114 protein-coding genes and 5 tRNA genes (1 of these 119 only partly in view) are annotated in these 110,457 nt (G+C 60.8%); 39 read left to right on the forward strand and 80 right to left on the reverse strand.

Going from position 1 to position 110,457, the window contains the following annotated elements; genetic code table 11:
• Nucleotides 1–196 precede the first annotated feature (196 nt).
• Complete coding sequence (clsB, locus tag IWX85_RS08230; RefSeq protein WP_231379635.1) at nt 197–1,378, reverse strand: cardiolipin synthase ClsB; 1,182 nt, start codon at nt 1,376–1,378, stop codon at nt 197–199.
• Here clsB and IWX85_RS20385 point away from each other — a divergent pair.
• Complete coding sequence (locus tag IWX85_RS20385) at nt 1,301–1,528, forward strand: hypothetical protein (RefSeq protein ID WP_231379654.1); 228 nt, start codon at nt 1,301–1,303, stop codon at nt 1,526–1,528. The two genes, clsB and IWX85_RS20385, sit on opposite strands and share 78 nt — an antisense overlap.
• Here the strand turns inward: IWX85_RS20385 and nudB are convergent.
• The 3 genes from nudB to hrcA form a co-directional block, all read right to left on the reverse strand.
• Nucleotides 1,509–1,976: a dihydroneopterin triphosphate diphosphatase gene (gene nudB, locus IWX85_RS08235; RefSeq protein ID WP_196869423.1), complete on the reverse strand. Its 468-nt coding sequence runs from the start codon at nt 1,974–1,976 to the stop codon at nt 1,509–1,511. The two genes, IWX85_RS20385 and nudB, sit on opposite strands and share 20 nt — an antisense overlap.
• Before the next feature lie 273 nt (nt 1,977–2,249).
• Nucleotides 2,250–2,326, reverse strand: a tRNA-Ile gene (locus tag IWX85_RS08240).
• Between the two features lie 24 nt (nt 2,327–2,350).
• A complete protein-coding gene (gene hrcA / locus IWX85_RS08245; RefSeq protein WP_036805843.1) occupies nt 2,351–3,364 on the reverse strand; it encodes a heat-inducible transcriptional repressor HrcA in 1,014 nt (337 codons plus the stop codon).
• A gap of 48 nt (nt 3,365–3,412) precedes the next feature.
• Here hrcA and IWX85_RS08250 point away from each other — a divergent pair, with 48 nt between their 5' ends.
• From IWX85_RS08250 to rapZ, 3 genes are all read left to right on the forward strand, one after another.
• Nucleotides 3,413–4,291 (forward strand): NAD kinase, encoded by an 879-nt coding sequence (locus IWX85_RS08250; protein ID WP_036805846.1) that lies wholly within the window; start codon nt 3,413–3,415, stop codon nt 4,289–4,291.
• Nucleotides 4,292–4,324: 33 nt separating this feature from the next.
• Nucleotides 4,325–5,986, forward strand: a complete 1,662-nt coding sequence (gene recN, locus IWX85_RS08255; RefSeq protein ID WP_196869424.1) for a DNA repair protein RecN — start codon at nt 4,325–4,327, stop codon at nt 5,984–5,986.
• Nucleotides 5,987–6,107: 121 nt separating this feature from the next.
• On the forward strand, nt 6,108–6,965 hold the full coding sequence (gene rapZ, locus IWX85_RS08260) for an RNase adapter RapZ (protein ID WP_196869425.1): 858 nt from the start codon (nt 6,108–6,110) through the stop codon (nt 6,963–6,965).
• A 161-nt stretch (nt 6,966–7,126) separates the two neighbouring features.
• On the opposite strand, the gene mutY is transcribed toward rapZ, so the two are convergent.
• The 3 genes from mutY to mutM all read right to left on the reverse strand — a co-directional run bounded on the left by mutY (nt 7,127) and on the right by mutM (nt 11,150).
• Nucleotides 7,127–8,281 carry an A/G-specific adenine glycosylase gene (gene mutY / locus IWX85_RS08265; protein WP_196869426.1) on the reverse strand — a complete coding sequence of 385 codons (1,155 nt, stop codon included), beginning with the start codon at nt 8,279–8,281 and terminating at the stop codon, nt 7,127–7,129.
• Nucleotides 8,281–10,269 (reverse strand): dynamin family protein, encoded by a 1,989-nt coding sequence (locus IWX85_RS08270; RefSeq protein WP_196869427.1) that lies wholly within the window; start codon nt 10,267–10,269, stop codon nt 8,281–8,283. The genes mutY and IWX85_RS08270 overlap by 1 nt, the downstream gene beginning before the upstream one ends.
• A gap of 65 nt (nt 10,270–10,334) precedes the next feature.
• Complete coding sequence (gene mutM / locus IWX85_RS08275; protein WP_036812463.1) at nt 10,335–11,150, reverse strand: bifunctional DNA-formamidopyrimidine glycosylase/DNA-(apurinic or apyrimidinic site) lyase; 816 nt, start codon at nt 11,148–11,150, stop codon at nt 10,335–10,337.
• Between the two features lie 122 nt (nt 11,151–11,272).
• Between mutM and IWX85_RS08280 the strand changes: the two genes are divergently transcribed.
• The 7 genes from IWX85_RS08280 to pth all read left to right on the forward strand — a co-directional run bounded on the left by IWX85_RS08280 (nt 11,273) and on the right by pth (nt 17,441).
• Nucleotides 11,273–13,069, forward strand: coding sequence for a tetratricopeptide repeat protein (locus tag IWX85_RS08280; protein WP_196869428.1), 1,797 nt, complete (start codon nt 11,273–11,275; stop codon nt 13,067–13,069).
• 154 nt (nt 13,070–13,223) lie between these two features.
• A complete protein-coding gene (locus IWX85_RS08285; protein ID WP_231379636.1) occupies nt 13,224–13,595 on the forward strand; it encodes an outer membrane lipoprotein LolB in 372 nt (123 codons plus the stop codon).
• A 45-nt stretch (nt 13,596–13,640) separates the two neighbouring features.
• A complete protein-coding gene (gene ispE / locus IWX85_RS08290; protein WP_196869429.1) occupies nt 13,641–14,534 on the forward strand; it encodes a 4-(cytidine 5'-diphospho)-2-C-methyl-D-erythritol kinase in 894 nt (297 codons plus the stop codon).
• Between the two features lie 75 nt (nt 14,535–14,609).
• A tRNA-Gln gene (locus IWX85_RS08295) sits at nt 14,610–14,686 on the forward strand.
• A gap of 216 nt (nt 14,687–14,902) precedes the next feature.
• Nucleotides 14,903–15,877 (forward strand): ribose-phosphate pyrophosphokinase, encoded by a 975-nt coding sequence (locus tag IWX85_RS08300; protein ID WP_036805871.1) that lies wholly within the window; start codon nt 14,903–14,905, stop codon nt 15,875–15,877.
• A gap of 109 nt (nt 15,878–15,986) precedes the next feature.
• A complete protein-coding gene (locus tag IWX85_RS08305; protein ID WP_036805874.1) occupies nt 15,987–16,640 on the forward strand; it encodes a 50S ribosomal protein L25/general stress protein Ctc in 654 nt (217 codons plus the stop codon).
• 144 nt (nt 16,641–16,784) lie between these two features.
• The gene (gene pth / locus IWX85_RS08310; RefSeq protein ID WP_036805877.1) at nt 16,785–17,441 is read left to right on the forward strand and encodes an aminoacyl-tRNA hydrolase; all 657 of its coding nucleotides are present in this window, start codon (nt 16,785–16,787) and stop codon (nt 17,439–17,441) included.
• 86 nt (nt 17,442–17,527) lie between these two features.
• Here pth and IWX85_RS08315 read toward each other — a convergent pair whose 3' ends face one another.
• From IWX85_RS08315 to IWX85_RS08335, 5 genes are all read right to left on the reverse strand, one after another.
• Nucleotides 17,528–17,797, reverse strand: a complete 270-nt coding sequence (locus IWX85_RS08315; RefSeq protein WP_036805880.1) for a YfhL family 4Fe-4S dicluster ferredoxin — start codon at nt 17,795–17,797, stop codon at nt 17,528–17,530.
• A 4-nt stretch (nt 17,798–17,801) separates the two neighbouring features.
• Nucleotides 17,802–18,299: a pantetheine-phosphate adenylyltransferase gene (gene coaD, locus IWX85_RS08320; RefSeq protein WP_196869430.1), complete on the reverse strand. Its 498-nt coding sequence runs from the start codon at nt 18,297–18,299 to the stop codon at nt 17,802–17,804.
• Between the two features lie 98 nt (nt 18,300–18,397).
• Entirely contained in the window at nt 18,398–19,072 is a 675-nt protein-coding gene (gene rsmD / locus IWX85_RS08325) for a 16S rRNA (guanine(966)-N(2))-methyltransferase RsmD (RefSeq protein WP_196869431.1), read from the reverse strand.
• Complete coding sequence (locus IWX85_RS08330; protein WP_036805888.1) at nt 19,069–20,544, reverse strand: pitrilysin family protein; 1,476 nt, start codon at nt 20,542–20,544, stop codon at nt 19,069–19,071. The genes rsmD and IWX85_RS08330 overlap by 4 nt, the downstream gene beginning before the upstream one ends.
• 31 nt (nt 20,545–20,575) lie before the next feature.
• Nucleotides 20,576–22,066 carry a pitrilysin family protein gene (locus tag IWX85_RS08335; RefSeq protein ID WP_231379644.1) on the reverse strand — a complete coding sequence of 497 codons (1,491 nt, stop codon included), beginning with the start codon at nt 22,064–22,066 and terminating at the stop codon, nt 20,576–20,578.
• Between the two features lie 46 nt (nt 22,067–22,112).
• Here IWX85_RS08335 and ftsY point away from each other — a divergent pair, with 46 nt between their 5' ends.
• The 3 genes from ftsY to rpoH all read left to right on the forward strand — a co-directional run bounded on the left by ftsY (nt 22,113) and on the right by rpoH (nt 24,987).
• Complete coding sequence (gene ftsY / locus IWX85_RS08340) at nt 22,113–23,300, forward strand: signal recognition particle-docking protein FtsY (RefSeq protein ID WP_196869433.1); 1,188 nt, start codon at nt 22,113–22,115, stop codon at nt 23,298–23,300.
• An 85-nt stretch (nt 23,301–23,385) separates the two neighbouring features.
• Nucleotides 23,386–23,688 carry a hypothetical protein gene (locus IWX85_RS08345; protein WP_370584247.1) on the forward strand — a complete coding sequence of 101 codons (303 nt, stop codon included), beginning with the start codon at nt 23,386–23,388 and terminating at the stop codon, nt 23,686–23,688.
• Nucleotides 23,689–24,018: 330 nt separating this feature from the next.
• The gene (gene rpoH / locus IWX85_RS08350) at nt 24,019–24,987 is read left to right on the forward strand and encodes an RNA polymerase sigma factor RpoH (RefSeq protein ID WP_196869434.1); all 969 of its coding nucleotides are present in this window, start codon (nt 24,019–24,021) and stop codon (nt 24,985–24,987) included.
• Between the two features lie 76 nt (nt 24,988–25,063).
• Here the strand turns inward: rpoH and IWX85_RS08355 are convergent, their stop codons facing one another.
• From IWX85_RS08355 to IWX85_RS08375, 5 genes are all read right to left on the reverse strand, one after another.
• Nucleotides 25,064–25,696 carry an SCO family protein gene (locus IWX85_RS08355; RefSeq protein WP_196869435.1) on the reverse strand — a complete coding sequence of 211 codons (633 nt, stop codon included), beginning with the start codon at nt 25,694–25,696 and terminating at the stop codon, nt 25,064–25,066.
• The gene (cyoE, locus tag IWX85_RS08360; protein ID WP_036805896.1) at nt 25,693–26,610 is read right to left on the reverse strand and encodes a heme o synthase; all 918 of its coding nucleotides are present in this window, start codon (nt 26,608–26,610) and stop codon (nt 25,693–25,695) included. Before cyoE ends, IWX85_RS08355 begins: the two co-directional genes overlap by 4 nt.
• Nucleotides 26,607–27,791, reverse strand: coding sequence for a heme A synthase (locus IWX85_RS08365; protein ID WP_196869436.1), 1,185 nt, complete (start codon nt 27,789–27,791; stop codon nt 26,607–26,609). The genes cyoE and IWX85_RS08365 overlap by 4 nt, the downstream gene beginning before the upstream one ends.
• Nucleotides 27,792–28,023: 232 nt before the next feature.
• Nucleotides 28,024–28,656, reverse strand: a complete 633-nt coding sequence (locus tag IWX85_RS08370; protein WP_196869510.1) for a hypothetical protein — start codon at nt 28,654–28,656, stop codon at nt 28,024–28,026.
• Between the two features lie 99 nt (nt 28,657–28,755).
• Entirely contained in the window at nt 28,756–29,502 is a 747-nt protein-coding gene (locus IWX85_RS08375) for an SURF1 family protein (protein ID WP_196869437.1), read from the reverse strand.
• 18 nt (nt 29,503–29,520) lie between these two features.
• Between IWX85_RS08375 and IWX85_RS08380 the strand changes: the two genes are divergently transcribed.
• The gene (locus tag IWX85_RS08380) at nt 29,521–29,742 is read left to right on the forward strand and encodes a twin transmembrane helix small protein (RefSeq protein ID WP_196869438.1); all 222 of its coding nucleotides are present in this window, start codon (nt 29,521–29,523) and stop codon (nt 29,740–29,742) included.
• A gap of 89 nt (nt 29,743–29,831) precedes the next feature.
• Here IWX85_RS08380 and IWX85_RS08385 read toward each other — a convergent pair whose 3' ends face one another.
• The 8 genes from IWX85_RS08385 to IWX85_RS08415 form a co-directional block, all read right to left on the reverse strand.
• A complete protein-coding gene (locus IWX85_RS08385) occupies nt 29,832–30,716 on the reverse strand; it encodes a cytochrome c oxidase subunit 3 (RefSeq protein ID WP_196869439.1) in 885 nt (294 codons plus the stop codon).
• A gap of 56 nt (nt 30,717–30,772) precedes the next feature.
• Nucleotides 30,773–30,979, reverse strand: coding sequence for a DUF2970 domain-containing protein (locus tag IWX85_RS08390; RefSeq protein ID WP_370584248.1), 207 nt, complete (start codon nt 30,977–30,979; stop codon nt 30,773–30,775).
• A 2-nt stretch (nt 30,980–30,981) separates the two neighbouring features.
• On the reverse strand, nt 30,982–31,560 hold the full coding sequence (locus IWX85_RS08395) for a cytochrome c oxidase assembly protein (RefSeq protein WP_196869511.1): 579 nt from the start codon (nt 31,558–31,560) through the stop codon (nt 30,982–30,984).
• Nucleotides 31,561–31,592: 32 nt separating this feature from the next.
• Nucleotides 31,593–31,715 (reverse strand): cytochrome oxidase small assembly protein, encoded by a 123-nt coding sequence (locus IWX85_RS20390; protein WP_370584249.1) that lies wholly within the window; start codon nt 31,713–31,715, stop codon nt 31,593–31,595.
• Nucleotides 31,716–31,720: 5 nt separating this feature from the next.
• On the reverse strand, nt 31,721–33,355 hold the full coding sequence (gene ctaD, locus IWX85_RS08400; protein WP_036805919.1) for a cytochrome c oxidase subunit I: 1,635 nt from the start codon (nt 33,353–33,355) through the stop codon (nt 31,721–31,723).
• A 93-nt stretch (nt 33,356–33,448) separates the two neighbouring features.
• The gene (gene coxB / locus IWX85_RS08405; protein WP_370584250.1) at nt 33,449–34,654 is read right to left on the reverse strand and encodes a cytochrome c oxidase subunit II; all 1,206 of its coding nucleotides are present in this window, start codon (nt 34,652–34,654) and stop codon (nt 33,449–33,451) included.
• Between the two features lie 114 nt (nt 34,655–34,768).
• Complete coding sequence (locus tag IWX85_RS08410; RefSeq protein ID WP_036805923.1) at nt 34,769–35,263, reverse strand: DUF2244 domain-containing protein; 495 nt, start codon at nt 35,261–35,263, stop codon at nt 34,769–34,771.
• 195 nt (nt 35,264–35,458) lie between these two features.
• A complete protein-coding gene (locus IWX85_RS08415) occupies nt 35,459–36,361 on the reverse strand; it encodes a methyltransferase domain-containing protein (RefSeq protein ID WP_036805926.1) in 903 nt (300 codons plus the stop codon).
• 181 nt (nt 36,362–36,542) lie between these two features.
• Here IWX85_RS08415 and IWX85_RS08420 point away from each other — a divergent pair, with 181 nt between their 5' ends.
• Both IWX85_RS08420 and IWX85_RS08425 read left to right on the forward strand, forming a co-directional pair.
• Nucleotides 36,543–37,268 carry a ComF family protein gene (locus IWX85_RS08420; RefSeq protein WP_196869441.1) on the forward strand — a complete coding sequence of 242 codons (726 nt, stop codon included), beginning with the start codon at nt 36,543–36,545 and terminating at the stop codon, nt 37,266–37,268.
• A gap of 88 nt (nt 37,269–37,356) precedes the next feature.
• Entirely contained in the window at nt 37,357–37,836 is a 480-nt protein-coding gene (locus IWX85_RS08425; protein WP_196869442.1) for a tRNA (cytidine(34)-2'-O)-methyltransferase, read from the forward strand.
• Nucleotides 37,837–37,861: 25 nt separating this feature from the next.
• Here IWX85_RS08425 and IWX85_RS08430 read toward each other — a convergent pair whose 3' ends face one another.
• On the reverse strand, nt 37,862–38,317 hold the full coding sequence (locus IWX85_RS08430; protein WP_036805936.1) for a MaoC family dehydratase: 456 nt from the start codon (nt 38,315–38,317) through the stop codon (nt 37,862–37,864).
• 207 nt (nt 38,318–38,524) lie between these two features.
• Between IWX85_RS08430 and kefC the strand changes: the two genes are divergently transcribed.
• Together kefC and IWX85_RS08440 are read left to right on the forward strand one after the other, a co-directional pair.
• On the forward strand, nt 38,525–40,363 hold the full coding sequence (gene kefC, locus IWX85_RS08435) for a glutathione-regulated potassium-efflux system protein KefC (RefSeq protein ID WP_196869443.1): 1,839 nt from the start codon (nt 38,525–38,527) through the stop codon (nt 40,361–40,363).
• 101 nt (nt 40,364–40,464) lie between these two features.
• Nucleotides 40,465–41,409, forward strand: coding sequence for a delta(1)-pyrroline-2-carboxylate reductase family protein (locus IWX85_RS08440; protein ID WP_196869444.1), 945 nt, complete (start codon nt 40,465–40,467; stop codon nt 41,407–41,409).
• 54 nt (nt 41,410–41,463) lie between these two features.
• Here the strand turns inward: IWX85_RS08440 and IWX85_RS08445 are convergent, their stop codons facing one another.
• Complete coding sequence (locus IWX85_RS08445) at nt 41,464–42,219, reverse strand: sulfite exporter TauE/SafE family protein (protein ID WP_196869445.1); 756 nt, start codon at nt 42,217–42,219, stop codon at nt 41,464–41,466.
• A gap of 109 nt (nt 42,220–42,328) precedes the next feature.
• Here IWX85_RS08445 and IWX85_RS08450 point away from each other — a divergent pair, with 109 nt between their 5' ends.
• Entirely contained in the window at nt 42,329–42,970 is a 642-nt protein-coding gene (locus tag IWX85_RS08450) for a trimeric intracellular cation channel family protein (RefSeq protein WP_196869446.1), read from the forward strand.
• A 91-nt stretch (nt 42,971–43,061) separates the two neighbouring features.
• Here the strand turns inward: IWX85_RS08450 and IWX85_RS08455 are convergent, their stop codons facing one another.
• The 5 genes from IWX85_RS08455 to IWX85_RS08475 form a co-directional block, all read right to left on the reverse strand.
• Complete coding sequence (locus tag IWX85_RS08455; protein ID WP_036805960.1) at nt 43,062–44,081, reverse strand: tripartite tricarboxylate transporter substrate binding protein; 1,020 nt, start codon at nt 44,079–44,081, stop codon at nt 43,062–43,064.
• A 145-nt stretch (nt 44,082–44,226) separates the two neighbouring features.
• Complete coding sequence (locus tag IWX85_RS08460; protein WP_036812478.1) at nt 44,227–44,961, reverse strand: SDR family NAD(P)-dependent oxidoreductase; 735 nt, start codon at nt 44,959–44,961, stop codon at nt 44,227–44,229.
• Nucleotides 44,962–44,966: 5 nt separating this feature from the next.
• Nucleotides 44,967–46,169: a 3-oxoadipyl-CoA thiolase gene (gene pcaF / locus IWX85_RS08465; RefSeq protein WP_196869512.1), complete on the reverse strand. Its 1,203-nt coding sequence runs from the start codon at nt 46,167–46,169 to the stop codon at nt 44,967–44,969.
• Nucleotides 46,170–46,231: 62 nt separating this feature from the next.
• A complete protein-coding gene (locus IWX85_RS08470; protein ID WP_196869447.1) occupies nt 46,232–46,885 on the reverse strand; it encodes a 3-oxoacid CoA-transferase subunit B in 654 nt (217 codons plus the stop codon).
• Between the two features lie 9 nt (nt 46,886–46,894).
• On the reverse strand, nt 46,895–47,614 hold the full coding sequence (locus IWX85_RS08475; protein ID WP_196869448.1) for a 3-oxoacid CoA-transferase subunit A: 720 nt from the start codon (nt 47,612–47,614) through the stop codon (nt 46,895–46,897).
• 136 nt (nt 47,615–47,750) lie between these two features.
• Here IWX85_RS08475 and IWX85_RS08480 point away from each other — a divergent pair, with 136 nt between their 5' ends.
• The gene (locus IWX85_RS08480; protein WP_036805967.1) at nt 47,751–48,587 is read left to right on the forward strand and encodes an IclR family transcriptional regulator C-terminal domain-containing protein; all 837 of its coding nucleotides are present in this window, start codon (nt 47,751–47,753) and stop codon (nt 48,585–48,587) included.
• Between the two features lie 58 nt (nt 48,588–48,645).
• Here IWX85_RS08480 and IWX85_RS08485 read toward each other — a convergent pair whose 3' ends face one another.
• A complete protein-coding gene (locus IWX85_RS08485) occupies nt 48,646–48,867 on the reverse strand; it encodes a hypothetical protein (protein WP_036805970.1) in 222 nt (73 codons plus the stop codon).
• Nucleotides 48,868–49,066: 199 nt separating this feature from the next.
• Between IWX85_RS08485 and IWX85_RS08490 the strand changes: the two genes are divergently transcribed.
• Complete coding sequence (locus tag IWX85_RS08490; protein ID WP_036805973.1) at nt 49,067–49,501, forward strand: DUF1841 family protein; 435 nt, start codon at nt 49,067–49,069, stop codon at nt 49,499–49,501.
• Between the two features lie 88 nt (nt 49,502–49,589).
• On the opposite strand, the gene IWX85_RS08495 is transcribed toward IWX85_RS08490, so the two are convergent.
• Complete coding sequence (locus IWX85_RS08495) at nt 49,590–50,267, reverse strand: cytochrome c (protein ID WP_196869449.1); 678 nt, start codon at nt 50,265–50,267, stop codon at nt 49,590–49,592.
• A gap of 133 nt (nt 50,268–50,400) precedes the next feature.
• On the opposite strand from IWX85_RS08495, the gene IWX85_RS08500 reads away from it, so the two are divergent.
• The 7 genes from IWX85_RS08500 (at nt 50,401) to IWX85_RS08530 (ending at nt 59,649) form a co-directional block, all read left to right on the forward strand.
• A complete protein-coding gene (locus IWX85_RS08500; RefSeq protein WP_036805979.1) occupies nt 50,401–51,243 on the forward strand; it encodes a MoxR family ATPase in 843 nt (280 codons plus the stop codon).
• A gap of 16 nt (nt 51,244–51,259) precedes the next feature.
• Nucleotides 51,260–51,493 carry a hypothetical protein gene (locus tag IWX85_RS08505; RefSeq protein ID WP_036805983.1) on the forward strand — a complete coding sequence of 78 codons (234 nt, stop codon included), beginning with the start codon at nt 51,260–51,262 and terminating at the stop codon, nt 51,491–51,493.
• Between the two features lie 105 nt (nt 51,494–51,598).
• Complete coding sequence (locus IWX85_RS08510) at nt 51,599–52,219, forward strand: GNAT family N-acetyltransferase (protein WP_196869450.1); 621 nt, start codon at nt 51,599–51,601, stop codon at nt 52,217–52,219.
• Nucleotides 52,213–53,436, forward strand: coding sequence for a VWA domain-containing protein (locus IWX85_RS08515; RefSeq protein ID WP_196869451.1), 1,224 nt, complete (start codon nt 52,213–52,215; stop codon nt 53,434–53,436). The genes IWX85_RS08510 and IWX85_RS08515 overlap by 7 nt, the downstream gene beginning before the upstream one ends.
• 168 nt (nt 53,437–53,604) lie before the next feature.
• Nucleotides 53,605–55,449 carry an autotransporter assembly complex family protein gene (locus IWX85_RS08520; protein ID WP_231379639.1) on the forward strand — a complete coding sequence of 615 codons (1,845 nt, stop codon included), beginning with the start codon at nt 53,605–53,607 and terminating at the stop codon, nt 55,447–55,449.
• Complete coding sequence (locus IWX85_RS08525) at nt 55,449–59,498, forward strand: translocation/assembly module TamB domain-containing protein (RefSeq protein WP_196869452.1); 4,050 nt, start codon at nt 55,449–55,451, stop codon at nt 59,496–59,498. The genes IWX85_RS08520 and IWX85_RS08525 overlap by 1 nt, the downstream gene beginning before the upstream one ends.
• Before the next feature lie 76 nt (nt 59,499–59,574).
• A tRNA-Arg gene (locus IWX85_RS08530) sits at nt 59,575–59,649 on the forward strand.
• A gap of 291 nt (nt 59,650–59,940) precedes the next feature.
• Here IWX85_RS08530 and IWX85_RS08535 read toward each other — a convergent pair.
• Nucleotides 59,941–60,017: transfer RNA gene (locus IWX85_RS08535), tRNA-Pro, on the reverse strand.
• A 14-nt stretch (nt 60,018–60,031) separates the two neighbouring features.
• Nucleotides 60,032–61,015: a polyprenyl synthetase family protein gene (locus IWX85_RS08540; protein WP_036805992.1), complete on the reverse strand. Its 984-nt coding sequence runs from the start codon at nt 61,013–61,015 to the stop codon at nt 60,032–60,034.
• Between the two features lie 166 nt (nt 61,016–61,181).
• Here IWX85_RS08540 and rplU point away from each other — a divergent pair, with 166 nt between their 5' ends.
• The 4 genes from rplU (at nt 61,182) to proB (ending at nt 64,219) form a co-directional block, all read left to right on the forward strand.
• On the forward strand, nt 61,182–61,493 hold the full coding sequence (gene rplU, locus IWX85_RS08545; RefSeq protein ID WP_011800165.1) for a 50S ribosomal protein L21: 312 nt from the start codon (nt 61,182–61,184) through the stop codon (nt 61,491–61,493).
• A gap of 38 nt (nt 61,494–61,531) precedes the next feature.
• Nucleotides 61,532–61,789: a 50S ribosomal protein L27 gene (rpmA, locus tag IWX85_RS08550; RefSeq protein ID WP_036805995.1), complete on the forward strand. Its 258-nt coding sequence runs from the start codon at nt 61,532–61,534 to the stop codon at nt 61,787–61,789.
• A 98-nt stretch (nt 61,790–61,887) separates the two neighbouring features.
• Complete coding sequence (cgtA, locus tag IWX85_RS08555) at nt 61,888–62,982, forward strand: Obg family GTPase CgtA (RefSeq protein ID WP_036805998.1); 1,095 nt, start codon at nt 61,888–61,890, stop codon at nt 62,980–62,982.
• Between the two features lie 100 nt (nt 62,983–63,082).
• On the forward strand, nt 63,083–64,219 hold the full coding sequence (gene proB / locus IWX85_RS08560) for a glutamate 5-kinase (RefSeq protein WP_196869453.1): 1,137 nt from the start codon (nt 63,083–63,085) through the stop codon (nt 64,217–64,219).
• A gap of 41 nt (nt 64,220–64,260) precedes the next feature.
• Here the strand turns inward: proB and IWX85_RS08565 are convergent, their stop codons facing one another.
• Nucleotides 64,261–64,773: a CNP1-like family protein gene (locus tag IWX85_RS08565; protein ID WP_036806004.1), complete on the reverse strand. Its 513-nt coding sequence runs from the start codon at nt 64,771–64,773 to the stop codon at nt 64,261–64,263.
• On the reverse strand, nt 64,770–65,477 hold the full coding sequence (locus IWX85_RS08570; RefSeq protein WP_036806006.1) for an RNA pyrophosphohydrolase: 708 nt from the start codon (nt 65,475–65,477) through the stop codon (nt 64,770–64,772). The genes IWX85_RS08565 and IWX85_RS08570 overlap by 4 nt, the downstream gene beginning before the upstream one ends.
• Nucleotides 65,478–65,580: 103 nt before the next feature.
• Between IWX85_RS08570 and IWX85_RS08575 the strand changes: the two genes are divergently transcribed.
• Complete coding sequence (locus IWX85_RS08575) at nt 65,581–67,323, forward strand: proline--tRNA ligase (protein WP_036806009.1); 1,743 nt, start codon at nt 65,581–65,583, stop codon at nt 67,321–67,323.
• Nucleotides 67,324–67,351: 28 nt separating this feature from the next.
• Entirely contained in the window at nt 67,352–68,017 is a 666-nt protein-coding gene (locus IWX85_RS08580; protein WP_051984091.1) for a lytic transglycosylase domain-containing protein, read from the forward strand.
• Between the two features lie 21 nt (nt 68,018–68,038).
• Here the strand turns inward: IWX85_RS08580 and IWX85_RS08585 are convergent, their stop codons facing one another.
• The 5 genes from IWX85_RS08585 to secA all read right to left on the reverse strand — a co-directional run bounded on the left by IWX85_RS08585 (nt 68,039) and on the right by secA (nt 74,973).
• Entirely contained in the window at nt 68,039–69,379 is a 1,341-nt protein-coding gene (locus IWX85_RS08585; protein ID WP_036806012.1) for a hemolysin family protein, read from the reverse strand.
• A 155-nt stretch (nt 69,380–69,534) separates the two neighbouring features.
• Nucleotides 69,535–70,002: an NUDIX domain-containing protein gene (locus tag IWX85_RS08590; RefSeq protein ID WP_036806015.1), complete on the reverse strand. Its 468-nt coding sequence runs from the start codon at nt 70,000–70,002 to the stop codon at nt 69,535–69,537.
• Entirely contained in the window at nt 69,999–70,880 is an 882-nt protein-coding gene (locus IWX85_RS08595; RefSeq protein ID WP_196869454.1) for an ATP-binding protein, read from the reverse strand. Before IWX85_RS08595 ends, IWX85_RS08590 begins: the two co-directional genes overlap by 4 nt.
• Before the next feature lie 18 nt (nt 70,881–70,898).
• Nucleotides 70,899–72,140 carry a bifunctional glutamate N-acetyltransferase/amino-acid acetyltransferase ArgJ gene (gene argJ, locus IWX85_RS08600; RefSeq protein ID WP_036806019.1) on the reverse strand — a complete coding sequence of 414 codons (1,242 nt, stop codon included), beginning with the start codon at nt 72,138–72,140 and terminating at the stop codon, nt 70,899–70,901.
• Between the two features lie 70 nt (nt 72,141–72,210).
• On the reverse strand, nt 72,211–74,973 hold the full coding sequence (gene secA, locus IWX85_RS08605) for a preprotein translocase subunit SecA (protein WP_196869455.1): 2,763 nt from the start codon (nt 74,971–74,973) through the stop codon (nt 72,211–72,213).
• 181 nt (nt 74,974–75,154) lie between these two features.
• Here secA and IWX85_RS08610 point away from each other — a divergent pair, with 181 nt between their 5' ends.
• Both IWX85_RS08610 and IWX85_RS08615 read left to right on the forward strand, forming a co-directional pair.
• A complete protein-coding gene (locus IWX85_RS08610) occupies nt 75,155–75,391 on the forward strand; it encodes a hypothetical protein (protein WP_196869456.1) in 237 nt (78 codons plus the stop codon).
• Nucleotides 75,392–75,393: 2 nt separating this feature from the next.
• Nucleotides 75,394–75,708 carry a hypothetical protein gene (locus IWX85_RS08615; protein WP_036806023.1) on the forward strand — a complete coding sequence of 105 codons (315 nt, stop codon included), beginning with the start codon at nt 75,394–75,396 and terminating at the stop codon, nt 75,706–75,708.
• Between the two features lie 130 nt (nt 75,709–75,838).
• Here IWX85_RS08615 and IWX85_RS08620 read toward each other — a convergent pair.
• From IWX85_RS08620 to petA, 6 genes are all read right to left on the reverse strand, one after another.
• Nucleotides 75,839–75,914: transfer RNA gene (locus IWX85_RS08620), tRNA-Thr, on the reverse strand.
• 12 nt (nt 75,915–75,926) lie between these two features.
• Nucleotides 75,927–76,478 (reverse strand): ClpXP protease specificity-enhancing factor, encoded by a 552-nt coding sequence (locus tag IWX85_RS08625; RefSeq protein WP_196869515.1) that lies wholly within the window; start codon nt 76,476–76,478, stop codon nt 75,927–75,929.
• A 42-nt stretch (nt 76,479–76,520) separates the two neighbouring features.
• On the reverse strand, nt 76,521–77,132 hold the full coding sequence (locus tag IWX85_RS08630; RefSeq protein WP_036806026.1) for a glutathione S-transferase N-terminal domain-containing protein: 612 nt from the start codon (nt 77,130–77,132) through the stop codon (nt 76,521–76,523).
• A gap of 119 nt (nt 77,133–77,251) precedes the next feature.
• Nucleotides 77,252–78,007 carry a cytochrome c1 gene (locus IWX85_RS08635; RefSeq protein WP_196869457.1) on the reverse strand — a complete coding sequence of 252 codons (756 nt, stop codon included), beginning with the start codon at nt 78,005–78,007 and terminating at the stop codon, nt 77,252–77,254.
• Between the two features lie 18 nt (nt 78,008–78,025).
• Nucleotides 78,026–79,435, reverse strand: a complete 1,410-nt coding sequence (locus IWX85_RS08640; protein WP_036806032.1) for a cytochrome bc complex cytochrome b subunit — start codon at nt 79,433–79,435, stop codon at nt 78,026–78,028.
• A gap of 107 nt (nt 79,436–79,542) precedes the next feature.
• Nucleotides 79,543–80,169: a ubiquinol-cytochrome c reductase iron-sulfur subunit gene (gene petA / locus IWX85_RS08645; protein WP_196869458.1), complete on the reverse strand. Its 627-nt coding sequence runs from the start codon at nt 80,167–80,169 to the stop codon at nt 79,543–79,545.
• 261 nt (nt 80,170–80,430) lie between these two features.
• Here petA and mscL point away from each other — a divergent pair, with 261 nt between their 5' ends.
• Complete coding sequence (mscL, locus tag IWX85_RS08650; RefSeq protein WP_036806038.1) at nt 80,431–80,850, forward strand: large conductance mechanosensitive channel protein MscL; 420 nt, start codon at nt 80,431–80,433, stop codon at nt 80,848–80,850.
• Nucleotides 80,851–80,921: 71 nt separating this feature from the next.
• Here mscL and pdxA read toward each other — a convergent pair whose 3' ends face one another.
• Entirely contained in the window at nt 80,922–81,974 is a 1,053-nt protein-coding gene (pdxA, locus tag IWX85_RS08655) for a 4-hydroxythreonine-4-phosphate dehydrogenase PdxA (RefSeq protein ID WP_196869459.1), read from the reverse strand.
• The gene (locus IWX85_RS08660; RefSeq protein WP_196869460.1) at nt 81,971–82,735 is read right to left on the reverse strand and encodes a Nif3-like dinuclear metal center hexameric protein; all 765 of its coding nucleotides are present in this window, start codon (nt 82,733–82,735) and stop codon (nt 81,971–81,973) included. Before IWX85_RS08660 ends, pdxA begins: the two co-directional genes overlap by 4 nt.
• Before the next feature lie 171 nt (nt 82,736–82,906).
• Between IWX85_RS08660 and IWX85_RS08665 the strand changes: the two genes are divergently transcribed.
• Nucleotides 82,907–84,073, forward strand: a complete 1,167-nt coding sequence (locus IWX85_RS08665; RefSeq protein ID WP_196869461.1) for a S1C family serine protease — start codon at nt 82,907–82,909, stop codon at nt 84,071–84,073.
• 139 nt (nt 84,074–84,212) lie between these two features.
• Here the strand turns inward: IWX85_RS08665 and tatC are convergent, their stop codons facing one another.
• From tatC to IWX85_RS08810, 29 genes are all read right to left on the reverse strand, one after another.
• The gene (gene tatC / locus IWX85_RS08670) at nt 84,213–85,016 is read right to left on the reverse strand and encodes a twin-arginine translocase subunit TatC (RefSeq protein ID WP_196869462.1); all 804 of its coding nucleotides are present in this window, start codon (nt 85,014–85,016) and stop codon (nt 84,213–84,215) included.
• A 64-nt stretch (nt 85,017–85,080) separates the two neighbouring features.
• Complete coding sequence (tatB, locus tag IWX85_RS08675) at nt 85,081–85,548, reverse strand: Sec-independent protein translocase protein TatB (protein WP_036806049.1); 468 nt, start codon at nt 85,546–85,548, stop codon at nt 85,081–85,083.
• 55 nt (nt 85,549–85,603) lie between these two features.
• Entirely contained in the window at nt 85,604–85,858 is a 255-nt protein-coding gene (gene tatA / locus IWX85_RS08680) for a Sec-independent protein translocase subunit TatA (protein WP_036806052.1), read from the reverse strand.
• A gap of 155 nt (nt 85,859–86,013) precedes the next feature.
• Complete coding sequence (locus IWX85_RS08685; RefSeq protein ID WP_196869463.1) at nt 86,014–86,373, reverse strand: histidine triad nucleotide-binding protein; 360 nt, start codon at nt 86,371–86,373, stop codon at nt 86,014–86,016.
• Entirely contained in the window at nt 86,370–86,750 is a 381-nt protein-coding gene (locus IWX85_RS08690; RefSeq protein ID WP_196869464.1) for a hypothetical protein, read from the reverse strand. The genes IWX85_RS08685 and IWX85_RS08690 overlap by 4 nt, the downstream gene beginning before the upstream one ends.
• A 15-nt stretch (nt 86,751–86,765) precedes the next feature.
• Nucleotides 86,766–87,155, reverse strand: a complete 390-nt coding sequence (locus IWX85_RS08695; RefSeq protein ID WP_196869465.1) for a phosphoribosyl-ATP diphosphatase — start codon at nt 87,153–87,155, stop codon at nt 86,766–86,768.
• A 6-nt stretch (nt 87,156–87,161) separates the two neighbouring features.
• On the reverse strand, nt 87,162–87,560 hold the full coding sequence (gene hisI, locus IWX85_RS08700) for a phosphoribosyl-AMP cyclohydrolase (RefSeq protein ID WP_036812495.1): 399 nt from the start codon (nt 87,558–87,560) through the stop codon (nt 87,162–87,164).
• Between the two features lie 134 nt (nt 87,561–87,694).
• Nucleotides 87,695–88,474, reverse strand: coding sequence for an imidazole glycerol phosphate synthase subunit HisF (hisF, locus tag IWX85_RS08705; protein WP_196869466.1), 780 nt, complete (start codon nt 88,472–88,474; stop codon nt 87,695–87,697).
• 146 nt (nt 88,475–88,620) lie between these two features.
• A complete protein-coding gene (gene hisA, locus IWX85_RS08710) occupies nt 88,621–89,361 on the reverse strand; it encodes a 1-(5-phosphoribosyl)-5-[(5-phosphoribosylamino)methylideneamino]imidazole-4-carboxamide isomerase (protein WP_196869467.1) in 741 nt (246 codons plus the stop codon).
• A gap of 85 nt (nt 89,362–89,446) precedes the next feature.
• Nucleotides 89,447–90,127 (reverse strand): imidazole glycerol phosphate synthase subunit HisH, encoded by a 681-nt coding sequence (gene hisH, locus IWX85_RS08715; RefSeq protein ID WP_036806064.1) that lies wholly within the window; start codon nt 90,125–90,127, stop codon nt 89,447–89,449.
• A 102-nt stretch (nt 90,128–90,229) separates the two neighbouring features.
• Nucleotides 90,230–90,859: an imidazoleglycerol-phosphate dehydratase HisB gene (hisB, locus tag IWX85_RS08720; protein ID WP_036806067.1), complete on the reverse strand. Its 630-nt coding sequence runs from the start codon at nt 90,857–90,859 to the stop codon at nt 90,230–90,232.
• Nucleotides 90,856–91,953: a histidinol-phosphate transaminase gene (gene hisC, locus IWX85_RS08725; protein WP_036806070.1), complete on the reverse strand. Its 1,098-nt coding sequence runs from the start codon at nt 91,951–91,953 to the stop codon at nt 90,856–90,858. Before hisC ends, hisB begins: the two co-directional genes overlap by 4 nt.
• Nucleotides 91,950–93,296 (reverse strand): histidinol dehydrogenase, encoded by a 1,347-nt coding sequence (gene hisD / locus IWX85_RS08730; protein WP_036806072.1) that lies wholly within the window; start codon nt 93,294–93,296, stop codon nt 91,950–91,952. The genes hisC and hisD overlap by 4 nt, the downstream gene beginning before the upstream one ends.
• 5 nt (nt 93,297–93,301) lie before the next feature.
• On the reverse strand, nt 93,302–93,952 hold the full coding sequence (hisG, locus tag IWX85_RS08735; RefSeq protein ID WP_036806075.1) for an ATP phosphoribosyltransferase: 651 nt from the start codon (nt 93,950–93,952) through the stop codon (nt 93,302–93,304).
• On the reverse strand, nt 93,949–95,223 hold the full coding sequence (gene murA / locus IWX85_RS08740) for a UDP-N-acetylglucosamine 1-carboxyvinyltransferase (protein ID WP_036806077.1): 1,275 nt from the start codon (nt 95,221–95,223) through the stop codon (nt 93,949–93,951). The genes hisG and murA overlap by 4 nt, the downstream gene beginning before the upstream one ends.
• A gap of 4 nt (nt 95,224–95,227) precedes the next feature.
• A complete protein-coding gene (locus tag IWX85_RS08745) occupies nt 95,228–95,473 on the reverse strand; it encodes a BolA family protein (protein WP_196869468.1) in 246 nt (81 codons plus the stop codon).
• Between the two features lie 185 nt (nt 95,474–95,658).
• Nucleotides 95,659–96,414 (reverse strand): ABC transporter permease, encoded by a 756-nt coding sequence (locus IWX85_RS08750; RefSeq protein WP_196869469.1) that lies wholly within the window; start codon nt 96,412–96,414, stop codon nt 95,659–95,661.
• A complete protein-coding gene (locus tag IWX85_RS08755) occupies nt 96,411–97,370 on the reverse strand; it encodes an ABC transporter ATP-binding protein (protein ID WP_196869470.1) in 960 nt (319 codons plus the stop codon). The genes IWX85_RS08750 and IWX85_RS08755 overlap by 4 nt, the downstream gene beginning before the upstream one ends.
• Before the next feature lie 70 nt (nt 97,371–97,440).
• Entirely contained in the window at nt 97,441–97,737 is a 297-nt protein-coding gene (locus IWX85_RS08760) for an STAS domain-containing protein (protein ID WP_370584253.1), read from the reverse strand.
• A gap of 8 nt (nt 97,738–97,745) precedes the next feature.
• Nucleotides 97,746–98,384: a phospholipid-binding protein MlaC gene (locus IWX85_RS08765; RefSeq protein ID WP_196869471.1), complete on the reverse strand. Its 639-nt coding sequence runs from the start codon at nt 98,382–98,384 to the stop codon at nt 97,746–97,748.
• A gap of 169 nt (nt 98,385–98,553) precedes the next feature.
• Nucleotides 98,554–99,336, reverse strand: a complete 783-nt coding sequence (locus IWX85_RS08770) for a VacJ family lipoprotein (protein WP_036806092.1) — start codon at nt 99,334–99,336, stop codon at nt 98,554–98,556.
• Nucleotides 99,333–99,842, reverse strand: coding sequence for an outer membrane lipid asymmetry maintenance protein MlaD (mlaD, locus tag IWX85_RS08775; RefSeq protein ID WP_036806095.1), 510 nt, complete (start codon nt 99,840–99,842; stop codon nt 99,333–99,335). The genes IWX85_RS08770 and mlaD overlap by 4 nt, the downstream gene beginning before the upstream one ends.
• A gap of 84 nt (nt 99,843–99,926) precedes the next feature.
• Nucleotides 99,927–100,709: a lipid asymmetry maintenance ABC transporter permease subunit MlaE gene (mlaE, locus tag IWX85_RS08780; protein WP_036806098.1), complete on the reverse strand. Its 783-nt coding sequence runs from the start codon at nt 100,707–100,709 to the stop codon at nt 99,927–99,929.
• Nucleotides 100,706–101,551: an ABC transporter ATP-binding protein gene (locus tag IWX85_RS08785; RefSeq protein ID WP_036806101.1), complete on the reverse strand. Its 846-nt coding sequence runs from the start codon at nt 101,549–101,551 to the stop codon at nt 100,706–100,708. Before IWX85_RS08785 ends, mlaE begins: the two co-directional genes overlap by 4 nt.
• A gap of 54 nt (nt 101,552–101,605) precedes the next feature.
• Nucleotides 101,606–103,072: a glutamate synthase subunit beta gene (locus IWX85_RS08790; protein WP_036806104.1), complete on the reverse strand. Its 1,467-nt coding sequence runs from the start codon at nt 103,070–103,072 to the stop codon at nt 101,606–101,608.
• Between the two features lie 152 nt (nt 103,073–103,224).
• A complete protein-coding gene (locus IWX85_RS08795; protein WP_196869472.1) occupies nt 103,225–107,991 on the reverse strand; it encodes a glutamate synthase-related protein in 4,767 nt (1,588 codons plus the stop codon).
• Nucleotides 107,992–108,222: 231 nt separating this feature from the next.
• Complete coding sequence (locus IWX85_RS08800; protein ID WP_196869473.1) at nt 108,223–108,921, reverse strand: transposase; 699 nt, start codon at nt 108,919–108,921, stop codon at nt 108,223–108,225.
• A 154-nt stretch (nt 108,922–109,075) separates the two neighbouring features.
• Entirely contained in the window at nt 109,076–110,227 is a 1,152-nt protein-coding gene (locus IWX85_RS08805) for an ABC transporter substrate-binding protein (RefSeq protein ID WP_196869516.1), read from the reverse strand.
• A gap of 135 nt (nt 110,228–110,362) precedes the next feature.
• Nucleotides 110,363–110,457: the end of a CynX/NimT family MFS transporter gene (locus tag IWX85_RS08810; RefSeq protein ID WP_370584251.1), read on the reverse strand. 973 nt of this gene lie beyond the right edge of the window; only the last 95 of its 1,068 coding nucleotides appear in the window; the start codon falls outside the window, past its right edge — the gene reads right to left on this strand; it ends in the stop codon at nt 110,363–110,365.

Below are 110,457 nucleotides of genomic sequence, written 5' to 3' on the forward strand. Positions count from 1 at the left end.
ATGCCTGGGATTTCGCACTCCTCACGAGGTGTTTCATGCCATCGAGATGAAACCCCTTACATTAGCTTTTGGTGCATTTTGTAATTGAATCTGCGGCTTTTTAGTGATCACGCGCACTACTGTAAAGCCTTTATAGCTATGTATTACATAGCAAACAGAATTTGCACTGATGACTTGACGGTCACTGTGTTTTATTTCAATAACGCTGGCCTGTCAGTATCAGGGCCAGCCGCATCAAGGCATAGGCCATCCAGCCCTGGATACGGCGGCCCAATGGACGCTGGCTGTACAACGCGGGGTCTATGCGGGCTCCGTGATGCGCGACCGCTGCGTGCAGGCAGGACCTGAGTTCGCCCGCAAAATCATGGTCCTGTATCACTACATTGGCTTCGCGGGCCAGCAAAAGACTTAAGGGATCAAGGTTAGATGAACCGACAGTAGCCCAGTGTCCATCGACAACAGCCACTTTGGCATGCAGAAAGCTGGTGGAATATTCGTGAATCTCGACACCTGCGGCCAACAGGGCGCCGTACACCGGCCGGACGGCATGATACTGCATGAAGTATTCATATTTGCCCTGCAATAGCAAGGTCACATGCACACCGCGCCTGGCGGCCTTCATCAGCGCGCGGCGCAACTTGCGGCCTGGCAAAAAATAAGCGTTGGCAATGATGACCTCCTGGCGCGCCTTGCCAATGGCCTTGCGGTAGGCCCTTTCGATGCTGTGGCGGTTACGCAGGTTGTCGCGCAGCACCAGCACCGCCTTGGTGTGGGAACTGCCTGTTAGGCTGGAAAGGTTGGAATCCAAAGGTTGTGCAAGCAACTTTGCATCGATGCGTCCACCGTAACCTGCGGCCTTGAATTTTTCCCAGGCTTCATTCAAATGCCTTTGCCGCGCGCTGTAGCCAGCCTGCACACGCCACCACAACAGGGCCATGGCGTCGGTCGCTTCGGCTGCCAAGGGTCCGGTTAGGATCACTGCAAAATCAAAGCGCGGCGCCTCCAGTTTTCCGTAGGTGGGATCGTAGAAATCGTCCAGCACGTTGATGCCGCCGCAAAAAACTATCCGCTCGTCCACCACGCACAGCTTGCGGTGCAGTCTGCGCCAGCGTTCAGGCACCAAAAATCCCAAGCTTGAGCCCACCGGCGAATACGCACACCACTGAACACCTGAACTGGAAAAATTTTTCTGCCAGTCAACTGGCAATGGCCCGGTACCGACTGCATCCACCAGCACCTGAACTGTCACACCGCGTTTGGCCGCCCGGACCAGAGCATCGGCCACCAAAGCCCCGGCCCCATGAATATCAAAAATATAGGTTTCAAGCTGTATCCATCGGGCAGCATCGTCGAAGGCTTGTACAAGCGCGGGAAACAATGCCTGCCCCCCTTGAAGCAGTTGGAATGTTTCGGATTGGGTGGAATCTGCCATCAGTGGACAAGAGAAGTTATGAGAAAAGCTTTAAATTCTTATGAGAACAGCAAACTTGCTGACGCTGCCACGCCCATTAATCGACTGACTCCTTGAACCTTGGCAGAAGCAAGATCGCCTCTGCATTGGATGGGGAAAAGCATTTTTCCGCAGCCTTCTGATGCGCCAGCCATTGCGAAGCCGTATGTTCACGGGGACTCAGCCTGACGGCACAGCTTTCAGGCAGGTACAGACTGAAGACATGCTCGGTATTGCGCGTAACGCCGGGGGCATAACGATGGCGCCAGGCCGGATAAATGTCGTACACGTTCGAAAGACCCCAGTTTCGCATTTGGTCCGGCGCGGCAACAATGCCGGTTTCTTCTTCAAGCTCACGGCGCGCTGTTTCCAGCAACGGCTCGTCTGAAGTGTCTTTTGAACCAGTAACGCTCTGCCAGAAACCCGGATGGTCAGCGCGTTCGATCAGCAGTACATCGAGTCGAGATGTGTAAATGATGACCAGCACCGACTCTGGAATTTTGTATAAGGCAATGTTTGAATCCATGATCAATTATTGCGGCCTGGCAGAGGCTTGCCCGGCAAGCCATTGGTCGATGATTAACCGCGTTGAATCGGCTTACCTCAGCAAGGCACGGTAGCGCAGATTGCCAGGATTTTGCGCCGCCAGCGACTGTCGCTGCTGGGGCATGTTTATTGAACTGCAGTTGCCAGTATGGAGTCCCACACAAAAAGCATATTGACCGTAAATCAGCGGTTGCGGCATCAAAAACAAAAAAACAACGCTATACTTTTAATAGCAGGATTTCCATATGTAGCGTGGTAGGGCGTCACGGACTTGAACCGTGGACCAAAGGATTATGAGTCCTCTGCTCTAACCAACTGAGCTAACGCCCCCTCCACTGGCAGATTGTAATGGCTCTATTTGCTGTGGCTGAGCGCCGTGCTGACCAGTTTGGATGTGATGTCGACAATCTGGATCATCTTTTCGTAGGGCATGCGCATTGGACCGATCACCCCAAGCGTTCCGACAACCTGACCATCGACCTCGTAAGGTGCCGTGACCACCGACAGTTCCTGGTACGGAATCACCTGACTTTCGCCGCCTATGTAGATTCGCACACCCTCGGCGCGGCTGGAGACATCGAGCAGGCGCATCAGTTGTGCCTTCTGCTCGAACAGATCAAACAGCTTGCGAAGGTTGTCCATGTCGCCAGAAAAATCGCTGACCGCCAGCAGGTTGCGCTCGCCTGAAACAACCACTTCGTCACGCGACTCGATGGCTTCGGAACTGACCACGACCGCTTCCTGCATCAGGGACGCGATTTCTCCCCTGAGTGCGTCCACTTCATTCTTCAGGCGCTCACGCACTTCTTCGATCGCCATGCCGGCATAGTGAGAATTGAGAAAATTTGAAGCTTCGATCAATTGCGAGGCGCTGTAGTCAGTTTCGGTGAAGATGACGCGGTTCTGCACATCGCCATCGGGTGACACGATGATCACCAGGAAGCGCTTTTCGGACAGGCGTAAGAACTCGATATGCCTGAACACCGACGTCCGGCGCGGCGCCATCACCACGCCGACGAATTGCGACAGGCTCGACAGCATGTGCGCGGCATTGCTGATGACCTTGAGCGGCTGGTCCGGCGCAATGCGTGCCATCTGGCTGGCCACCGTCAGCGGGTCGCGCTGTGTGGTCAGCATGGTGTCGACAAACAGGCGATAGCCCCGCGCTGTCGGAATGCGTCCGGCAGACGTGTGCGGGCTGACGATCAGGCCGAGATCCTCTAGGTCGCTCATCACGTTGCGGATCGTGGCGGGGGAAAGCTCCAGTCCGGAAGCCTTGGAAAGCGTGCGCGAGCCGACCGGTTGGCCGTCGGCAATATAGCGCTCAACCAGCGCTTTCAACAACAAACGGGCGCGACTATCAAGCATGAGGACATTCTACGAAGCTTGCTCGGCAGGTTGTGATGTAATTTGAAAATGAAGTCGCAATTCCGCCATGTCGCACTGATCGGCAAGTACCAGGCCCAAGGCTCCCGCTCTGCCCTGGAAGACATTGCGCATTTCCTGGACTCGCAGGGTTGCGACGTGGCGCTCGAGGAGGACACGGCGCGCAATACCGGTCTGAACCAGTTCGCCACGCTCGATGCGGCCGGAATTGGCGCGCAGTGCGACCTGGCCCTGGTGGTAGGTGGTGACGGCACCATGCTGGGTATCGGGCGCCTGCTGGCCCAGTTTGGCGTGCCTGTGGTCGGCATCAACCAGGGACGGCTGGGCTTCATCACCGACATTGCCTTTGAGGATTACCAAAATACCCTGACACCCATGCTGCGCGGAGAATTCGAGGAAGACCGGCGCTGGATGATGGAGGCCAAGGTCATGCGCGATGGCCATTGCGTTTTCAGCGCCACGGCGATGAATGACGTCGTGGTCAATCGAGGGGCGACCTCTGGCATGGTCGAGTTGCGTGTCGAAGTCGATGGCCGATTTGTGGCCAACCAGCGGGCCGACGGCCTGATCATTGCATCGCCCACGGGTTCAACGGCCTACGCACTTTCAGCGGGCGGTCCATTGCTGCATCCTTCGATTGGTGGCTGGGTACTGGTGCCCATTGCCCCGCATACCTTGTCAAATCGGCCAATCGTGCTTTCAGACTCGGGAGAAGTTGCCATTGAACTGGTAGCAGGCCGGGATGCAAGCGCCAGCTTTGACATGCAGTCGCTGGCCAGCTTGCTGCATGGCGACCGGATCATTGTCAGGCGTTCGGAGTTCCAGATGCGTTTTTTGCACCCCAAGGGCTGGAGTTATTTCGACACGCTGCGCAAGAAGCTTCACTGGAACGAAGGCGTTGTAGCCTGAGCGCTGCCGCCCTCCATTGGCCTGCACCGAGATATGAGCATTAAAAGCATTGCCCTGCGGGATTTCGTGATCGTGCGCGAACTTGATCTTGACCTGATGGACGGATTCACTGCGCTGACTGGCGAAACCGGCGCCGGCAAGTCGATACTGGTTGGCGCACTGCAACTGGTGCTGGGCGCGCGTTCCGATGCCGGCGTGGTGCGCGAGGGCGCGGCGCGCTGCGAGATCAGTGCCGAATTCGACAGCCCTGCCCGGCTGGCACCGTGGCTGGAGCAGGCCGGCATGGAGTCCGGCGACACCCTGCTGCTGCGCCGCACGGTGGACGCGCAGGGCAAGAGCCGGGCATGGATCAACGGCAGCGCAGTCACTGTTACCCAGCTCAAGGATATCGGCAGTCAGCTGGTGGACATTCATGGCCAGCACGCCTGGCAAAGCCTCACGCGCCCCGACGCCGTTCGCGGCCTGCTGGACTCGTATGCAGGCGTTTCAACCGAACTGCTCTCGTTGCGCTGGCAGGAATGGCGCATGGCACTAAAAATCCTCGCCCAGGCAAACGATGCCCGGGAGAGCCTGGAGCGTGACCGCGAACGGCTGGCATGGCAGATTGGGGAACTGGGCAAACTGGCGCCTGTCGAGGATGAATGGGAAGAACTCAACGCCCAGCATGGGCGGTTGTCAAACATGCAGGATTTGCGCGATGCCGTGCAAACAGCGGTCGACGCCTTGCGAGAGGCTGATGACAATGCCCTGACGCTGCTGAGCCGCGCCATTCAGGCCCTGGAAAACCAGGCCCAAATAGAGCCGGAATTCAAGGAACTGGCCGCAGTCTTGCACACGGCCCTGGCGCAAATGGACGACACCGTGCATTCATTGCGAGCCTATGCCCGGGACGCCGAACTCGACCCCCTGCGGCTGGCCGAGCTGGACGAACGCCTGGCGCAATGGATCAGCCTGGCACGCCGTTACAAGCGGGCGCCTGCCGAACTGCCTGAACTGCTGGCATCGTGGAAGGCTGAGCTGCGCGCACTGGACGAGGCCGCCGACCTGGTTCAGCTTGAATGCAACGAGAACCAGGCCAAAGCCGGGTACATGAAAGAGGCCGGCCAGGTGTCGCGCCTGCGAAGCCAGGCGGCGCCCTTGCTGGCCAGCGCCATCACCCAGGCCATGCAAGGTCTGGGCATGCAGGGCGGCAGGTTTGAAGTGGTGCTTGCGCCAGCCGAACAACCGGCGCAGCACGGGCTGGAGCAGGCCGAGTTTCTGGTCGCCGGCCATGGCGGCAGCACGCCCAGGCCGGTGGCCAAGGTGGCTTCGGGCGGCGAGTTGTCCCGCATCGCGCTGGCCATTGCCGTCACCACCAGCCAGTTGGGACAGGCCCAGACCCTTGTTTTTGACGAGGTGGATTCTGGGGTGGGCGGCACAGTCGCGCAAACTGTTGGCCGGCTGATGCGGCAACTTGGCCAGGACCGGCAGGTGATGGCGGTAACGCATTTGGCGCAGGTGGCCGCCTTTGCCAACCAGCATCTCGTGGTGTCCAAACGCTCGGAGCAAGGCAGCACGCTGAGCACCGTTGAGCATGTGACCGGCAAGTTGCGCGTGACCGAAATTGCGCGAATGCTGGGCGGGGAACGCCTTTCGGGTGCCACCCTTGCGCATGCCACTGAAATGCTGGATCAATCCCCTGAAGAGGGGATTTAGCCAGCCTGCTTGATACCATCAGGAGCATGAACACCTGTCTTCTGATTTACCCGAATTCACCCCGCAGCCATGACCGTTCCAAGACCGGACAGCGCTTGTCACGAGCCGGAAGGTTGACGTGATGGAAATGATTCTTATCACTGGCATGTCGGGCTCGGGCAAGTCGGTCGCGCTCCATGCCCTTGAGGATGCCGGTTACTACTGTGTGGACAATCTTCCACCAGAACTGCTGTCACCTTTTGTTGCCCTGAAACGGCCGCACAACGCCCCAAAGCTGGCCATCGCCATGGATGTCAGGAGCGCCACGTCGCTGCCGCTGGTGCCACAGCAGCTCAAGGAATTGAAGGCTCAGGGGGTGCAAGTGCAGTCGCTCTTCCTTGATGCCAATACCGACACCTTGGTCCGGCGATTTTCAGAAACCAGGCGCCTGCATCCGCTGTCAAGAATCGACGCCACCGACCAGCACCGGGCGCTGGTCGACGCGATCGAACTTGAACGCAAGCTGCTGGGTGAAATGCGCGAGCAGGCGCATGTGATTGACACCAGCATGATCCGGTCGGCACAGTTGCAGGGCTACGTGAAATCGCTGCTTCGGCAGCCAGGCCGTCAGCTGACACTGGTTTTTGAGTCGTTTGCGTTCAAGCGCGGCGTGCCGCTTGATGCCGATTACGTGTTTGACGTGCGCATGCTCCCCAATCCCCACTACGAGGCAGGGCTGCGGAACCAGACCGGGCTTGACGAGGCGGTTGCAGACTTCCTGAAGGCGCACACGGAGGTGGACGACATGTTCCGGCATATCGAGCAATTCCTCAGTCACTGGCTGCAGGCCCTGGCGCGCGACCACCGGAGTTACGTCACGGTGGCGGTGGGTTGCACGGGCGGCCAGCACCGTTCGGTTTATCTGGTGGAGGCACTGGCAGCGGCCTTTGGCAAGGATTGGCCGACGCTGAAACGGCACCGCGAGCTTGAAGCGGGCTGATCAGCCCGGCTCAACACGGGCGCAATATCCCTCGGCCCTTGTCTCAAGGCGCTTGCGGTGCTCAAAGTGGCTTGAGCGCTTTTTGCTATTTTATTCATAGCTACTTGTGCATACCAGTATTGCGCCAGAGGCCTTTTTTATCTTAAAAATTCACTTTCGGGCTAAATCGTGGCCGCTCCATCCGCTGGGTCGGCGGCATCCTGCGCCAGCAGCTTGCGGATGGGTGCGGGCAGACCCAGAGCTGGCCACGCTTCGGGACTGAACCAGGCGGCCGGACGGGTTTCAGACACCATCGATCCAGGCATGGGCTGATCGGCCTGGAAGCCTGCAATCCACGGCGACAAATACAGATCCTTGTGCGTCAAGACATGGACAAAGGCCGGCAGGGCCTCGATACGGCCCTCAAGGCTTTGCGGCAGAAGCGACTTGAAGGCGTCATCGCTTTCAAACACCGGCAGGCAGTAAAGCCCGCCCCAGATGCCGGTGGCGGGACGCTTTTCAAGCCACACCGACCCGTCGGGCCGTTGCGCCCACAACAGGCTGATCGACTGGGCGCTACGCTTGAGCTTGCGGGTCTTGACCGGGTATTTTTCGGGGTTTCCTTGCGCCCGCCCACGGCACAGCGCCTGCACCGGACACAGCAGGCACTTTGGCTGGCGGCCGGTGCAAATGGTGGCGCCCAGGTCCATCAGCCCCTGGGTGTAGCGCGGCATGGCTTGTGCCAGGTCGTCATGCGGCAGCAGCTCGGTGGCCAGGCTCCAGAGCGCGCGCTCCTGGGCGCCCTGCGCCAGATCGCCGGAAAAACCCAGCACCCGCGTGAGCACCCGCTTCACGTTCCCGTCCAGAATGGCAACCCGTTCCCCGAAGCAGAATGAAGCGATGGCAGCGGCGGTCGAGCGGCCGATGCCTGGCAAGGTCTGCAATTGCTCGGCAGTCGCTGGAAATTGCCCGTGGTGCAGCGCCATCACCTGCTGCGCACAGCGATGCAGGTTGCGCGCGCGGCTGTAATACCCCAGCCCGCTCCACAAGGACATCACCTCGTCATCGGAAGCGGCAGCCAGATCGCCCACACGGGGAAAGCGCTGCAAAAACCGGTCGTAATAGGCCAGCACCGTGACCACCTGGGTTTGCTGCAGCATGATTTCCGACAGCCAGACCCGGTAGGGATCGCACGTGTTCTGCCAGGGCAGGCTGTTGCGTCCATGGCCTTGCTGCCAATGCACGATTTCGTTCGCGAACGAAGACGGAATAAAAGAGCCCGCCTCGGGGGAGTGGCCTGTTTGAATCAGGCTGCTGGCATCTGATTTACGCCTCATCATGCCAATTCAGCCAGCACTGCGCCCGCCGTATCAATCGCCGGGTTCTGGAATGGAGGGAACGCAAAAGGCAAAGGCTGAACGTCCAAAAGCTGCAAGGTCAGCTCGCCGAGCGTGGTTTCCAGGGCTCGAAGCCGCATGTCCTGCACATTCAGTTCAGCAATTCGTTCATCCAGCGTTGACGCAGCCTGCGCAATGCGCTCGATGGATTCCAGGCGCTTGGCAAAACCCTGGCGCCGTTCGCGTATTTGCGCATCGAGTTGCACAGATGCAGACTGGCTCCACTGTTCCACTTCACCCAAAGCCGGCTCAAAAACCATACGCAGGCGGCTGCTCAGTGCACGCACCAGCCGGTCGGAAAACCCGGCCTGCGCAAGCCGCATCACATTGCCCAGGCCCAGGTACTGCAAGTGGCTGCGCTCGATCAGTTCGAGGTCCTGCTCATATTGGGTCATATCCGGCGCCCGCCCTGCCTGCAGCGAAAAACCGAATTCTGCGTTGAGTTGCCGGAAGGCCGAATCCAGCATCGCCTGCATGTCAGTCGTGATGGTTTGAGCCTGACACAACGCTTTTCGCAAGCTTGAAAACGTCTCTCCATAGGTTTTTTTCAGGCGCAGCTTGATGCCGGGCTGCTTGAGCGCAGCGGTCAACCTGGCAAGTTCGGCCCTGAGCGTCGGCATGCCCAACAAATGCACGACATCGCCCAGCAAGGTGTTGTGCACCGAACGAACCGCATGCAACCTGGCACTGCTGCCTGAAAACTCGGCTTGCTCGTGCGCGATCCGCTTGCGCATGTGCCGGATGACCGTGCTGTTTTTCCCCCGCAAGCCGCGCAGCTCCAGCATCTGCTCGGTCTGGTCGCGACGGCGCATGGTCAATGCGCGTGCGGCCTCGCTTTTAAGTTCCTGAATGCTGGCGGCGACGGCCGCGCGCAGGATTTTCTGCCGCTGGCCCATCAAGACTTTTGCCAAGGCCACTTCAAGCGCCGGCAACTGGCTGGCCTTCAACAGCGCGTCGTCGTGCATGACTTTGGCATCCAGACCCTTTTGCGCCGATACGGCAAGCACCCGCGAGCGCTGCAATCCCAGGATGTCAGCCAAGCTTGCCCTTTGCCGGTCAATCTGCGCCTGGACCTGTTCGGGTGTGCTCAACGCATCCCACAAGGTGTCAATCTTGTTGAGCACGACCAGGCGGTTATCGCTACCTTTCGTGCCACTGGCCAAATGCTCCCGCCAGATGGACAAGTCGGACCGGGTCACACCCGTGTCGGCCGCCAGGATGAAAACCACGGCATGCGCCTGCGGAATCAGGCTGACCGTCAGTTCAGGCTCTGCGCCGATGGCATTGAGCCCCGGCGTATCAAGAATCACCAGCCCCTGCCTGAGCAGCGGATGCGCAATGTTGACCAGTGCATGGCGCCATTTCGGCACCTCGACCCGGCCATCGGCCGTCACCGGCGGATGGTTTTCGGGACTGCTGTCATTCCAGAAGCCAAGTGCGCGGGCCTGCTCCAGCGGCACATGCAGCACTTCGGCGACCTTCTGGAACGCCGCTGCCAGCTGGGCGGGGTTGTCCACGTCCAGGTCAACCTGAAGCCATTTTTCCGGCACAAGGCGCCACTCCGCCAAGGCCTGACGCTGCAGCCGCGTTTCGATGGGCAACAGGCGCAAGCAAGGCGCAGTATCGGGGTCATAGCCCAGTTCGGTCGGACACATGGTGGTCCGCCCGGCGCTTGCCGGCAAGATGCGGCGGCCATGCCCGGCAAAGAAAATGGCATTGATCAACTCGGATTTTCCGCGCGAGAACTCCGCCACGAACGCCACCATGACCTTGTCAGAGCGCACCTGAGACTCCAGCTTGAGCATCCGGGCTTCGACCGCCGCGTTGAGCAGGCCCTGCTCTTTCATCCACTCGGCGAGCCGTTTGAGACACAAGGCGAATTCGCGCCGCCAGGCGCCATACTGGTCAAATTGTTCGTTGAAAGACATGCGCTGTGGTCATACAAGTGGTCAGGCCAATATAGCATTGGACTTCGGCCGACTGTGCGGAACGCTTATGGTTTCTGGCAGCGGGCGCAATAAAAGGTGGAGCGCTGGCCCTGCCGAATACCCTTGATCGGCGCGCCACAGACCCTGCACGGCAAGCCCACTCGGTCGTAAACCATGGCGTCCAGCTGAAAATGACCCGCCTCGCCATCTGCATTGGAAAAATCCCTGAGCGTGCTGCCGCCCTTGGCGACGGCATTCGTCAACACCGTCTGGATCGCATGGTGCAGGCGGGCAGCGCGCGGCTTGCTGATCCGCGATGCCCGGGTGGTGGGGCGGATGCCCGCCAGGAACAAGGCCTCGGAGGCATAGATGTTTCCGACGCCGACCACCGCCTGGCCCGCCAGCAGCAGCGGCTTGATGGCGGTCTTGCGCGCGTTGAGCCACTGATGAAACACCAGCGCGTCAAACGCCTCGCTCAGCGGCTCGACACCCAGATGCCCCAGCAGCTTTTGCGCCGAAGGATGGGCTTCGCTTGCGGCATGAACCACGGCCCCAAAGCGCCGCGGGTCGTGCAATCGCAAGGTGCCCAGGCTGGTCACCAGGTCAAAGTGATCATGCTTGCCTGCCACCGGCAGCTTGGCACCAAAACTGACGCTGCCCGACATGCCCAGGTGCATCAGCAACAGGCCTTGGCTCAAGTCCAGCAACAAATACTTGCCACGACGGCGCACAGCCAGCACCTGCTGGCCATGCAACTGGGTCGCCTCGCAGCCCAGTGGCCAGCGCAAGGGCTTGCCCACCACCACGTCTTCGATTCGGGCGCCTGCAATGCGGTTGGCAAAGCTCAGGCGGGTGACTTCAACTTCGGGCAGTTCAGGCATGTATTTAAAACTCTTCAGGACAACACGGGGCTTGCAAACCCTGGCACAAGAGGTCGCCACGTCAGCACCTGCGTGCATGACCAGCGCAAAGCGCCGGCAGAAGCCTTCAATTATCATGCGTGATGAAGAAAAAACCTGGCCTTGCTTTTGCCTGCCTGTGCCTTGCTGCTCCGCTGGTGCTGGCCCAGGCCACGATCCCCGAGACCCTTGCCCCCGCCAGACCCGCAGCAGTCTCGGGCCTTGCCGAAGCCAGGGAGGCCCAAGCATCGGCGACTGTGTCTCCGCTGGACAGCGCGTTGTTTTACCAGGTACTGGTCGGCGAGCTTACGGCGCAGGAAGACCAAGCTTCCGCAGGCTTTGCCCTGCTGCTCGACGCTGCCCGAAAAACCGGCGATGCCCAGCTTTACCAGCGGGCCACCGACATTGCCCTGCAGGCCCGCTCCGGCGACGCGGCGTTGCAGGCCGCGCTTGCATGGAAGCAGCAGATGCCCGCATCCCGCGAGGCCAACCGCTATGTCCTGCAGATCCTGATTGCACTGAACCGTATTGCCGACACCGTCGAGCCGCTGAAAACCGAACTCAGGATGGTGCCCGATGCCGAGCGCTTGGCCGTGCTGGCGGCCATACCGCGCATTTATGCCCGCGTCAGCGACCGCAAGCTGGCGGCCAGCGTGGTTGAAACCGCGCTGGCCGATTACCTGACCCCTCTCGCCACGGCAAGTGCAGCCTGGACCACGGCCGGACGGATGCGGCTGGCGGCTGACAACAGGCCAGGCGCATTGGTGGCGGCCCAGCGTGGCCAGGCAGCCGATTCGCGCGCCGAAGGCCCGGTAGTGGTGGCGCTCGAACTGATTGATCCGAAGCGGCCCGAAGCCGAAACACTCGTCAAAAATTACCTGAACGATGGCCAAAGCCCGTCCAAAGCGCTGCCTGAAATCCGCATGGCATATGCCCGCGTACTGCTCGATGTTCAGCGCTATGCCGAAGCCAATGCGCAGCTGCAGATCGTGACGCGTGAAAAGCCCGACTACCCGGAAGGCTGGCTGGTGCTCGGTTCGCTGCAGCTGCAAGACAACCAGCAGGCGGCGGCCCAGGCTTCGCTGGAACGCTATGTTGCGCTGGCCGGGCAGACACCGCTGGCCGAACGCAACCCCGGCCTGGCGCAGGCCTATCTCTCGCTGTCGCAACTGGCCGAAAAACGCAAGGACTATTCGGCGGCTGAAAGCTGGCTCGGCAAGATTGAAAACGCCGCAGACCTGATGCAGGCGCAAACCCGCCGCGCCTCGATTCTGGCCAGCCAGGGCAAGATCGAGGAAGGGCGCAGCCTGATTCGCGCGCTGCCCGAACGCACGCCCGAAGAAGCACGGCTGAAGCTCAATGCCGAAGTCGGCCTGCTGCGCGAATTCAAGCAGTACCGCCAGGCTCACGAACTTTTGGCGCAGGCAGTAGCCAAAACGCCAGACGATACCGACTTGCTGTACGAGCAGTCGATGGTGGCTGAAAAGCTTGGGCTGCTCGACGACATGGAGCGGCTGCTGCGCCAAGTGATTCAGCTCAAGCCAGACTTCCACCATGCCTACAACGCACTGGGTTATTCACTGGCCGATCGCAATGTGCGGCTCTCCGAAGCACGTGATCTGATCCGCAAGGCCATCGAGTTCGCGCCGGGCGACCCCTTCATCCAGGACAGCTTGGGATGGGTTGAATTTCGCCTGGGCAACGCGCTTGAAGCGGTGCAGATTTTCGAAGCCGCTTTCAAAGCCAGGCCCGACGCTGAAATTGCCGCGCACTTCGGCGAAGTGCTCTGGAGCCTGGGGCAGCGAGACCGCGCCCTGGCCCTCTGGAAAGAAGGCCAGCGCATCAACGCTGACAATGAAACGCTGCTTGAGACGCTCAAGCGCCTCAAGGTGACGCCATAAACCGGGAACCGCCGTGCAATTCACCCACCGGCTGCGCGCCCTGCTTCTTCACGGATTCATTTTTGCTACTATTTTAATAGCTGGTTGCGCCCGTCCAGTCAGCGGAACATCATTAAATAACCCAAAAAATGAGTTTTGGGCAGGCCGTATCAGCTTGAACGTCAAGAGCGAGCCCGAGCAGTCTTTCTCGGCCGGCTTTGAGCTCAAGGGCCGGTCTGAGCGCGGTGAACTGACATTGATCAGCCCGCTGGGCAATGTGCTGGGCGTGCTGCGCTGGGCACCCGGCGAAGCAGAACTGGAGTCGGGCAACCGCAACATCCAGCGCTTTGCCTCCGTCGATGCCCTGATGGCGCAGGCCACGGGCGCAGCCGTTCCGCTGGGTGCGCTGTTCGCCTGGCTGCAGGGCGACAACGCGACAGCCAGTGGCTGGTCAGCCGATCTTTCACGGCACGGTGAAGGCCGCATCGCCGCCACCCGGATGCAGCCCATGCCCCGGGCCGATCTTCGTGTGGTGCTCGACCAGTAACACCCTGCCCGCCTGACAGACTCACTGTTTTTGAAGGTTTCCAGCGTGAACCGCTTTCCTGTTTCCTCGCGGCCCCTCAAGGCCCTGTATGACGTGCCGGCTCCGGCCAAGCTCAACCTGTTCCTGCACATCACCGGCCGCCGGCCCGACGGCTACCATTTGCTGCAATCGGCTTTTATGCTGATCGACTGGTGCGACACGCTGCATTTTGAACTGCGCACCGACGGGCAGATCAGCCGCACCGACCTGAAAAGCGCCGACGGCACCGCCTCCGAGGTGCTACCGGCCGAAGACCTGGCCGTGCGCGCCGCCCGCGCCTTGCAGGCGGCCTGTGGCATCTCGCTGGGCGCTCACATCGGTCTGGAAAAAAATATTCCATCGCAGGCCGGCATGGGCGGCGGCTCATCCGATGCGGCCAGTTGCCTGCTCGCGCTCCAGCGCCTATGGGGGGTCCGCCTGCCGGAAAAAGACCTGCGCACCCTGGCGCTTTCACTGGGCGCAGACGTTCCTTTCTTCCTTTCGGGAGGTCATGCCTGGGTCGAGGGAATTGGTGAGGAAATCACGCCGCTTGCCTTGCCATCGGCGCAGTTTTTGGTGGTCAAAACACCTGTGGGCGTATCAACGCCAGAAATTTTTAAGGCTTCAAGTCTGAAACGTGACACAGCGACTGCTACAATGCTAGGCTTTGCTGCATATGCTGATGGACAGGTTTTTAAATTTGGCCATAACGACTTGCAGCCGGTCGCGCAAAAGCTTTGCCTGCAGATTGTCCAGTCACTTGAGTGGTTAGAATCGCAGCAGCTTTCAGGACGCATGACCGGCTCGGGAAGTGCTGTATTTGCACAGATTCTTGAAAATACCGACTTGGCAGACGCTCCTGGCGACTGGCTGGTCCGCAAATGCAAAAATCTGGAAATGCATCCTTTGGCAGGTTGGTAAATTACCGGCTCACTGGAATGCAATTCGCAAGCAACGGTTATAGGTCGGTTGTTGGCAACAACAACTGTCCTGTGTAGGGGTGTCGCCAAGTTGGTTAAGGCACTGGATTTTGATTCCAGCATTCGCAGGTTCGAATCCTTCCACCCCTGCCAAATTTATCAGACCTGCCCGTCGCAGGTTTGAGTTGATCTAGGAGCTGCCTGATGGCGGCTCTTCCGGACCCGCAAGTGGCGGGTCTGTGTATTTTGAAAGATTGCAACGCAATTCACTGCCAAGTCCGCGTTGCACACTACTTTCAGTGCGTATTTTGTTTCAATAAATATTTCACTCCACTTTCAAGTCTGTCCGCAGCTGGACTTCATACGCAAATGCACCACCCCGACTTCATGGTTTTCACCGGCAATGCCAACCCTGGCCTGGCCGCAGAAATTGCCCAGAACCTTGGCATCTCACTGGGTAGTGCCCATGTGGGACGATTTTCAGACGGTGAAGTCACCGTCGAGATCCAGCAGAACGTCCGCGCCCGCGACGTGTTCGTGGTGCAGTCCACTTGCTCGCCGACCAATGACAACCTAATGGAACTGCTGATCATGGTGGACGCGCTAAAGCGCTCGTCGGCTGACCAGATCGCCGCTGTGATTCCTTACTTCGGCTATGCCCGGCAGGACCGGCGCCCGCGTTCGGCGCGCGTTCCGATCACTGCCAAGGTGGTCGCCAATATGCTGCAGGCTGTTGGCGTGACCCGCGTCCTGACCATGGACCTGCATGCGGACCAGATCCAGGGTTTTTTCGACATTCCGGTTGACAATATTTATGCCTCGCCGGTGTTGTTGGGCGACCTGCGGCAGAAAAACTACACCGACCTGATGGTGGTGTCGCCCGATGTCGGCGGCGTGGTGCGCGCCCGCGCGCTGGCCAAGCAACTGGGCTGCGACATGGCAATCATTGACAAACGTCGTCCCAAGGCCAATGTGTCCGAGGTCATGCATGTGATCGGCGACATCGAAGGCCGCAACTGCGTAATCATGGACGACATGATCGATACCGCGGGCACACTGGTCAAGGCAGCCGAAGTGCTGAAAGAGCGCGGCGCCAAGAAGGTCTATGCCTATTGCACCCATCCGATTTTCTCGGGGCCGGCCATCCAGCGCATCACGCAGGGCGACGCACTCGATGAAGTCGTGGTCACCAACACCATTCCGCTGAGCGCCGACGCGCTGGCCTGCAAAAAAATTCGCCAGCTCTCCGTGGCACCGCTGATCGCTGAAACCATGCAGCGCATCGCCAAGGGAGAGTCCGTCATGAGTTTGTTCTCGGATCAAGACCAGCCTGATCTGATCTGAAACAAAAAAGCCGGCTGCACAGCAACGGGACCTAGCGAGGTTTCAAGCCTGGGCAGTCTTTTAGAGTCAGGGTGAGACTGGTCGCGGTCCGCCCATTTAGGAGAAGATTATGAAATTCGTCGCTTTTGAGCGCGCAAAGCAGGGCACGGGTGCGAGCCGCCGTCTCCGCATCACCGGCCGCACGCCCGGTATCGTTTACGGCGGTACCGCCGAGCCGATCCTGATCGAAATCGATCACAATGCCTTGTGGCACGCCATCAAGAAGGAAGCTTTCCACGGCTCCATTCTGGAGATGGAACTGGCCGGCAAGGAACACAAGGTTTTGCTGCGTGACCTGCAAATGCACCCTTACAAGCAGCAGGTCCAGCACATCGACTTCCAGCGCGTCGAAGCCCGCACCCGCATGACCGTGAAAGTGCCCGTGCACTACAGCGGCGAAGAAGAATCCCCCGCCGTCAAGACGGAAAACTGCATCGTCAACCATGTCTTGACCGAGATGACCGTTTCCTGCTTCCCGGCCGATATTCCTGAATTCATCGCCGTCGACCTGAGCGGATTGACCAAGAGCAGCTCGCTGCGCGTCAAGGACGTTTCGCTGCCCAAGGGCGTGAAAGCTGTTGCCAAAGGCCAGGTCAATCCGGTCATGGTCTCAGTGACCCCGATTGTCGAAGAAGTCGAAGCCGCTCCCGTGGTCGTCGACCCCAAGGCTGCCAAGGGCAAGCCCGGCGCCAAGCCTGCTGCCAAACCCGCCGCCAAGAAGTAATTCCCGGCTTGCGGCAATGACCTGAAAAGGTCTTGCCCGGACAGTGACCCAAGGCCCTTTTCCTCTCGCGAGGCAAAGGGCTTTTTTCATGTCCTGTGCTTCTGCTACGCTTTGCCGCCCTCCCCTTTCTTTTTTGCATACCCCATGATCAAGCTGTTTGTCGGCCTGGGCAACCCAGGCCCCGAGTACGAGGCCACGCGGCACAATGCCGGTTTCTGGTGGATTGACGCGCTCTCGCAAGTGTTGAAGGCGCCGCTCAGCCTGGACAAGAATTACCATGGCCAGGTTGCCCGTACCACGGTCAATGGCCAGACTGTCTGGCTGCTCAAGCCGCTGACCTTCATGAACCTGTCGGGCAAGTCGGTGGCGGCACTGGCGCGCTTTTTCAAGGTTTCACCCGGCGAGGTGCTGGTCGCGCATGACGAACTCGACATCGTTCCTGGCCAGGTCAAGCTCAAGTTCGGCGGCAGCCATGCCGGGCACAACGGCTTGCGCGACATTCATGCGCAACTCGCCTCGGCTGACTACTGGCGCCTGCGCATCGGCGTGGGCCACCCGGGCGTGAAGGCCGAAGTCATCAACTGGGTGCTGAAAAAGCCTTCCCAGGAACACCGCGTCGCCATCGAGGACTGCATCGCGCGCAGCCTGAAAGCTGTACCGGACCTGCTCAAGGGCGAAATGGAAAAGGCCACGATGCTGATTCACACCAGTCAGCCGCCACGCCCCAAACCGCCCCGGCCGACGACGGTGCCGGATGCTGCGGCCAGCGACACGGCCGCAAGCATGTCAAAGCCGGCGTAATACTTACTATTATTTTGATAGCTGCTTGCGCATATTTCTTATGCGAAAAGTGCCTATTTGATGCATAAAATTCAATGTCGGCGGCCTCAGCGCACCCGAACCACCGGGATAACCGCTTGCAGCCGGTTGTATTTTTCCCACAGCGTTTCCCGAGTCTCGCGGTGCTGCGGGTCGACCGGGATGCAGGCCACCGGACAGACCTGCACGCACTGCGGCTCGTCGAAATGGCCAACGCATTCGGTGCATTTGTTCGGGTCGATTTCATAGATCTCTGCACCCAGGAAAATCGCCTCGTTCGGGCATTCGGGCTCGCAGACGTCGCAGTTGATGCACTCGTCGGTGATCAGCAAGGCCATGGAATCAAGCTCCTTGTTTCGTGTGGACGAGGGCCAGCGCGGACGCGATGGCCGGGCTCACCATGGTGCCCACATCGCCACCCAGTTTGCTGATCTCGCGCACCAGCGTGCTGCTGATGCAGGCCAGCGGCGCTTCGGGCAGCAAGAACACGGTTTCCACCTCCGGGCGCAGTTTGCGGTTCATGGCGGCCATCTGGGCCTCGTAGTCAAAGTCGGTGAGGTTGCGAATGCCGCGCACCACCGCGCAGGCGTTTTGCGTGGCACAGAAATCCATGATCAGGCCGTCAAACGGCAGTACCCGGATGCCCGCGATGGAGGCCGTCGCCTGCTGCACCTGCCCGACGCGCTCGGACAGCGAAAAAAGCGCCTTTTTGTGATGGGCAACGGCCACCGCGATGACCAGCCGGTCAAACATCGCGGCGGCGCGGCGCACCACGTCGCCATGGCCAAGGGTGAACGGATCAAACGTCCCGGAATAAACAGCAATGCGGGGAATGGACATGCGCAGAATTATGCCCTTGCCTACGCTTGGACAGCCTGAGCACCAAGCGTGACCCTGAAGGCCATGCGGACGCTTGAGACACCTGCCACCGACCCGCCTCAAGCCGGCAAAGGCTCCGCTGGCAGGTCGCTTCTGGTCAGCAAATGAAAATGCACCGCGCCGGCCTTGGCGCTGCGGTGGACCTTGAGCCCCAGCGCCTGCAATTCGTCGTCCTGCCAGGCGCGGGGCGCTTCCAGGTACACCAGGCCGGTCAGGCTGATCGCCTGGGCGGCGGCCTTGAGCGCCGGCTCGAACATGCTGGAGTCAAAAGGCGGGTCGATCAGCACCAGCTGCATGCTGCCAGCATCCAGCCGCTTGAGCGCGCTCAGCCCGTCGCCGCGTTCGATGCGAACCGTGCCGGCCTTGAGCCTGGCCTGCACCGCCTTGAGCTGCACCACCAGCGCGGGGTCCTGCTCGCACAGCAACACGTCGGCAGCGCCGCGCGAGGCGGCCTCGAAGCCCAACACGCCGGTGCCGGCAAAGACGTCGGCGCAGCGCCAGCCGGTCAGGTCCTGGCCGAGCCAGTTGAACAGCGTTTCGCGCACGCGGTCGGGCGTGGGACGCAGGCCGGGATGGTTCGGCACGGTGAGTTTCGTGCGCCGGTACTGCCCGCCGATGATGCGGATTTCACCCGGCGGCTTGAGGTGGGCGGTGCCCTTGGGCTTGACGGTATTGGCCTTGGCCGAAGGCTTGGCTGCCGGCTCGGAGGCGATGGGTTTGGGTGTGTATTTCATTTTGCGGCTCCGAGAATAACAGTCACCATTTTGTCGGGCTGGACTTTGCGCGCAAAAGCCGCCTTGATGTCGGCCACGCTGACTTTTTCAACCTGCTGCGTCCAGGTGTCGAGGTAGTCGAGCGGCAGGTCATTCCAGGCGATGCCGGCCAGGTTGCCCAGCAGCTTGCGGTTGCTGTCGATGCGCAGCGCAAAGCCGCCGACCAGATTGTCCTTGGCGGCCTTCAATTCGGCTTCGGTCGGGCCGCTGGCGACAAAATCGCCCACCACCTGGCGCGCGATCCGTACCGCCTGCGCTGCCTGGTCGGGCCGGGTCTGCAGGCCGATGCTGAAACTGCCGGCATGCAGGCCCGGAGAGAATGAGCTGGAAATGCCATAGGTCAGGCCGCGTTTTTCACGCACTTCATTCGTCAGCCGCGAGACGAAGCCGCCGCCGCCCAGAATGTAGTTGCCGACCGTCAGTGGGAAGTAGTCGGGGTCGGTGCGCTTGAAACCGGGCTGACCGATCAGCACATGCGCCTGCGCCGAATCAAAGGGAATGGCGATGTCCTGTGCCTGCGCGAGCGGCGCCACGTCGGGCACGACCGGCAGCGGCGGCAGGCTGGCGCAGGGCACCAGGGGCAGGCGAGACAGCAGGCGCGCAGCCATGGCATCGGCCTGCGCCCGGCTCACGGCGCCCACCATGCTGATGCGGGCGCGGCAAGCGACCACACCGGCGGCATGCGCAGCCTGGAAATCCGCAACGCTGATGTTGGCCAGCGTGGCTTCGGTCATTTCAAGGCCATACGGATGGGTGCCATACACCGCCTTTGCGTAGGCCCGGCCCACCACGCTGGCCGGGCGGGTGTAGGACTCCTTGAGCGCGGCCTGCAGGCGCTGGCGTTCGCGCTGCCAGACCGCATCGGGATAGGCAGGTTCGGCGATCTGGCGCGCCGCCAGCGCCACGGCCTGGTCGAGCAGGGCCGGATCGGTCAGCGAGCGCAGCGAAAAGCTCATGCGGTCGGCCGAAGCGCCGGCGCCAAAGTCCGCACCCAGATCGGCCCAGGCCTCACCCAGGGCGTTTTCATCGAGTGCTGGTGCCCCCACGCTTGTCGCTTCGCGTACTGCGCTGCCCCCCGAGGGGGCGGCTGCGCCGATGGTCCGACGAAGCTGGTCCTGCGGTCCCTGGTGGGTTTGAGCTGGCAGGCCCGCGCTTGTTGCTTCCGCGCTTGCGCGCACGCCTTTTTCCAGCATGTTCGCCGTCATGCTTGCCAGCCCCGCTTGAGCGGGAGGGTCGCGCCGGCTGCCGGCATCAAAATCAATTTGGACATCGACCATGGCAATGGCCGGGCTTTCGACCAGATAGACCTGCGCGCCGCTGGCCTGCGTCCAGTGCTGGACGGGAATGGTCGCCAGTGAAAATGTATGAACAAACAGGCCAGTTGCGCATACTGCTATTGCGCGAACAGCTATTTTTTTAGTAGCAATCATCATGAGTTTCAGTTGGTTGAATTCAGGGCGCGGCTCAATGCAGGTCGCCGCTGGACGGCGCGCTGGCGGGGCGCGGCTTGCGGTTCGGGTCCAGCGGCTGCGGCAGCAGGGTGGAAAGGGTCATCTGGTCGTCGCCGAAGTATTTGCCGGCCACCGCCTGCACTTCGCCAGTCGTCACCGTGCGCAGCTGGGCAATCAGGCGCGCGCTGGCATCGAGCGGCAGGCCCTGGACCCAGTTTGAACCGAGTTCGCGTGCCTGGCTGAACACCGAGTCGAGCTTGTAGGTCTCGCTGGCCACCCACTGGGTCTTGACGCGCTGGAGTTCGGCCTGGCTCACGCCGTCACGCGCCACCACGGCGACTTGCTGGCGCAGGGCGTCGGCTACCTGCTGTGTGGTTTTTCCGGCGGCCGGAACGCCGTAGAGCGTGAACAGTTGCGGTCCGCGTCCGAAAAGTCCACTGGAGGCGCCAGCGCCGTCTGCCACGCGCCCGCCCGACTGGCCCTGCACCAGCGCGCGCTCCAGCCGTGCGCCGCTGTAGCCGTCGAGCACGGCCGACAGCACCGTCAGCGCCAGCGCATCGCGGCTGGTGGCAAGGGTCGGTGAAGATGCCGGTGAAGCGGCGCCGGACACTGGCGCCAGATCGGCCGCCGAAAGCTTGGGCACCTTAAAGGCCATGCTCACATACGCCTGGCTGGCCGGCGCCTTGAGGTCGATGCGGCGCAGGCCCGCCTGCTCGGGCTCGGTGCGCGGCTTGCGCTCGGGCACCGGGCGCGCGGCAATGGCGCCATAGTATTTTTCGGCCAGCTTCCTGACCTGCGCCACCTCGACATCGCCGGCTACCACCAGGGCCGCGTTGGCCGGAACGTACCATCGCTGGTAGAAGCTGCGCACGTCGCCCGGTGTCATGGCGTCCAGGTCGCTCATCCAGCCGACGATGGGGCGGCGGTACGGTGACGCCAGAAAAGTCACGGCGCTGGCCTGCTCCTGCAGCATGGCGTGGGGCGATTCCTCGGTGCGCATGCGGCGCTCTTCCTTGACCACCTCGATCTCGCGCTTGAATTCATCGTCAGCCCATTGGCTGTGGGCAAAGCGGTCGGCCTCCAGCCGCATCACATCTTCCAGACGGCTGGCCGGAATCTGCTGGTAATAGCCGGTGTTGTCGCGCCCGGTGAAGGCGTTTTCCTGGCCGCCGAGTGCCGCCACGCGCCTGGAGAACTCGCCCGCCTTGACGGTCGGTGTTCCCTTGAACATCATGTGTTCGAGCACATGGGCCACGCCCGACGTGCCATCGACTTCGTCCATCGAGCCGACCCGCACCCACAGCATGTGCGCCACCGTGGGTGCGCGGTGGTCGGGCTTGACGATCACCGTCAAGCCGTTGGCCAGCGTGAACTGCTCGACCGGCGCGGGCGCCTGGGCAAGGGCCGCCTGGCCGGGGCCGGCTGCCAGCGCAGCCGACAGCAGCAGCCCTGAAAAAGCGCATGCCGGGCGCCGGAAAAACAATAGTGGGGGCTTCACGCCCATTTGCTTGAGGTGTTTCATAGAATGGTGGACTCTACAAGACCAAGCAATGTTCAGTTTCTTCAAAAAAAAATTACGCCCCGCCCCGCCGCCCTTGCCTGTCGAGCTGCCCGCGCCACTGGTTCGACTCGAATCCGGTGACGATTCTGCCGTGCCAAGCACGCCGCCCGCGCCTTCAATTTCAGTCCCTGCGACAGCGCCCGTTGCGGTAAAAAGGCCTGCCGGCAACGGTGGCTCGATGATTGGCAGCGCGCTGGTCACGCCGATCGACATTCCGCAGGCGCTGGCGCTGGCTGTGGCGCCCGAGCGGCAGCGCTGGTTCGGCAAGTTGCAGCAAGGCCTGCGCAAGACCGGCTCCAGCATTTCAACTGTCTTCACCGGCAGCCAGATCGACGAGCAACTCTACGAAGACCTGGAAACCGCGCTGTTGATGGCCGACACCGGCGTCAGCGCAACAGAGCACCTGCTGGCCGACGTCCGGCGCCGCGTCAAGGAAGGCGGCATGACGCATCCGGTGGCCGTCAGGAATGCGCTGATCGAATCCATCACGGTGCTGCTCAAACCGCTCGAAAGGCCGCTGGTGATTGGCGAATTCGTGCCCACCGTCATCATGGTGACGGGTGTCAATGGCGCAGGCAAGACCACCTCGATCGGCAAGCTCACGCGCCATTTGGCCAACGAAGGCGCTTCGGTCCTGCTGGCCGCGGCCGACACCTTTCGCGCCGCCGCGCGCGAACAGCTCAGCGTCTGGGCCGACCGCAACACGGTCGAGATCGTCAGCCAGGAAAACGGCGATCCGGCGGCGGTCAGCTTTGACGCGGTCACCGCTGGCAAGGCACGCGGCAAGGATGTGGTGCTGGTTGATACCGCCGGCCGGCTGCCCACTCAGCTGCACCTGATGGAAGAGCTGCGCAAGATCAAGCGCGTGGTGCAAAAGGCCGACGCCACGGCACCGCACGAAGTGCTGCTGGTGATCGACGGCAACACCGGCCAGAATGCGCTGGCGCAGGTCAAGGCTTTTGACGACACGCTGCAACTGACCGGCCTGATCGTCACCAAACTCGACGGCACGGCCAAGGGCGGCGTGCTGGCGGCCATCGCGCTGTGGGCGCGCGAACGGGCCAGGGCATCGCCGGGCTTGCGGCCAGTGGCGGTGTATTTCATTGGCGTCGGCGAAAAACTTGAAGACCTGGAAACCTTCAATGCCCGCGAATTTGCCCAGGCCCTGCTCGGCTGATGCGTCTGGTCATGCCGACCGCCCCTTGGCGGGCATTGAAAACTGCATGATCGTCACCACTTGCGGTTTTTAAAGGATTGACCGCGTGAACAACCCTCTGCGTCAGATTTTCCGTTTTATGTTGAAACTTGTTTTTGCCCTGTCTGCTGCCGTGCTGGCTGTCGGCCTGTTGTTGGTGGCCCTGACGGTGTTTGCCTTGAGCCTGCTCAAATCATTGATCACCGGCCGGAAATCAGCGCCCCTCATGGCCTTTGCCCATTTCCAGAAATTTTCGCAACCAGGGATGTGGACCAGCGGCCCTGCGCGTCAGCCTTCGCACAAGGCTGCCTCAGGACAGGTGATCGATGTCGAAGCGCGCGAACTCCGCGATGAGCGCCGCGAATCCTGAAAGCCGGCTGATTTGCTGGGACCCGCCAATTCAGCTGCTATATTTTAAATAGCAATAAATTCATGCAGGCATTGCGTAATAAGCATTTCTCACTGTTATTTTTAGACCTCACTCCAGAAATCAAAGGTTGGATTTCTTGCCTCAGGGTCGCGCCAGTCCTGCAGCTTTACAAGACCGAAACCAAGTCTGATGAACCAAGCGGTCAAAATTCTGTCTGACAGCCAGGGTTAACGCTGATTAGTCTTGCGCTATTGACGCCATTGAACACGTTGCCTGGCACTCTCCACAGTGGAGTGCTAATATTTAGCATTAGCGAAAAGGAGTGTTGCAATGTCTTATGCCCTTTCCCCCAAGTCAATGATGTCTGCTGCGGTTGCGCCTTCCATGTCGGCCAACACCGTGGCCACACTCAATCCTTGGTCGATGGTGCCCCCGCTGGGCAATCTTGATGCCTATATTTCGGCGGTCAACCGCCTGCCCATGCTGACGCTGGAGCAGGAGCAGGAGTTTTCGAAAAAACTCAAGGAAAACAACGATCTCGATTCGGCCGGAAAAATGGTGCTGTCGCACCTGCGTCTGGTGGTGTCGATTTCCCGCAAGTACCTGGGCTACGGCCTGCCCCACGGCGACCTGATCCAGGAAGGCAACATCGGCCTGATGAAGGCGGTCAAGCGCTTTGATCCTGACCAGAACGTGCGTCTGGTGAGTTACGCCATGCACTGGATCAAGGCCGAGATCCACGAGTACATCCTGAAGAACTGGCGCATGGTCAAGGTGGCTACCACCAAGGCCCAGCGCAAGCTGTTCTTCAACCTGCGCTCGATGAAGCAGAGCTACAAGGATGATGCCAATGTTGCCACACACCGCGACACGCTCACCGAGGGACAGATCGACTCGATGGCGCAGACGCTCAATGTCAAGCGCGAGGAAGTCATCGAGATGGAGCAGCGCATGTCCGGCGGCGATGTCCTGCTTGATCCAAGTCCAAGCGACGATGGCGAAGACGCCTTTGGTCCGATCGCCTATCTGGCAGACAGCGCGCAGGAACCTACGTCGCTGATCGAATCGCGCGAGCGTGATGACCTGATGACCGGCGGCCTGAGCACCGCGCTGGAGGAACTTGATCCGCGCGCTCGCCGTATTGTCGAAGAGCGCTGGCTCAACGTGAACGACGACGGTTCGGGCGGCATGACGCTGCACGACCTGGCGGCCGAATACAAGGTCAGCGCCGAGCGCATTCGCCAGATCGAGGTGGCGGCGATGAAGAAAATGAAGAAAGTCCTGGCGACCTACGTCTGAACGCGCGGGCCGGCGAATACCGGCCTTGCAAAGTGAGCGTGATTGAAAGCCTGCGCTGAAAAGTGGCAGGCTTTTTTTAACTGGTCTTGATCAGCAGGCGAATATCGGATGCGAGGACTTCCGCCCCCGAGCCGTAGCGGTTGTACAAACGTATGCGACCTTTCGGGTCATAAATATAGCTGCCTGCCGAATGGTCCATGGTGTAGCTGCCCTTGGTCTTGCCGTCGACCTTCTTGTAATATATCTTGAACTCCTTGGCGACTTGCGGGAGTTGCTCGGGCGTCGGCCGGAGTGCCAGAAAACCGGGATCAAAATTGCCCATGTACGCCTTGAGGAGTTCAGGAGTGTCGCGTTCCGGGTCCAGCGTGATGAAAATCGCCTGGAGCTTGGCGCCATCGGCTCCCAGCAGCCGCTTGACCTCGGCCAACTCGGCCATCGAGGTCGGGCACACGTCAGGACACTGGGTAAAGCCGAAAAACACCACCACGACCTTGCCGGCGAAATCCTTGACGGTGCGCAACTGACCGTTGTGGTCCAGCAGGGAAAAACCCTGCGCATAGTCGGCGCCGGTCAGGTCGATGCTCTTGAACTGGGGCTTGTCGGGCGCGCAAGCCGTCAGCCAGGCGGAAGTCAGCGACATCGCCGCAAGGCTTGCCAGGATTTTGACAGCACGCCTTCTGGAAGGGTGCATGGTCAATGTGTTTTTCATAGGAGGTAGTGGTCCAGAAGCAATGCTGCAAACAAGGCAGACAGGTGGATCAGCGAAAAACGAAAGGTCTTGCGTGCCAGCGCATCGGAATAATTTTTCCAGAGCATCCAGGCATAAGCGCTAAAACCAATACTCAGCCCCACCGCTGCCACCAGATAGAGCCAGCCGCTCATCTTGAAGATGAAAGGCATCAGGCAGGCAGCGAACAACACCAACGTGTAGAGAAAAATCTGCAGCCGGGTGAATTCGTTGCCATGCGTGACAGGCAGCATCGGCAGGCCGGCCTTGCGGTAGTCTTCAACGCGGTAAAGCGCCAGCGCCCAGAAATGTGGCGGCGTCCACAAGAAAATGATCAGGAAAAGGATGAGCGCTTCAGGGCCGACCGAACCGGTCATGGCAGCCCATCCGAGCACCGGAGGCATGGCGCCCGAAGCGCCGCCGATAACGATGTTCTGCGGCGTCAGCGGCTTCAGGATCACGGTGTACACCACGGCATAGCCGACAAAGGTCGCAAAGGTAAGCCACATGGTGAGCGGATTGACCCACACATACAAAATCCACGATCCCAGGGCGCACAGGCCGACAGAAAAAGTCAATGTCAGCGGGTTGCTGAGCTGGCCTTGGGCAGTCGGTCGCCAGGCGGTGCGTCGCATCTTGGCATCAATCTGCTGCTCAACCATGCAGTTGAAAGCCGCGGCCGCGCCAGCGACCAGCCAGATACCAGCGCAGGCAACCACCGCAAGCTGGACATCGGACCAGCTTGGGAGTCCCGGGACCGCCAGCACCATGCCGATCAACGCACAAAACACGATGAGCTGCACCACACGCGGCTTGGTCAGCACGTAAAACTGGCTGAAACGTGACGAGGCACGCACGCCGGTTGGCGTGGCAGCGGACGGATGAGGGGAATTCATGCAGACATTCTCGACGCATTCAAGGAAGAAACACGCGCCCGCGCGGGCGATGTCTGGCTGGAAAAAACAATGCCCGTCAGGACCACCACCAGCGCCGCAGCACCACCAGTGTGACCGACAGCCGCCAGCAATGGCCAGCCCAGCACCACATTACTCAATCCGGTGGCCACCTGCAACAGCATCAGACCGGCGAGCCAGCGCGCCTGAAGGCGAAACGCCCGCATCCTGTGCAGGCGCAGCGCCAGCAGCATCAACACGGCAAACACCACGTAGGCCGCCAGGCGATGGACATAGTGAATGGCCGTCAGCGCCTGAAAGCTGATGTAACCGCCCTCATGGCTTGCGCCCAGTTCGCGCCACAGCGTGAACCCTTGGCTGAAATCCATCGATGGCCAGAATGAACCCTGGCAAGACGGGAAATCGGTGCAGACCAGCACGGCGTAATTGGTGCTCACCCATCCGCCCAGCGCAATCTGCAGCCACAGCATGGCAAAGGCGGCCAGCACGAAGCGCCGGTTGGCGGTACTCATAACGCTCGGTTTTTCTTGTTCATGCCCCTGGGCGTAGCGAACTGACTGCGCGCGCAGCAAGGCCAACAGGATCAGGCCTCCCAGCAGATGCATCGTCACGATGGCCGGAAACAGCTTCATCGTCACCGTGAGCGCGCCAAATGCGCCTTGCAGGCAAACCCAGACCAAAGTGGCGGTGGGCCACCACGGCGAAAGCACAGACGTTGGTGTTGGAATTCCTGCGCCGGGTTGCTGCTCGCGGCGGGCCATCCAGGTGACAAGCGTCAGGGTCAGGATCAGTACGCCAACGCCGGTGGCCAGATAGCGGTGGATCATTTCAATCCAGGCCTTGGCATGCGTCACCGGGCCGGTGGGCATTGCGCTCTGGGCGGCATCGATGTGCAATTGCGCACCGACGGGGCTGGCGCTGCCATAGCAGCCTGGCCAATCCGGGCAGCCCAGGCCTGAATCGGTCAATCGGGTAAAAGCGCCGAAGACCACCAAGTCAAAGGTGAGAAACAAGGTGACCAGCGTCAGCACGCGCAGCCTCTGGGCCACCGGCGCATTCTTGTTTCGCGCCCAGACCCAAGCCAGCGGCCCGAGCGCCACCACGAGTCCCATGAGCATCAGCCGCACGGCCGGACTAAGGTTGTAAAGGTCTTGTGTATCCATGTCTAAAAAGAGCCGGCTTTTGCCAAGCGTAATGATGTGTTGACGCAGCAGCGCCCGTAAAACCGTCTTAACCAAGCCACAGACCCGGCAACCTCGGTGCTGCACACTGCCACCAAGAGCAACAGCATTCCACGCCAGCAGGGGCCGCGGAACCGGCTTTGCCGGGCCGCAGGCGCAGCAGCCCCCCCGGGGGGCGGCGAACCACACGAAGTGGGGAGCGTGGGGGCCATACTCACCGGCCTTCCTTGTCCCAGCTGCTGGAGGCGCGCAGCAAGCGGTCCAGGTCGCGCTTGGCCTTGGCACCGGCTTCAGCATCCATGTCGGCAGGAAAACGCATCATCAGATTCCCCAACGGGTCCACCAGGTATAGATGATCCTCAAGGCGTTTGCCCGGCGCCGGCTCAAGCCACTGGGCCAAAGCACCGGGTGGCACCCGCAGGACCGTGGCAGCCGTCAGGGCTGGCAGCAGGGCTTGGCGTACCGGGATGTCGTCATCCACCAGCCAGACGCGGTCCAGCCTGTCCTTTTCCCGGCCCAGCGATTCGCGCAGCTGACGCTGGAAATACAGGTTTTGCTCGCAGCGCGTGTCGCAGGCCCCGCCGGCAACGCTTAGCAGCAGCCATTGGTTTTTTAAAGTGCTGAGTTCGCCGGCCTTGCCGTCCAGCGTCTGCGTGGCCAGGGGTGGCAAGGGACGCTGGGGGCTGATCAACTCACCGAAGTTGCGGCGCCCCTCGGGCCTGACCACGTAATACATGAAATAGGAAGCCACGACCGGGCTGGCGCACACCAGCAAGAGAAGAGTCATTTTCCAGCGGCCCGAACGGGTATTTTCTGAACCTATTGCGGACGGGTTGATCGCTGGCATGGCATGGACAGTCAAGCCCAGCGGATGGTCCTTAGCAGCGGAAGCGGAATGCAAAAAGGATGAGTCAGGGGAATCTTTTGTCACGGTATTCAAGGCCGGTTAATCGCCGCGCTGGGCGCGCAAGGAAGCACGAAAAGGAAGAATGATCTGGTACCAGACATATAAAATAACCACCATCAGGCACAATCCAAACCATTGGAAGGCATAGCCATAATGCTTGTCGACCCCCAGATTGGGAGCTGCCCATTCACGCAGCAAACCTTCGCTGGGCGCGTCGGTCTGCAACAGGGAAACTTGTTCAAACAGCAGAGAACCAATTTCTTCTCTATAAGCTGGCAGATCAAGATTTTGCCGTATCGGCCCTGTATCTACACCTTTGAACTCATAAAGCTTTGAGGGTGGCGGGGCAATACGGCCTCGGACCACGACCACGCCCGCCGGTGTGATCACAGGTGGCAAGCGGGAACGTTCGGCAAAATCCCGAGGAGCCCATCCACGCTGAATCACAATTACCCGGCCAGTGCTTTCTAGCCTCAATGGCGTCAGCACCCAGAAGCCGCTGCGTCCGTTCATCGGACGGTTGTCAAGGTAGACCGTGCGCTCCGCTTGCCACACGCCCTGGAGCACAGCCTGCCGGTAAATTTCAGCAGGCATGTTTTCGCTGGCCGACAATGCGCGGCTATCAAGCGGGAACAAGTTAGTCTTGGCATTGATTTCAGCCTGGACAGCTTCTTTTTGGGAAGCACGGCTCAACTGCCACTGTCCCAGCGAAAAGGTGCCCCCTGCGACTATTAGTGCCGCTAGCGTGAGAATCCAGAAATTTCGGGAATGCAAGGCAGGAGTCATAGGCTGATAATAGGATTCATGACTTATCTTGTTGCACTGGCATTCATCGCTATTCTTACCAGCTTAGGCGCTGCTCTTTTTTTCATGATGAAAGACGGGACTGACGGCAAACGAAAAACCAGCAACATGGCGCGTGCATTGGCGTTTCGCGTCGGGTTCTCGGTATTGCTGTTTGTATGCATTCTGATCTCATGGAAACTGGGTTATCTCCAGCCGACCGGCATCCCGGTCGGAAAATAATAAGGCGTGTCAATAAAAAAGACCGCATCAAGCGGCCTTTTTCAAAGAAACTCAGCATTCCATGGCGGCTAGATCAACCGCCAGGAAAACTACAACCAGTACACCAGTATATAAAGCCCCAGCCACACCACGTCCACGAAGTGCCAATACCAGGCTGCGCCTTCAAAGCCAAAGTGTTTGTCAGCGGTGAAATGACCCTTTTGCAAACGCAACGTGATGAACAGCAGCATCAGCATGCCGACCAGTACATGGAAGCCGTGAAAGCCGGTCAGCATATAAAAGGTCGAACCATAAATACCAGAACTTAGTTTCAGGTTGAGATCTGAATAGGCATGAAAGTATTCGTAACCCTGAACGCACAGGAACACAATGCCAAGCAGCACCGTCAGCCACATAAAGGCAATCGTGCGGCCCCGGTGGTTTTCACGCAATGCATGGTGGGCAATCGTCAGTGTCACGCCTGAACTCAATAGCAATGCGGTGTTGATGGTGGGCAACCAGAATGGTCCCACGGTTGAAAATGGTTCTACGATGCCGGCAGGCGACGCAGTCGCCCCGACCGCAACAAGGCTGGGCCAGACGGCCTTGAAGTCAGGCCAGAGCAAGGCGTTGTCGAGGCTTCCCAAGGCGGGTATCGAATGCGCACGTGCCCACCAGAGCGCAGTGAAAAAAGCACCAAAAAACATCACTTCTGAAAAAATGAACCAGCTCATGCTCCAGCGATAGGACAAATCAATCCTGTGACCGTACATGCCGCCTTCACTTTCGGCAATCGAGTCGCGAAACCACTGAAACAACGTGCCGAGCCAGAACAACATGCCAAAAGCCAGGCACCATGCCCCCCAGCCGGCCCCATTGATCCATTGGCTTGCGCCCAAGATCACAAAAAACAGGCCGATGGCGGACATGACTGGACGACTTGAAGGTCCGGGCACGAAATAGTAAGGGGTTGCCCCATGGGTTGCTGCTGACATCACTCGACTCCTGTTTTTCTCTCAAATTTCAATAATCTTTTAATTAGCCGTGGCGGCTAACGCGCAACCGCCCAGTTCACCAGCAGCACCAGAACCGCCACAAATACAAAAATGCCAACCAGTCCGACGGCAATGATGTGAAGTGGGCTCAGGTTTTTGACATCTTCTTCATAGTCGCCTCTGGCCCGCAAGCCAATGAAAGACCAGGCGACTGCCTTGACGGTTCGCCAAAGTGATAATTTGCGCAAGGGGATTTTTGCCACCTTCAGGCACCTGCCGCTTTTAATACATCCGGAACGGCTGGTGTCTTGCCGCCCACCTCAAAAAAGGTATAGGACAGCGTGATGGTTTTAACATCCCTAGACAGTTTCGGGTCAATCACAAACGCAACCGGCCACTGCTTTTTCTCACCAGGTGCAAGGGTGTACTGGCTGAAGCAGAAGCATTCCAGCTTGTTGAAATGTGAGCCTGCCTGCGCTGGTGCATAACTGGGAATGGCCTGCGCCGACATGGTGCGGTTCTGCACATTCTGAAATTCATACATGACGGTCGTCAATTCCCCGGGATGCACCTGCAAAGAATTCTGGGCCGGCTTGAAATGCCAAGGGCCGCGTGAGTTGGCGTCGAACTCCACGGTGATGGTGCGGGTGCGGTCAACCTGTGTATTGGCCGGCAGCGAGGCGGTTGCACCGGGTATCTGCCGGTCGCCCAAAGCCAGCACGTTGATGCCGGTCATCTCGCAAATGGCCTTGTAAATTGGAACCAGCGCATAGCCGAAGCAGAACATGCCGAGCACGATTACACCCAGCTTTCCCAACATGTTGAAATTTTCGCGTTTGAGCATTGTGAATTGCCAGGACTTGAAGCTTTTTAGACTCAACGGCCGAGAAAGATCATCTTGGCCATGAAACCAAAGAAGAAAACGACAACCACCGACGCCAGGATCAGGGCAAGTCGAATATTGCTTTTTTTCTGGCCAGGTTTCATGGGATGGGACATCAGTTTCAGGCAATCACGCGGGTTGCCGTCGCATCGAGCTTGGGCGGTGTTTCAAAGGTATGGAAAGGCGCAGGCGACGGAACTTCCCATTCCAGGCCCTCTGCGCCCTTGCCACCTTCGTCCAGCCAGGGATTGGCCTTGGCTGGTACGCCCTTGCCGCGCATCGCCGGCAGTACCACGAAAAAGAAGAAATACACCTGTGCAAAGCCGAAGAAGAAGGCGCCGACGCTGGCAATTGCATTGAAGTCGGCGAACTGCATCGGGTAGTCAGCATAACGGCGCGGCATGCCGGCAAGCCCAAGGAAGTGCATCGGGAAAAATGTGACGTTGAACGAAATCAGCGACCACCAGAAATGGATCTGGCCACGGCGCTCGCTGTACATTACACCGGTCCACTTGGGGCTCCAGTAGTAATAACCGGCAAACATCGCATAGAGCGACCCAGCTACCAGGACATAGTGAAAGTGGGCCACCACGTAGTAAGTGTCCTGCAGCTGGGTATCAATCGGTGCCACCGCCAGGATCACGCCGGTCAGACCGCCGATGGTGAACACGAAGATGAAACCGACCGCAAAAAGCATCGGCGTCTCGAACGTCATCGAACCCTTCCACATCGTGGCGATCCAGTTGAACACCTTCACACCGGTCGGCACAGCGATCAACATGGTCGAGTACATGAAGAACAGTTGACCGGTTACCGGCATGCCGGTGGTGAACATGTGGTGAGCCCATACGACGAAGCTCAGGATGGCAATCGAGCCGGTCGCATACACCATCGAGGCATAGCCAAACAGGCGCTTGCGTGAAAACGCCGGAATGATCTGGCTGATGATGCCGAAGGCAGGCAAGATCATGATGTAGACCTCGGGATGGCCGAAGAACCAGAAGATGTGCTGGAACATCACCGGATCGCCGCCGCCGCCCGGATTGAAAAAACTGGTTCCGAAGTGGCGGTCGGTCAGCGTCATTGTGATGGCACCAGCAAGCACCGGCATCACAGCGATCAACAGGTAAGCCGTGATCAGCCAGGTCCAGCAAAACATCGGCATTTTCATCAAGGTCATGCCGGGTGCGCGCATGTTCAAAATGGTCACGATGATGTTGATCGAACCCATGATGGACGAAGCACCCAGCAGGTGAATCGCGAAAATACCGGCATCCATCGCCGGCCCCATCTGCAGCGACAGCGGCGCATACATGGTCCAGCCGCCAGCCATCGCGCCGCCTGGTAGCAGGAAGGATGTGGTGAGCATCAAGGCCGCGGGAATCATCAGCCAGAAGCTGAAGTTGTTCATGCGGGCAAACGCCATGTCCGAAGCGCCAATCTGCAACGGAATCATCCAGTTCGCAAAACCAACGAACGCCGGCATGATGGCGCCGAACACCATGATCAGGCCGTGCATGGTCGTAAGCTGGTTGAACAGTTCCGGATTCACAAGCTGCAAACCGGGCTGGAACAACTCGGCCCGGATCAGGAGCGCCAGGACACCACCGAACATCAGCATCGCGAAGCTGAACAGCAGGTAAAGCGTGCCAATGTCCTTGTGGTTGGTGGCAAACACCCAGCGGCGCCAGCCCGTCGGGGCATGGTGATCGTGGGCATCATGCGCGTGATCGGGATGGTCTAGAACTGCACTCATCTTGGCTTCCTTTGGTGGCTTGTGCCTGTAGCTTTTTGTCTTCTAGGGCCGAGAACGAATCGCTCGGCAGCCCGTCATTTATCAATGGTGGATTTACTTGCGCGCAGCCTGAAACTCGGCGGGCTGGACAATTTGCCCCGTCTGGTTGGACCAGTTGTTCTTGGTGTAGCTTGACACGGCGGCCAGGTCGGTATCGCTCAGCGCTTTCCAGGATGGCATGGCACCGCCTGCGGCGCCATTCAAAAGAATCTGGATTTGCTTGTTGTGATCGGCATCCAGCACGATGGCTGATCCATCTAGAGGCTTGATGGGGCCGGCGCCCTTGCCGTTGGCCTGGTGACATGCAGCGCAGTTGGCGGTGTACACCTTTTCCCCGCGGGCCTTGAGGTCCACGAGCATCCAAACTTTCGACGGATCATCGGCCAGGGCAGCAGCCTCTTTGGCTTTCACGGCAACCCAAGCCGAATAGTCCTGAGCGGAAACCACCTTGACATGGATGGGCATGTAGGCATGCTCCTTGCCGCAGAGTTCTTGGCACTGGCCATAGAAGTCACCAATCTTTTCAGCACGAAACCAGGTGTCGCGCACAAACCCGGGAATCGCATCCTGCTTGATGCCAAAGGCTGGCACGGCAAAGGCATGTATCACGTCGTTGGCAGTCGTGATGATGCGGATTTTCTTGTTGACTGGAACCACCAGAGGATTGTCCACCTTGAGAAGGTAGTTGTCAGGTGCTGTTTCACCGGCTTTGGGTCCGCCGTTGTTGGACATCTGGCGCTGCGCAGTGTCCAGCGTCGAGACAAAGCCGATGCCTTCGCCCTCGCCCTTGATATAGTCGTAGCCCCATTTCCACTGAATGCCGGTCGCCTTGATGGTCAGGTCGGCGCTGGTGGTGTCTTTCTGGGCAACCAGAACCTTGGTGGCAGGCAGGGCCATGGCAATGACGATGACAAAAGGAACGATGGTCCAGGCAATCTCGACAACGGTTGACTCATGAAAATTGGCTGCCTTGTGCCCGACCGATTTGCGGTGTTTCAGGATGGAATAGAACATCACACCAAAAACAGCCACAAAGATCAGCACGCAGATGATCATCATGAACCAGTGAAGCCAGTGCTGCTCTTCAGCAATGCGGGTGACGGCAGGATGAAGATTGAGCTGGTTGACCGCCGGGCCGCCAGGCAGATCGTTGACGGCATAGGCAGCAGTGCTCAGCCAGGATGCTGCAAAGACACCTGCCGAGCCTGCATGCTGAAAGCCAAGCCGTGTCAATTTGCTCATGGAGTTGCTCAGGTTCATCGTGATCACTTTTTTTCTGCTTCAATTACTGATTGAATTAACCGATGATTATAAAGTTTGCGACAGGTCAAATTTCCAAAATCGGAAATGAGGCAGCAACATGCCGGCCATGGGTCAGCAGGTGCGCAAGGCAAAGCGTATTTCGCGGGCCAGCAGGGGCCGCAAATCTGGCCGGACATGGCGGCCCACCCGCACCGAGCGGCCCTGGCCCGACACTTCGATCAGGGAACCGTCTTCATTCTTGGGCTCGATGCGAACCCACTCCCGATTGAATGCGGCCCGCTTGGTCCGGCCAGCGGTTTCAAGTTCGATTACCAGTTGCCCGTCCTGCAAAAATATCTTTTCAAAATCGCCCGCATGACGCGAATAAACAACAAATCCGGTGCCAATCGCCAGCAAGGCAAATGTCATCACGACCGAAGCGTTCTGCGAAGACAAAACCGCCGCCACTCCAAGGCATGCAAGGCAGAGCGACAGATAGAACCATCCGAGTTGTGGCGGCGAGATCGCGCTGTGCCGCTTCAGACGCCATAGCACGACCGAGCCCTGGGTAGCGACATGGTTTGACGACAGGGTGGCAAATTGAAAAGCCGGAGACGATTGCAACATGGGACAACCCTCACGAAAACAGCAGGCAACGTGAAAAAACAGGAGAGGAAAACAGGCATGACAAGACTTGAATCTCTCTCAGACGACCTGGATTTATTGATTTGAACAGAATCTTTCTCAATCCTTTTTAGGAAAACCGCAAAAGCCTTAAACACAATGCATCAGAATGTTTTGCCACGCAGCAGGACCGACAGATCAACCCGAGGTGCTCGAACCGCTTTGCAGCATCCTGCGCATGTCTTCGACCGACACCGCACTGAGCGCACTCACCTTGAATTTCGGCCTGGCCTTCAGTGCATGGCCATAAATAACTTCGAACGTCAGCGACAGCCGGCCGTCGCTGCCTGTAAGTTGCGTTGCCAGTTCACGCTCTAGTCTTGACTTCCAAGCCCTGCCCCTTAAGCCTGCAAACCGGGCGGGATGAAAATTGCGGCCGAGTTCACCGAGTTCCTGCAGCAGGCGTTGCGGTGTTTCATACGTCAGCGTGATGCGCTCCATGTCCATCACTGGCTCGGCAAAGCCAGTTTGCACCAGCATGTCGCCCCAATCGTGCATGTCGGTCAGTTCATGGCCTGCGGGTGGCCAGCCCAGACGGGCGTACAGCGAACGCAGCTCTCGGGCGGTATCGGGTCCGAGGCATGAAAACATCAGGAATCCATCGACCTTCAGGGCGCGGTGCCACTGGGCGAGCAGCGCCTGCGGATCGGCGGATTCGTGCAGCGCCATGTTCGCCCACAGCATGTCCACGCTGTCCGGCGGCGGCATCTCGAAACGCACCGGCGCGGCGCGCCACTGGCTTGGGTTCCACCACGGTTTAACTATGTTTTTAATAGCTACCTGTGCCCGCCCTTCCTGCACCTCAGTAATAAAACATGCTGAATCTGGATAAGTTTTCGCGAGTTCGGCATGGGCCTTCAGTCCGCCGCGCAAGGCGCCCCAATGGGCCCAGGCCTGCGGCTTGAGCTTGATCCACTCCAGCCGGTCGCGCATGCGGCTGGCCACTTCCTCATGCAGCCAGGGTGATGTCAGGGGTGCCGTTCGCTGCCAGCGATTGACGGCGTTCGGATCGAGCGTGGGTGGACGCGAGGTGGTGGTCATGAGGGGTAATTCCGTTTTCAAATCAATCCGAGATTAGGCGCGAAGACGCAGTCAGTGTTGAAGCACGGCAAGGCGAAGCAACGACATATCGGATTGATTTGGGAACGGAACAATGGTGGCACAAGGTCGGGCCGAGTATATTGACACGGTGTTCCAACGCCTGCCTGCCCTTCGCCGATTCATGCCCAGCCTGGCCAGCCAGTGCGCCGTGTGCCACAGCTGGCCGGCAGCGCAGGTCTGCCAGCCCTGCCTGGCGCGCTTCATGCCGTGCCCGCCCTGCTGCGCGGTGTGCGCGCTGCCCCTGCCCACGCTGCTGCCGAGTGAACTGCCACGAACAGACCCGCGTCTTTGCGCCGCTTGCATGCGCCAGCGCCCGCCCATGGACGTCACGCTGGCCGCCGTGCCTTATGCCTATCCCTGGTCGGCGCTGATTTCACGCTACAAGTTTGGCGAGCAGCCCGGCTGGGCCGGTTTCTTTGCCGGCCTGCTGCTCCAGACGCCCGGGGTGGCGCAGGCACTGGGCGAGATGGACGCGCAGGACTGGCTGCTTCCCCTGCCGCTGTCGGCCGAGCGGCTGCAAACGCGCGGCTTCAACCAGGCGTGGGAACTGGCCAGCGCCCTGGCGCGCCAGTCCGGGACCCGGGCCCGGGCCGATACGCGGCTTCTGCTGCGGCTGAAGCACGCGCGTCCGCAAAGCCAGCTCGGGCGGGAAGCCCGGCTGTCCAATGTCAGGGGGGCTTTCCAGGTCGATCCGCTGCGCGCCAGCGAACTGGCCGGCCGGCGCGTGGTGCTGGTGGATGACGTGATGACCAGCGGCGCGTCGCTCTTTTCGGCAGCTCAGGCGCTGCGGGATGCCGGCGCGGCGCAGATTACGGCGGTGGTGCTGGCGCGCACGGCGCCCGCCTAGAATCGCCGCTCCATTCACCGCGCTGCTGCCTTCGTCGTCATTGATCCGCTGTTCAAGGCGCGGCCCTTTCCCCTCCCCTTGTCAACCCATGTTCAACATCGTCCTGGTCGAGCCCGAGATTCCACCCAACACCGGCAACGTGATTCGCCTGGCAGCCAACACCGGCTGTCGGCTGCACCTGGTCGAGCCGCTGGGTTTTTCAATGGATGACAAGCACATGCGACGCGCCGGGCTGGACTACCACGAGTACGCCCAAGTGCTGCGCCATGCCAGCTGGCCAGCATTCCTGGCCAGCGAGCAGCCAGTAGCTGAACGGCTGTTTGCCCTGACCACGCAGGGCTCGAGCACGATGTACGGTGCGCATTTTTTTCCGGGTGACTGGCTGGTGTTCGGCTCTGAAACCAAGGGACTGGCGCCAGAAGTACGCGCATCATTTGGCCCGGGCCAGCGTTTGAAAGTACCGATGCTCGCCGGCCAGCGCAGCCTGAACCTGTCCAACAGCGTGGCTGTCACCGTGTTCGAGGGTTGGCGGCAAAACGGTTTTGCCGGTGCCGCCCTGCCCGGCTGAGCCCGACGGCGTCAAACCACACGTTTCACGGGTAGCGCCGCACCAGCGATTCGGCCACGCACACCGGCTTGTCCGCGCCTTCACGCTCCACCGTCACGTTCCACGCCATCTGCAGGCCGTTGCCCTCGATCGGCTCGGCGCTCAGCAGCGTCATCCGGGCGCGCAAACGGCTGCCAACCGGCACGGGCGCGGTGAAACGCACCTTGTTCAGGCCATAGTTCACGCCCATGCGGCAGTCGATGATTTCCATCGACGACTCAAAAAACTTCGGCAGCAGCGACAGCGTCAGAAAGCCGTGCGCAATCGTCGTGCCAAACGGACCGGCGGCGGCTTTTTCAGGGTCAATATGAATCCACTGGTGGTCGCCGGTGGCCTCGGCAAACAGGTTGACCTGTTGCTGCGTGATGGTAAGCCAGTCGCTGACGGCGACTTCCTGGCCGGTGCAGGCCGCCAGGTCAGACAGGGTTTGAAAAGTTTTCATCAAGCCACTGTAGCCGGATGGCTGGTACGGGAAGCTGGCCGGGTGTCGGTTGGGTGACAGTCCGGGTGCAAAAACACCGCCGACAAAAATCTTGTTTGTTGCAGGTGGCGCTTGGCTTTTCCGCTATCGTTGCCCGATGCACGTACTCCAAAAAACCTGTTTCCAGCCCCGGCGGCTGGCCTGCACGACTGCAGCCGTGAGCCCTGAATGAACCACGCGCCGGTCTGGCTGATCAACAGCTTCATTTACCTGTCCGCCGCCGTGGTGGCTGTGCCATTGGCCAAAAAGCTCGGCCTGGGCTCGATCATTGGCTACCTGGCCGCCGGCATCGCCATCGGGCCGTGGGGACTCGGGCTGGTCACCAATGTGCAGGACATCCTTCATTTTGCCGAATTCGGCGTGGTGCTGATGCTCTTCCTGATCGGCATGGAGCTGGAGCCCAAGCGGCTGTGGAGCCTGCGCCGCCCCATCTTTGGCTGGGGCAGCGCCCAGATGCTGAGCTGCGCGGCGCTGCTGACCGGCACGGCGATGGCGTTTGGCATTGCCTGGCAGACCGCGCTGGTGGCCGGTTTGGGGCTGGCGCTGTCGTCCACGGCCATTGCCTTGCAGTCGATCCATGAACGCAACCTGATGCGCACCTCCAGCGGACAAGCCGGTTTTTCGATCCTGCTGTTCCAGGACGTGGCGGCCATTCCGATTCTGGCGCTGATGCCGCTGCTGGCGACGATTGATGGATCAAATGAGGCGCTGGCGCAGCCGCACCGGGCGCTTGAAGCTATAAAAATCATAGCTGTCATTGCCGGCATCATTCTCGGCGGCCGGCTGCTGCTGCGGCCGGTGCTGCGCTGGATTGCCAACAGCGGCACACCCGAAATCTTCACCGCCGCGTCGTTGCTGCTGGTGGTCGGCATTGCCGCGCTGATGCAACTCGTCGGCCTGTCGATGGCATTGGGCGCTTTTCTGGCCGGCGTGCTGCTGGCCGAAAGCGAATACCGGCGCGAGTTGCAAACCGACATCGAGCCGTTCAAGGCCTTGCTGCTGGGCCTGTTTTTCATCGCCGTCGGCATGAGCATCGACTTTGGCGTGCTGTGGAAATTCCCGGGCCAGATGCTCGCCATCCTGGCCGGCTTTCTGGGCTTGAAGCTGCTCGCCATCTACGGTCTGGCAACGGCGATGACGCTGCCCTGGCAGGAAAGGCCGGTGTTTGCCCTGCTGCTGGCGCAAGGCGGCGAATTTGCCTTCGTGGTGTTCCAGGCGGCGGCCGGCGCCCGGGTATTTTCGTCGCAAACCGCTTCGCTGCTGATCGGCGCCGTGGCGCTGTCCATGCTCATCAGCCCGCTGCTGCTGGTGGCCATCGACAAGCTGCTGCTGCCGCGCTATGTCAAGGGCAAGAAATCAACGATGGAAGAAATCTCCGAGCCGCAGGAAGCGCCGGTCATTATTGCCGGCTTTGGCCGCTACGGCCAGATCATCGGCCGCATGCTGTTGGCGCAGGGTATTTCGGCCACGGTGCTGGACCATGACGCCGACATGATCGAAACTATTCGCACGTTCGGCTACCGCGTGTTCTATGGCGATGCCACCCGGCTGGACCTGCTGCGCACGGCGGGCGCGGCCCAGGCCAAAATTCTGGTGCTGTCGGTCGATGACGTGGAGCAGTCGCTGAAAATCGTCGACATGGTCAAGGAGAACTTTCCACAGCTGCAGATCGTCGCCCGTGCCCGGGATGTGTCGCACTGGAACGCCCTGCGCGACCGGGGCGTGGTGCGCGTCGAGCGCGAACTGTTCGACTCCAGCCTGCGCAGCGCCCGCACGGTGCTCGAACTGCTGGGCCAGCCACAGGACGCCGCGCAGCAGGCCGCCGAACGCTTTCGCCAGCACAACCTGGCACTGTTCGAGCAGATGTACCCGCACCGCAACAACCGCGAAAAATTCATCGCCGTGGCCAAGCAGGGACGCAGGCAGCTCGAAGCGCAGATGAAGCTGGAGCGCGAGCAGTTGGTGCGGCAGGCGCAGGAAGCACGGGCTGAAATAGTGATCAAATAGGCTTCTTGCGCAACACTGACGGGCGTAATCAGCTACTATTTAAATAGCATCAAGTCACAACCCAGTTGCTCCCTGCATTGCAAAACTTCCAGGATTCGCCCATGACCCAAGCTGCCCCCACCGTTTTAAGCGCTGCCGAAACCGCCCTTGCCTTGCCCTACCCGGCATTGGCGCGACAGATTGAAGCCGTGCTGCGCGACCCGGCGGTGGTTGTCCCGGCGCGCATCGTGCAGCCGCTGCCGGGTGGTGGCAGCCTGTTCGTCATGCCGGCGACCGACGCCCGCGTCGCCATCACCAAGCTCATCACCTTCACGCCGGGCAACGCCAGCCGCGGCCTGCCCAGCATCCAGGGCGATATCGTGATGTTCGACGTGGTCACCGGCAGCCGGATGGCGATTCTGGACGGCCCGACCGTCACCGCGCGCCGCACGGCCGCCGTGTCGCTGCTGGCCGCGCAAAAGCTGGCCAGGCGCACCGACGGCCCTTTGCTGATCGTCGGGGCAGGTGTGCAGGGGCGCTCTCATCTGGAAGCCTTTCACGCCGGCCTGAGTCTGCAGGAAGTGTGGGTGGCTTCGCGCAACCCCGCCAGCGCCGATGCCTTGGTGCAACACGCCCGGACGCTGGGTCTGCGTGCCCGGCGGGTCGATGACGCCGACGCCGCAATGGCCGACTGCCCGATGGTCGTCAGCACCACACCGGCCCAGCAGGTCGCCTTGCGCGCCATGCCGGGGCCGGATGCGTTTGTCGCAGCCGTGGGCGCCTTCACGCCCGCGATGGTCGAGTGGGATGCCGAAATTTGCCGCCGCCTGGCCGCAGAAGGCACGCTGGTGGTCGATACCCGCGACGCCGACCATGAAGCCGGCGACCTGCTGCAGGCAGGCATCGACGTGACCGCCCTGCCGACGCTGGCCGATGTGGTGGGCAATACCGCGGCTTGGACCCGTCAGGCCGACCGGCTGGCCAGCGGCCCGGTGTTTTTCAAAAGTTGCGGATGGGGCGGCTGGGATCTGGCCGCAGCCCGCTGCATGGCCGACCCGTCCGCCTGAAAACCTGCGGGCTTTCCATCTTTCCCGGTTGCCGCCCTGATAAATTAGCGGCGCCTAGTGAAATCCGTCCCACAGCAGCTTGACCCCCGTCAAAAACATGCCGCCATACAGAATCCGGTAAAACCACAGCGGGCTGATGGTGCGGGCCATGCGCACGCCCACCCACACGCCAATGGGCGCCAGCGGCAGCAGCACCAGCGAGGTCGCCATGTTGCGCCAATCGAGCAGGCCCAGCCAGGCATAGGGAATCCACTTGGACAGGTTGATGACAAAAAAGAAAAACGCCATGGTGGCGGTGAACTTGACCGGGCTCAGGCGCAGCGGAATGACATAGGCGCTGATTGGCGGGCCGCCGGCATGGGCGACGAAGCTGGTGAACCCCGAGGTGATGGTCAGCAGCGCGCCCAGCCATTTTGGCGGCGGTGCACTGTCAGGCCGAGGGGGAAACAGCAGGCGCTGCGCCAAAAACAGCAGCGTGAAAGCGCCTACAAGGGCCGCGACCGTCTGGGCATCAAGCACCCGGAACAGCAGTGCGCCCACCACCGTTCCCACCAGGCCAAAGGGCACCAGAAATTTCAGGAGCTGGAAGTCAAAATCCTTGCGGAACGCGGCGATGCCGAGCAGGTCCATGAGCAGCAGCAGCGGCATCAGGATCGCAGCGGCCTGCGGCACGGTGATGGCCAGCGCCATCATGGGCACCGCCAGCGAACCAAAGCCGGCGCCAAAGCCGCTCTTGCTGATGCCCAGCAGCAGCACGGCCGGCACGGCGACGGTGTAAAAGAAGGGGTCGGTGATCAGCGGGAAGTCCACGGCGGCAGGTCTTTCTGGCCCGCGCCGGGCGGCAAGGCGGGCGTGGCGACAACAAAGTGCGCCATGTTACCCGCCGTGCAGCAAGCGCTGGCCGCACGACAATAGCCGCATGCTGGCAGACATTCAATCCTGGGGAGAAACGCTGCGCCTGCTGGTCGAACTGGCGGGCACGGCTGCTTTTGCCGTGTCGGGCCTGCTGGAAGCGGCGCGCAAAAAGCTCGATGCCGTCGGCGTCTGCGTGGTCGCCTTTCTGGCGGCCTTTGGCGGCGGTACGCTGCGCGACCTGCTGCTCGACCAGCGGCCTTTTTTCTGGGTCTGGCATGTCGAACTGCTCTGGGGCGTGATGGCGCTGTGCGTGCTGGCGATGCTGTTCTTGCGCCAGCACCATTTTGAAGTGACCGAAAAGTCCATCCAGTGGCCGGATGCGCTGGGGCTGGGCCTGTTCACGGCGACCGGCGTTCACCTGGCGCTGGATGCGCAAATGCCGATGCTGGTGGCGGTGCTGATGGGGCTGACCACCGGCGTGTTCGGCGGCGTGCTGCGCGACATGGTCTGCAATGAAGTGCCCACCGCATTTAGGGACCACCGGCCGTATGCCGTCTGCGCCTTTGCCGGCGGCTGGGTGTATGTGGGGCTGTGGCTGCTGGACGCGCCGGGCTGGATGGCGCTGGTGGCCTGCGCCACCGTGACGGCCGGCTTGCGCCTCGTGGCGCTGTGGCGCAACTGGGAACTGCCGGCCTGGCGGGTCTGAGGCGGCAAAGTTCCGGCGGCATCCAGCGTGCCGTCGCGCCCTGGATCGACACGGCGCAAGCGCCGCATTCCACCGGTCAAGATCCAGTCGCTCAATCCATGCTGGCGCCGGAATCCTTGACCACCTTGCTCCACTTGGCCGATTCCTTCTGGATGAAGTCGGCAAACTGCGCCGGCGTTTCGGTGTAGACCTCGGCGCCCTGGTCATTGATCTGCTTTTTGACGTCCGGCTTGGCCAGCACCTTGACGATGGCCGCGTTGAGCGTGGTGATGACGGCGGGCGGCGTGGCAGCCGGCGCAAACATGCCGAACCACGAGGTGGCCTCGTAACCGGGTACGCCGGCTTCGGCGATGGTCGGCACGTCCGGCAGTTCCGGCGAACGTTTGGCCGTGGTCACGGCGATGGCGCGCAGCTTGCCCGAACGCACATGCTGGATCGCCGAGGGCATGTTGTCGAACATGATGCCGACCTGGTTGCCCAGCAAATCGGTTACGGCCGGCGCGCTGCCCTTGTAGGGAACGTGCTGCATGTCGACGTGGGTCATCGACTTGAACAGCTCGCCCGACAGGTGGATGGAACTGCCGTTGCCCGCCGATGCAAAGTTCAGCTGGCCCGGATGCGCCTTGGCAAAGGCAATCAGTTCCTTGACGGTCTTGAAGGGCTGCTTCGGGTTGGCGACCAGCAGGTTGGGCACATTGGCCACGCGGGTCAAGGGCGCAAAGTCCTTGACCGGATCGAAGGGCATCTTTTTGTACAGCGCCGCATTGATGGCATGCGTGCCGACGGTTCCCATGAACAGCGTGTAGCCGTCAGCCGCCGCCCGGGCCGCGGCCTGGCCACCGATGTTGCCGCCTGCACCAGCGCGGTTGTCAACAATCACGGTTTGGCCGAGTTCTGCGGTCAAGCCCTGGGCGACGATGCGCGCCAGGATGTCGGTGGTGCCACCGGCGGCGAAGGGCACGATGATGGTGAGGGTCTTGTTCGGGTAGGCCGCCTGCGCCGCTGCGGGCACGGCAGCCAGCAGGCCGGCGCCCAGCAGGGCCGCAGACGCCAGCGCGCCGAGGCTGAATTGACGGCGTGACGCCTGGTTGAAATCAGATGAATGCGACATGGAGAAAGTCCTCGATAGAAAGGGTTGTTGGAAATCTGTGGGCTGGAGCGCATGGGTTGTGGCCAGCCAACGACTTTTAAGCATCAAATTGGCTTTTCGCGCAGGATGCATATACGCTTTTAGCTATTAATTCAGTAGCAATAACTCAGAGGGGTGCCGTACCCAGCGTGGTGCCGCCGCAGACGTACAGCACCTGCCCGGTGACAAAACCGTTGTCGGGCGACAAAAAGAACATCGCCGCGCGCGCCACATCGCCCGCCGTGCCCATGCGGCCAACGGCAATGCTGTCCAGGATGCGCTGCGTCTGCGGCGCGCCTTCGGGGTTGCTCTTGCGGAACAACTCGGTGGCAATCGGCCCGGGACCGATCGCATTGACGGTGATGCCGTCACGGCCGAGTTCCATGGCCAGCGTGCGCGTCATGCCGATCATCCCGGCCTTGGTCGCCGAATACACGATGCGGTCCACCTTGCCCAGGGCGGCGCGCGAGGACATGTTGACGATGCGGCCCTGACCGCAGGCGCGCAGGCTGGGTAAAAAGGCCTGTGTCAGCAGCATGGGCGCGCGCAGGTGCAGGCCGACCACGTCGTCCAGCGAGGCCGCCGTGGCCGTGTCGATGGTGCCGGGCCGCGTGGCGCCGGCATTGTTGACCAGCGCGGTGACGTGGTGTCGGGCAGCAATCTCGGCGGCACGCTCGCGCGTTGGCGCGTCTTGCGTCAAGTCGGCCTGGTAGGACACCAGTTGCGCATGCTCCCAGTCCGGCATCACGTGGTCGAGGTTCACCACCTTGCGGCCTTGGGCCAGCAGGGCTTCGGCAATGGCGCGGCCAATGCCGGAGCTGGCGCCGGTGACGACCGTGACGTCATCCAGGGCGGCAGTCATGGTGTTCAAACCTTTTCCAGGATCACGGCAATGCCCTGCCCCACGCCGATGCACATGGTGCACAGCGCATAGCGCCCGCCCGTGGCATGCAGGCGATTGACCGCGGTGATGGCCAGGCGCGCACCGCTGGCGCCCAGTGGATGGCCCAGCGCAATCGCGCCGCCCCAGGCGTTGACCCGGGCGTCGTCGTCCTTCAAGCCCAATGCGCGCAGCACGGCCAGGCCCTGCGCGGCGAAGGCTTCATTGAGTTCGATCACATCCATCTGGTCAAGGGTCAATCCGGTCAGCGCCAGCACCTTCAGCGTCGCGGGCGTCGGCCCAAAGCCCATGATGCGCGGCGCCACGCCGGCTGTTGCCATGCCGACCACGCGGGCACGCGGCTCCAGGCCATTTTTGCTGGCCGTGGCTTCATCGGCCAGCAGCAAGGCGCAGGCGCCATCGTTCACGCCCGACGCATTGCCAGCGGTCACGCTGCCGTCGGGACGCACCACGCCCTTGAGTTTGGCCAGCGCTTCGAGGCTGGTTTCGCGCGGGTGTTCGTCCTGGCTGACGATGACCGGCTCGCCCTTGCGCTGCGCCACGCTGACCGGCACGATTTCGCGCGCCAGGTGGCCGGCCTTTTGCGCGGCCACGGCATTGAGCTGGCTGGCCAGGGCCATGCGGTCCTGGGCTTCGCGTTCAATGCCGAAGTCGGTGGCGACGTTCTCGGCCGTTTCCGGCATGGAATCGACGCCGTACTGCGCCTTCATCAGCTTGTTGACGAAACGCCAGCCGATGGTCGTGTCGTACACGGCATTGCTACGGGAAAAAGCGCTTTCGGCCTTGGGCATGACGAACGGCGCGCGGCTCATGCTTTCGACGCCGCCGGCAATCATCAACCCCGCTTCGCCGGACTTGATGGCGCGCGCGGCGGTGCCCAGCGCGTCCAGCCCCGAGCCGCACAGGCGGTTGAGGGTGGCGCCCGGCACTTCAATCGGCAGGCCGGCCAGCAACGCGCTCATGCGGGCGACGTTGCGGTTGTCCTCGCCGGCCTGGTTGGCGCAGCCGTAGATCACGTCGGTCACGGCCTGCCAGTCCACGTTCGGGTTGCGCGCCATCAGCGCCCGGATGGGAATCGCGCCCAGGTCGTCGGTGCGGATGCTGCTCAGGGCACCGCCGTAGCGGCCGAAAGGGGTGCGGATGGCGTCGCAGATGAAGGCTTGGTTCATGGTCATTTGGTGGGTCTCTTTCTTTGGATGTCAGGTTGTCAGTTCGATGCAAAATTTTGAATTCAGTCGGCCTGCGCCATGATCGGCAAGCCAATCAGCTTTTCAAGCTCGGCATGCGCCAGCCCCTCCACCCTGTCAATGAGGCGCAGGCCCTGCGGCGTGCATTGCAGCGTGGCCAGTTCGGTGTAAATGCGCTTGACGCAGGCGATACCGGTCAGCGGGTAGCTGCACTGCGCCACCACCTTGCTCTGGCCTTGTTTGGTCAGCAAATCCATCATGACCCAGGTTTGCCGGGCGCCGACGGCCAGGTCCATCGCGCCGCCGACGGCCGGAATCGCGCCCGGTTCGCCGGTGCTCCAGTTGGCCAGGTCTCCTGTGCTAGATACCTGAAACGCCCCCAGCACGCAGATGTCAAGGTGGCCGCCGCGCATCATCGCGAAGCTGTCGGCATGGTGAAAATAGGCGCCGCCCGGCAGCAGCGTGACGGGCTGCTTGCCGGCGTTGATGAGGTCGTAGTCTTCATCGCCCGCAGCGGGTGCCGGCCCCATGCCGAGAATGCCGTTTTCGCTTTGCAGGATGACCTCGCGCCCGGCCGGAATATGGTTGGCCACCAGCGTCGGCATGCCGATGCCGAGGTTGACATAGGCGCCGTCATGGATGTCCTGCGCCACGCGTTTGGCCAATTCTTCCTTGCTTCTTTTTTGATAGCTATTCATGCCCATTCCTTATGCGCGAGAGGCCAATTTGGCACTTATTTTGATGCCGCCCGCCTGGGTGGCGACACGCGCGATGCGCACCACCTGGCTGACATGGATGCCCGGCGTCACGATGTTCTCGGGGTCGAGCATGCCCAGTTCGACGATCTCATGCACCGTCGCCACCGTGTGCCGGGACGCCATGGCCATGACCGGTCCGAAATTGCGCGCCGACATGCGGTAGGTCAGGTTGCCCCAGCGGTCGCCCTGCTCGGCCTTGATCAGGGCCACATCGCCATGAATCGGGTATTCGAGCACGTGATGCTTGCCGTTGATCTCGCGCGTTTCCTTGCCCTTGGCCAGTTCGGTGCCATAGCCCGTCGGGCAGAAAAAGGCGCCGATACCGGCCCCCGCCGCACGGATGCGTTCGGCCAGATTGCCCTGCGGCACCAGTTCGAGCTCGATGCGGCCGCTGCGGTACAGGCCATCAAATACCTGGCTGTCGGCCTGTCGCGGAAAGCTGCAGATGATCTTGCGCACGCGTCCTGCCTTGAGCAGGGCGGCCAGGCCGGCCTCGCCATTGCCGGCGTTGTTGTTGACGACGGTCAGGTCTTTGGCGCCCTGCGCGATCAGGCCGTCAATCAGTTCGGTCGGGTTGCCGGCGGTGCCGAAGCCGCCAATCAATACCGTCGAGCCGTCTTTGACATCGGCGAGGGCATCGGCCACCGACCGGGCAATCTTGTTGATCATTGATGGGTCTCCAGAAGGCAGGAATATCTGGCGAAGTCATGGCAAAGGCCATGAAGCAAAAAACCAGATGATGGTCTTATTTGTTCGCAATAAGAACAACTGTTCGTATAATGAATTTTAGGAGATTTAAACCGCCATGGCAACTGCCAGAACCCCAACCCTTGCGAGCACGGATGTCGCGCCTGCGACAAAGCGCGCGTCACCCGCGCCCGGCGACAGCTATGTGCAGTCTTTTGCGCGCGGCCTGGAGGTGATTCGCTCCTTCAGTGCGCAGTCGCCCCGGCAAACCCTGTCCGAAGTGGCCGCGCGCACCGGCCTGACGCGCGCTGGCGCACGGCGAATTTTGCTGACGCTGCAAACACTGGGTTATGTGGAAAGCGACGGCAAGCTGTTTCGCCTGACAGCGCGCATGCTGGACCTGGGTTTTGCCTACCTGTCGTCGCTGCCGATCTGGAACCTGGCTGAACCCCTCATGGAAACGCTGGCCGGCCGGGTCAAGGAATCGTGCTCGGCGGCGGTGCTGGACGGCACCGACATTGTTTACGTCATGCGCGTATCGACCCACAAGATCATGAGCATCGGCCTGGGCGTCGGTTCGCGGCTGCCAGCCTACTGCACCTCGATGGGCCGCATGTTGCTGTCGGCCTTGCCGCCGGATCAGATGCTGCGGGTGCTGCAGGCGTCAGAACGCACTGCGCGGACCCGCTACACGGTGACCGACATCAACGAGTTGGCCGCCAAAATCGCACAGGTGCGCACGCAAGGCTGGTCGATGGTCAATCAGGAACTGGAAGAGGGTCTGGTGTCGATGGCGGCAGCCATTACGGATAGAACCGGCCAGACGGTGGCGGCGCTCAATATCAGCGGCCAGGCCAACCGGACCAGCGCCAAGGTCATGCAGGAAACGATGCTGCCCGCATTGCTGGAAGCGGCGCAGAGCATCTCCCAGAGGCTGAGCCTGCAGCGCACCTGAGACGCCGATCCTGGCGCCAGGAGCCGAAAGCTCCCTGTAAAGGCATTTGGAGCAGGTCTCAGGATTTACGCGAACCCATCACCAGCACGATGGCGCCCAGGGCGATGGCGCCCAAGCTGAGCCACTGGGGAATGTTGACGGCTTTCTTTTCAGTGACCGTCAGTTCCATGGGACCGATTTTGGCGGCGGTCGTGTCCTGGGTGAAACTGAATCCGCCGGTAAAAAATCCGGCCAGGCCGGCCACGATCAAAATAATGCCTGCAATGCGCGCTGCGTTCATCGAATTTTCCTTGCCGGGCTTGTGGGTCTTTGGGCGGCCCCGCCCCGGAACTGCGCCACCCTGCGAATAATGTAAGGACTTGCTTTGAACTTGTCTGTAGGACGTTACCAGCGGTAAATTGCCGATGGGCCTGTAACCATCCGCTCAGGACAAAAAACCCGGCAGTTCGAGGAAAGAGACCACGTGATACGCTCTTGCCATGTACACGCCCTCCCAAGCCGATGTTCGCCGGTTTTTTTGCTCCGTTTATGCCAAGTCGCTGACCAGACAACCGCTGGAAGCTATTGAAACCATAGCAAGCCAATGGATGGATGAACATCCTGAACACCACGCCGACTTCAAGGACGCAGATGCTGCGCTTGAGAAAATGTATGACGTGGAAGGTGGCAAGACCAATCCCTTTTTGCACCTGTCGATGCACCTCTCGATCAGCGAGCAGTGTTCCATCGACCAGCCGCGTGGCATTCGCCAGGCGGTCGAATTGCTGACTGCCCGGCGCAATTCCCTGCATGAAGCGCACCATGAAACCATGGAATGCCTGGGCCGGATGGTTTGGGAAAGCCAGCGTTCAGGCCAACCACCCGAGGGTGCAGCCTATATCGAGTGTGTCCAGCGTCACGCCACGCGAGATTGATCGCTGTCAGGCTACCGCCGGTCCGCCATGCACACGCAAAAAAGCCGCTTGTTCAGCGGCTTTATTACTTCCCGGCCGGTTCGCCGAATCAGCGAAAACGGCTTTCGGGAACCACCTTCAGGTCACCCTGAACGGATGACAGGTAGTTGGACATGGCTTTGAGTTCGGCATTGGTGTACTGCTTGGCCATGGCACCCATGATCGGATGGGCGCGGCCAACCTTGGCGTTGGGATTGGTGCCGTTGTCTGACTTGTAGGCCTTCAGCGCCACGTACAAATAGTCGGCATGCTGGCCGGCAATCTTGGGATAGGAAGGATCGATGGGCTTGTTGAAATTGGCGCCGTGGCAGGAGGCGCAATTGGCCTTGTTCAGCAACGCCTGAACTTCTGCGCCGGCCTCTTTGGCGGGCTTGTCAGGCAACTGGGCATCGGCTACCAAACCATGCACACTGTAATAGGCTGACAGGTCGGCAATATCCTGGTCGGTCAGGGTGGCAGCAATGCCGCGCATGGTGGGGTGCTTGCGGCTGCCTTTTTTATACTCATACAGCGCAGAAGAGAGATACCCGGCACTCTGGCCCGAGATCATGGGCACTTTGTAAACCTCGGGAAAGGAGGCCTGATAGCCCTTGATACCGTGGCAGCCAATGCACATCGCGTTCTTGGTTTGGCCGGCGTTGGCATCGCCCTTGATGTCTTGGGCAAAGCTTGCGACCGTCACTGAAGAGAGGGCCAAGGCAACTATCGAGGTGAACAGCTTATTCATTTTGCGCGCACAATCCGGTGAAAAGTCATCGTTTAAACAACGGTGGATTATATCTGGGCCTGTCTGCATCCGGACCGTTGCCGATAATCTCACCCAACACCCCATCCATGTCAATACGTTCATCGCAAAACCCATGAAATTTCAAGGCTCAAAAAACTACGTTGCCACGCCGGACCTGATGCTCGCGGTGAATGCCGCATCGACGCTGACCCGGCCGCTGCTGGTCAAGGGCGAACCGGGTACTGGCAAGACCATGCTGGCTGAGGAAGTAGCCCAGGCCTTGAATCTTCCGCTGCTCCAGTGGCACATCAAGTCCACCACCAAGGCACAGCAGGGGCTGTATGAATACGATGCCGTTTCGCGCCTGCGCGATTCGCAACTCGGCGATGAAAAGGTCAAGGACATCCACAACTACATCGTCAAGGGCGTGCTGTGGCAGGCGTTCACTGCAGACGAGCCGGTAGCCCTGCTGATTGATGAAATCGACAAGGCCGACATCGAATTCCCCAACGACCTGCTGCGCGAAATTGACCGCATGGAGTTTTATGTCTACGAGACGCGCGAGCTGATCAAGGCCAAACACCGGCCGCTGGTGTTCATCACCTCGAACAATGAGAAGGAATTGCCGGACGCCTTCCTGCGCCGCTGTTTTTTCCATTACATCAAGTTCCCTGATGCCGACACCATGAAGCAAATCGTGGACGTGCATTTCCCGACGCTCAAAAAAGAACTGCTGGCCGCTGCGATGAAAACGTTTTACGACGTGCGCAACCTGCCCGGCTTAAAAAAGAAACCGTCCACCAGCGAACTGCTCGACTGGCTCAAGCTGCTGGTGGCCGAAGACATTCCGCTTGAAGCGCTGCAAAGCAGCGACCAGAAAGTCTCAGTACCGCCGCTTCTCGGCGCGCTGCTCAAGAACGAACAGGACGTGACACTGTTCGAAAAGCTGGTATTCATGCAGCGCAACAACCGTTAACCGTGAAAGCACCTGCATGAACCAGCGATCGTTGTGGATAGAAGGCCTGTCCGATGCCATGGGTTTTCTGGGCGGCGCGCTGCTGGGCTTCTGGGCCGGGCATCTGCTGGGCCTGGACATTTTTTCGCCAGGCTACGGCAACAGCACCATTGGCGCCATCTTGCTGGTCGGGCTGGGCGGCGGTCTGGGCCTTCAGCTGGCGCGGCGCTGGCGTGCCACGCTGGCGCAAAAGCGCGATGAAAGCCAGTGAACCAGCTGGACATGGCATCCCTGCCCTGTTCAGGGCGAAGCTGCATTGTTCAGTCCCTGGTAGTTGCCGAAAGAAACCATCGTCAAGCGAAAGGACTTGAATTGCATGCGATTCATTGAACCCATCACCCTGACCGGACGACAGTGGGTGCTCCTGGAGCCGCTGGAAAGCAGGCATGAGTCCGGACTGCTGGAGGCAGCCAGGGACGGGGAACTCTGGAAGCTCTGGTACACAGCCATTGCCAGCCCGGACGCCGTGATCGGCTACATGAACGACGCCCTGAAAATGCGCGACGAGTCCGGCGCCTTGCCGTTTATCGTGCGCCGCAAATCGGACCAAAAAATTGTCGGTTCCACCCGCTTCTTTCAGGTGGACCCGAAGAACCGCCGGCTGGAAATTGGTCATACCTGGTACAGCCAAAGCGTTCAGCGAACCGGATCGAACACCGAGGCAAAGCTGCTGTTGCTCAAGCACGCCTTTGAAAAGCTGAACTGCATTGCGGTGGAATTTCGCACCCACTGGTTCAATTTCGACAGCCGGGCGGCCATTGCCCGCCTGGGTGCCAAGCAGGACGGCGTGCTGCGCAACCACCAAATCTCGCCCAACGGCACGTTGCGGGACACCGTGGTGTTCAGCATCATTGCCAGCGAGTGGCCCACCGTCAAGGCGCACCTGTTGCATCAACTTGGCAAACCACGCGACCGAATGTCAAATACACCATGCTGATCGATTTTTTCTATACCTTGCGCTCGGCCAAGCTGCCGGTTTCGGTCAAGGAATTCCTGATGCTTCTCGAAGCGCTGCAGGCCGGCGTGGTCGGCCCCAACAGCGGCAAGGCCGACGGACCCGATGGCGAGATTAGCGAGAGCGCCTACAAAATTGACGATTTCTATTACCTGAGTCGCACCGTGCTGGTAAAGGACGAAAAACACTACGACAAGTTTGACCGCGCCTTCGCCAGCTATTTCAAGGGCGTGGAGATGATTGCCGACTTCACCAAGGACATTCCGCTCGAATGGCTGCGCAAAAACCTTGAGCTTGAACTCAGCCCGGAGGACAAGGCAAAGATTGAAAAAATGGGCTGGGACGAGCTCATGGAAACACTCAAAAAGCGGTTTGAAGAGCAAAAAGAACGCCACGAGGGCGGCAGCAAGTGGATAGGGACCGGCGGCACCTCGCCCTTCGGCGCCAACGGCTTCAACCCGCAAGGCATTCGCATAGGCCAGGAAAAAAGCCGCAACCGAAGCGCCGTCAAGGTCTGGGACCAGCGCGCCTACAAGGACTACGACGACACGCAGGAACTGGGCACGCGCAATATCAAGGTCGCGTTGCGCCGCCTGCGCAAATTCGCCCGCCAAGGCAACCAGGAAGAGCTGGACCTGGATGACACCATTCGAAGCACCGCCGCGAACGCCGGCTGGCTGGACATCAAGATGGTGCCCGAGCGCCACAACAACGTGAAGGTGCTGCTGCTGATGGACGTCGGCGGCACCATGGACGACCACATCCACCGGGTGGAGGAAATGTTCTCCGCCGTCAAGGCAGAGTTCAAGCACCTGGAGTTCTATTATTTCCACAACTGCGTTTATGACTTCATGTGGAAGAACAACCGCCGCCGTTTTGCCGAGAAGTTCTCCACCTGGGACATCATCCGCAAGTACAACAAGGACTACAAACTGATCTTCGTCGGCGATGCGACCATGAGCCCTTACGAAATCCTGCAGGCTGGTGGCAGTGTGGAATACAACAATGAGGAAGCCGGCGCCGAATGGCTGCAGCGGCTGACCAACGCCTTTCCGAAATTTGCCTGGATCAACCCGGAGCCGCAGGGCATCTGGCAATACCGCCAGAGCATCAGCGTGATCCAGCAACTGATGGGCCAGCGCATGTATCCCCTGACCCTCAAAGGACTGGAAGAAGCCATTCGCCTGCTCTCAAAATAATGTCAACGTAAACTCGGGCTCGTGATCCATCCCAGTACCCACTGCGCGCGAACGGCCATTGATGCAACTCCAATTCCTGCCCGTGTTGCGCTCTCTTCTTTTGCCCTGACGGCGCTGTTCCTTGTGTCTGCTGCCAGTGCACAAACTGCGCCACCAGAAGGCCCGTCGATGTCTTCTTCATCCACACCGCCTTCCAGCGTCCAGCAAACTGCGCCTGCGCCTGAACCTCCGCCCGAAACAGTCGAACCCGAGGTCACACCGCAAGGCGCTGTCGGCCCGACCAGCGCCGAGCCCGAAGTGACTGCTTTTGACATATCGGTTCGCGCTCCGTCAGAAGTTCGCGAAATGGTTGAAAAGCACCTTGAACTGCAGCGCTACCGTGCCGTCACCGATCTGGACGAGGCCGAGCTGGCGCGCCTGATCGTGCTGGCCGAACGCAATGTCCGCAACCTGGTGGGTACGCTGGGCTACTTCAGCCCCGACATCCGCATCACGCGCGAAGGCGGCATGAATGAGCATCCCGTTATCGTGGTTGCCGTTGACCCCGGTGAAGCCACACAGATTGGTCCGGTTGCCATCACTTTTGCGGGTGACATTGCCGGCTCGCCTGACACCGACGCGATGGCGCAGCGCACTTCAATCGAGCGCGACTGGCGCTTGCCAACCGGTCTGCGTTTCACCCAGGATGGCTGGAGCAGCGCCAAAACCCAGGCTTTGCGTCAACTGGTCGCCCGCCGTTATCCGGCAGGCAGGCTGGCTGGCAGCCTGGCCGACGTGGATGCCCCGGCGCGGCGCGCCAGCCTGACAGTCAACCTGGATTCCGGCCCGCTGTACCGGCTTGGACCGATGCAGGTCAGCGGCGTGGAGCGCTATGACCCGGTGCTGGTACCCCGTCTGGCGCGGCTGAACGAGGGAGAGGTGTATGACCTGAACCGGCTCGTCCAAGCACAGTTGCGCCTGGCGTCCAGCGGCTACTTTGATTCGGCCTATGTTTTCATCAATCCCGACAACGACCCGCTGGCGGTTCCCGTGCAGGTGCAGGTGCGCGAAGCCAAGCTGCAAAAAATCATTGTGGGCGTTGGCGTGACCACTGACAGCGGGCCGCGCGCCTCGGTGGAGCACACGCATCTGCGGGTACCCGGCACGGGCTGGCGCGCCGTGACCAAGCTCCAGCTGGAAAAAAAATCGCCGTTTGCCCAGACCGAATGGACGTCCATTCCAGACGAAGCCAACTGGCGCTGGGGCGTTCTGGCGCGTGCCGAGCGCATCAATGACGAGGAGTTGATCACCCAGGCGCAGCGCCTGCGATTTGGCCGCTCGCAAATTGGCGACCGGATTGACCGCAACATATATCTGCAATACGACCGGGCCAGCGTGCAAGGCGCAGGGCTGCTGGGCAATTCAGCGGCCGCTACCGGCGACGGCTCGGCGCTGACGGCCAACTACGTCTGGACCGGCCGCTACTTTGACAGCCTGCCTTTTCCCAGCCGGGGCTATGCCCTGGGCGTTGAACTGGGAGCCGGAACCACGCTGGGTCAGGACCGCCAGCCGTTTACACGCACAGTGGGCCGATGGATGGGAATCAAGCCATTGGAAAGCGGCCGGATCGCGATGCGGGCGGAAGCTGGTGCGGTACTGGTCAAGGACACTGCGAATATACCGGCCACCCAGCTGTTTCGCACCGGCGGCGACAACACGGTGCGGGGCTACGGCTACCGCGACATTGGCATTGCACTGGCCAACGGCGCGATTGGCCCGGGCCGATACCTGGCTGTCGGCAGCGTCGAGTGGCAACGACCCATCACGCTCCGGGGCCGGTCCAGCGAGTTTGAACACACGGTGTTTGTTGACGCCGGCGCAGTGGCTGACAAGCCGCAAGACCTGCGGCCGTCCTTCGGTGTCGGAACCGGTGTTCGCTGGAAAAGCCCGATCGGCCCCCTGCAGATTGACCTGGCCTACGGTCTGAAGGTCAAACAGGCACGTCTGCACATCAGCGTCGGGTTCGTTTTCTGATGGCTGCACCCAACACCCCCAAAGGCGAGTCCGCCATTGCCGCCCAGCCAGCGAGGCGATGGCTGACAAGGGCTGCCTGGACAGCCGCGGGCGTGGTAGCGCTGGCTGTTGGCACGACGGGTGTGCTGTGGTGGTGGGCGGGCACCGAAGGCTCGCTGGCCAAGGGCCTGCGCTGGGTCAGCCAATCCCAGCCGCTGACCTTCGGAGAGGCAACAGGCTCCTTGCGGGCTGGCGGGCATATTGACCAGTTGCACTGGCAGCAAGACGGCATTACCGTCGATGCACGCGATGTCAGCCTGGCCTGGCAGGCTTGGTCCTTGCTTGAGGGAACGCTCAAGCTCGACCGCCTTGCCGCTGCCAGCGTTGAGGTCACTGACCTGCGCGCCCCAACCCCTACGCCGAATACACCGCCCAACGCGCTGGGCCTTCCCTTACGGATTGCGCTGGACGAATTCTCGCTGGGCCAGTTTCGGTTTGCAGGAAAGACCGCCTTCACGGCCTCCGCGATTGCGGGGAGCTATCTCTACACCGGCCTGCTACATCAACTTGACCTGAAAAGCGTGAGCATCGCCAAGGGTCGCTACAGCGGACGCGCCTCACTCACGGCCGCCGTCCCGCTGACGCTCGATGCAAGCCTGTCCGGCACGCTGGATGCGGCCATTCCCAATGGTGCAGCATCGGTGCCGCTGACATTCCAGACGACCGCCAACGGACCCCTCACAGAATTGCTGGTCAAGGCCGAACTGCAAGTCATCCCACCGGCTGCCGGTGCACAAAAACCAACCGAACAGCCCCAGGCGAGTGCGACCGCTCGCGTCATGCCCTGGGCGGCGCAGCCCTTGCCGCAAGCCGATGCCACCTTCCGCGACCTGGACATCGCAGCCCTGTTTCCAGACATGCCGAAAACCCGGCTCACCGGCAGCGGCAGTGTCAGGCCGCTTGAAGACAATACCCCTGCCGCTCCAACTGCCGCACTGCAGGCCTGGGCCCTGCAGCTGAAACTCGTCAACGCCCTGCCAGGCCCCTGGGACCAGCAACGCCTGCCGCTGGAGCAACTGGACACCCAGGGCGAATGGCGCAATGGCGCGGCCCTAGTGCGTAGCCTCAAGGCGCAACTGGCTGGCGGCGAACTGCTCGCCAGCGGCCAATGGACCCCGCCCCCGCCCGCTGGCGAAAACGCAGCGGCGGCCCCGACCATGTCCGAACCAATTTGGAAAGTCAATGCCACGCTCAAGCGCATCAACCCGGCACAGCTGCACACCCAGCTGGCCCCCCTGCCGCTGGACGGCAAGGCCGAAGCCAGCGGCCAGGGCGCCAGCCTGCGGTTCGATGCCAGCGTGCAGACCGCTTCAGGCACAAACGCGTCCGGCAGCAGGCCAGCGCCCCGGACACATTCCGGCCAGAATAACTTTTTGCGGCAGTTGCGCCTGCGTGATGCCAGCGCCACTGGCACCTGGAACGCACAGCAAGCCGGCGGCACGCTGGCGCTGTCGGCGCTTCAGGTCCACACCGACGATGCCGAGCTGAAGGGCCAGCTCGAAGTCCAGCCTGCAGGAAAAGGGGTTCAGGGTGCGCTGGACCTGACCGCTCCTGGTCTGAGCGCCCGGTTCAATGGTGCCTTGCGGCCCACCAGCGGCGACGGCGAATTGCAACTGCGGGCTGGCGATACAGCGCAGGCCTTGCGCTGGCTGCAAAAACTTCCCGGCATGCCAGCTGCGGTATTGAACGCATCGGCCAGCGGCAACGCCGGGCTTCTGGCCCGCTGGCAAGGCGGCTGGCAGACCCCTGCCGTGCAGGCAACGCTGGAAGTCCCGTCGCTCGACTGGATCGCGGCCACACCCGAGGCCCTGACACAGGGAAAAATCACTACAGCAATGCCCACAGCGCCGGTTGCGGTCACCGCAACCGGCGCTAGTCTGTTGAAAATCCGTGAACTGCGGGCTACGCTTTCCGGCCGCCTGAGCCAGGCGCAACTGCAAGCGCAGGGCCGCGTTGAAATCGACCAGCGCCGATACGCACTGCAACTGGCAGGCGATGGCGGGCGCGTGCAAACGGCGGGCAACGCCAATGCCGGGCTGAACGAGGTGCCCTGGCAAGCCGTGGTCAGGCAACTGAGCCTGAGCGTTGACGACCCCGCCCTGGGCGCCGGTGCCTGGCGGCTGGCCACGCGCGGTCCGCTGCCGCTCAGGTGGACACCCACGCGCAATGGCGGCGCCTTTGAAAGTGGCGCTGGCGAAGCGCTGTTGACTGCGCCATCCACCAATGCATCAAGCGCTGCGCCATCACAGGCCACACTGTCCTGGCAACCCGTGCGCTGGCGATCCGGCGAACTCGTGACTGCTGGAAAAATCACAGGCCTGCCAATGGCCTGGGTTGAATTGCTCGCCGGTCCACAGATGAAGGGCGCTGGCTTGGGCGGCAGCCTGGTGTTCAACGGTCAATGGGATGCCGTGCTCGGCGACACCCTGCAACTCAAGGCCAGCTTGGCGCGCAGCAGCGGCGACATCACCGTGCAGGCCGAAGGCGTGCAAGGCAATTCGGCGCGCGTGGCAGCTGGCATCAAGCAAGCCCGTCTTTCGCTGGAAACCGCAGGCGACGCCTTGAGCCTTGCATTGGTCTGGGACAGCGAACGCGCCGGCACGGCCAGCGGCCAGCTCAGGACACGGCTGGCTCGCGCTGCCGACGGGCAAGGCGCCATCGGCGGATGGCTCTGGCCGGAAGATGCGCCACTGAACGGCCAAATCAAGGCGCAACTGCCGCGCATCGGCGTCTGGTCCTTGCTGGCGCCGCCCGGCTGGCGCCTGCGCGGCTCGCTCGGGGCGGATGTCACCATCGGCGGAACACGTGCTGCCCCCAGCCTGGCGGGCGATTTGCAGGCCAATGACCTGGCATTGCGTTCGGTCGTCGATGGCATCGAATTCGGCAATGGCCGCCTGCGCGCCCGGCTCGACGGCACCCGCATGCGCATCGACGAATTCACCCTTCAGGGCGCAGGCGAAAAAGGCACTGGCGGCAGCCTGACTGCCCAGGGCGAAGCAGGCTGGATCGACGGGAAGCCGCAGGTGCAGCTTGATGCCAAGTTGCAGCGGCTGCGCGCCAGCATCCGCACCGACCGTCAAGTGACGGTGTCGGGTGATGTCCAGGCCAGACTCAAGGGGGACGAGGCTGAACTCACGGGCAAGCTGCTCATCGACCAGGCGCGCATCCTGCTGCCCGAAGAAGGCACGCCACAATTGGGCGATGACGTGGTGGTGCGTACCACCAGCGGTGCGGCGGCAGGCCGGAAGGCCCCCGAGAAGACCAGCACCCAGACCATCGACAAGGCGCCACGGCCACTCAAGCTGGCCGTAGAGATCGACCTGGGACGCGATTTCCAGATTCAGGGCAAGGGCATTGACACGCGGATTCGAGGCACGCTGACGCTCAGCGGCAACTCGCTGACCGGTCCGCGCCTGCTGGGCACCGTCAGGACCGCTGGCGGGCAATACCGCGCCTATGGCCAGCGGCTGGATGTCGAACAGGGCCTGATCCGCTTCACCGGGGCGATTGACAACCCGACGCTCGACATCCTGGCCGTTCGCCCCAACCTGACACAGCGTGTTGGCGTGCAAATCACCGGCACGGCTCTTCTGCCCAGCGTTAGGTTGTATGCGCAACCCGAATTGCCGGACGCGGAAAAGCTGTCATGGCTGGTCGTGGGAAGGGCCTCGGCTTCGGGCGGTGCTGAAGCAGCCCTGCTGCAGCAGGCCGCGCTGGCGCTGTTGGGCAGCAAAAGTGGCGGCATGTCCGGTGGTCTGGCCGCATCGCTGGGTCTGGACGAGTTGTCGTTTCGGGGCGCATCGAGCAACGCGGACGGCACGGCCTCCGGTGGCGCCGTCACACTGGGCAAACGATTTTCACGCAATTTTTACGCGGCGTACGAACGCAGCATTTCTGGCGCACTCGGAACACTGTTTGTTTTTTACGATCTGTCGCAGCGCTTCACGATCCGCGCCCAAGCTGGCCAGCAAAGCGCGGTGGACCTGATTTTTACCATTCCCTACGACTGATGCGATAACCGCCGGCATTTCAACCGGGTCTGATCAGCGCATACAATTGCCGGTTCTTTGCAACTTGCCAAGACGTGCCGCCATAGTTCAACGGATAGAACGAGTGCCTCCTAAGCGCTAGATACAGGTTCGATTCCTGTTGGTGGCACCAGCCGATAGCATCACAACGTCTCAAAACCCACATGTTTACTGACATAGCAGGTTTTTTGTTGCCTCATGCGGTTTCACGAGACACCAAAAAATTGACTGGTTTCTGGATTTTTGCTGGCAGACTTCACTGCTCCCAAAGGCAGGAACAGGCACGACTTCCAGGTGCAGGAATCCAGATCCCGGCGTACCCAAAATTTGGCACAGATTTGGCGCATTGCACCCCTTTTCGCTGATTTTCTCCAGCGCCCTCTATGCCGCTTCAAGCCGGACCCTTGATTTCATTGCAGAAATCTGGTCGGGGTGAGAAGATTCGAACTTCCGGTCTCTACATCCCGAACGTAGCGCTTTACCAGACTAAGCTACACCCCGGCTGGCGTCGATCCTCAAGAGCGCCTCACCAGCAATTGCGAAGCAAGTTGCGCCAAGGCATGACTGTAAGGGTTTTGGGGCAGGGTTTGCAAGGCATTCAGCGCACGCAGCGCTTCTCCGGCTGCAGCATCCCGGGTGGCCTGCAGGGCGCCGGTATGCTGAACAATGGCGACGATTTGTGTCATCTGCCCAGTGCCGCCGGTCTCAATCGCCTGCCGGATGGTCAAGCGCTCGGCTTCGGTGCCTCGCTGCATGGCGATGATCAACGGCAGCGTGACTTTGCCTTCGCGCAAATCATCACCCAGGTTCTTGCCCATTTCCAGCACGTCACCGTCATAGTCGAGCACATCGTCGATCACCTGGAAAGCCGTGCCCAGCGCCTGCCCGTAAGCGGCGCAATGCTGCTCAACAGCGGCTGAAGACCCCGCCAGCAAGGCGGCCAGCCGGGCGCTGGCTTCAAACAGCTTGGCGGTCTTGGAGCGGATGACGCGCAGATAGCCTTCTTCGCTCAGGCCGGCATCATGCATGTTCATGAGTTGCAGCACCTCGCCCTCGGCAATCACATTGGTGGCCTCTGCCAGTGTCTGCATGATACGCATCTCGCCGACTTCCACCATCATCTGGAAGGCCCGCGAATATAGGAAATCGCCCACCAGCACGCTTGCCGGGTTACCAAACACCTCGTTGGCGGTTGAACGGCCCCGGCGCAGCGTGGATTCATCAACGACATCGTCATGCAACAAAGTGGCGGTGTGAATGAATTCCACGACGGCGGCCAGGTTCAGACGCTGAGGTCCACGAAAGCCCAAGGCGCCCGACATCAGCAGCACCAAGGCGGGCCTCAGGCGCTTGCCACCGGCGGCAATGATGTATTGCGAGACTTGGGCTACCAGGGGCACGTCGGATTCAAGTCGGCGGGCAATGATGGCATCCATGGACCGCATGTCGTCGGCGATCAGGGCAAGGGCAGCAGCGGTACTGGAAGAATTGGCAGACAAGGGGAAATCCAGACGTTAAGTTTGGGCAGATTATAGAAAGCCAGACTTGCCTTATATGCCGTCAAACCGAAGCCAGGCACATGTGGCTGTACATTTTTTAAGCTCAATGCTAGAATGTTGGGCTCTGTGGAAATCCGTCCGCAGAACTCAATTTACGAGGGTTTACATGTACGCGGTCATAAAAACCGGCGGCAAACAATACAAAGTTGCTGCTGGAGAAAAAATTAAAGTAGAACAGATTGCTGCGGACGTAGGCCAAGAGATCGTTATTGACCAGGTATTGGCTGTCGGCGAAGGCAGTTCAATCAAGGTTGGTACGCCCTTGGTTTCCGGCGCAACTGTTACTGTCACGGTGCTGTCTCACGGCAGGCACGACAAGGTTCGCATCTTCAAGATGCGCCGTCGCAAGCACTATCAGAAACGCCAGGGTCACCGGCAGAACTTCACTGAACTGCAAATCGGCGCGATCGTCGGCTAATCAGTTCAGTACCAGGAAGTCCCAAGAGGTAAAGAAAAATGGCACAGAAAAAAGGCGGCGGCTCTACGCGAAACGGGCGTGATTCACAGCCCAAGATGCTTGGCGTCAAGAAATTTGGCGGCGAAGTGATCAACGCAGGAAGCATCATCGTGCGCCAGCGTGGCACCCAGTTCCACCCAGGCGTCAATGTCGGCATCGGCAAGGACCACACACTGTATGCACTGGTGGACGGCCAAGTCTCCTTTTGCGTCAAGGGTTCGATGAACAAGCGCACTGTCAATGTGACCTCGGCGTAAGCCGATCACTTCGATGGCATCGAAGCCCCGACCAGTCGGGGCTTTTTTGTTTGTCAACTGTCCCCGGATAATCTCTCCTACCTGCACACCACTCCATCATGAAATTTGTTGACGAAGCTTATATTGACATTGCCGCCGGCGATGGCGGGAGCGGCTGCGTCTCGTTCAGCCACGAAAAATACAAAGAGTTCGGCGGTCCAAACGGGGGTGATGGCGGGCGCGGCGGCCATGTGTACGCGGTGGCGGACATCAACCTGAACACGCTGGTCGACTTCCGGTTTTCACGTCGACATGAAGCGCGCAACGGCGGCCATGGCATGGGTTCTGACATGTTCGGCGCCAAAGGCGACGACATCATTTTAAAAATGCCGGTCGGCACCATCCTGACCGATGCCGAAACCGGCGAGGTTCTTTTCGAGCTGCTGGTGCCGGGCGAGCAGATCCTGATTTCCAAGGGCGGCGATGGCGGTTTTGGCAACCTGCGCTTCAAAAGCTCGACGAACCGCGCGCCACGCAGCAAGACGCCCGGCTGGCCCGGCGACCGCAAGAGCCTGAAGCTCGAACTCAAGGTGCTGGCCGATGTGGGCCTACTGGGCATGCCCAATGCTGGAAAATCGACGTTCATCACGGCTGTTTCCAATGCCAGGCCGCGCATTGCCGATTACCCGTTCACGACGCTCCACCCCAACCTGGGCGTGGTCCGGGTCGGACCTGAACAGAGCTTTGTCGTGGCTGACCTGCCGGGCCTGATTGAAGGCGCGTCGGAAGGCGCGGGCCTGGGGCACCTGTTTTTACGGCATCTGCAACGCACCCGCCTGCTGCTGCATATTGTCGATCTGGCGCCGTTTGACGAAAACGTCGATCCGGTGGCACAGGCCAAGGCCATCGTTGGCGAGCTCAAAAAGTACGACCAGGCGCTGCACAAAAAGCCGCGCTGGCTGGTCCTCAACAAGCTCGACATGATCGATGGCGACAAGCGTGCCGAAGTCGTCAAGGATTTCGTCAAACGTTTCAAGTTCAAAGGCCCGGTGTTTGAAATTTCTGCGCTGACCCGTGAAGGCTGCGAGCAGCTCGTCAAGACGATCTACCAGCACGTCAAGAAAGTCCAGAAAAGCGAGCAGCCCGAGGAGGAAATTGATCCACGCTTCATCGAACTGCCGCCCGAGCCCAGAAGCCCGGCGTCCTCCGACTGATTGCTGCCCATTTTCCGATAACCGAAGACTCTTGGTTGCTCTGTAAACAATAGCTGAATGTGCACGCCCACCTTGCGCCAGAGCCTTAAAACACTGAAAAATGCACGCTCCCTCAGGCTCTCCTGTTCTGCGTAACGCCCGGCGCATTGTGGTCAAGGTCGGCTCCAGTCTGGTGACCAACGAAGGCCGCGGCCTGGATGCCGAGGCCATCGGTCAGTGGTCCGAACAGTTGGCTGCCCTGGTCAAGGACGGGCGCGAAGTCATCATGGTGAGCAGCGGCGCGATTGCCGAAGGCATGAAGCGCCTGGGCTGGCGCACACGCCCCAAGGCCATCCATGAACTGCAGGCGGCGGCTGCCGTGGGCCAGATGGGCCTAGTGCAGATGTATGAAACCAAGCTCCGCGAAAACGGCATCGGCAGCGCGCAGGTGCTGCTGACGCATGCCGACCTGGCCGACCGGGAGCGTTACCTGAATGCCCGCTCTACCCTGCTGACGCTGCTGCAGCTTGGCGTGGTGCCAGTGATCAACGAGAACGATACCGTCGTCAATGACGAGATCAAGTTCGGCGACAACGACACGCTCGGTGCGCTGGTGGCCAACCTGGTAGAAGCCGATGCGTTGATCATCCTGACCGACCAGAAGGGCCTGTACACCGCTGATCCGCGTAAAAACCCGGCAGCGCAATTCATTCATGAAGCCAAGGCCGGCGATGTGGCGCTTGAAGCCATGGCGGGCGGCGCCGGCTCCAGCATTGGCCGCGGCGGCATGATCACCAAGATTCTGGCGGCCAAACGTGCGGCGGGTTCGGGGGCCTCGACGGTGATTGCCTGGGGCCGTGAACCCCAAGCGCTGATCCGGCTGACCCAGGGCGAGGCGATTGGCACGCTGCTGGTGGCCCAGACCCAGAAGATGCAGGCGCGCAAGCAATGGATGGCGGATCATCTGCAATTGCGCGGTTCGGTCACGGTGGACCCGGGCGCGGCGCGCATGGTACGGGACGGTGGCAAAAGCCTGCTGCCCATCGGCATGACCGGGGTTCAGGGCGATTTTTCACGCGGTGACGTGATTGCCGTCAGGGACCCGGATGGAACTGAAATTGCGCGCGGCCTTGCCAACTACTCCAGTTCGGAAGCCCGGCTGATTTGCCGCAAGGTTTCGTCGGAATTCGAACGGTTGCTCGGCTACACCGGCGAACCCGAAATGGTCCACCGCACCAACCTGATCCTTAGCCGCTGAGCCTGGCGCATTCACCGCCAGCAAAGGCTGGCGGCCCTGGCCTACGGCATCACCCTGTAATTCGGGTTTTTCAGCCGGCTGAGCATCTCCTTGACCGACGTTGCCGGCGCTGCGTTGTCACAAGCGCCAGACTTCGCCAGACGCAAGGGGTGTTTCGAGGGCATATTGCCAAACATCGAGCGCCATTCCGGGCTGCCGACCGACGTCCACTTCCCGTCGGCCGAATAACGAGCATATGTCTTGAATTCACCGGTAGCGCAACGTATGCCTTCATACATCACGTTGCGCGCCCCGCTGGCGCTGGTCGCCACCATCACATAACGCACCACGCCGTCGCTCTGGGTGATGCTGATGGATGCAGGATCGACACCATACACCAGCGATGAATTGGGGGACACGTCCAGGATGACCAGTTTGCCTAACTCAAAAGCGGGCGGCGGCGGCACGCTCGACTCCTTCCATTCGGGTTCATCGACAGCGAATTGCGACCAGACCGGCGTGCCCAAGCCCAGCAAAAGCACTCCGGCGTAGAGCGACAATGATTTCAATTTCATACTTTTTTCGTGGATGCATCCAAGCCATAACTGGTTTGCGGGTCAGGCTCGAAAGTGGCGCCGGGCGGCAACTCGAAAGGAACTCCAGGCCGGCTGGCGCATGAAGGAATTCCGCTCCCTGCAAGGAACGACGCCGATTCCGTCGACTGGCCGGCCAGCAGGTCGCGCTGGTGCAGCCCGCCGCGCAAGTACCGGTTGCGCTGCTCAGGACGCGCATCGAAACGGAATTCGCAGCGTGGCACAAACCGGGACAACTCGGTCAGCGCCATTTCGTACACGCCGCGCTTGAACTCGACCACGACATCGAGCGGCACCCAATAGTCATTCCAGCGCCACGCATCAAACTCAGGATGGTTGGTGGCGCGCAGGTTCAGATCCCAGTCGTGACCGACCAATTGAAGCAGAAACCAGATTTGTTTCTGGCCTTTGTAGTGTCCGCGCGCATCGCGCCGGATGAATCGGTCAGGCACCTCATAGCGCAACCAGTCTCGGGTACGGGCCAGCACCTGAACATGCTGTGGGTGCAATCCTACCTCTTCATGCAATTCGCGAAACATGGCTTGCTCGGGGTTTTCGCCCCGATCAATGCCGCCTTGCGGGAATTGCCATGAGTGGGTACGGATGCGTTTGCCCCAAAATACCTGGCTTCTCTGGTTGAGCAAGATGATGCCGACATTGGGCCGAAATCCGTCCCTGTCAAGCATAATCAAACCTCAAAATTTTTAAACTGAGTCCATTATGCACAGCGAAGGCGCACCCGCCAAGCGCACGGCCGGACGACAGTCTCCAAACCCAGAAAAATAGCCCATGAAAGCCTCCCAGTTCTTCATTTCCACTCTCAAGGAAGCCCCTGCCGACGCTGAAATCGTCAGCCATCAGCTCATGATGCGCGCCGGCCTGATCAAGAAACTGGGCGCCGGCATATACAACTACATGCCCATGGGCCTGCGCGTGATCCGCAAGGTCGAAGCGATTGTCCGCGAGGAAATGAACCGGGCCGGCGCCATTGAAATGAGCATGCCGGTGGTGCAGCCTGCCGAACTCTGGCAGGAAACCAGCCGCTTCGAAAGCATGGGGCCTGAACTGCTGCGCATCAAGGACCGCCATGGCCGCGACTTCGTGGTGCAGCCGACCAGCGAGGAAGTCGTCACCGACGTGATGCGCCAGGACATTCGCAGCTACAAGCAGCTGCCGAAAAACCTCTACCAGATCCAGACCAAGTTCCGCGACGAGCGCCGTCCGCGTTTTGGCCTGATGCGCGGCCGCGAATTCATCATGAAGGACGCTTACAGCTTCGACCGCGACCCCACCGCCGCCAAGGTCAGCTACCAGAACATGGCGCAGGCGTACCGCCGGATCTTTGACCGTTTCGGCCTGACCTACCGCGCCGTGGCGGCCGACAGCGGCGCCATCGGCGGCGATTTGAGCGAAGAGTTCCAGGTGATCGCCGCCACCGGCGAGGACGCCATCGTCTATTGCCCGACCAGCGACTACGCGGCCAACCTGGAAAAGGCCGAGGCGCTGGCACCGGCCGGCCCGCGCCAGCAGGCCTCGCAGCCGCTGACCAAAACGCCGACGCCGGGCAAGGCCACGTGTGCCGATGTGGCCGAGCTGCTCGGCATCCCGCTGGAAACCACCGTCAAATCGCTGGTGCTCGCCACGGACCAGACCAGTGAAGCCGGCGAAGTCGTCAAAACACAGGTCTGGCTGCTGCTGCTGCGTGGCGACCACCACATGAACGAAATCAAGGTTGGCAAGGTTGCCGGCCTGCAGGGGTTTCGCTTTGCCACGCTGGCAGAGATCGTCGACCACTTTGGCTGCGAGCCGGGCTACCTTGGGCCACTGGGCCTGAAAAAGCCGCTCAAGCTGGTGGTGGACCGCGAGGTCGCCGTGCTGGCCGACTGGGTTTGCGGCGCGAACGAAGCCGATTTTCACATCACTGGCGTCAACTGGAGCCGCGACCTGCCCGAGCCCGACCTGATTGCCGACCTGCGCAACGTGGTTGCCGGCGACCTGTCGCCCGACGGCCAGGGCGTGCTGGCCATCGAGCGTGGCATCGAGGTTGGCCATGTGTTTTACCTCGGCACCAAGTACAGCCAGGCCATGAACGCCACCTTCCTGGGCGAGAACGGCAAGCCGCAATTCCTGGAAATGGGCTGCTACGGCATCGGCATCACCCGCCTGCCGGCGGCGGCGATCGAGCAGAACCATGACGAGCGCGGCATCATCTGGCCGGATGCGATTGCGCCCTTCACGCTGGTGATCTGCCCGATCAGCCCAGACCGTTTTCCTGACGTCAAGGCTGCGGCTGAAAAACTGCATGCCGAGTTGCTGGCCGCAGGCGTCGATGTGATGCTGGACGACCGCAATGAGCGGCCGGGCGCCATGTTCGCCGACTGGGAGCTGATTGGGGTGCCGCACCGCATCACCATTGGCGACCGGGGCCTGAAGGAGGGCCACATCGAATACCAGCACCGCCGCGACACGGCCACCAGCCAGGTCGATGCAGCAAACGTGTTCGACTTTCTCAAAGACAAACTGGCGTTGTGAAACGCTGACAGACCGTCTTGATCCGCGCATGGCCGTGACCCCGTCTCTCACAGAAATTTCAGTGACTTTTTCAAGAAGAAAATGGCTCTCCCGCATATCCAGCGGTGGTTTGTCGCTATTATTTTTAAAGAATGCGAGTGCCGGAGGGCAGCTGGAGGAACCGCTGATGGACTCGGTGCGAACGGCATTGGGCTCTGCCATTGCCAACCAGGCGCCACCAATTCCCGAGTTCGGCAGCACCGAAGCCAAGCTGGCGTATCTGCGCTGGATGGGCGCCATGAGCGAGCGCCTGAAACGCAAAATACCCGAATTGCAGATGCGCCAGGAATTTTTGCAGACGGCCTGGTACGAAAGCAGGCGTGCCGGGCTGGATGTGACGCTGGTCATGGGCCTGATCCAGGTCGAAAGCAACTTTCGCAAGTTCGCCGTCAGCAGCGTCGGCGCGCGCGGCTACATGCAGGTCATGCCCTTCTGGACACGCGTGATTGGCGATGGCGACCCGGGCAAGCTGTTCCACATGCAGACCAACCTGCGCTTTGGCTGCGTGATACTTCGCCATTACCTGGACCGGGAGCGCGGCGATCCTTTTCTGGGCCTGGGCCGCTACAACGGCAGCCGGGGCCGGGCGCCCTACCCCGAAGCGGTGTTTGCCGCGCAGCGCAGCTGGCTGCCCGGGGACCGCGCCGTCGGCTGAAGCAGACAGCCTGCAAGCGCGTCAGAACGAAGCCGGACCAGCCTGCGCAGCGGCCACGGCCGTGCCGGCCGCACCATCGGCCAGCCGCGACACCATGACCTGGTCGATGCGGTAGCTGTCAACGTCGAGCACCTCGAACTTGAAACCGCCCCAGCTCACGCTGTCGGTGCGCCGGGGCACGCGGCGCAGCATCACCATCAGGAAGCCGGCCAGGGTTTCGTATTCCTCATCGTGGGGCAAATGATCGAGCCCCAGCGCGCGCAGCACGTCCTCGATGGGCGTGACACCATCAATCAGCCAGGAGTTCTCGTCGCGCCGCACGATCAGTTCTTCATCGAAGGGCGACACCAGGTCGCCCATCACGGTGCTCATCACGTCATTGAGCGTCACCACGCCGACCACCATGCTGTATTCGTTGACGATGACGGCAAAGTCCTCATGGACCTGCCGGAACTGTTCCAGCACTTCGGACAACGTCAGCCGGTCGGGAACCACCAGCACCTTGCGCACCAGGCTGTCGTCGGCCAGTGAAATCGGCTGGCTGTTGAGCACGCGCTGAAACAGGTCCTTGGCATCGACGTAGCCGACCACATGGTCGATGTCGCCCTCGCACACCGGGTAGGTCGAAAACGGTTCGGCCGCAATGCGCAGCCGGACCACCGAGTCCAGGTCATCGCGCAAAAAGAAGGCAATCCGGTCACGCGGCGACATGGCGCTGCCCACCGTGCGGGTGTCGAGTTCAAACACATTCGTGATCACCTGCTGCTCGCGTGCCGCCAGCACACCGGCCACCGCACCGGCTTCCATCATCGCCAGGACATCGTCCGAGGTGATGCGGTCGTCGCGCAGCGAGGACAGGCCGAACAGGCGAAACAGAGCGTCGGCCAGGCGGCTGTAAAACCACACCAGCGGGCGCATCAGCATCATGCAGACCGTCATGGGCTGCGACACGCGGAGGGCCAGAAGCTCGGGCGTGGCCATGCCCAGGCGCTTCGGAAAAAGGTCTGCGAACAGGATGAAAAGCGACGTGACGATGAGGAAGGAACCGAGAAAACCGACCGTCTGCGCGGTGGGCGCAGGCAGCCAGAGTTCGAAAAATGCATTGAAATGCGGGCTCAACGTGCCCTCGCCCACGATGCCGCCCAGAATAGCGACGGCGTTCTGGCCGATCTGCACGACGGTGAAATAGTCGCCCGGCTGCTCCTGAATGCGCAGCACGCGTTCGGCGTGTGCATTGCCATCGTCAGCCATCTGGCGCAAGCGCAGGCGGCGCGAAGCCGCCAGGGAAATTTCCGCCACGGAAAAGAAGGCGCTGGCCGCGATCAGCAGGCCGATCACAAAAAGGCTTTGGTAAAGGGTCATGAAAGGCAATCAGCAGAGACTGGCGGCATGGGCGCGCCTGGCATTGAGTTTAGCGGCCCACGGTGAGGCGCCTTCTTCGCTACTGAATTTATAGCTACCAGCGCATACCAGGCGTGCGCCAGAGGCATATTCAATAACAAAAAGTCATTTTCAGGTCACAACGGAGCCGCTTGGGCGTCGCGCTCCTGCGCAAACCACGCCAGAACCGGAACCGTTCCCGGGAGCACGGGCGCGACCTGCACCGGCAGGCACTGCCATGAAAACATCTGGCCTTCGTGCATCTGCAACTCACCCTGCCAGTCGAAGACCTTGCAGAAGTTCAGGCGAACGAGCGCATGCGGGTAATCGACCATCTCGACTTTCCAGGGCTGGACAGCGCCGATGGTCAGGCCGATTTCTTCTTGGAGTTCGCGTCGCAGCGCCTGTTCAACGCTCTCGCCGGCCTCCAGCTTGCCGCCCGGAAACTCCCAATAGCCCTCATAGACCTTGCCAGGCGGGCGCGAGGTGAGCAAAAACTGGCCACCGGGCTGAATCAACACGCCCACCGCCACCTCGACCACCTTGCGTTCGTGACCACCTTCGCGGGGCACATTCACGTCCGCCATCAGCACCGCTTCGGTCATTGCAACGTGGCCGCATGCTGGCCGGCATAGTCGCGCGCAAACTGGTAGGCCACGCGCCCGCTGCGCGAGCCGCGCTCCAGAGCCCAGACCAGCGAGGCCGGGCGGGCCGCGGCGATGGCGTCAGCGCCCACGCCAAACGACGACAGCCACTGGGCGACGATGGTCAGGTATTCGTCCTGGCTGAAAGGATAGAAACTGACCCACAGGCCAAAGCGCTCGGACAGGGAAATCTTTTCCTCCACGACCTCGCCGGGATGGACTTCGCCATCCTCGGTGTGCGTGTAGGTCAGGTTCTCCATCATGTACTCGGGCAGCAGGTGGCGGCGGTTGCTGGTGGCATAGACCAACACATTTGGCGTGGCGGCGGCAATCGAGCCGTCCAGAATGGACTTGAGGGCCTTGTAGCCGGGTTCGCCTTCTTCAAAGCTGAGGTCATCGCAAAAGACGATGAATTTTTCCGGCAGGCCGGACACCACATCGACGATGTCGGGCAGGTCGGTCAGGTCGGCCTTGTCCACTTCAATCAGGCGCAGGCCACGGGCCGAGTACGCGTTCAGGCAGGCCTTGATCAGGGACGATTTTCCGGTGCCGCGCGAGCCGGTCAGCAACACGTTGTTGGCTGGCTGGCCGCTGACGAACTGCTCGGTGTTGCGCCGGATTTTTTCTTTCTGGTCCTCGATCTCCTTCAGGTCGGCCAGTTGCAGCGTGCCCAGGTGCCGGACCGGCTCCAGAGAAGCATGGCCGGAACTGCGCTTGCGGTAGCGGTAGGCCACGGAGGCGCTCCAGTCCGGCGCGCCCAGGGCTCGCGGCAGGACGGACTCGATGCGCGCCATCAGCGACTCGATCCGCACCATCAGGCGTTCAAACTGTTCGTTCATGCGCAATCACCAGTTGGTTTAGCTGCGGTAATCCGCGTTGATCTTGACGTAGTCGTAGGACAGGTCGCAGGTCCAGACGGTGTCGGCAGCCTCACCCCGGCCCAGCACGACGCGCACAGTGATCTCGGCTTGCTTCATCACGCGCTGGCCATCGGCTTCGAGGTAGTCCACATGCCGGCCGCCATTTTTGGCCACCAGCACGTCGTCCAGGTAGAGGTCGATCTGCGTCGGGTCCAGGTCGGCGATGCCGGCATAACCCACGGCGGCCAGAATCCGGCCCAGGTTGGGGTCGCTGGCAAAAAATGCCGTCTTGACCAGCGGCGAATGGGCGATGGCATAGCCGACCTGCCGGCATTCCTCGCCGGTTTTTCCACCCTCGACGCGGATGGTGATGAACTTGGTCGCGCCTTCGCCGTCGCGCACGATGGCTTGCGCCAGTTGCTGCGCAATGCCCATCATGGCCGCGCGCAAGACCTGGCCGTCCGCGCTGTCGAGCGACGTGACCGGCTCGTGCGTAGCCTGGTTGCTGGCAATCACCACGAAGGAATCGTTGGTCGAGGTATCGCCGTCAATCGTGATGCGGTTGAAGGAGGCGTCCGCCAGTTCCCTGGCCAGTTGCGCCATCAAGGCCTGCGACACGCAGGCATCGGTGGCCAGGAAGCCCAGCATGGTCGCCATGTTCGGGCGGATCATGCCCGCGCCCTTGCTGATGCCGGTGATGGTGACCGTGGCGCCGCCCAGGTTGACACGGGTTGAAAACGCCTTGGGCACCGTGTCAGTGGTCATGATGGCTTCGGCGGCGTTGGCCCAGTTGTCGGCCCTGGCATCGGCCAGCGCGGCGGGAATCCCGGCGGCAATCCGGTCATGCGGCAGGGGCTCCATGATGACGCCGGTTGAAAACGGCAGGATCTGCTCGGGCGACAGGTTCAGCGCACGGGCCAGTTCGATGCAGGTGGACTGCGCGCGAACCAGACCGTCCTGGCCGGTGCCGGCGTTGGCGTTGCCGGTGTTGATCAGCATGGCCCGGATGCCGTGGCTCCGACCAGCATGGGCGGCCAGGTGCTCGCGGCAGATTTGCACCGGCGCGGCGCAAAACCGGTTCTGGGTAAAGACCGCGCCGACCGAAGCGCCCTCATCAAGCAGCAGCACGGCCAGGTCCTTGCGATGGGCCTTGCGGATACCGGCTTCGGCAATGCCCCAACGCACACCAGGCACGGCATGAAGGTCGGCGGCAGACGTGGCCATCAGGTTGACAGGCATGGAATTGACTCCGGTAAGACAGGGTGGGGACGCCGCAGGCGCCCGTGAAATGGTCGGGACGCCCAGGGGATCAGGTCAGTTTGCCGTGGCAGAGCTTGTATTTTTTGCCGGAGCCGCACGGGCACGGATCGTTGCGGCCCACGCGCGGCATGGCTGAGGCGGGTATGGCGTGTCGCCGCCGCGTCGCCTCATCAACCGTCGTTTCCGTTTCGCCCGTTTCAGTCGGCGCGGTATAGGTCACATTGCTGATGTTTTCCGCCCGGCTTTCGAGCGCTTCGGCCGCCTGCTCCAGTTGCTCGTTCGACTGGACCTGGACCGTCATCAAGGTCTTGGTGACCTCGTTCTTCACGCTGTCCAGCAATTGCCCAAACAATTCAAAGGCTTCGCGCTTGTATTCCTGCTTGGGCTGCTTCTGGGCATAGCCGCGCAGGTGAATGCCCTGGCGCAAATAGTCCAGCGCGCTCAGGTGCTCGCGCCAGTGGCTGTCGATGCTTTGCAGCAGCACCACGCGTTCGAACTGCGTGAAGTTTTCCTTGCCGATCTTTTCGAGTTTCTCGGCAAAGGCGGCCTCAGCGGCGGCGCTGACCTTCTCCAGCACTTCCTCGTCAGTGATGGCCGTGGCAGCTTCGATTTCCTGGCGCAGGTCCAGTTCGATATGCCAGTCTTCGCGCAGCGTTTTTTCAAGCCCCGCCACATCCCACTGCTCTTCCACACTTTCCACCGGCACGTACTGCCGCGCCAGGTCGGTGAAACAGCCTTCGCGCAGCGATGCGATTTGCGGCTGCAGATCGCTGGCATCCATGATGTCGTTGCGTTGCTGGTAGATCACCTTGCGCTGGTCGTTGGACACGTCGTCGTATTCAAGCAACTGCTTGCGGATGTCAAAGTTGCGGGCCTCGACCTTGCGCTGCGCCGACTCGATGCTGCGCGTGACGATGCCCGCTTCAATGGCTTCGCCATCGGGCATTTTCAGCCGCTCCATGATGGACTTGACGCGGTCACCGGCAAAAATGCGCATCAGCGGATCATCCAGGCCCAGGTAAAAGCGCGAGGAACCCGGGTCACCCTGACGGCCTGAACGACCACGCAGCTGGTTGTCGATGCGGCGCGACTCATGCCGCTCGGTCGCAATGATGCGCAAGCCGCCCAGCGCAGTGACCTGTTCGTGCTCCTGTTTCCACTGAACCCGCAAGCGGGCAGTTTCGGCTTCTTTCGCGGCAGCGTCCAGCGACTCGTCGGCTTCCACCGCTTCCATCATTTTTTCAAGGTTGCCCCCCAGCACGATGTCGGTGCCACGGCCCGCCATGTTGGTGGCAATGGTGATCATCTTCGGACGCCCGGCCTGCGCCACGATGTCAGCCTCTCTGGCGTGCTGCTTCGCATTGAGCACCTGGTGCGGCAAATTTTCCTTGACGAGCAACTGGTCAATGATTTCGGAATTTTCGATGGAACTCGTCCCCACCAGCACCGGCTGGCCGCGTTCATAGCATTCGCGAATGTCCTGGATCGCAGCTTCGTATTTTTCGCGCGTCGTTTTGTACACGCGGTCCAGCTGGTCTTCGCGTTTGCTCACGCGGTTGGGCGGAATGACCGTGGTTTCGAGACCGTAAATTTCCTGGAATTCGTAGGCTTCCGTGTCGGCCGTTCCGGTCATGCCGGCCAGCGTCTCGTACAGGCGGAAATAGTTCTGGAAGGTGATCGAAGCCAGCGTCTGGTTCTCGGCCTGGATCTGAACCCCTTCCTTGGCTTCAACCGCCTGGTGCAGGCCATCGCTCCAGCGGCGGCCCGACATCAGGCGGCCGGTGAACTCGTCCACGATCACGACTTCGCCTTCCTGCACAACGTAATGCTGGTCGCGGTGGTACAGCAGGTTGCCGCGAAGGGCGGCATACAGGTGATGCATCAGCGAAATGTTTGCCGGGTCGTAGAGTGTGGCGCCTTCGGGAATCAGGCCCATCTCGAACAGGATGCGTTCGGCGTTTTCGTGGCCTTGCTCGGTCAGGAACACCTGGTGCGTCTTTTCATCGATCGTGTAGTCGCCGGGTTGGGTCACGCCCTCGCCCGTTCGCGGATCAGCCTCGCCTTCCTGGCGTGTCAGCAAGGGAACGACCTGGTTGATGGCCAGGTACATCTCGGTGTGGTCTTCGGCCTGGCCGCTGATGATGAGCGGGGTGCGCGCCTCGTCGATCAGGATCGAGTCCACCTCATCGACGATGGCAAAGTTCAGCCCGCGCTGGACCCGGTCGCCGACTTCATACACCATGTTGTCGCGCAGGTAATCAAAGCCGAACTCGTTGTTGGTGCCGTAGGTAATGTCGGCGTTGTAGGCTGCCTGCTTTTCCTCGCGCGACATGTTGGGCAGGTTGATGCCGACGCTCATGCCGAGAAAGTTGTAGAGCTTGCCCATCCAGCGGGCGTCGCGGCTGGCCAGGTAGTCATTGACCGTGACCACATGCACGCCCTTGCCCGTCAGGGCATTGAGGTAGACCGGCAGCGTGGCGGTCAGGGTCTTGCCTTCGCCGGTACGCATTTCTGAAATCTTGCCGTTGTGCAGCGACATGCCGCCCAGCATCTGAACGTCGAAATGACGCATCTTCATGATGCGTTTGCTGCCTTCGCGCACGACGGCAAAAACTTCCGGAAGCAAGGCATCCAAAGTTTCGCCAGCGGTTGCCCGGTCCTTGAACTCGTGCGTCTTGGCGCGCAACTGGTCATCGTCAAACTTTTCGTACTGCGTTTCCAGCGCATTGATTTGGTCTACGGTTTTGCGGTAGGTCTTGAGCAGCCGATCGTTGCGGCTGCCGAAAATTTTTGTCAGGATATTGGAAGCCATAAATGCGAAGCCGCGAATGCCCGCTCCCCTGAGCTGGCAATGCGGCCAAAATCCCTTATTGAGTACGGAACTTAGGTGTGGGCACAAACAGTTAGTTCAACCGTGCGCAAACCGCAGATTTTAGCGCCGCCAGGAAAACCGCCGTTCACTTGAGCTCAACGAATGCGGTTTTCGGGTTGCCATGTATGAAATTGCGCAAAGCTTGAGTGCTGGCCTGCGTTTGAAAACAATCGTGCGGAAAAATGCAGCTTCGTTTCTTGAAGGGTGCCTGAGTCTTTCGGGATGGTTATTGCCAAGTCGTCCGATGCAACGCCCGGGCTTGTCGCAACAGCAAAGCTGGTCATTGAACGCTGCGGAACAACCCGGGACGGGCATCCACGATAATCAAACCGCCATGCTGACTCTCATCAAAAACTGACCATGCATAAACGTTTGCAATCCGCAGTCAGCTTGCATCAGGCGGCTGGCAATTCGCCGACCCTTGCGCGGCTTGCCGACCTGGTCCGCGAATCGAACCATCGACTGATAGCCATTGAAGCGCTGATTCCGGCGACTCTGCGATCGGCCGTCCAAGCAGGGCCAATTGACGGCGAAAGCTGGTGTCTTCTGGTGAATGGCAATGCAGCTTCGGCAAAAGTCCGGCAACTGATCCCGCTCATCCAGTCGAGCCTGTTGCGTCAGGGCTGGAAGGTCAAGTCCATCCGACTGAAGATTTTGATCGCCAAGAACCTCTGACAACTCTGGTGGCTTCGGAGGAAGCGAAATATGAACAGGGGATTTTTATTTTCACTGTTGCTATTCGATAAATAGCAAGCAATGCTTCTGTGATGTGCGTAAACAGTGAATTTACACAAGAACCATTGAATGGTGCCGCTTGTCGGAATCGAACTGACGACCTACCGCTTACAAGGCGGTTGCTCTACCAACTGAGCTAAAGCGGCGCAAGTCACATTCTACTTCACGCGCTTGAGTGAAGGACGGGGTCGCGGCGGCGGTTGGGGAGGCTCAGGCGCATCTGTTTTTTTGTGCCTTCCTTTTCCCTTGGCATGCGCTCCAGGTACGTTATCCACCAGTTGCATGATCTTGCTGTCGGGCGTTTCTGATGAAGAAGGTACAGCCTGCAAAGCTTGATGATCCGACGCACCAAGCGGTGGCTCGAGAAGGTCGCTGGTTCCCGCAGAAGTTGTTTCGAGTGGAAAAGCCATGCCCTGCCCATTTTCCCTGGCATAGATGGCGATCACATGGCTGATTGGCACCAGAATTTCGCGTGCAGCGCCGCCAAAGCGTGCTTTGAATTCAATGAACTCGTTTCCCAAGGTCAAGGAACTGGTGGCATCAAACCCAATGTTCAGCACAATCTCGTTATTTTTTACGTATTCACGTGGCACTTGCACGGTGTTGTCTACCGACACCGCCACGTAAGGCGTGAAACCGTTGTCGGTGCACCATTCGTACAAGGCACGAATCAAGTAGGGACGGGTTGACGTGGCGTTCGGTGCATTCATGAATTCGGCCAAGTTGCTGATTCCGTTAAATTCGATGCGGCTTTACTTGCGCATCACTTTCTCGGAAGGCGTCAATGCTTCGATGTAGGCGGGACGGGAAAAAATGCGTTCGGCATACTTAAGCAAGGGTGCCGCATTTTTTGACAGGTCAATGCCGTAGTAGTCCAGGCGCCAGAGCAGCGGTGCAATCGCCACGTCGAGCATCGAGAAATTGTCTCCGAGCATGAACTTGTTCTTCAGGAAAATGGGCGCCAGTTGAGTCAAACGGTCACGAATATGGGCGCGAGATTTCTCGAGCGCTTTTTCGTTTCCCTTGGAAGCACGGGATTCAAGGGCACTGACATGAACAAACAGTTCTTTTTCAAAATTTAGCAAAAACAGCCGAACCCGTGCGCGGTCGACAGGGTCGCCGGGCATGAGCTGCGGGTGCGGGAAACGCTCGTCAATATATTCGTTGATGATGTTCGACTCGTACAGGATCAGGTCGCGCTCAACCAGAATAGGTACCTGACCGTAGGGATTCATTACATTGATGTCTTCAGGCTTGTTGTACAGGTCAACATCACGAATTTCAAAATCCATGCCCTTTTCAAACAATACGAAACGGCAGCGGTGCGAAAAAGGGCAGGTTGTACCTGAATAAAGGACCATCATGATTCGGAACTCCTAAAAGCAAAAGAGTGGAAGGCTAAGATTCATACCTTAGAACCGCCCACTCCGAAGGTGCCAATGTGCGTCAGGGCAGGCCCTGGACGCGTTGATCGGCACAAAAACTATTTGACGTCTTTCCAGAACGCCGCGTTGAGGCGCCAGGCCACGAAGGTCAGGCAAAGCAGAAACAGCAGCACCCACACCCCGATGCGAACACGGGTATTTTGGGCAGGCTCTGCCATCCACTGAAGGTAACCGACCAGATCGCCCATGGCCTGGTCATACTGCAACGGGGTCATCGAACCCGGCACGACTTGTTCCCAGCCCTTGAAAACGGCAACCTTGTGGCCGTGTTCTTCCTTCTCGACATACACCGGCTTGCGCACGCCCTGCAACTCCCAAAGCACATGCGGCATTGCCACATTGGGGAAAGCAAGATTGTTCCAGCCCGTTGCCTTGGTTTCGTCACGGTAGAAAGTACGCATGTAGGTATACAGGTAGTCTGGACCTGAGCCGCCCGCACCGGCGCGTGAACGGGCGATGACGGTGAGGTCGGGTGGCGTTCCGCCAAACCAATCCTTGGCCTGTTTGGGATCAATCGCCGATTTCATGGTTTCACCGACTTTTTCAGTCGTGAACAACAAGTTGTCCTTGATCTGCTGGTCGGTCAGACCAATGTCTTTCAAGCGATTGAAGCGCATGAAGGCTGCAGAGTGGCAGTTCAAGCAGTAGTTGACGAAAAGCTTGGCACCATTTTGCAAGGCAGCCATGTCGTTCGTCTTGTTGGGCGCCTTATCCCATGCCATGCCGCCTTCAGAGGCTTGCGCACCGGCCAGCAGACCTAGTGAAGTGATCAGGGCAAAAATGATTTTTTTCATGGTGATAACTCCCAGCTCTCAGTGGGCCGCAAAAGTAACGCGATCGGGAACGCGCTTGAAAGTGCCCAAGCGACTCCACCAAGGCATCAGCAGAAAGAAACCGAAGTAGAAAAGGGTTCCGATCTGCGAAACGCGCTCGCCAATGGCGGAAGGTGGCTGCACACCCAGATAGCCCAGGACGAAGAAGTTGATAACGAAAATACCGTAAAGGTATTTGTTCCAGCTCGGACGGTAGCGAATAGATTTGACTTCACTGTTGTCCAGCCATGGCAGGAAGAACAGGATGATGACGGCGCCGCCCATGACCACAACGCCCCAAAATTTTGCATCGATCAACAGCATGGAACCGACCAGCGCCACAGCTGCGCCGACGATGATGGCTTTGAACAATCCAGCGATCTGCGCCTTCAGCACACCCAGGACTGCACCCAGAAGCACGCAGGCAATCAATGCATACATCATCTCGCTTGTGATGGCACGCAGCATCGAGTAGTAAGGCGTGAAGTACCAGACCGGTGCAATGTGCAGCGGCGTCTTCAGCGGATCGGCAGGGATGAAGTTGTTGTACTCCAGGAAATAACCGCCAAACTCGGGTGCAAAGAAAATGATGGCGCTGAAAATCATCAGAAAAAGGCTGACAGCGAAAATGTCGTGCACCGTGTAATACGGGTGGAACGGGATGGCATCCAGCGGATGGCCGTTGGCATCTCGAGGCGCGTTCGGGCCCTTGACCTCGACGCCGTCAGGATTGTTGGAGCCGACTTCATGCAAGGCAATGATGTGTGCCACGACCAGACCCAGCAGCACCAGTGGCACAGCAATTACGTGGAAAGCAAAGAAACGGTTCAGCGTTGCATCGCCCACCACATAGTCGCCACGAATCAGCAGGGCCAGGTCAGGACCAATGAACGGGATGGCGGCAAACAGGTTCACGATGACTTGGGCGCCCCAATAGCTCATCTGACCCCATGGAAGCAAGTAGCCCATGAAGGCTTCTGCCATCAACGCCAGGAAAATGGCACAGCCAAACACCCAGATCAGCTCACGCGGTTTGCGGTAGCTGCCATAGATGAGTCCACGGAACATGTGAAGATAGACCACGACGAAAAAGGCCGAAGCGCCGGTGGAGTGCATGTAGCGGATAAGCCAGCCCCAGGGCACGTCGCGCATGATGTATTCGACCGAACCAAAAGCCAGCGACGCTTCGGGCTTGTAGTTCATCGTCAGGAAAATCCCCGTGACGATCTGGATCACCAGCACCAGCAAGGCCAGCGCACCAAAGACATACCAGAAATTGAAATTCTTGGGCGCGTAATACTCGCTCATATGCTCTTTGAAGAGCTTGCTTGCAGGAAAACGGTTGTCAACCCACGTCATCGCCTTGTCGGCGAGCGGAGCATCGGGGGAAATTTCTTTGAATACAGCCATAACTGATCCTGGTTCGGTGAGTTTCTTTGGCCTTGGATTGATACAGTGCTCAACGGCAGGGTTTCAAGCGCAGGCGGCAGGGTCTTTTGATAAGAGGTAGCGGGCCTTCAAGCCTTCTTGTCTTCACCAATCAGCAGCTTTGCATCCGACAGGTACATGTGGGGGGGCACTTCGAGGTTATCAGGCGAAGGCTTGTTTTTATACACGCGGCCGGCCAGGTCGAATGTCGATCCATGACAAGGACACAGGAAGCCGCCATGCCAGTCATCAGGCAGCGATGGCTGAGCGCCGGTTTGAAACTTATCGGAAGGCGAGCAACCAAGGTGCGGGCAAATGCCCACCACCACCAGGGTATCGGCCTTGATGGAACGGGTTTCATTGCGCGCGTATTCGGGCGTCCATTCAGGCAGTTTTCGTTCGGAGTTGGGGTCTGCCAACATGCTGTCAACTTGGGACAGAGACGCCAACTGCTCGGGTGTGCGCTTGAGGATCCAGACCGGCTTGCCACGCCATTCAACGGTCATCTTTTCACCCGGCTTCAGAGCAGAAATATCAACCTCGACCGCAGCACCTGTGGCTTTGGCGCGCTCGGACGGCTGGAAAGTACTCACAAACGGCACGGCTACGGCGGCAACGCCTGCTCCGCCTACGGCACAGGTGGCGACGATCCAGTTTCTTTTATCTTTATCGACATGCGTGCCGTGTGGCGCGCCCATTACGCTTGCTTGGGTCATGAAAGTCCTTCAAGAACTGGCTTGAAAAAGGATTAGTGAGGGATCAACCCGTGATTGTAGCGGAGCAGGAGGTGGTATTTGGAGGCTTCGCTATGGTTTGAGGTCATCCTGGCCCGCCCTTTTGCGGTGAAAGGGCAAGCCTGGTTTGTGGCGAACCAGGCTTCGAACCAGCTTGTGAATTGATGCCGAGGCTGCATAATTATTTGCAGCCCGCAGCAGTGCGGTGCAGGTACAACAACCACAGGGAAGCGGAGTTAAACCATGGAAATAATGCGGGAATTCAAGGAATTTGCCGTCAAGGGCAATGTGATGGACCTGGCCGTCGGTGTGATCATCGGCGGGGCTTTCGGCAAAATCGTCGATTCCATCGTCGGCGATCTGATCATGCCAGTCGTGAGCAAACTCTTTGGCGGGCTTGACTTCTCGAATTACTATGTCGCCCTGGCCGGGCAGGCCGCTGGACTCCCGCTGGTAGAAGCCAAGAAGGCAGGCGCCGTCTTCGCTTACGGTAACTTCATCACGGTGGCGCTGAATTTCATCATTCTGGCCTTCATCATCTTCATGATGATCAAGCAGATGAACCGTCTTAGAAAACCCCGGCCAGTTGCCGCTCCGGCGGCTCCGGCGGAAGACATCGTGCTGTTGCGTGAAATTCGCGACAGCCTGAATCGTCAAGCTTGAATCACGCCATCCCTGCGCGTAAATTAACGCATTGCTGATTCTGCGACCGGCAAAAATTTCTTTAATATTGACTATGCAACCAGCAGGCGCGCCATCCGGATCGCGGCCAGCAGGCTGGATGCGTCAGCCCGGCCGGCGCCGGCAATATCAAAAGCCGTGCCATGGTCTGGACTGGTACGAACCAGCGGCAACCCGAGCGTGACGTTGACGCCCTGCTCCACCCCCAGGTATTTAACAGGAATCAGGCCCTGGTCGTGGTACATGGCCACTACCACGTCAAATTCGCCGGGCTTCGAGAGGGTGTTGCGTGCCCGCATGAACACCGTGTCCGGGGCAAAGGGACCGCGCACATCAAGACCTTCACGCAAGGCAGCCGCAATGGCCGGTGCAATGATCAATTGCTCCTCCGTGCCAAACATGCCGCCTTCGCCGGCATGCGGATTCAGGCCCGCCACGGCGATGCGCGGCGATCGTCCCAGACCAATCCTGAGCGCCTGGTGCGCAATGCGCAGGGTTTGCAGCACGTTCTCGAAGTTCACGGCGTCAATCGCACGCCTGAGAGACATGTGGATGCTCACCAGCACCGTCGTGAGTTCATCGTTGGCCAGCATCATGCGCACCGGGACTTCGCTCACCGGTTTGTCCAGGAAAGCGGCGGCCTCTGCCTGCAGCATTTCGGTATGGCCTGGGAAACGGGCAGCCCAGCCACCGGCGGCTGACAGGGCTTCCTTGTGGATCGGCGCCGTGACCATGGCGGCAGCCTCGCCGGCAAGCACGGTGCGGGCGGCCCAGGCAATGCAGTCCGCCGCAGCCCCGCCAGCCAGGCCGCTGATCTGTCCATAGGCAACCAGGTCAGGCAGTGTGCATTTTTGCAACACGCCGATGCAGTTTGGCGGCATGGCCGGCAGGTCGGCCAGCGAATCGAGCTCGGCTACCGGCATTGCCGGATTTCGGGATGACCTGGCCACCAGCGCGCAAGCGCGCCGCAGCGTGGGCACGTCACCGACCACCACGCAGCCCGTCAGTTCCAGCGGTGACTGGGCGAAGGCCTTGGCGATGATTTCAGGGCCGATGCCAGCGGCGTCGCCCATGGTGATGAGGAAAGGAAGGGTTTGGGTGGTCATGCAGGGTTGTCGATGTCAATGAACTGATGATGCAGGCCGAATTGCGCCGCCACATGCGAGGCAACTGCCGGCGCGCCGTAACGCTCCGACGCATGGTGTCCGCAGGCAATGAACGTGACGCCCATTTCGCGCGCCACGTGCACCTGCGGCTCGGAAATCTCGCCCGTGATGAAGGCGTCAGCGCCGGCGGCAATGGCGGGCTCGAAATAGCCTTGCGCCCCACCGCTGCACCAAGCTATTTTTTTTATAGCAGCATGTACAGGCCCTACCTGCGTAACAGGCCTTTTTAACGTATTTTCAATATGCCGAGCCAGATCGCCGGCCGTGGCAAAGCTGCCGCCATCGCTTCGCCCACCCAAAAATCCCAGGCTTTGCTCACCAAAGCAGCTGCTGGCCGACAAGCCCAGCCGCAACCCCAGTTGCGCATTGTTGCCCAGCTCGGGATGCGCATCGAGCGGCAGGTGATAGGCAAACAAGCTGATGTCGTGGGCCAGCAGCAGCGCCAGGCGCTGCTTCATCCAGCCTGTCACGCGGCCGTCCTGGCCGCGCCAAAACAGGCCATGGTGCACAAAGATGGCATCGGCCTGCGCGTCAATGGCCGCTTCGATCAACGCCAGGCTAGCCGTGACCCCGGAAACCATTCGGCACACCTGCGTTTTCCCTTCCACCTGCAAGCCGTTGGGGCCGTAATCCTTGAAGCGCCCAGGCTGCATCAGCATGTCAAACGCGGCCAGCAACTCCTGTCTTGTCGTGGTGTTCATGGCAGGATTGTCTCAGGCCGGTCCGCACCGCCGGTCATTCTGGATTTTTTCCCGTATTCACAGCTTTGCAGTGGCTTGCGTCCTACGCCGGAGCATCCGGCATAAAGCACAATACGTGTTTGGCGGCCTGTACCCGCTTTCCTTTTACGCCTGTCAACTCCTTTTTGATCCATGAAGCGCACCTGGCTCCTGTTTTCCCAGACCGTCACTGTGTTGGTGGCGGCTTACTTCGTCGTTGCCACGCTCCAGCCGCAGTGGCTGAACAGGCGCGCCACGATTGGCGGTGTCTCAGTCATCGAAGCCCCCGCCAGCAGCCTGCCGGGTACCAGCGGTTCGGCCAGCCCAGTCAGCAACTTTGCGAAGGCAGCCAAAATAGCCTCCGCTGCCGTGGTGAGCATCAACACCAGCAAGGCCGCCGCCAAAAACCCGCAAATGAACGACCCCTGGTTCCGGTTTTTCTTCGGCGACCAGAACCCGGGCGAAGCCCAGGCAGGCCTGGGCAGCGGCGTGATCGTGAGCAGCAGCGGCTACATCCTGACCAACAACCATGTGGTCGAAGGCGCCGATGAAATCGAGGTCGTTCTCAACGACACCCGCAAGACCCGGGCGAAGGTTATCGGCACCGATCCCGACACTGACCTGGCCATCCTCAAGATCGATCTGGACAAGCTGCCCGTGATTGTCCTGGGCAACTCGGACGAGCTGCAGGTGGGCGACCCGGTGCTGGCCATCGGCAATCCGTTTGGCGTGGGACAGACCGTGACCGGCGGCATCGTCAGCGCCCTAGGCCGCAACCAGCTGGGCATCAACACCTTTGAAAATTTCATCCAGACCGATGCGGCCATCAACCCCGGCAATTCCGGCGGTGCGCTGGTCGATGTCAATGGCAACCTGCTGGGTATCAACACTGCCATCTATTCACGCTCGGGCGGCTCCATGGGCATTGGTTTTGCCATTCCCGTGTCCACCGCCAAGCAGGTGCTCGAGGGCATCGTCACCGAAGGCCAGGTAACCCGGGGCTGGATCGGTGTCGAACCGCAGGAACTCAATGCCGAACTGATCGAGGCTTTCAAGCTCAAGCCGGAAGCGGCCAAGGCCGGTGGCGTGATCATCACGGGCGTATTGCAGAACGGACCCGCCGCCCTGGGCGGAATCCGGCCTGGCGATGTGATCATGGCCGTCGATGGCCATCCGGTCCGCAATGTCAGCCAGTTGCTGACGGCGGTTGCTGCGCTCAAGCCCGGCACGCCTGCACCACTCAAAGTGCTGCGCGGCGACGGCCCCGTGGATATTTCGGTGACACCGGCCCAGCGCCAGCGGCCCAGGGTGCAGCGTTGAAGGTGGGGGGTGATTCGTGGAAACGGCTCTGCGCTAAGGCATTTGCCCTGGATACCGCGTCATTCGCTATTGAATAAATAGCGACAGACTTTTATGGTTGATGCGCGAACGGCTTTATTTTTTTAAAACCGGCGCAGTTTCAGGGTTTGGCGACTTCCGTGTCGGTGTCAGGCGCCTTGGTACTTTTGAGGAACATCTGGGCGGCCAGGATGCCGACCTCGTACAGCCCGCCCACCACCATCAGCAGCATGATCATCGAGCCGGCATCGGGCGGCGTGACCAAGGCGGTACCGATGGCGGCGGCCACCCAGAAATAACCACGGTATTCGCGCAGCTGGGCGACCGTCAACACGCCCATGCGCACCAGCAAAATGACCGCTATCGGCACCTCGAAGGCCAGTCCGAACGCCAGGAACATGCCGAGCACGAAGTTGAGGTATTCCTCGATATCCGGCGCCGCGGTGATCGACTTGGGCGCGAAGCTCTGGATGAACCTGAACACCTGGCCAAACACTACATAGTAGGAAAACGCCACGCCGATGAAAAACAGCAGCGTGCTGGAAACCACCAGGGGCATGACCAGCTTTTTTTCGTGCGAATACAGGCCGGGCGCCACGAAAGCCCATACCTGGTAAAGAACCACGGGCAGCGCGATCATGAACGCCGCCATGAAGAGAATCTTGATCGGCACGACAAACGGCGACACGACGTTGGTGGCGATCAGGGTCGCGCCCTTGGGCAAACTGGCTACCAGCGGCGCGGCCATCAGGTCATACAGGGCGCCTGGTCCGGGGAACAGCGCCAGGATGCCTGCTGCAATGCCAATGGCTATCACAGCCTTGATCATCCGGTCGCGCAACTCCATGAGATGTTGCACGAAAGGCTGCTCGGTGCCTGCGAGCTCGTCGGGCTTGTCGCCGCCGGTAGAGTTGGGATCGCTCATGAAGGAAGTTTGCGCTGTGTAAATTGCGCCGGTCTGCACGCAAGGGAAAATTCAGGGAAATGCTTCATGCCTTGCGGCTGGGCTGCGGACGAAATCGTGCCACTCGGGCCGCGCCGGACTGGGCCTTGGTGCGAACGCCTGAGCGGGCCTTGAACCATTGCGGCGTGGCGCCGCGCTTGAGCCGCCAATTTTTTTTCGGATGCCGGTATTCGGGAAACACCTCGAAGCCGGACAGACTGTCGGAGGTGGTGGAAGTCACCGTGTCGGACCACGATTTTTCAAAGTCAGTCGCGCCGGTACGGATCGAACTTTCAACGTCGCGGGCAGCATCCTGGACGGTTTCCTTCATTTTCCGAAACTCGTCCAGCTCCATGGAACGGTTCACTTCCTGCTTGACATCGTTGACGTAACGCTGCGCCTTGCCCAGCAGCGTGCCCACGGTACGCGCCAGGCGCGGCAGTTTTTCGGGCCCGATGACGATCAGCGCAACCGCTCCGATCAAGGCAATTTTGGAGATGCCTAGGTCAATCACGACAGATCAGCCCCGCAACGCATTGAACACGCAAAAAGGAAAGTTCCAGCATGCATCAGGGCTTTTGCCGGGCTTCGACGTCGATGGTGTTGCGCTCAGACGTTGCATTGGCCTGGGCGTTGGTCACCTTGCTGGCAGGCACCGCTGGCTTATCATCCTCGGGCAGCTGGCTGCCATCCTTCATGCCGTCCTTGAAACCCTTGACGGCACCGCCCAGGTCGCCGCCCATGTTCCTGAGTTTTTTGGTGCCAAACACCATCACCACGATCAACAGCACGATCAACCAGTGCCATATGGAAAATCCACCCATAGTCATCTCCTAATCTAAAAACAGTCAATTGACTGCCATGTTTGCAACAAAGCCTGATTCTAAAGGCCCCATGTGACAGCGCCTATGACCCTGCAAGCCTGCAGGGTAGTTAAAAAACCGGCCTTTCGGCCTTCTGGTCCATTGCCGAGACGCGTTCAGCCCTTGAGCCACGGCCGGGGACCACCGATGACATGCATGTGCAGGTGATTCACTTCCTGGCCACCCTCTTCGCCAGTGTTGATCACGGTGCGAAAACCGCCTGCAGGGTAGGGATTGCAGCCCTGCTCCATCGCCAGCCGTGGCGCCAGCACCATCATGCGCCCGAGCAGTGCCGCATGTTCCGGGCCGACCTGTGCCATTGACGGAATATGCGTCTTGGGAACCATCAGGAAATGCACCGGCGCCCAGGGATGGATGTCGTGAAACGCAAACAGGTCATTATCTTCATACACCTTGCGGCTGGGAATGGCGCCAGCGGCGATCTTGCAGAAAATGCAGTTTTCAGAATGGCTCATGCGGCCTCCACGGAGCGGCCGGCATTCATGCGCACCATGCCCTTGACAATGCGGTAAAGAAACCAGACCGAGATCAGGCCCCAGGCAATCCAGCCCGGAACGATGAACAGCAGCCAGAGCCAGGAGGTCAGCAAGTACAGCACGCCGGCCCAGATCACGGAACGGATCCGCCAGCTGAAGTGCGAGGCCTGCCAGGTGTTGGCCGCGTCGCCGCGCTTGACCAGGTCAATGACCAGCGCCACCACCAGCAGGGCGATGGACACCTGGGCACCCGGCAGCACGGCGGCCACTGCAACCACCAGGTGCAGCAGGTAGCTGACCCAGCCCCAGGTTCTCAGCCCTTCGTCAGGCTCTATCGTCACAATGTCGTCGCGCATGGGTAGCTCCCTTTGTCAGTCGTTGGTGGCTTCGCGGTGCTGCGCCTTGCGCAGCGCCTTTTCCTCGATGCCGCTCGTGCCTTCGCGGCGTTCCAGTTCGGCCAGCACATCGGCGGGACGCAGGTTGTAGTGCGCCAGCGCGATCAGCGAATGGAACCACAGGTCAGCCACCTCGCCGACCAGTTTGCCTTGCAGTTCGGGCGTGGCGCCGCCGTGATCGATGTCCTTGGCGGCCATCACGGTTTCGGTGGCCTCCTCGCCGATTTTCTTCAGGAAAGCATCGGGACCTTTGTGCAGCAGGCGCGCCACATAGCTGGTGGACGGGTCGCCGCCTTGGGCTGGCTTGCGGCTTTCGATGATGGACGCCAGGCGCTCAAGGGTGTCGTTGGAATTTAGGGTGTGCATTGCAGGCTATTTGTAGATGCTGGCGGGATCTTTCAAGACCGGCTCGGTCGCCACCCACTGGCCATTTTGGTAACGGCTGAAAAAGCAGCTGTGCCGTCCGGTGTGGCAGGCTATTCCCGGCTGATCGGGTTCATGGCCGAGTTGGGTAATCTTGAGCAGCACCACGTCGCTGTCGCAATCCAGACGGATTTCATGCACCACCTGGAAGTGACCGGACTCCTCGCCCTTGTGCCAAAGTCGTCCACGCGAGCGACTAAAGTACACCGCCTGGCCCAACTCGGCGGTTTTTTCGAGCGCTTCGCGGTTCATCCAGGCGAACATCAGCACGTCGCCGCTGCCGGCTTCCTGCGCAATCACGGGCACCAGGCCCTTGTCGTCCCAACGGACCGTGTCTAACCAATTCATGAGGGTATTGTCCGCGATTGTGGCAGGCTGTCGTGGGAGGGCCGGCGTGGTCTTGAAACGCATGTCGACACTATGAATTCAATAGCTGCAAGTGCCGGTTCATCAAGCGCAAACAGCCTTAAACGCTTTGAAATTCAGAGACGGACCGGAATTCCGCGACCGGCCATGTGGCGCTTGGCTTGGGCAACGGTGTATTCGCCGTAGTGAAAGATGCTGGCTGCCAGCACCGCATCGGCACCGCCCAGTTGCACGCCGTCGGCCAGGTGGTCCAGGGTGCCGACGCCGCCCGAGGCGATCACCGGCACGCTGACGGCATCGCTCACGGCGCGCGTCAGTTCAAGGTCAAAGCCCGACTTGGTGCCGTCGCGGTTCATGCTGGTCAGCAGGATTTCGCCCGCGCCGCGCTTAGCCATCTCAACGGCCCAGGCCACGGCATCGAGCCCGGTGTTCTTGCGGCCGCCGTGGCTGTAAACGTCCCAGCCGGCGCCGCGCAGCAGCGCGTCTTCGTCGCTGCGGCGCTTGGCGTCAATTGCCACCACGATGCACTGGGCGCCGTACTTGGCAGAGGCGTCGGTGATGACCTGCGGATTGGCCAGCGCGGCTGAGTTGAAACTGGTCTTGTCGGCGCCGGCGTTGAGCAGCCGGCGCACGTCCTCGACGGTGCGCACTCCGCCGCCCACCGTCAGTGGAATGAACACCTGCGACGCCACGGCCTCGATGATGTGCAGGATCAGGTCACGCCCGTCGCTGGTGGCGGTGATGTCGAGAAACGTGAGTTCGTCGGCGCCCTGGTCGTTGTAACGGGCCGCAATCTCGACTGGATCGCCGGCATCGCGCAATTCCAGAAAATTGACGCCCTTGACGACCCGCCCGCCGGTCACGTCCAGACAGGGAATGATACGTTTAGCGAGCATAAGCCCCCACGGTCGCCCACTGCGTGTGGCTCCCTGCCCCTCGAGGGGGCCGCTGCGCCTGCGGCCCGGCAAAGCCGGTTCCGCGGCCCTGGCTGGCTTGCAGAGGCGCGCTCTGTGGCCAGGCTTTGCGCACATCAGCACCGCGTTCAGCCATTTAGCTCATCGGCGCGCGCTTGCGCCGCTTCAAAGTCCAGGTCGCCGCTGTAGATCGAGCGGCCGCAGATCACGCCCTGCACGCCTTCGTCCTCGACGGCGCACAGCGCCTCGATGTCGGCCATGTTCGACAGGCCGCCCGAGGCAATTACCGGAATCGTCAGCGCTTGCGCGAGCCTGACGGTGGCTTCCATGTTGATGCCGCTGAGCATGCCGTCGCGGCCGATGTCGGTGTAGATGATGGATTCGACGCCGTAGTCCTGGAATTTCTTGGCCAGATCGACCACTTCATGGCCGGTCAGCTTGCTCCATCCGTCGGTGGCGACCTTGCCGTCCCTGGCATCCAGGCCGACGATGATGTGGCCGCCAAACGCCGTACAGGCATCCTGCAGGAAACCCGGATTCTTGACGGCAGCGGTGCCGATGATGACGTAGCGCAGGCCGGCATCCAGGTAGCGCTCGATGGTGTCGAGGTCGCGGATACCGCCTCCCAGCTGCACGTCGATTTCGCTGCCCACCTCGGCCAGAATGCGCTTGATTGCCGCTTCGTTCTTGGGCTTGCCCGCGAAGGCGCCGTTCAGGTCCACCAGGTGCAGGCGGCGCGCGCCCTTGTTGACCCAGTTGCGGGCCATGGCCGCCGGGTCTTCGCTAAAAATGGTGGACTGGTCCATGTCGCCTTGTTTCAGACGGACGCAGTGACCGTCTTTGAGGTCAATCGCGGGGATGAGGAGCATGTTGGGCTAAGGAAAAGCAGTTGGTGAGGTTAAAAAAGATTCGCCCGGGCATGAGCGCATCGGGAAAGGAAACAGGACAGGCTGATCAGGGATTCCAGTGCAGGAAATTGCGGTACAGCGCAAGCCCCTGGTCGGCACTCTTTTCGGGGTGAAACTGGGTGGCAAAAATATTATCGCGCGCTATCGCCGCTGCAAAGCGCCCACCGTAGTCTGCCTCGCCCGCAATGTGGCGCTTATCAGACGGACAGGCGTAAAAGCTGTGAACAAAATAGAAATACGCGCCGTTGGGCACGCCATCCCAGACCGGGTGGGGCTTAGCGCCGTCGGCATGCGCCTGGTACACCTGGTTCCAGCCCATTTGCGGCACCTTGTAGCGGCTGCCGTCGGGTTGGAGCTTGCCGGCCAGGTCGAACTTGACGACCTCGCCATGGACCAGCCCCAGGCCGGGTGTGGGCGCGCCGTCCAGCCCTTCGTGGCTGTTGTCGAGCAGCATCTGCATGCCGACGCATACGCCAAACAGCGGCTTGTGGCCGGCGGCATGCCGCACGGCGCCGAGCATGCCCGAGTGTTCGAGCGCCAGCATGCAGTCATGCATCGCGCCCTGGCCGGGCAGCACGACGCGCTCGGCATCGAGCACGTCCTGCGGGTTGGACGTGACCCGCACCTCGCAGCCGGTGCCCTGCACCACATGCCGGACCGCCTGCGAAACCGAACGCAGGTTGCCCGAACCGTAATCGACCACCGCCACCATTTTCAATTTGGACATTCGGAAAGGGAAAAAGTAAAATGCTACTATTTTGATAGCTATCAGTGCATGCCCTGCCTGCACATAAGGACTAAAACATGCATAAAAGCAATGCGGTGCGGCTTACAGCGAACCCTTGGTTGAAGGAATCACGCCGACCGAACGTGGATCGATTTCCAGCGCCATGCGCAGGGCGCGGGCAAAGGCCTTGAACACCGTCTCGGCCTGGTGATGGGCGTTTTCGCCCTTCAGGTTGTCGATGTGCAGCGTGACGAACGCATGGTTGACAAAGCCCTGGAAGAACTCGTAGGCCAGCTGGCTGTCGAAGGTGCCGATCATGCCGCTCTTGAACGGCACGTTCATCACCAGCCCCGGGCGGCCTGAAAAATCGATGACCACGCGCGACAGCGCTTCATCGAGCGGCACATAGGCATGGCCGTAACGGCGCAGGCCCTTCTTGTCGCCCACGGCCTGGGCCACGGCCTGCCCGAGCGTGATGCCGACGTCCTCGACCGTGTGGTGGCCGTCGATGTGCAGGTCGCCCACGGCATGGATGTCCAGGTCGATCAGCCCGTGGCGGGCGATCTGGTCGAGCATGTGGTCAAAAAATCCGATGCCGGTGGACAACGTGGCCTTGCCGGTGCCGTCCAGGTTGACCTTGACGGTGATTTTGGTTTCGGCGGTGTTGCGCGACACCTCGGCGGTGCGTGGTGCGGACAAGGCGGGCAGAGAGTCGGTGATGGAAGTGGTCATAGGGAGGGTTCAAGCGCGGCCAGCAATTGCGCGTTTTCTTCGGCGGTGCCGACGGTCAGGCGCAGGCAGTTGGCCAGCAAAGGATGCATTTTAGAAATATTCTTGACCAGCACCTTACGGTGTTTCAAGCCGTCGAAGGTACGTGCCGCGTCAGGCACGCGGATCAGGATCATGTTGGCGTCGCTGTGCCAGGCCTTGACGCCCGGCAGGGCGCCGAGCGCATGGGACAGGAAAGCGCGCTGTGCGATCAGTTCCTGCGCCTGGGCTTCAAACACATCGCGGTGTTCGAGGGCGAACAGCGCGCATTCGTAGTTCAGCACGCTGATGTTGTAGGGCGGGCGCACCTTGTCGATCTCGGCAATCAAGGCTTTCGGCCCCATCATGTAACCCAGGCGAACGCCGGCCAGGCCGAACTTGCTCAGGGTGCGCATCAGCAGCACATGGCTGTGCTTTGCAATGCGGTCGATGTAGCTTTTACTGGCAAAAGGTTGGTAAGCCTCGTCCATCACGACCAGGCCACCCTGCGCGCCGACCGCCTCGATGATCTTTTCAATCACCGCGTCGTCCCACAGGTTGGCCGTGGGGTTGTTGGGATAGGCCAGGTAGGTGATGGACGGCTTGTGCAGGCAAATAGCCGCCAGCATCGCGGCTTCGTCCAGCTCAAAATCGGGTGTCAGATCGACGCCTATGAACTTGAGCCCCTGCAGCTGCGCGCTCATGGCGTACATCACAAAGCCGGGCAGCGGCGCCAGCACCGAGCCGCCGGGCACGTCGCAGGCCAGCGCCAGCAGCGCGATCAGCTCGTCCGAACCGTTGCCCAGCATGATGTCGAAGCCCTCGGGCATCTGTGCGTAGTCGGCCAGCGCGCGGCGCAGGTCGTTGACGCGGCCATCCGGGTAGCGGTTCAGCGCCAGCGCGCCCAGGCGTTGCCCCAAATGCGCCTGCAAGGCGGCGGGCAGCCGGTGCGGATTTTCCATGGCATCAAGCTTGACCATGCCGCTGGATTCCTGAATGGCGTAGGCGTGCATCGACTGCACGTCCTGGCGGATCAGTTGCTTGAGTTTCGGATCGAGTGTTGAAGCAGGCGCGGTCATTGATGGGGTTTTCTCATGTCGGGCACGGTGGCAAGGCGCAGTTCAGCGGCGCGGGCATGCGCCTGCAGGCCTTCGCCATAGGCGAGTTCGGCGGCAATCGGGCCGAGGACTTGCGCGCCGGCTTCGCTGACCTCGATCAGGCTGGAGCGTTTCTGGAAGTCATACACGCCCAGCGGGCTGGAAAAGCGTGCCGTGCCGCTGGTCGGCAATACATGGTTCGGGCCGGCGCAGTAGTCGCCCAGGCTTTCGCTGGTGAAGGCGCCCAGGAAAATCGCGCCCGCGTGGCGCAGCAGCGGCTCCCAGCGGTGCGGGTCGTGGCTGGAGACTTCCAAATGCTCGGGCGCGATGCGGTTGGAAATTTCGCAGGCTTCTTCCATGCTGCGGGTGTGGATCAGCGCGCCCCGGTCGTTGAGCGACCTGGCGATGATCTCGGCGCGCGGCATGGCGGGCAGCAGGCGGTTGATGGCTTCCTGCACGGCGTCGATGTAGGCGGCGTCGGGGCACAGCAGGATGCTTTGCGCCAGCTCGTCATGCTCGGCCTGGCTGAACAGGTCCATCGCCACCCAGTCGGCCGGCGTCGTGCCGTCGGCCAGCACCAGAATCTCGGACGGTCCGGCAATCATGTCGATGCCGACGGTGCCGAACACGCGCTTCTTGGCGCTGGCGACGTAGGCATTGCCGGGGCCGGTGATCTTGTCCACCTTGGGAACGGTCGCCGTACCGTAGGCCAGCGCAGCCACGGCCTGTGCGCCGCCGATGGTGAAGGCGCGCGTGACGCCGGCCACGTAGGCGGCAGCCAGCACCAGGGCGTTTTTCTCACCCCTGGGCGTGGGCACGACCATGATGATTTCGCCGACGCCGGCCACATGGGCGGGAATCGCATTCATCAGCACCGACGACGGATATGCCGCCTTGCCGCCTGGCACGTAAATGCCGACGCGGTCCAGCGGCGTGACCTTCTGGCCCAGCAGCGTGCCGTCTTCGTCGCGGTAACTCCAGCTTTCGCCGCTGGCTTTCTTTTGGGCTTCGTGATAGGTCCGCACGCGGCGGGCAGCGGCCTCAAGGGCAGCGCGCTGTGCGGCGGGAATCGACTCGAACGCGGCTTTCAGTTCGGCCTGCGTGAGTTCGAGTTCGGCCATCGCGCCGACACTCAAGCCGTCAAAGCGGGCCGTGTAGTCGAGCACGGCTGCATCGCCGCGCTGTAGCACGTCGGCCAGGATATTGGCCACGCGCTGCTCGATTTGGGCATCAGTGTCGGCCGACCAGTGCAGACGCGCCTTGAATTGAGACTCAAAAGTGCTTTCAGCGCATGACAGACGGGCGGGAGTAGCTATCAATTTCATTGTAATCAGGCGGTTAGGGGCTTGACAAGCGCCAAGGCAAACGCATCGATCAACTTGCGAATTGGCGCCTGCTTGAGCTTGAGTGCTGTCTGGTTCACGACCAGGTGCGAGCTGATGTCCATGATGCGTTCAACTTCAATCAAATGGTTGGCCTTGAGCGTATGGCCGGTGGACACCAGATCGACAATCGCGTCGGCCAAACCGGTCAGTGGCGCCAGCTCCATGCTGCCGTAGAGCTTGATCAGGTCAACGTGAACGCCCTTGCTGGCAAAAAAGTTGCGCGAAATTTCCACGTACTTGGTCGCCACTTTCAATCGTGAGCCCTGCTTGACGGCGGCGGCGTAGTCAAAGCCCTCGCGCACCGCCACGCTGATGCGGCATTTGGCGATTTGCAGGTCCAGCGGCTGGTACAGGCCCTGGCTGCCCGATTCGAGCAGCGTGTCCTTGCCGACGACACCGATGTCGGCGCCGCCGTACTGCACATAGGTTGGCACGTCGGTGGCGCGCACCAGCACGACACGCAGGTCGGGCTGGTTGGTGTCCAGGATCAGCTTGCGGGACTTTTCGGGGTCGTCGAGTACCTGGATGCCGGCACTCTTGAGCAGCGGCAGGATGTCGTCGAAGATGCGGCCCTTGGACAGCGCGAGCGTGATCATGCTTTCAGTCTTTCGATGTCGGCGCCAATGCCGCGCAATTTCATTTCCATCTGGTCGTAGCCCCGGTCGAGGTGGTAGATGCGTTCGACAAAGGTTTCATCGCTGGCGACCAGGCCGGCAATCACCAGGCTGGCCGAGGCACGCAGGTCGGTCGCCATCACGGTGGCGCCGGAGAGCTTTTCAACGCCTTCAATCACGCAGACCTTGCCTTCGATCTGAATCTTCGCGCCCAGGCGGACCATTTCATTGACGTGCATGAAACGGTTCTCAAAAATCGTCTCGGTCACCGTGCTGGTGCCCTGCGCAACGGCATTCAACGCCATGAACTGCGCCTGCATGTCGGTCGGGAAACCCGGGTATTCGGTGGTGCGGAACGACTGGGCCTTCATGCGGCCGCGGGCCTGGATGCGGATGAAGCCCTCGCCTGCCGTGACCGTCGCACCGGCTTCGCGCAGCTTGTCAATCACCACTTCGAGGTGGTCGGCGCGGCCATGCCTCAAGACCACATCGCCGCCGGTTGCCGCCACGGCACATAAAAACGTGCCGGTTTCAATCCGGTCAGCGACCACCTGGTGCGTGCAGCCGTGCAGCCGTTCGACGCCCTGGATGCGGATGCGCCGGCTGCCGTGGCCTTCGATGTTGGCGCCCATCTTGATCAGCATCTCGGCCAGGTCGCCAATTTCGGGCTCCTGCGCGGCGTTTTCAAGAATGGTCTCGCCCTCGGCCAGCGTGGCGGCCATCAGGAAGTTCTCGGTTCCGGTGACGGTCACCATGTCGGTCGTGAGGGTCGCGCCTTTCAGGCGTGTCTGGCCTTTGGGCAGCTTGGCCAGCATGTAGCCGTGCTCGACCGTGATTTCAGCGCCCATGGCCTGCATGCCCCGGATGTGCTGGTCTACCGGCCGCGAGCCGATGGCGCAGCCGCCGGGCAGCGACACCGTGGCTTCGCCAAAGCGTGCCAGCAGCGGCCCCAGCGCCAGCACCGATGCGCGCATGGTCTTGACCAGCTCGTAAGGCGCTTCGGGCGAACTCAGCGGTCCGGCATTGAGCGTGACGGTGCCGGGAACGCTGGCGCTGCGCTCCACCTCGACCCCCATGTTGCGGATCAGCTGGAGCATGGTGGTCACGTCCTGCAGCCCGGGAACGTTTTGCAGCGTGACCGTGTCCGCGGTCAGAAGGGCCGCGCAAAGTTCGGGCAATGCCGCGTTTTTGGCGCCCGAGATGTCGACCGAACCGGCCAGGGAATTGCCGCCCTTGATGCGTAGTTTGTCCATGTGTTTATTGCGCCTTCAGGGAAGCCCATTCGGCAGGCGTATAGGTCTTCATCGACAGGGCATGCACTTCACCGGTCTGAATCCGGTTTCCCACCGTCGCATAAGCGCGATGGTGGCGCGCAATCCGCGACAGGCCTTGAAAGGCGCTGGACACCATGGTGGCGTACCAATGGCTGCCGTCGCCGGACACCTCGAGGTGCTCGCAGGACAGGCCGGCGGCAATGATGGTTTGAAGTTCTTCGCTGGTCATACAGGGTCTCTAGAAAATGGTGCAGTGCCTTGGATGGCGTGAAAAATGGGAGCGGCGCAGCGCAGGGCGTGACAAGTATGGGGTGCGCTTTCCCCAGCAGGGGCCGCGGGACTGGCTTCGCCAGACCGCAGGCGCAGCGGCCCCCTCGGGGGGCAGTGCAGTACGCGAAGCGACAAGCGTGGGGGTCATCCTCTGATCTTATAGCCGGTGCGCAGCATGTTGACCGCGATGGCGCTGATAACGAAAAACGCCGTCACCACCAAGCCCAGGCTAAGCCAGGGCGACACATCGCTGACGCCGAAAAATCCATAGCGAAAACCGTCGATCATGTAAAAAAACGGGTTCAGGTGGCTGAGCTTCTGCCAGAAAGGCGGCAGTGAATGGATGGAATAAAACACGCCGCTCAGAAACGTCATGGGCATGATGACGAAGTTCTGGAAGGTTGCCATCTGGTCGAATTTCTCGGCCCACAGGCCGGCAATCACGCCCAACGCGCCCAGCATGGCCGAGCCCAACACGGCAAACACCACGATCCACAGCGGCGCCACGAAACCTGGCCGGCCGAAAAATGCCGTGACGACAAACACGCCCGTACCGACCATCAGGCCGCGCACCACGGACGAGCCGACATAAGCCCAGAACCAGTGCCAGTGCGACAGCGGCGTGAGCAGCACAAACACCAGGCTGCCCATGATCTTGCTCTGCACCAGCGACGACGAACTGTTGGCAAAAGAGTTCTGCAGCACGCTCATCATCACCAGCCCCGGCACCAGAAAGGCGGTGTAGCTCACCTTGCCATAGACCAGCGCCTGGCCCTGCAGCACATGGCCGAAAATCAGCATGTAGAGCACGGCCGTCAGCACCGGCGCGCCGACGGTCTGGAAACCGACCTTCCAGAAACGCAGAACTTCTTTATAAAAAAGCGTTTGCCAGCCGGTCATTTCATGGCTCCTTGCAGGTCCATCGCCATGGGTTCCTTCACCTCTTTTTCGTTCATCACATCAAGGAACACATCTTCCAGGTCGGCCTTGCGGATTTCCACGTCCTCGGCCACCAGCCCGGCCTCGCGGACGGCAGCCAGGTACTGCTCGATTTCACGCGCATTGTGCGCCGGAAACTGCACGATTCGGCCGGTAACGCGCGCCTGACGCGCCAGATGCAAGGGAAGTTCGCTATCAATCTTGAAGCGCAAGACATTGCTGGAAGCCGCGCTGAGCAGGTCGGACGTTTGCGCCAGCGCGACCACCCGGCCCTGCTTGAGCATGGCGATGCGGCTGCACAGGGCCTCGGCCTCCTCCAGGTAATGGGTAGTCAACAACACCGTGCTGCCCTGCTTGTTGAGCTTGGCAATGAACTGCCACAGGGTCTGGCGCAGTTCCACATCGACGCCGGCCGTCGGCTCGTCAAGCACGATGACCTGCGGCTTGTGGACCAGCGCCTGCGCCACCAGCACCCGGCGCTTCATGCCGCCGGAAAGCTGGCGCATGTTGGCGTTGCCTTTGTCAGCCAGACCCAGGCTGGCGAGCAACTCGTCAATCCAGTCGTCGTTGCGCTTGATCCCGAAATAGCCCGACTGGATGCGCAGCGCTTCGCGCACGGTGAAGAAAGGATCGAACACCAGCTCCTGCGGCACCACGCCAAGCTTGCGCCGGGTGTTGGCATAGTCCCGCAGCACATCACTGCCATGCACCAGGACACGGCCGCTGCTGGCATGGGACAGTCCTGCCAAAATGCTGATGAGGGTGGTCTTGCCGGCGCCGTTGGGTCCGAGCAAACCGAAAAATTCGCCCTGCTGGATGTCAAAACTGACATGGTCCAAGGCCTTGAGTCCGGTGCCGGCCTGGTTTCTCGGGGGAGGATAGGTTTTGGAGACGGACTGGAATGAGATGGCTGGCATGAACCCGCTATTTTAGGGGCTGATGGCTTTCTCATCCCGGGCAGCCGGCCAAGGCCCTGCCAGCGCGCGCTCAGGCGGCCACGGCTGCTGGGGCTGGCGAAGCGGGAATCAGCGTGCCAACGCCATAGACGTCGGCCAGTTGGAGCAGCTGGCCGGACGCGCCCTGCACCGAAAAACCCTTGCCCGCCGCCAGGGACTGCCGGCGGCATTCCAGCAGGATGGCCAGCGCCGACGAGTCAAACTGGATCAGCGCACTGGCGTCCACAACAACATCTCCAGGCATCGAAAGCACTTCCTCAGCCACGGTGTCGAAAAATCTGCAGGCAGCGGCATGGGTCAGGACAGCAGGAAGTTTTAACACGGCGATTGGCGGGTTCAGGACTTGGCGCCGGCTGCGTTGGTCTGGTTGCGTTGCGCCATCGAGGCGATCAGGCCGTCAATGCCCTTGGCGCTGACTTCCTGGGCAAACTGGGTGCGGTAGGTTTCCACCAGCCAGACGCCCAGCACGTTGAGGTCATAGATTTTCCAGCCGGTCGGCGTTTTTTCCATGCGGTAGTCCAGCTGGACCGGATCGCCGCGCCCCAGCACTTCAGTGCGGACCGTCACCTCGGTGTCGCCAGCGGCCGCGCGCAGCGGCTTGACGTTGAGCGTCTGGTCGTTGACCTGCGACAGCGCGCCCGAATAAGTGCGAATCAAGAGGGTCTTGAATTCTTGTTGGAGCCGGTTTTTTTGTTCAGGCGTGGCCTGGCGCCAGTTGCGGCCGACGGCAGAAGCCGTCATACGGGTGAAATTGACATTGGGCATGACCTTGGTGTCCACCAACGCCAGCACCCGGTTTGTTTCGCCCCCCTGAATGGCTTTGTCGGCCTTGATGGCGTCAAGCACTTCGCTGGAAATGCGCTTGACCAGCGCATCCGGTGCCTCATCCGCCGCCGCGCGTACCAAGGGGGCTGAAGCCAGCAGGGCCAGGCTGAGCGCGGCGGTCAACAAACGTCCGAGAGTTCTACGGTTCATGATTTTTCTTTCAAGGTCAAAACAGATGGCTGCCAGCAGCGCCATGGACCGTTCCATCTGAGCTGCGGCGGCAAGCCGTGTGTAACCAGTTATTTTGCAGTCTGGTCAGCAGGCAGCCGATGAAGTTTTAAAACGCTTTGGTAAAGCTTGTTACCAGGGCTTTACTGTATTACAGGGGATTTGGCACCGGGACCGCCGGCACGCCTGCGGGCAGCACTTCAGGCAGGTCGAAGCGCTCTTCGGGTTCGGTGCGCTCGTTGCCACCGATGAGGCTCTTGCGGCGCTGCAAATAGGCATCGCGGGTGAAGGCGTATTTGTCGAGCGCTGCCTGGTCAAGCAGATCGCCGGCACCGAGCAGGTTGGCCCGCGTATCGACCAAATCCAGGGTCTTCAGGGAATTGCGCACTGGCACATTGTTTGACTGCGACACCAGGTCGCCCTGCATGCCCACCACCAGGCCTGCCGTGTCGCGCACGCTTGAAGGACCGAACAGCGGCAGCACGACATACGGGCCGGACGCCAGCCCCCAGGTGCCCAGGGTCTGGCCGAAATCTTCCTTGTGCCTGGGAATTTTCAGCTCGGTGGCGACATCAAAAATGCCGCCCACGCCCCAGAGCGTGTTGGTCGTGACGCGAAACAGCGAATCCATCGCTTCGGCCGGCCTGGCCTGCAGAACATTGTTCACCATGGACCAGACATCCGAGATGTTGGCAAAGAAGTTCGTGACGCCGGTGCGTACCGGCGACGGCGTGATGTTCTGGTAGGCAGTGGCGACGGGCTTGAGCACGGCGCGGTCCAGCCCTTCGTTGAAGCTGTAGACGCCGCGGTTGAACGGCTCCAGCGGATCCGCTGGATTCGCCTGTGGACCGGTGGCGCAACCCTGCAGCAGGGCGATGGCCAGTGCGGTGGCTGCCCAGCCCGAGACTTTATATAGAGGAATGGCTTGATTCATTTTTTGTCCGTCGTTCCGGTTGCTGGCAGGGAAGGAGCTGTTCCTGAAGATTCGTCGGCGGTCTTGCTGAACAGGAACTGCCCGATGAGGTTTTCAAGCACCACGGCCGACTGTGTCTGCCGGATCATGTCGCCCGCGGCGAGGTTGTTTTCGTCGCCGCCCGCCTGGATGCCAATGTACTGCTCCCCAAGCAGCCCGCTGGTGAGGATTTTCAGCGAACTGTCCTTGGGAAAAGCATAACGGCTTTGCATGTCGAGCGTGACCCGCGCCTGGAATGTCTGGTCGTTGAAACTGATGTCCTCGATCCGGCCCACCACCACGCCGCCACTGCGCACCGACGCCTTGGGCTTGAGCCCGCCCACATTGTCAAATTCAGCCGTGATCCGGTAGGTGGGCTGGAAATTCAGGTTCAGCAAATTGGCCGCCTGCAATGCCAGAAACAAAATGGCCACGGCGCCCACCAGCACAAACAGGCCGACCCATACGTCAATCTTCGAGCGTTGCATCAAAACTTCCTTCCAAACGGTTGAGGACAGTGCCCATCCGGCCATCGCACGGCAAGGGCCTGTCCCGCGAATTTTTTCAAGCGATCACTTCGTAAACATCATCGCTGTCAGGATGAAATCCAGGCCCAGCACCGCCAGTGAGGCCACCACTACCGTGCGCGTCGTGGCGCTGGCCACGCCTTCGGGCGTTGGTTGCGACTGGTAGCCTTGGAGCAGCGCCACGAAGGTCACGGTGAAGCCGAACACGATGCTCTTGACGATGCCGTTGCCGACATCACGCCAGACATCGACGCTGCCCTGGATCTGGCTCCAGAAGGAGCCGGCATCGATGCCGATCATCAGCACGCCGACCACCCAGCCGCCAATCACGCCCATGGCGCTGAACACGGCGGCCAGCAGCGGCATGGCAATCACGCCGCCCCAGAAACGCGGCGCCAAAATGCGCTGGATCGGATCGACCGCCATCATTTCCATCACGCTGATTTGCTCGCCGGCCTTCATCAGGCCGATCTCGGCGGTCAGCGAGGTGCCGGCCCGGCCGGCAAACAGCAGTGCCGTCACCACCGGGCCGAGTTCGCGCACCAGCGTGAAGGTGACCAGCTGGCCCAGTGCTTCGGTCGAGCCAAAGCGCAGCAGCGTGTAATAGCCCTGCAGGCCGAACACAAAACCGACGAACAGGCCGGAAATGGCAATGATGACGAGCGAATAATTGCCCAGGAAATGGATCTGGTCACGCACCAGGCCAAAGCGCTTGAGGCTGGAGCCGAAAGACCCCAGCAGCCGCAGGAACAGCCGGGCGCCAAAACCCAGGTTGGCAAGCCAGCTGCGAGTGGCGAATCCAACATCCGCGGGCTTGTACCAACTCACGAGGAAGCTCCGGATTTCAGGGATGCAGGCGCACCGCCGGGACCGAAGTCCTGCTCGACGGCGACGCCGGGATAGTCAAAGCGCACGGGACCATCGGGCAGCGCATGCACATACTGGTGGACCAGCGGATCGGTGCTGCTCCGCACCTCGTCGGGTGTGCCCTGGATGGCAACCTTGCCATTGGCCAGGATGATCACATGGTCGGCGATTGCAAACGTCTGCTCCAGCTCGTGCGAGACAAACAGGCTGGTCAGCCCGAGGCTGTCGTTCAGGTGGCGAATCAGCCGTGCCGAGGTTCCCAGCGAAATCGGGTCGAGTCCGGAAAAAGGCTCGTCGTACATCACCAGCTCGGGGTCCAGCGCGATGGCGCGGGCCAGCGCAATGCGCCGCGCCATGCCGCCCGACACCTCGCTGGGCATCAGGTCGCGGGCGCCGCGCAGACCGACCGCATTGAGCTTCATCAGCACGATGTCGCGGATCAGCGCTTCGGGCAGACCGGTGTGCTCGCGCAGTGGAAAGGCGACGTTCTCGAACACGCTCAGGTCGGCAAACAGTGCGCCGAACTGGAACAGCATGCCCATTCGGCGGCGGGCTGCGTAGATCTGTTCCTGGTTCATCGGCGTGACGTCCTGGCCGTCGAACAGCAACTGGCCCGATTGCGCCCGGTTCTGCCCGCCGATCAGGCGCAGGATGGTCGTCTTGCCGCCGCCCGATGCACCCAGCAGGGCCGTGACCTTGCCCCGGGGAACCGACAGCGAAATGTCATCCAGAATGACGCGCTCCCCATACCCAAAAGTCAGGTGGCGAAGTTCGACAATGGCAGGGTTGGAAGGTGCGGGCATAGAAAAGACAAAAGCCGGGGATTCCGGCTTCTGGATCATAAGGGATTACGCTAATCAGCGTGGCAGGTCGCTGTAGCCCATCAGGTACTCGTCCACCGACCGCGCGGCCTGGCGGCCTTCGCGGATGGCCCACACCACCAGGCTCTGGCCACGCCGGATGTCACCCGCCGCAAACACATTGGGAATGTTGGTGGCATAGCCGCCGATGAAGTCGGTGCCGGCACGGGCATTGCCCCGGTTGTCCTTCTCGATGCCAAAGGCGTCGAGCACAGACGCCACCGGCGAGACAAAGCCCATGGCCAGCAGCACCAGGTCGGCTTTCAAAATCTGTTCGGAGCCGGCAACCTCAACCATCTTTCCATCCTTCCATTCAACGCGAACGGTCTTCAGGCCGGTGAGCTTGCCTTTTTCGCCAATCAGCTCCTTGGTCGAGATGGCGAATTCGCGCTCGCAGCCCTCTTCGTGGCTGGAACTGGTGCGCAGCTTGATCGGCCAGTAGGGCCACGTCATGGGGCGGTTTTCTTCGACAGGCGGCTCGGGCATCAGCTCGAACTGGGTGACGCTGGCCGCGCCGTGGCGGTTGCTGGTACCGACGCAGTCCGAGCCGGTGTCGCCGCCGCCAATCACGATGACGTGCTTGCCGTCGGCACGCAGCTGGCCCTTGACCTTGTCGCCGGCGTTGACCTTGTTTTGCTGCGGCAAGAATTCCATTGCAAAATGCACGCCGTCCAGGTCGCGGCCGGCCACGGGCAGGTCGCGCGACTGCTCGGCGCCGCCGGTCAGGACCACCGCATCGAAGTCTTTTTGCAATTGTTCAGGCGTGATGGTTTCCTTGGCCCAGTTGGTGACCTTGGAACCCTTGGGCAGGCTGCCCACCATGACGCCGGTGCGAAAGGTCACGCCCTCGGCCTGCATCTGCTCGACGCGGCGGTCGATGTGGATCTTTTCCATCTTGAAGTCGGGAATGCCGTAGCGCAGCAGGCCGCCGACGCGGTCGTTCTTCTCGAACAGCGTCACGTCATGGCCGACGCGCGCCAGTTGCTGCGCAGCGGCCATGCCAGCCGGGCCGGAACCGACGACAGCGACCTTCTTGCCGGTCTTGTGTTGGGCCGGACGGGGCTTGACCCAGCCTTCCAGCCAGGCGCGGTCGATGATGGCATGCTCGATCGACTTGATACCCACCGCTTCGTCGTTCACATTCAGCACGCAGGCTGCTTCGCAGGGCGCCGGGCAGATGCGGCCGGTGAACTCCGGAAAGTTGTTGGTGCTGTGCAGCGTGTCGATGGCGTTTTTCCAGTCATCCCTGAACACCATGTCGTTGAAGTCGGGAATGATGTTGTTGACCGGGCAGCCGCTGTTGCAAAAGGGCGTGCCGCAATCCATGCAGCGTGCGGCCTGGGTGCTGGCCTGCCGGTCATCGAGACCAATGACGATTTCCTTGTAGTTCTTCAGACGCTCGGGAACAGGCTTGTAGCCCTCTTCGATGCGCTCGTATTCCATGAAGCCGGTGATTTTTCCCATGATCTCTTCCTGTGCGATTTTTTAAGCTTTTCATGCCGTTTCCGCCCATCCAGCGGGCATCAGCAGCTATTGATACGATAGCAAAATGGTCAAACGGCAGCGCGGCCGGCGGGTTGGCAAGGCATGCCAGGGCGCCGCCCGCCCTGCCCGGCTTACTTGGTGGCCACCGCCTCCCGGTTGGTCGCCACCTGGGCGCGGGTGGTTTCGGTCGCCGCTTCAAGCCGGCGCTCCTTGCGCTCAATCAGGGCGCGCTTGTATTCGTTCGGGAAGACCTTCACGAACTTCAGGCGCGACACGCTCCAGGTGTCCAGCAGTTCCCGGGCGCGTTTGCTGCCGGTCCAGCGGTTGTGGTCCTGCAGCAGGCGCTTGAGTTGCTCTTCATCGCTTTGGCCGGCATGCCAGTCGGAGGGGTCATGGGTGTGCTGCTCTGCCGTGGTGACAACCTTGTCCATCGACACCATCGACATGTTGCAGCGCGTCGCAAACAGGCCGTCCTCGTCGTACACATAGGCCACGCCGCCGCTCATGCCGGCGGCAAAGTTGCGGCCGGTCTTGCCCAGCACGGCCACCGTGCCGCCGGTCATGTATTCGCAGCCATGGTCGCCCGTGCCTTCGATGACCGCCGTCGCGCCCGACAGGCGCACCGCAAAGCGCTCGCCAGCCACGCCGCTGAAGAAGGCTTCGCCGCTGGTGGCGCCGTACATCACGGTATTGCCGACGATGGTGTTGCGCACCGCCTCGCCCCGGAAATCAATGCTCGGGCGCACCACAATGCGTCCGCCCGAAAGGCCCTTGCCGGTGTAGTCGTTGGCGTCGCCAATCAAATACAGGGTGATGCCCTTGGCCAGGAAGGCACCGAACGACTGGCCACCGGTACCTTCAAGCTGGATGCGCAAGGTGTCGTCCGGCAGGCCTTCGGGGCGCAGGCGGGTCAGTTCTCCCGACAGCATGGCGCCGACGGTGCGGTTGACGTTGCGCGCCACTTCGATGAACTGGACTTTTTCGCCCTTTTCCAGCGCGGCCCTGGATTTCTCGATCAGGCGCAGATCCAGCGCTTTTTCAAGCCCATGCTCCTGGTCCATCACGTGCAGGCGCGCCACATCGGCCGGCACCTGGGGCTGGTAGAACAGGCGGCTGAAATCCAGGCCGCTGGCCTTCCAGTGTTCGATGCCTTTTTGCATGTCCAGCAAATCAGGGCGACCGATCAGGTCGTCGAACTTGGCAATGCCGAGCTGCGCCATCAACTGGCGTGCTTCTTCGGCGACAAAGAAGAAGTAATTGACGACATGCTCGGGCTTGCCGCTGAACTTCTGGCGCAGCACCGGGTCCTGCGTGGCGACGCCGACCGGGCAGGTGTTGAGGTGGCATTTGCGCATCATGATGCAGCCCTCGACGACCAGCGGTGCGGTGGCAAAGCCGAACTCGTCGGCGCCCAGCAGCGCGCCGATGACCACGTCACGGCCGGTCTTCATCTGGCCATCGGCCTGCACGCGGATGCGGCCGCGCAGGCGGTTGAGCACCAGCGTCTGCTGGGTTTCGGCCAGGCCGATTTCCCAGGGCGATCCGGCATGCTTGATCGACGACCAGGGCGAAGCGCCCGTGCCGCCGTCATGGCCGGCAATCACCACATGGTCGGCCTTGGCCTTGGCCACGCCGGCGGCAATCGTGCCGACGCCGGTTTCGCTGACCAGCTTGACGCTGATGCTGGCGCGCGGGTTGACATTCTTCAGGTCGTGGATCAGCTGCGCCAGGTCCTCGATCGAATAAATGTCGTGGTGCGGCGGGGGCGAGATCAGGCCGACGCCGGGCACCGAAAAGCGCAGCTGGCCAATGTAGTCGCTGACCTTGCCGCCGGGCAGCTGTCCGCCCTCGCCCGGCTTGGCGCCCTGCGCCATCTTGATCTGGATCTGGTCGGCCGACACCAGGTATTCGGCGGTGACGCCAAAACGGCCCGACGCCACCTGCTTGATGCGCGAACGCAGCGAGTCGCCGTCCTGCAGCGGCAGGTCGACCTCAACGACCTTCTCGCCAATCACGCTTTTCAGCGTGTCGCCACGCCGGATCGGGATGCCCTTGAGTTCCTGACGATAGCGCGCCGGGTCTTCGCCGCCCTCGCCCGTGTTGCTCTTGCCGCCGATGCGGTTCATGGCCACGGCCAGCGTTGCATGGGCTTCGGTGCTGATCGAGCCCAGCGACATGGCACCGGTGACAAAGCGCTTGACGATTTCCTTGGCTGGCTCGACTTCGTCGATCGGAATGGCCTTGCTCGGGTCGAGCTTGAACTCGAACAGGCCGCGCAATGTCATGTGGCGGCGGTTCTGGTCGTTGACGAGCTGGGCGAATTCCTTGTAGGTGTTCCAGTTGTTGGCGCGCGTCGAATGCTGCAGCTTGGCAATCGTGTCAGGCGTCCACATGTGGTCTTCGCCGCGCACACGCCAGGCGTATTCACCGCCGGCATCCAGCATGTTGGCCAGCACCGGGTCGTCGCTGAAGGCCGCCTTGTGCATGCGCAGGGCTTCCTCGGCAATCCCGAACACGCCCATGCCTTCGACCTGGCTGGAAGTGCCGGTGAAGAACTTGTCAACCGTCTGGCGGTTCAGGCCGATGGCCTCGAACAGCTGCGCGCCGCAGTAGCTCATGTAGGTGGACACACCCATCTTGGACATGATCTTGGACAGGCCCTTGCCGACGGCCTTGGTGTAGTTGTACACCGCCTTGTCGGTGCTCAGGTCGCCCGGCAGGCCCCTGGACAGCTCCGCCAGGGTTTCCAGCGCCAGGTAAGGGTGGACCGCCTCGGCGCCGTAGCCGGCCAGCACGGCGAAATGATGCACTTCCTTGGCCGAACCGGTTTCGACCACCAGCCCGGCGGTGGTGCGCAGGCCTTCCTTCACCAGGTGCTGGTGAATCGCCGACAGCGCCAGCAGCGCCGGAATCGCGACCTGCGTGGTGCTCAGGGCGCGGTCGCTGACGATCAGGATGTTCTTGCCGGTCTTGATCGCATCGACCGCTTCGGCGCACAGCGACGCCAGCTTGGCCTCGACGCCTTCGCTGCCCCAGGCCAGCGGATAGGTGATGTCAAGGGTGTAGCTCTTGAACTTGCCCTGGGTGCGGATTTCGATGTCGCGCAGCTTTTGCATGTCGGCATTGTTCAGCACCGGCTGGCTCACTTCGAGCCGCATTGGCGGGTTGACCTGGTTGATGTCGAGCAGGTTCGGCTTGGGGCCAATGAAGGACACCAGCGACATCACGATGGCTTCGCGGATCGGGTCGATCGGCGGGTTCGTGACCTGCGCGAACAGTTGCTTGAAGTAGTTGTACAGCGGCTTGTTCTTGTTCGACAGCACAGCCAGCGGGCTGTCGTTGCCCATGGAGCCGGTGGCTTCCTCGCCGTTGGAGGCCATCGGCGAGAGCAGGAACTTGATGTCTTCCTGGGTGTAGCCGAAGGCTTGCTGGCGATCGAGCAATGAAACCGAAGCGGGAACGCCCTCACCCCTGCCCTCTCCCAGAGGGCGAGGGAGTGAAGCCGGGGATGAGGCAAGCGCCACGTCGTCGAGCTTGATGCGCAGGTTTTCGATCCACTGCTTGTACGGCTTGCTGTGCGACAGCGTGGCCTTGATTTCGTCGTCGTCAACAATCCGTCCCTGCTCCAAATCGATCAGGAACATCTTGCCGGGCTGCAAGCGCCATTTGCGAATGATCTTGTGCTCCGGAATCGGCAGCACGCCGGATTCTGACGCCATGATGACCAGGTCGTCGTCGGTGACGCAGTAACGCGAGGGGCGCAGGCCGTTGCGGTCCAGCGTGGCGCCGATCTGGCGACCGTCGGTGAAGACGATGGAGGCCGGGCCGTCCCACGGCTCCAGCATCGCGGCGTGGTATTCATAAAAGGCCTTGCGCCGCTCGTCCATGGTGGTGTGCTGCTCCCACGGCTCGGGAATCATCATCATCACCGCCTGGCTGATCGGATAGCCGGCCATGGTCAGCAGTTCCAGGCAGTTGTCGAAGGTGGCGGTGTCGGACTGGCCGGGAAAGCTGATCGGGTAGAGCTTTTGCAGGTCGGCACCGAGCACCGGCGAAGACATCACGCCTTCACGCGCCTTCATCCAGTTGTAGTTGCCCTTGACAGTGTTGATCTCGCCGTTGTGCGCGACATAGCGGTAGGGGTGCGCCAGCGGCCACTCGGGGAAGGTGTTGGTGGAAAACCGCTGGTGCACCAGACCCAGCGCCGAGACGCAGCGCGCGTCCGTCAGGTCCATGAAATAGGTGCCCACCTGGTCGGCCAGCAGCAGTCCCTTGTAGACCACGGTGCGGCTGGACATGCTGGGAACGTAGTATTCCTTGCTGTGCGTCAGGTGCAGGCGCTGAATGGCGGCGCTGGCGGTCTTGCGGATCACGTAGAGCTTGCGCTCCAGCGCGTCCTGGACGATCACGTCGTTGCCGCGGCCGATGAAGATCTGGCGCAGGATGGGTTCCTTGGCGCGCACGGTCGGCGACATCGGCATGTCCTTGTTCACCGGCACGTCGCGCCAGCCGAGCAGCACCTGGCCTTCGGCATGGACGGCGCGTTCCAGTGCCTGTTCGCAGGCCAGGCGCGAGGCATGTTCCTTGGGCAGGAACACCATGCCCACGCCGTATTCGCCCGGTGGCGGCAAGGCGATGCCTTGAACGGCCATTTCTTCGCGGTACAGCGCGTCAGGCAACTGGATCAGGATGCCGGCGCCATCACCCATCAGCTTGTCGGCACCCACGGCGCCCCGGTGATCGAGGTTTTCAAGAATCTTGAGGGCCTGCTCAACAATCGCATGGCTCTTGTGGCCCTTGATATGGGCCACAAAGCCAACCCCGCAGGCATCGTGCTCGTTGGCGCCTGCGTACAAACCGTGTTCTTCAAAATGCTTGATTTCAGCAGCCGTGGTCATGGCAATTCCTTGTCAGTGGGGAAACAGGAGGCGCGGGTCAAAAAACGCCAAGCCTGTCTGCCGGGTGTTTCTAAATCCAAAAAAGATGAGCATAGTACATGCCAGCCTGCAAGCCAAATTTTTTAATCAGGGTCAGATTCCAATTAATTCCAACTTTAGCCCCGCACTAAATATATGGGGACACATCAAAAAAATAGCGAATTTTTTTGATGGCAAGCGCGCGACTTGTTTTCAACTAATTTTATTGGCTGACAAGGGCCGCCCGGCCTTGCTTTTCATGACGCGACGGCTGATCTGCTTTTGCAGATTCGCAACAAATCGGTCATTGCCCAGCGCCCAGCCCCCCAGCGCGGCGCCGGTCAGTTGCTGCTGCTGCTCCGGCGCGATGCCCTGGGCGACCAGCGCCGCATAGGCGGCTTCGCGCGAAAACGGGGTGTTGCCCAGCGTCCAAAACAGTGCGTGCGGCGTGACCAGCCGGTCTGCCCGCTGGCCAACATAGTGCGCATGGCTGGACCACGGATAGGCGGCGGCCTCCCTGACCAGCCCGGCGCGCACTGGATTGAGGTCGATGTACGCCATGCACGCCAGCAGGTAGCCGTCGGTGTCGATCACGTTCGAGCGGTAACGCCCATCCCACAGCGTGCCTGTCCGCCCTTGGCGGTCATTGAAATAGCGCACATAGCGGCGGCCCACCGCCTGCATCATTTGTGGCAAACCATCGGCGTTTGTCGGCGTGGCCAGCAGATGGAAATGGTTGTCCATCAGCACATAGGCATGCACCGCAACGCCGAATTTCTGCGCGTTTTCCTCAAGTAGCGAGAGCAGCACCTGGAAATCAGCGGCCGATGAAAAAATCGTTTGCCGGTTATTGCCGCGCTGGATGATGTGGTGCGGGTAACCTGGAACGGCAAGGCGGGGAAGACGGGCCATGAATTGCATCACCGGAAGTTCGCGCCATGATAAGTTGATCTGGCTCCCAATGGCCTGATTCCTGCCGGCTTGCTCCTTGTTCCTTGTTCCATTCCGCATTCGCATCAGCCAGAAGGCGAAGCCGCGCAGTGATGGTTTTTAAGGTGGATCGGAATTACCGGATGATCTTTCCGTCCGGTGTGATGCTGACGAGGTCAATGGCACGAACTGACTCGTATTTTTTGGGTCGAAGGTTGACGCGAAAGCCACCCACGTCATAGTCACTCATCGAAGTGAAAGCTTTGCGCAATCCGGCCCGGTCCGGCTTGCCGCTGCCAGAAATGCTCCGTCGCACGCCTTCGGCAAAGCAGCGGGCAGCGACATAGCCTTCCACACTTTCGTAGCTGGGCGCCTGGTCGGTCTGATTCAGCACCTCCAGGTATTCCTTGATGAGGGGCATGGTAGAACTGCGCGGGGACGGAACGACCTGGGAAATGACGATGCCGCCGATTTCCCTGCCCAGCGCACTGAACAAGGGATCGATGCCGACCACCGAAAAGGTCAGAAACTGGCCGCCAAAACCACTCAGCCGCATTTTCCGGATAAAGGCCGCCGATGTGTTGAACAAACTCACCAAAATGATGGCTTGGGGCTTCGCCTTTGCCAATTGGGCCACCGCCGCATCGACCTTGTCGCTGTTGGCCGGTGCCAAGGCACTGGCCACGAGGGGCGGACGTTTCAGGTCAACCAGTGCCTGGTTGACGGCAGCCAGACCGGCACGCCCCATGGCATCGTCCTCAGCAAACACGGCGATGCGTTCCTGGTTGAGGGTTGCGCAATGGCGCGCCACTTTGTAGGCCTCGTCTGCCAGCGCCGGGCGCACATGAAAGACATTGCCCAAGGAAGGATCATGCAACGCGTCCGAAGCCGCGAAGGGTGCAAAAAACAAGGCGCCGGATGGTTTTGCCACGGCATAGGCCGCATCGCAACTGGCTGTGCCGGCAAAGCCAAACAGCGCATCGACCCCGTCCTTGATGAAATTTTGGGCATTGGCAGCTGCCTTGGCGGGATCGTAACCGTCGTCAAGTGCCTTGACCTCAATCCTGAAGCCACCCGGGCCGCTCACGGCATTGAGGGCATCGAAGCAGAGCTTCGCGCCATTCAGGTAAGCCAGACCGATCTGGTCTGCCATGCCCGTCAGCGGCACCGACTGCCCCACCCTCACCTTCGTGATGTTTTTGCCCGTTTGTGCCCGAAGTGCAGGACTGGCAATAACCGCCGAGGCTGCAGCAGCCCCCAACATCATCTGGCGACGATTGAACTTCATGACATGTCCTTTCGGAATACTGGTTGACCAACAGACTTGTGAAGCATGATATTTGAAATAGTCAAAAATAGTATTTATTTGTGACATTGGTCGCAGCAAGAATCTTGCCGATAATTTGCCGACGTTCAACAATCGCTACAGCCGTCGTACGCCTGCAGGCTTTACCGCAATTCGTTGAAGTTCCCGCGCCAGGAACAGTCCGATAACGCAGCGAACCGAGGTTACCCAAC

Source organism: Polaromonas sp. CG_9.11, from assembly GCF_015752225.1.
Taxonomy (GTDB): domain Bacteria; phylum Pseudomonadota; class Gammaproteobacteria; order Burkholderiales; family Burkholderiaceae_C; genus Polaromonas.

Excerpts from the sequence above, each read along its gene's own strand:
- IWX85_RS08590 (WP_036806015.1), bottom strand. The coding sequence starts at position 70,002 with ATGACCGAAGCGGTGCTGATGGCGGACGTGAATGTGCCCCGCGAAGGT.
- mutM (WP_036812463.1), bottom strand. The coding sequence starts at position 11,150 with ATGCCTGAACTGCCCGAAGTTGAAGTCACCCGCCTGAGCTTTGCCAAC.
- IWX85_RS08795 (WP_196869472.1), bottom strand. The coding sequence starts at position 107,991 with ATGACCACGGCTGCTGAAATCAAGCATTTTGAAGAACACGGTTTGTAC.
- IWX85_RS08385 (WP_196869439.1), bottom strand. The coding sequence starts at position 30,716 with ATGTCAGCAGCAACCCATGGGGCAACCCCTTACTATTTCGTGCCCGGA.
- IWX85_RS08380 (WP_196869438.1), top strand. The coding sequence starts at position 29,521 with ATGACTTATCTTGTTGCACTGGCATTCATCGCTATTCTTACCAGCTTA.
- IWX85_RS08315 (WP_036805880.1), bottom strand. The coding sequence starts at position 17,797 with ATGGCCTTGCTGATCACCGACGAGTGCATCAACTGCGACGTCTGCGAG.
- recN (WP_196869424.1), top strand. The coding sequence starts at position 4,325 with ATGAGCATTAAAAGCATTGCCCTGCGGGATTTCGTGATCGTGCGCGAA.
- mscL (WP_036806038.1), top strand. The coding sequence starts at position 80,431 with ATGGAAATAATGCGGGAATTCAAGGAATTTGCCGTCAAGGGCAATGTG.
- IWX85_RS08800 (WP_196869473.1), bottom strand. The coding sequence starts at position 108,921 with ATGGCCCGTCTTCCCCGCCTTGCCGTTCCAGGTTACCCGCACCACATC.
- IWX85_RS08475 (WP_196869448.1), bottom strand. The coding sequence starts at position 47,614 with ATGATCAACAAGATTGCCCGGTCGGTGGCCGATGCCCTCGCCGATGTC.
- murA (WP_036806077.1), bottom strand. The coding sequence starts at position 95,223 with ATGGACAAACTACGCATCAAGGGCGGCAATTCCCTGGCCGGTTCGGTC.
- IWX85_RS08745 (WP_196869468.1), bottom strand. The coding sequence starts at position 95,473 with ATGACCAGCGAAGAACTTCAAACCATCATTGCCGCCGGCCTGTCCTGC.
- IWX85_RS08580 (WP_051984091.1), top strand. The coding sequence starts at position 67,352 with ATGGCCGTGACCCCGTCTCTCACAGAAATTTCAGTGACTTTTTCAAGA.
- IWX85_RS08640 (WP_036806032.1), bottom strand. The coding sequence starts at position 79,435 with ATGGCTGTATTCAAAGAAATTTCCCCCGATGCTCCGCTCGCCGACAAG.
- IWX85_RS08455 (WP_036805960.1), bottom strand. The coding sequence starts at position 44,081 with ATGTCGCATTCATCTGATTTCAACCAGGCGTCACGCCGTCAATTCAGC.
- IWX85_RS08450 (WP_196869446.1), top strand. The coding sequence starts at position 42,329 with ATGCTGGCAGACATTCAATCCTGGGGAGAAACGCTGCGCCTGCTGGTC.
- IWX85_RS08485 (WP_036805970.1), bottom strand. The coding sequence starts at position 48,867 with ATGAACGCAGCGCGCATTGCAGGCATTATTTTGATCGTGGCCGGCCTG.
- rplU (WP_011800165.1), top strand. The coding sequence starts at position 61,182 with ATGTACGCGGTCATAAAAACCGGCGGCAAACAATACAAAGTTGCTGCT.
- IWX85_RS08270 (WP_196869427.1), bottom strand. The coding sequence starts at position 10,269 with ATGTCTTTCAACGAACAATTTGACCAGTATGGCGCCTGGCGGCGCGAA.
- IWX85_RS08470 (WP_196869447.1), bottom strand. The coding sequence starts at position 46,885 with ATGAATAGCTATCAAAAAAGAAGCAAGGAAGAATTGGCCAAACGCGTG.
- pth (WP_036805877.1), top strand. The coding sequence starts at position 16,785 with ATGATCAAGCTGTTTGTCGGCCTGGGCAACCCAGGCCCCGAGTACGAG.
- IWX85_RS08615 (WP_036806023.1), top strand. The coding sequence starts at position 75,394 with ATGCATAAACGTTTGCAATCCGCAGTCAGCTTGCATCAGGCGGCTGGC.
- IWX85_RS08490 (WP_036805973.1), top strand. The coding sequence starts at position 49,067 with ATGTACACGCCCTCCCAAGCCGATGTTCGCCGGTTTTTTTGCTCCGTT.
- IWX85_RS08660 (WP_196869460.1), bottom strand. The coding sequence starts at position 82,735 with ATGAACACCACGACAAGACAGGAGTTGCTGGCCGCGTTTGACATGCTG.
- proB (WP_196869453.1), top strand. The coding sequence starts at position 63,083 with ATGCACGCTCCCTCAGGCTCTCCTGTTCTGCGTAACGCCCGGCGCATT.
- IWX85_RS08330 (WP_036805888.1), bottom strand. The coding sequence starts at position 20,544 with ATGATGATTGCTACTAAAAAAATAGCTGTTCGCGCAATAGCAGTATGC.
- IWX85_RS08625 (WP_196869515.1), bottom strand. The coding sequence starts at position 76,478 with ATGAATGCACCGAACGCCACGTCAACCCGTCCCTACTTGATTCGTGCC.
- IWX85_RS08610 (WP_196869456.1), top strand. The coding sequence starts at position 75,155 with ATGTATGAAATTGCGCAAAGCTTGAGTGCTGGCCTGCGTTTGAAAACA.
- IWX85_RS08415 (WP_036805926.1), bottom strand. The coding sequence starts at position 36,361 with ATGACCACCACCTCGCGTCCACCCACGCTCGATCCGAACGCCGTCAAT.
- IWX85_RS08250 (WP_036805846.1), top strand. The coding sequence starts at position 3,413 with ATGAAGTCGCAATTCCGCCATGTCGCACTGATCGGCAAGTACCAGGCC.
- IWX85_RS08365 (WP_196869436.1), bottom strand. The coding sequence starts at position 27,791 with ATGGATACACAAGACCTTTACAACCTTAGTCCGGCCGTGCGGCTGATG.
- kefC (WP_196869443.1), top strand. The coding sequence starts at position 38,525 with ATGAACCACGCGCCGGTCTGGCTGATCAACAGCTTCATTTACCTGTCC.
- ftsY (WP_196869433.1), top strand. The coding sequence starts at position 22,113 with ATGTTCAGTTTCTTCAAAAAAAAATTACGCCCCGCCCCGCCGCCCTTG.
- rapZ (WP_196869425.1), top strand. The coding sequence starts at position 6,108 with ATGGAAATGATTCTTATCACTGGCATGTCGGGCTCGGGCAAGTCGGTC.
- hrcA (WP_036805843.1), bottom strand. The coding sequence starts at position 3,364 with ATGCTTGATAGTCGCGCCCGTTTGTTGTTGAAAGCGCTGGTTGAGCGC.
- hisF (WP_196869466.1), bottom strand. The coding sequence starts at position 88,474 with ATGCTCGCTAAACGTATCATTCCCTGTCTGGACGTGACCGGCGGGCGG.
- tatC (WP_196869462.1), bottom strand. The coding sequence starts at position 85,016 with ATGAGCGATCCCAACTCTACCGGCGGCGACAAGCCCGACGAGCTCGCA.
- IWX85_RS20390 (WP_370584249.1), bottom strand. The coding sequence starts at position 31,715 with ATGTCCCATCCCATGAAACCTGGCCAGAAAAAAAGCAATATTCGACTT.
- IWX85_RS08420 (WP_196869441.1), top strand. The coding sequence starts at position 36,543 with ATGCCCAGCCTGGCCAGCCAGTGCGCCGTGTGCCACAGCTGGCCGGCA.
- hisA (WP_196869467.1), bottom strand. The coding sequence starts at position 89,361 with ATGCTCCTCATCCCCGCGATTGACCTCAAAGACGGTCACTGCGTCCGT.
- hisH (WP_036806064.1), bottom strand. The coding sequence starts at position 90,127 with ATGTCCAAATTGAAAATGGTGGCGGTGGTCGATTACGGTTCGGGCAAC.
- IWX85_RS08305 (WP_036805874.1), top strand. The coding sequence starts at position 15,987 with ATGAAATTCGTCGCTTTTGAGCGCGCAAAGCAGGGCACGGGTGCGAGC.
- IWX85_RS08575 (WP_036806009.1), top strand. The coding sequence starts at position 65,581 with ATGAAAGCCTCCCAGTTCTTCATTTCCACTCTCAAGGAAGCCCCTGCC.
- IWX85_RS08765 (WP_196869471.1), bottom strand. The coding sequence starts at position 98,384 with ATGAACCGTAGAACTCTCGGACGTTTGTTGACCGCCGCGCTCAGCCTG.
- IWX85_RS08500 (WP_036805979.1), top strand. The coding sequence starts at position 50,401 with ATGAAATTTCAAGGCTCAAAAAACTACGTTGCCACGCCGGACCTGATG.
- IWX85_RS08770 (WP_036806092.1), bottom strand. The coding sequence starts at position 99,336 with ATGAATCAAGCCATTCCTCTATATAAAGTCTCGGGCTGGGCAGCCACC.
- IWX85_RS08510 (WP_196869450.1), top strand. The coding sequence starts at position 51,599 with ATGCGATTCATTGAACCCATCACCCTGACCGGACGACAGTGGGTGCTC.
- IWX85_RS08630 (WP_036806026.1), bottom strand. The coding sequence starts at position 77,132 with ATGATGGTCCTTTATTCAGGTACAACCTGCCCTTTTTCGCACCGCTGC.
- mutY (WP_196869426.1), bottom strand. The coding sequence starts at position 8,281 with ATGAGGCGTAAATCAGATGCCAGCAGCCTGATTCAAACAGGCCACTCC.
- nudB (WP_196869423.1), bottom strand. The coding sequence starts at position 1,976 with ATGGATTCAAACATTGCCTTATACAAAATTCCAGAGTCGGTGCTGGTC.
- rsmD (WP_196869431.1), bottom strand. The coding sequence starts at position 19,072 with ATGAAATACACACCCAAACCCATCGCCTCCGAGCCGGCAGCCAAGCCT.
- IWX85_RS08520 (WP_231379639.1), top strand. The coding sequence starts at position 53,605 with ATGTCTTCTTCATCCACACCGCCTTCCAGCGTCCAGCAAACTGCGCCT.
- IWX85_RS08635 (WP_196869457.1), bottom strand. The coding sequence starts at position 78,007 with ATGAAAAAAATCATTTTTGCCCTGATCACTTCACTAGGTCTGCTGGCC.
- IWX85_RS08300 (WP_036805871.1), top strand. The coding sequence starts at position 14,903 with ATGCACCACCCCGACTTCATGGTTTTCACCGGCAATGCCAACCCTGGC.
- IWX85_RS08425 (WP_196869442.1), top strand. The coding sequence starts at position 37,357 with ATGTTCAACATCGTCCTGGTCGAGCCCGAGATTCCACCCAACACCGGC.
- IWX85_RS08785 (WP_036806101.1), bottom strand. The coding sequence starts at position 101,551 with ATGCCCGCACCTTCCAACCCTGCCATTGTCGAACTTCGCCACCTGACT.
- IWX85_RS08430 (WP_036805936.1), bottom strand. The coding sequence starts at position 38,317 with ATGAAAACTTTTCAAACCCTGTCTGACCTGGCGGCCTGCACCGGCCAG.
- IWX85_RS08695 (WP_196869465.1), bottom strand. The coding sequence starts at position 87,155 with ATGCACACCCTAAATTCCAACGACACCCTTGAGCGCCTGGCGTCCATC.
- IWX85_RS20385 (WP_231379654.1), top strand. The coding sequence starts at position 1,301 with ATGAATATCAAAAATATAGGTTTCAAGCTGTATCCATCGGGCAGCATC.
- IWX85_RS08335 (WP_231379644.1), bottom strand. The coding sequence starts at position 22,066 with ATGGGCGTGAAGCCCCCACTATTGTTTTTCCGGCGCCCGGCATGCGCT.
- IWX85_RS08515 (WP_196869451.1), top strand. The coding sequence starts at position 52,213 with ATGCTGATCGATTTTTTCTATACCTTGCGCTCGGCCAAGCTGCCGGTT.
- cyoE (WP_036805896.1), bottom strand. The coding sequence starts at position 26,610 with ATGAATTCCCCTCATCCGTCCGCTGCCACGCCAACCGGCGTGCGTGCC.
- IWX85_RS08570 (WP_036806006.1), bottom strand. The coding sequence starts at position 65,477 with ATGCTTGACAGGGACGGATTTCGGCCCAATGTCGGCATCATCTTGCTC.
- IWX85_RS08355 (WP_196869435.1), bottom strand. The coding sequence starts at position 25,696 with ATGAAAAACACATTGACCATGCACCCTTCCAGAAGGCGTGCTGTCAAA.
- pcaF (WP_196869512.1), bottom strand. The coding sequence starts at position 46,169 with ATGAACCAAGCCTTCATCTGCGACGCCATCCGCACCCCTTTCGGCCGC.
- IWX85_RS08410 (WP_036805923.1), bottom strand. The coding sequence starts at position 35,263 with ATGTTGCAATCGTCTCCGGCTTTTCAATTTGCCACCCTGTCGTCAAAC.
- hisC (WP_036806070.1), bottom strand. The coding sequence starts at position 91,953 with ATGACCGCGCCTGCTTCAACACTCGATCCGAAACTCAAGCAACTGATC.
- IWX85_RS08395 (WP_196869511.1), bottom strand. The coding sequence starts at position 31,560 with ATGCTCAAACGCGAAAATTTCAACATGTTGGGAAAGCTGGGTGTAATC.
- IWX85_RS08525 (WP_196869452.1), top strand. The coding sequence starts at position 55,449 with ATGGCTGCACCCAACACCCCCAAAGGCGAGTCCGCCATTGCCGCCCAG.
- IWX85_RS08505 (WP_036805983.1), top strand. The coding sequence starts at position 51,260 with ATGAACCAGCGATCGTTGTGGATAGAAGGCCTGTCCGATGCCATGGGT.
- cgtA (WP_036805998.1), top strand. The coding sequence starts at position 61,888 with ATGAAATTTGTTGACGAAGCTTATATTGACATTGCCGCCGGCGATGGC.
- coxB (WP_370584250.1), bottom strand. The coding sequence starts at position 34,654 with ATGAACCTGAGCAACTCCATGAGCAAATTGACACGGCTTGGCTTTCAG.
- ctaD (WP_036805919.1), bottom strand. The coding sequence starts at position 33,355 with ATGAGTGCAGTTCTAGACCATCCCGATCACGCGCATGATGCCCACGAT.
- IWX85_RS08440 (WP_196869444.1), top strand. The coding sequence starts at position 40,465 with ATGACCCAAGCTGCCCCCACCGTTTTAAGCGCTGCCGAAACCGCCCTT.
- IWX85_RS08495 (WP_196869449.1), bottom strand. The coding sequence starts at position 50,267 with ATGAATAAGCTGTTCACCTCGATAGTTGCCTTGGCCCTCTCTTCAGTG.
- IWX85_RS08665 (WP_196869461.1), top strand. The coding sequence starts at position 82,907 with ATGAAGCGCACCTGGCTCCTGTTTTCCCAGACCGTCACTGTGTTGGTG.
- rpmA (WP_036805995.1), top strand. The coding sequence starts at position 61,532 with ATGGCACAGAAAAAAGGCGGCGGCTCTACGCGAAACGGGCGTGATTCA.
- hisI (WP_036812495.1), bottom strand. The coding sequence starts at position 87,560 with ATGAATTGGTTAGACACGGTCCGTTGGGACGACAAGGGCCTGGTGCCC.
- IWX85_RS08375 (WP_196869437.1), bottom strand. The coding sequence starts at position 29,502 with ATGACTCCTGCCTTGCATTCCCGAAATTTCTGGATTCTCACGCTAGCG.
- coaD (WP_196869430.1), bottom strand. The coding sequence starts at position 18,299 with ATGTCCATTCCCCGCATTGCTGTTTATTCCGGGACGTTTGATCCGTTC.
- IWX85_RS08370 (WP_196869510.1), bottom strand. The coding sequence starts at position 28,656 with ATGCCAGCGATCAACCCGTCCGCAATAGGTTCAGAAAATACCCGTTCG.
- IWX85_RS08685 (WP_196869463.1), bottom strand. The coding sequence starts at position 86,373 with ATGAGCCATTCTGAAAACTGCATTTTCTGCAAGATCGCCGCTGGCGCC.
- IWX85_RS08480 (WP_036805967.1), top strand. The coding sequence starts at position 47,751 with ATGGCAACTGCCAGAACCCCAACCCTTGCGAGCACGGATGTCGCGCCT.
- IWX85_RS08565 (WP_036806004.1), bottom strand. The coding sequence starts at position 64,773 with ATGAAATTGAAATCATTGTCGCTCTACGCCGGAGTGCTTTTGCTGGGC.
- IWX85_RS08790 (WP_036806104.1), bottom strand. The coding sequence starts at position 103,072 with ATGGGAAAAATCACCGGCTTCATGGAATACGAGCGCATCGAAGAGGGC.
- IWX85_RS08690 (WP_196869464.1), bottom strand. The coding sequence starts at position 86,750 with ATGCGCGACGACATTGTGACGATAGAGCCTGACGAAGGGCTGAGAACC.
- IWX85_RS08595 (WP_196869454.1), bottom strand. The coding sequence starts at position 70,880 with ATGAACGAACAGTTTGAACGCCTGATGGTGCGGATCGAGTCGCTGATG.
- argJ (WP_036806019.1), bottom strand. The coding sequence starts at position 72,140 with ATGCCTGTCAACCTGATGGCCACGTCTGCCGCCGACCTTCATGCCGTG.
- IWX85_RS08755 (WP_196869470.1), bottom strand. The coding sequence starts at position 97,370 with ATGCCAGCCATCTCATTCCAGTCCGTCTCCAAAACCTATCCTCCCCCG.
- mlaD (WP_036806095.1), bottom strand. The coding sequence starts at position 99,842 with ATGCAACGCTCGAAGATTGACGTATGGGTCGGCCTGTTTGTGCTGGTG.
- IWX85_RS08280 (WP_196869428.1), top strand. The coding sequence starts at position 11,273 with ATGAAGAAAAAACCTGGCCTTGCTTTTGCCTGCCTGTGCCTTGCTGCT.
- hisB (WP_036806067.1), bottom strand. The coding sequence starts at position 90,859 with ATGACCACTTCCATCACCGACTCTCTGCCCGCCTTGTCCGCACCACGC.
- IWX85_RS08460 (WP_036812478.1), bottom strand. The coding sequence starts at position 44,961 with ATGACTGCCGCCCTGGATGACGTCACGGTCGTCACCGGCGCCAGCTCC.
- IWX85_RS08750 (WP_196869469.1), bottom strand. The coding sequence starts at position 96,414 with ATGACCGGCTGGCAAACGCTTTTTTATAAAGAAGTTCTGCGTTTCTGG.
- rpoH (WP_196869434.1), top strand. The coding sequence starts at position 24,019 with ATGTCTTATGCCCTTTCCCCCAAGTCAATGATGTCTGCTGCGGTTGCG.
- secA (WP_196869455.1), bottom strand. The coding sequence starts at position 74,973 with ATGGCTTCCAATATCCTGACAAAAATTTTCGGCAGCCGCAACGATCGG.
- hisG (WP_036806075.1), bottom strand. The coding sequence starts at position 93,952 with ATGATCACGCTCGCGCTGTCCAAGGGCCGCATCTTCGACGACATCCTG.
- tatA (WP_036806052.1), bottom strand. The coding sequence starts at position 85,858 with ATGGGTGGATTTTCCATATGGCACTGGTTGATCGTGCTGTTGATCGTG.
- IWX85_RS08805 (WP_196869516.1), bottom strand. The coding sequence starts at position 110,227 with ATGAAGTTCAATCGTCGCCAGATGATGTTGGGGGCTGCTGCAGCCTCG.
- pdxA (WP_196869459.1), bottom strand. The coding sequence starts at position 81,974 with ATGACCACCCAAACCCTTCCTTTCCTCATCACCATGGGCGACGCCGCT.
- IWX85_RS08585 (WP_036806012.1), bottom strand. The coding sequence starts at position 69,379 with ATGACCCTTTACCAAAGCCTTTTTGTGATCGGCCTGCTGATCGCGGCC.
- petA (WP_196869458.1), bottom strand. The coding sequence starts at position 80,169 with ATGACCCAAGCAAGCGTAATGGGCGCGCCACACGGCACGCATGTCGAT.
- hisD (WP_036806072.1), bottom strand. The coding sequence starts at position 93,296 with ATGAAATTGATAGCTACTCCCGCCCGTCTGTCATGCGCTGAAAGCACT.